This is a genomic window from Paraburkholderia dipogonis, from assembly GCF_042680985.1.
Taxonomy (GTDB): domain Bacteria; phylum Pseudomonadota; class Gammaproteobacteria; order Burkholderiales; family Burkholderiaceae; genus Paraburkholderia; species Paraburkholderia phytofirmans.
The window spans coordinates 168,852-276,375 of sequence record NZ_JBHUFR010000007.1 but is presented as its reverse complement, the minus strand read 5'-3'; the positions used below and the strand labels follow the sequence as shown (position 1 = coordinate 276,375).

Here is a 107,524-nt window from a genome sequence, read left to right as displayed (position 1 = left end):
ACAGTCACGACAACGGCACGCGTCACACACGCGTGCCGTTGGCTTTTGTTGTCGACAGAAGCGCATCATCATAACCAGATAACGTACACGTCCCACAAAATATTCCCATCTAGCGACGGCGCAGTTCGTTTCTTCGCCATGAAATCGCCCGTGTGCAATTGGCCTGGTGAATGTCCGCACGCGGCGACGCTGCACGCGCCACGCTCACCTATGATGCTTAGGACGCCACGTGGTTTTTATCGCTGTCCGCCAATAGCACGCACTATCCGGACAGCTTGCTGGCGCAGAACTGAACACGACGCCCCGCATCCGCGACGCGCCGTACCCATAAGCGACGATGGCAGCGCGCCACGAGCCGGCATCGCCATTTCGGATTGGAGGCGCGCAATGAAATTTATCGTCCTATGGAACGGTCTGCCGACTGCTGAGAGTTCCGTCATCGAACGTTTCATGAAGACCGGCGGGCAAATGCCGGACGGAGTCAAGTTGCTGGGCCGCTGGCACGCGATCGGCGGCTTGCGCGGCGTTGCAATCGTCGAAGCTGACGACAACCGCGCGATGGCGGCGATGGCGCTCGACTGGGGCGACCTCCTCACGATGGACATCTCGCCGGCGCTGACCGACGAAGACCTGGGCGCTGCTCTCGGCAAACGTATGGCAGCCGGTAACAAGTAAGCACGCCATGAGCACCGGGTTCACCGCGCCGCTGTCGAGCGGGCAACTGCTGCCGTTCCGCGAATCGCTGCTGGCAATGCTCGGCATCGCTTTCGTCGCGATGCTGGTGGCGCTGGATCAGACCATCGTCGGCACCGCGCTGCCGCGCATCGTCGCGGATCTGAAGGGCTTCGATCTTTACGCGTGGGTCGCGACGTCGTACATGCTGGCCTCCGTCATCACGATTCCCATCTTCGGGCGGTTGGGTGATCTGTTTGGCCGCAAACGGTTTCTGATCGCGGCGATCTTGTTGTTCACCGGCGCATCGGTGTTGTGCGGCTTTGCCAGCAGCATGCTGTTGCTGGTGGTTTCGCGTGGACTGCAAGGGATTGGCGGCGGCATTCTGATCGGCACGGTGTTCGCCACCGTCGCCGATCTGTTTCCTGATCCGAAACTGCGGCTGCGTTGGCTTGTGTTCGTCACGTCCGCGTTCGGCGTGTCCAATATGATCGGACCGACGCTCGGCGGAATGCTTACGCAATACGGCGGTTGGCGGCTGGTTTTTTTTGTCAACGTGCCGGTCGGGCTCGTCTCGCTGCTGTTCGTGCAGCGCTTCTTGCCCCCGCTGCTTCATCTAAGGCGCAAAGGTCCCGTGCGGCTCGACTGGCTCGGCGCGTTCGTGCTCGCGGTCACGTTCAGCTCACTGCAACTGCTCATCGAACTGTTTCCAAGGCGCGGCATCGACACGACGACCATCGTGCTGACCGTCGTAGCGGCGACCTGCGGGCTGATTCTCTGGCTATGGGAGCGGCGCATCGGCTATCCGATCGTGCCGGTGGACATGCTCATGGACCGCAAGCTCTCCGCGCTGTTCGCGATGTCGGTGCTCGGCGGCTTCGCGCTCTTTTCGCTGGTGTTCTATGTGCCACTGCTGTTTCAGGGCGGCTACGCGATGTCCGCGCACGACTCGGGCATGCTGATCACACCCTTGCTGCTCGGCACGACCGTGGGCAGCGTGCTCAACAATCGAATCGTCACACGGGTCCGCCGCGCCAACGGCATCATGTATGTTGGCTTTGCGCTGTCCGCGCTCGCCTGTCTGAGCGTGGTCGTCTTGCGAGGTACGGAACCGCATCTCGTGTGGGCCTCGTGCATGGGCATCAGCGGGCTTGGCCTCGGTCTGGTGGCCACCAGCCTGACCGTCTGTTCACAGCAGATCGTCGGGCGGGACCATGTCGGCGCGGCCACCGCGCTGCTTCAATCGCTGCGGACATTCGGCGGCATGCTCGGCACGGTGATGACAGGCGCGCTGCTCGGCCATCTCTATTCGCGCGGCGTGCATCGGTCGCTCGATTCTTATCAGGCGACGCAGTGGTTCAAGTCCTTCGCCAGCCCCGAGCTGCTGGTGGATCGCGCGGAACAGGCCGCGCTGATCAATCGTCTGGTGAGTGCAGGCCAGTCGGGCGACGCCATGATGCGGTCGGCGCGCGAAGCCTTGGTGCAGTCGATTCACATCGGCATTCTGGTGGCCGGCGCGGCGGCGTTGATCGGTCTGTGCCTCGCCTGGTTCGTGCCGCCGGTGCGCATCAGCTATCCGGAAACCGAACTCGCGCCGGATGGGCAACCACCCGCCGACGCCCTTCCGCCGCAACGCAGCGTACTTTGAGCGCGCGCCGTACATCGTCGAATCTTCTTCTTGCGTTCTGTATCGGTCGATATATAATCCGCTTCTATATCGATTGATACAAAATCGGCCGTCAATGACGCTGGAAGGATATTCATCATGGCAAGACCCCGCCAATTCGACGAACACGAGGTGCTGGAAGCCGCCAGCGCGGCCTTCTGGACGAAGGGCTACGATGCGACCTCCACGCGCGACCTGGTTAAATCCACCGGTCTGACGCAGCCAAGTCTCTACAACGCGTTCGGCGACAAACGCACGCTGTATCTGCGCGCGCTCGAGCATTATCTCGAGCACACGTTGCGCGAACGGATCAGGCGTTTGGAGCAGACCGTAGCGCCGGCTCTAGGCATCACGATGTTCTTCCACGAGATCCTCGAACGAACGCTCGCCGATCCCGCGCAACGCGGCTGCATGCTGGTGAATTCGGCGCTGGAAACCACATCGGAGGACGAAGCATTCCGTGCAATCGTCGCCACGGAATTCTCGGAAATACGCGCGTTTTTCTACCGCCGCATGATTGCCGCCAGCGAGAGCGGTGAAATCACCACAACCGTTTCCGCCGATGACGCCGCCACTCACCTGCTCGCCACGCTGATCGGCGTTCGCGTTCTCGCGCGGGTCAACCCGCAACAAACACTGCTTGTCGGCGCGATTGCGCCCGTGTTGCTGCTGCTTGGTTTGCCTGCCCTGCCGGCGACCGGCTCCGACGCCTGAGTCACGCGCCTGACAAGGCGCACCCCTTCGCTTTTCCACCGACATCCGGCAGCGCCGCCATCAGCGCGCGCACCGGTAAAGGAACCGTCATGTCCGCTGCTCCGATAACGTCAGATAGTCCAGTCTCACTCGATGCCCGCGCGCTCTTCGCCACGCTCGCCGGACTGTGCGGCAGTCTCGTCGCCATCGGCCTCGCGCGCTTCGCCTACACACCGTTGATTCCCTCGCTGATCCAGGCGCACTGGTTCACGTCGTCGCAAGCGGTAACGCTCGGCGCGGCGAACTTCGCCGGCTATCTGGTCGGCGCGTTGATCGGCCGCCCGCTCGCATCGGCACTGTCGAACCGCAGCGCGTTGCGCATGCTGATGGCGGTCGTGACCGCGGCCTTTTTTGCCTGCGCGTATCCGCTGTCAGTGAGCTGGTTTTTTGCGTGGCGTTTGTTGTCGGGCATTTCCGGCGGCGCGATCATGGTGCTGGTGGCGACGTCGATTCTTCCGCACATTCCCGTGCCGCGCCGCGGCTTCGTGAGCGGCATGATCTTTCTTGGACTCGGACTCGGCATCGCGGCATCCGGCACCTTGATTCCGAAGCTGCTGCACCATGGTTTGCAAACCACGTGGATCGGTCTCGGCGTCGTGGCGCTGGTGTTGACCGCGGTGAGCTGGTTCGGCTGGCCTTCGGCGAATCCGCCCGCACCGGTCGCGCCTTCCGGTACGCATCACGCAGTGCGCCCGCAAGGCTTGACGCTTCGTGTGCTGTACGCGCAGTACGCGGCAAACGCACTCGGCCTTGTCCCTGTGATGGTGCTGCTCGTCGACTATATCGCTCGCGGCCTGGGACGCGGCGCCGCAATCGGCGCTGACTACTGGGTGCTGTACGGCCTCGCTGCCATCGCCGGGCCGGTGATCTGCGGCAACGTGGCCGATCGCATCGGCTTCGGCAAGGCCTATCGCATCGGATTGCTTCTGCAAGCGGCCGCCGTTGCCATGCTCGCGTTCTCGGGCAGCACGCTCGCGCTGGTTGCATCGACTGTGATTCTCGGCATCTTCACACCGGGTATCGTGCCGCTCGTGCTCGGCCGCATTCATGAACTCGTGCAGCACGATCACATCGAACAGCGAGCCGCATGGAGTCGCGCGACGACAGCCTTCGCGCTTTTCCAGGCGCTCGGCGGCTATGGCTACTCGTATCTTTTCTCGCACACACATAACGACTACGCGTTGATCTTCGCTTGCGGCGCGGCTGCGCTCTCTCTCGCCTTCATCGGGGATCTGATTGCGTCGCGTGTCGGCGCCGCCCGCCATACGGCGGCATGACGGTTTTACAACGTCTAAAACTCGATCTATCGCCTCGGGCATGCAGCTTGCTCAACTATGACACCGATACTGCCTTTCGCAGGAACACGCGCGATGCGGGGCTTGCGTGTCTATCGTGAAGGCAGATCCTATCAACCAGGCGGAGGTCATTCATATGTTGGGAACTATTCTTCTAGTCGTGCTGATTCTTCTCCTCATCGGTGCGCTCCCCACGTGGCCGCACAGCCGGGCGTGGGGTTACGGTCCTACCGGCGGTCTCGGGCTCGTTGTGATCGTGGTGATCGTGTTGCTGGTCGTCGGCGTCATATAACCTGAATTGCCATAGCGTTGTGTAGTACCCGCATTGCTTAAAGTGGGTTGGCCGCCGGATATCTCCGCAGTTCGCTGCATGGATATCCGGCGGCCTTGCTATGTCGATGGTCGATGCACATCCCTATCTTGTCACCCGGGAGCAGCAATGGAAAAGTTACTCGCGAATCAAGTCGCTCTGGTCACCGGCGGCAGTTCGGGCATTGGTTCCGGCGTCGCCAAAGCGCTTGCGGACGCGGGCGCGGCCGTCGTCGTGAACTATCACTCGCATGCCGAAGAGGCGGAGCAAGTCTGCGCCGAGATCGAGAAAGCGGGCGGCGCCGCGCTCGCGGTGCAAGCCGACGTCGCCAATACCATGCAGGTCGAGAACATGTTCGCGGCAAGCCGCGCGCGTTTCGGGAGCGTGGACATCGTGGTCGCGAATTCGGGCGTGCAGAAAGACAATGCGTTTGCCGATATGACGCTGGACGACTGGCAACAGGTGCTGGCGACCAACCTCACTGGCCAGTTCCTGACCGCACAAGCGGCCGTGAAAGAATTTCGACGACGCGGCCCGACGACCACGTCCAAAGCGCTCGGCAAGATCATTTGCATGAGCTCGGTTCACGAAGTCATTCCGTGGGCGGGGCACGTCAATTACGCGGCGTCCAAAGGCGGCATTCAAATGCTCATGAAATCGCTTGCGCAGGAAGTCGCGCCCGAACGCATCCGCGTCAATTCCATTGCGCCGGGCGCGATTCGCACGCCGATCAATAAAGATGCGTGGGACACCGAAGCAGCGCTAAAAAAACTGTTGAAGCTGATTCCCTACGGCCGTGTGGGCGAAGCGGACGACGTCGGCAAGGCCGCCGTCTGGCTCGCCTCGGATGAAAGCGACTACGTGGTCGGCACGACATTGTTCGTCGACGGCGGCATGACGCTCTATCCCGGTTTCGCCGACAACGGTTAGCCGTTGCCGTCGAGCAGTTGCTCGAACAGATCCGCGTCGCCCATCTGGCCGCCTTTAAGCATGATCTCCATACCGTCGAGTTCCGCGCGATCGGCATGGAGACGGCACACGGTGACGCCCGCAGACAACGGCGCAAGATACGACAGCCCCCAGGCACCGAGCGCGCGCACTGCAAAACTCGACGTGTCGCCGCCCGCAATGCCGATGCGTTGCAAGCGCACGGCGCCGAGTACCTGTTGCAAGAGGGACGCACAGGCGTGCGCGAGTTGCGGCCGCGCGCCGCCTTCGTGCAACGCGCGGCGTGCCGTGAAAGCGAGCACGTTGCATCCGTCGCGCAAGGGGCCGGCGATCGCCGCCACACGTTCCGCCAGGTAGCTGGAGGCTGCGTCGCCGGTCATTTTCAGCGGGTCCAGTTCCACACGCAGATAGGATCTCGCGGTGCCGATCTGTACTTCAGTCAATGGCGAGAGGCTGCCTGCGAGCACGAACACGGGGTCGCGGGCGCGTGGCAACAGCGGTATGGTTCGGTTTTCGGCGGCGGCATCTTTAACGCGGTTGTCATGCGCCAACGCGTAAGCCTGCGCGACGCTGCTCGCACCGACCGCGAGCAACGGCGCCGACGCCGCGGCATGACGCGCGATCACACGGCCAATCGCCTGCAGATGTGAATCGTCGAGTACGTCGAACAGCACGGCGTCGGGTTTCGCATCGAGGCGGCGCTGCACTTCTTCTTGCAGTTCGGCATCGCCGCGCGCGTAGCAACGCCAGTCGATCGACTGCACATTCTTCACGCCTTGCTGCTGAAGATGCACGCGCAAGTCCGCTTCGTTCATCGGCGTGACGGGATGGCGGCTCATGGTCGGGTGACGGTCGATGCGGTAAATCGACTGCGCGTCATCGTCTGCGCCGGCTGCCGCAAACAGTTCGCCGAACACGCAATAGCGCCGCAAGTTCGGCTGACCGCCGACCACCGCGACGAGTTCGTTCGCGCAGTACTCGCGCAACGTACGAATCGCCACGCCGATGCTGCCCGTTTCCGGCGCGCTATCGAATGTCGAGCACACTTTGTAGTGCATCACCCGCACGCCGAGCGCGACGAAGGCGGCGCCGACGCGTTCGAGTTCCTGCCGCTGCGCGGCGGGCGCCATGGTCCGGGCGGCGCCCGCCACGCCAATCGCGTCGAGCGGGCCGAGCGTCGAAAGACGCGCAGAATCCGGCGGTGCGAAGAACAGCATGGTGCGCAAACCAGCGCGGGCGAGATGCGCCAGCGTGTCGGTTGCGCCCGTGAAGTCGTCACCGTAGAAAGCGTAAGCGGGGCCGCTGCTGTTTGCTTCGTCGCTCATCTTTTGTTCCGTGTCGCCTGAAGCGTTCACGCGCGGCTGCCGAAAAACGCCAAGGCGCGCCGCAACTCCGGCATGTGCTCGGCGTACACCGGCAACGGCGTGCCCGCCTGCACCGCCGCCCATGCCTGGCGCACGCTCGTCACGCCTGCCGCGGGCCCATCTGGATGCGCGAGAATGCCGCCGCCCGACATGAACAGCAGATCGGTGGAGCGCACGGCGTCGAAGGTCGCTTGCACGGTGCCGGCCCATTGCCCTGATGAAAACGCCGGCAGCACCGTATCGTCGCAACCCGCGGCGAGCGGCGTCGCGCAATCGCGGGCCGACTCGATCACTTCGGCGTCGCTCTGCGCGAATTTGCCGGCGAGGCCATGTACGTGCATATGATCGACGCCGCTCAAACGCCACAGCGTCTGATACGCCTGAAACGACATGCCCAACGCCGGATCGCGCGACATCATGCCGTAGCCGTTGCGGTGCGCGTGCAGCACGAGCGGCGTGGCGCGGCGCAGCGTCTGGATCGCGGAAAAGCCGCACCAGTTGATGCTCGCCATCACGCAATTGCCGCCTTCGCGCTCGACCAGTTCCGCGTGACGGCGCATGGCGTCGAGGTCGTCGGTGATATTGAACGCGACCATCACTGGACGGCCGCTGCGCTCACGGTAGCGGCGCACTTCGGCCATCACCGCGCGCACGCGTTCCGCCAGCGGCGCGTGTGCGGGATTCGCGCATACTTCGTCATCCTTGATGAAATCGACGCCCGCTTCGCACAAAGCGCGCACCAGTGCCGCCGTTTCCGCCGCGCTCAGGCCGACGTTCGGCTTGATGATCGTGCCGATCATCGGCCTGCCCTTCACCTCCGTCAGCGCGCGCGTGCCGGCCACGCCATGACGCGGCAATTCGAAACGCTTGCGGTACGGAGCCGGCAAGCGCAACGACAGCAGCCGCATGCCGGTCACTTCGCCAAGATCGTACAGATTGCCGGCGACGGTCGCGGCCAGCGTGGGCAGATTCACATCGATATTGGCGAGCGGAAACGACAGTGTGATGCGCGCGCGCCGCCAAGGCCCTGGCGTGCCTTGACGCTCGAGCCAGGCGTTCGGCAAGCTGGGCCGCGCCGCCGCTTCGAGTTCTTCGACGCGCAGCACGTTCGCGCGACTGCGCGCGCGCAGCGCATCGGATTCGTTGGCGACGCGCACGAACGTGCCGCTCGATTGCTCGCCGGCCATGACATCGGCGACGCGCGCGGGATCGAGCGGCGTCTCGATCAGATAGTCGGCCTGCAGCGAGTCGTTATCGACCGCTTGCTGTTGCAGCGTCTCGCTCATAGCGTGCCCAGATCGGGAAAGCGGCGCACCGGCTCGCGGCCGTCCCAGTCGCGCGACGCCGCGTAGATCATGTCGAAGAGCTTCCCCTTCGGCCCGGCGATCTCGGATAACTCGATCACCGTGCCGGGATGATTCTCCGTATCGAAGTACACGAAACGACCGTTGCGCCCCACCTCGCCGCTCATGGCAACTTTAAAACCCTGCTCCTGCAGTCGCGCGAGATCCGCGTCGAATGAAGTGGTCCAGTACGCGTTGTGCTGCAAGCCGGTATGGCCCGCTGCGAGGAAGTCGCGATACATGGAAGGCGCATCGTTGCGTGTCTGGATCAGTTCCACCTGCAACGGTCCCGAGTTTGCGAGCGCCACCGAGTTATGCACCTCAAACGATTGCCCACGGTAGGTGTAGTTCTCGATCGGCACGCGTTCGTTGTAAAACCACGGACCCACGCCGAGCACGCGGCTCCAGTAGTCCATCGCGGCTTCGATGTCCCGCACCACATAACCTGCCTGCCGGATTTCGCCAAAAAAACGACTCATGAAACTCTCCCGATGCTGCGGGTTTGAAAGACGAGCGACGCCCCGGCGCGGCGAAAACGCAGCGCCCGAAGGTCGAACCTGTTAATGAACTTGAGAGATCGGCTTAAAGAAACCCGATCGAAATCCAAGGAATCGCCGCGACCAGAATCAGGCCGACGATTAACGCACCCATATAACCGACAATCGGACGAATGCCCGCATCGGGATTGACCTTGCTGATCGCGCACGCCGAGTAGTAGCCGACCCCGAACGGCGGCGAGAAGAGGCCCACGCCCATCGAAAGAATCACGACGATTGCGTAATGCACTTCATGCACGCCCGCGAGCCGCGCAATGGGAAACAGCAGCGGCCCGAACAGCACAATGGCGGGAATTCCTTCGAGCACACTGCCGAGCATCACGAACACCACGATCGACACCGCGAGAAAACCGTACGCGCCGCCTGGCATCGAGCCCATGAGTTGCGCGAGGTCCTGAGAAAAGCCGGACTGCGTGAGCGCCCAGGCCATTGCCGTCGCGCAGCCAATAATAAAAAGAATCGCGCCCGACAAGGTCGCTGCATCCACCAGCATGCGGCCGAGCCGCCGCCATTCGAAACGGCGATACACCAGCAGGCCGATCAGCATCGAGTAAGCAATGCCGATGGTCGACACCTCCGTCGCTGTCGCCACGCCTTCGACCACGGCCATGCGAATCACGAACGGCAACGCCAGCGCCGGAAGCGACACGATGAACAACCGCCCGATCTGCCGCCTGCTGAAACGCTGCGCGCCGCTCAGGTCTTCCTTGCGATAGCGCCACCACACCACCACGCACAGAATCAGCGCGAGCACGGCGCCCGGCAGCATGCCCGCGGTAAAGAGCGCGGATATCGACAGACCCGTCACCGAACCGATCGTGATCAGCACGATGCTCGGCGGAATAGTTTCGCTTTGTGCGCCCGTCGTGGCGAGCAGCGCAACCAGATCGCCTTCGGAAGCGCCGCGTTTTTTCATCTCCGGAAACAGCACCGGCGCAATGGCCGCCATGTCCGCCACTTTCGAACCGGAGATGCCCGAAACCAGATACATCGCGCCGATCAGCACGAACGACAAACCACCATGCACATGACCGACGAGGCTCGCGAGAAACTCGATCATCGCGCGTGCCATGCCGGTCATTTCGATCAGCAAGCCGAGGAACACGAAAAGCGGCACGGCGAGCAGCACGAGATGCGACATGCCTTCGTCCATGCGGCCGACCACAACTTCGAGCGGCGTAAAAGTCGAGAGTCCCAGATAACCGAACGTGGCAAGCGCAAACGAAAACCCGATCGGCACGCCCGAAAAAATCCCGATCGCCACCACGCCGACGAAAAAGATCACGAGATTGGTTTTGCCGAGCGTTTGAAACCACGGCCCGGCGAACACGGCGACCGCGGCCAATACAGCGGTAATCGCGAGCACGATCATGACGTCGCGCACGCGGCTCACCTGGGCAAGACGAATCAAACCGACCAGCAACATGAGCGCCGCGCCGATGGGCAAAGCGAGCGCGCGCCACGCGTTGCTGATCTGCAGGGCGGGCGTCACGATCGCCGCCTCGCCGGACGCATAGTCGTACGCAGGCGCGATCAACAACGCTAGCAACGCGATCGACGCGGCGATCGCCAGCGTATCGACGAACGCGCGCCGCTGCGGCGACAGGCGGCTGACGAGTGCCGTCATCCGCATATGTTCGCCGCGCCGCAACGCGAGCACGGCGCCAAGCATGGCGAGCCACAGGAACAGAATGCCGGCCAGTTCATCCGACCAAACGAGCGGCTGGTGCAGCACGTAGCGGCACACCACGCCCGCGAACATCACGATGATTTCCATCATAAGCAGCGCCGCAGCGCACACTTCGACGAGCGCGATCAGACCGCGATCGAAGCTCCTCAACCAGCGGCGCGGCATGCTCGCCGCGTGCAGCGGCACGCCCGCGTCCGCTGGATTCAATGCGTGATTCGACATCCTGCTGTCTCCTCGCGGCGGCTCGCCGCGCTTCGTCTCAGGCTCACCCGTATGCAACACGATCAGGCCAGCTTGCCGACCGATTGTTCGAGCAGGTCCCACGCCTGATTGCCGAACTTGCTCTTCCACTCGGCGTAGAAACCGGCCTGACGCAGCGCCGCGCGGAAGGTGTCCGGCGCGGGACGATTGATCGACAGACCCTTGCTTTGCAAATCCGCAACCGCCGCGTCGTTCAGCTTGCGCACGTCTTCACGCTGCTTCAACGCCGACTGGTTGAACGCGTCGCTGGCAATGCCCTGCAGATCCTTCGGCAAGCGCTGCCAGGCGCGCGGGTTCAGCACGAACCAGTAGCCGTCCCACATGTGATTGGTGAGCGAGCAGTACTTCTGCACTTCGTAGAGTTTTGCGACCTGCACGATCGGCAGCGGATTTTCCTGCGCATCGACGATATGCGTTTGCAGCGACGAATAGACTTCGCTGAATTGCAGGCTGGTCGGCGAAGCGCCGAGCCCCTTGAACATATCGATGCTGAGCGGACTCACCGGCACGCGAATCTTCAGACCGTGCATATTCTGCGCGCTCGTAATGGGACCGTTGCTCGTGGTGGTTTGACGAAAGCCGTTGTCCCACATCTTTTCGAACGATTCGAGGCCGGCCTTCTGCATCGCGGCGCGCACGTAAGCACCGAGCTTGCCGTCCATCGCGCCCCACACCTGGTTGTAGTCGCTGAACGCGAAGCCCACCGCGTTGATCGCAACCGATGGCGCGAGCGTCGACACCACCAGCGCCGACGGCGTGAACATTTCGATGCCGCCGCTGCGCACCTGCGCGAGCATGTCGGTGTCTCCGCCCAACTGGTTGTTGGGGAATATCCGGATCTCCATGCGCCCTTTCGACGCCTCCTTGATCTGATTCGCGGCCTCTTGCGAGCGCACGTTCAGCGGATGCGTAAGCGGCAGGTTGTTGCCGTACTTGAACACGAACTCCGGGCCGGACGCCGCGCGCACGATTGCCGGAAAGCCCAGCGCGCCGGCTACCGGCACGGCGGCCGCCGCACGCAGCAGGGTGCGTCTCGCGAGGTTGGTCATTTGAGCGTCTCCTTGCTTATAATTGATGTGACTGTCGAATCCATCAAAAACCATCATCGTCCGCGCGCTACGCCCTGATTTATAGTCACCGGTGTCGCGTCGTCGTGTGATAGCTGCAAGACTAGGCGTGCGCGGCTAGCGCTGTCAAACCGCGAGCTTGATGTTTTTTGATGGACTTCCGTTCTGCGAAGGAAGGACTGCCATGTCCGATACGCTTCTCCTCAACGCCGCCGCGCGTGCGCGCATTCCCGACATTGCGCGCGCCGCCGGTGTGTCTACCGCCACGGTGGATCGTGTGCTCAATGGCCGTGAAGGCGTGCGCGCCGTGACGGCGCAACGCGTGCTGCAAGCGGCCGCCCAACTCGGCTATCTGCTCACGCCAGAGGCGCCCGTCGTGCCCGCCTCGAAGCCGATGCGCATCGCGTTCCTGCTGCCTGCCGGCACCAATCGCTATTTGCATATGCTCGGCGACTACATCGACTTCGCACACGATCAGTGGAACGCGCTGGACATGAAGTGCCGCGTGCACTACGTCGAGAGTTTCAACCCGAAGGAATTGGCCGACCGCCTGTTGCACTATGGACAGCGTGCGGATGGCGTCGTGTTCATGGCGCTCGAACATCCCGTTGTGCGCGACGCCGTAAATGCGTTGGCGGATCAGGGCGTGCCGGCCGTCACGCTGATTTCTGATTTATCGAATGCGCGGCGGCTCGCTTATGTGGGCATCGACAATCGATCGGCGGGACGCACGGCGGCGCTGCTGCTCGGGCGCTTCATGGGCCCGCGGCCGAGCGGAAAGATCGCGATGCTTGCGGGCAGCCTCAACTATCGCGGGCATGAGGAACGCGAGATCGGTTTTCTGCATTTGATCGAATCGACATTCCCACAAGTGCGCGTGATCGGATTACGCGAAGGGCACGACGATAGCGAGCGCAACTATATGCAGACGCGCAAGCTGCTTGAACAGCATCCCGATCTTGCCGGCATTTACAACAGCGGCGGTGGATCGGATGGCGTGGCGCGCGCGATTGTCGAGGCGCGTTCGGAGCAGAAGATTCTGTTTGTTGGGCATGGCTTGACGCCCGACACGCGAGCGTTGCTGATCGACGGCACCATGGATGCGTTGATCACGCAAACGCCGCAGGCTATGGTGGGAAATTGTCTGCGTATTTTCCGCAACGTGCGCGAGAAGCGCGATGCGATGAGCGACGTGAAGCCCGTGCAATTCAGCATTGTTCTGCGGGAAAATTTGCCCTGATGTTGGCTTGAGATTGCCATGGCGATGCCGGAGGCTCAACGCGGCACGTCAGGCACGCCGGATGCTCAATCACTTTCGTATTCAAACCTCGATACGAAAGGAGATCACATCATGCCTTACCTTCTCGGCTGGTTGCTTGGCGTCCCGTTGATCGTACTGGTTATCCTGTACCTCATCTTCCATTAATCGTCGCTAGGTACTCGCATGCGCGTTTGAGCGGAGGCTTGTTCTACTGCGCCGGGCTTATCCGGCTACAGCGCGAAAGGCGACGCCAGCGTCCCGGCGTCGCCTTTCGCGCGTCTGCGCGATGCGCGTTTGCCGACGTACTGGCGCACATATCTTTCCGCTTGCACGACGAGGAATGGCGCGTAAAACTAACCTTCCCTAGTCCGCACAAAATGCCATTTCTGCACACGTACGCTCGGCATGCGTACGAGCAAGGAGGGACCGATGGCAAGCAACGAATACACGCTGTCACACCAGGACGTGGTGAAGGCAGTCATTATTCATCAGGATATTCACGAGGGTTTCTGGACGTTGAACATCAACTTCGACGTCGCGGCCGGCCACGATCCGCAACTCCCCGATCCTTGCCTCGCCGTAACGATCAAAGGCATCGGCATCATGCGTGCGTCGCCTTCTGATCCGTTCTCGATCGACGCCGCTATCGTCAATCCGCCGGCACCTCAGCATGTGGAGGGAACAGTGCGCATCGCGGCGAGTGTCAACGGCACGCATCAAGGCGGCATGCAATTTTGCCGTGACGTCTATCGCAATGTCGCGGTACAGAGCGCGGCCAAAGCGCCGATCAAACGAGGTTGATTAAGCGGTCGCAGCTCGCTTCTCTCTCACAACGCACCGCAGCGTCTATGCGGATCGCGGATCACAGTCGCGCGACCGGTCATGCTGACAAGCATTCGGTGAGGAACATGCATCCATGCCCGGCGAGCGCGTCTTACGGCGCTGGTAACGCCGCAATTCGCCCGCGTGCAGCCTTTCCTGTAAAAAAGACGGCGAGACACCGGATGGCAGCTTGTGGCCGCGCAAGGCCGTGGGCGCGAGGCCCACGGCCCGGACGGTTGTCCCGGGCATGAATGCACCCTGAAAATATACTGGGACGCAGGGTGGATAGGCTTCTTAAAGCAACAGGCTTGCCCCGTGATGTCGGGACGATCTTCCTTTAGAATGCGATTTTAAGGGAGAAGCTTCTAGTGACGGCCACGACCATCCGAAATCGCCCGCTCGACAACCAGGATCGCAAGATCCTGCGCGAGTTGCAAAAGAACGCGCGCCTGAGCAATGCCGAATTGGCGGAACTGGTCGGCATGTCGACCACCGCGTGCTGGAATCGCACGCGTCAATTGGAAACCGAGGGGTATATCCGCGGTTACGTGGCGCTGCTCGATCAGCAGAAGCTCGGCTTCGCGGACATCGTCCTGCTCGAAGTCACGCTCAACCGTCACGACGACGACGCCCTCGCCCGCTTCGGCGCCGAACTGGCGACGCTAACCGAAGTGCTGGAGGCGTATCTCGTATCGGGCGACTACGACTACCTGGTGAAGGTGGCAGTCGACGGTACGGCAGGCTACGAGCGGTTTCTGCGTGAGAAGCTCTACAAGATCGCCGGCATCCGTCATAGCCGTTCGATGTTCGCCTTGCGTTGCATGAAGAGTATCCCGTCCGTGCAGGTGTGAAAAATGTGCAGCGCACGTGCCTGAATGCGTGGAGTCACACTCAGCGCAACGCCTTCTGACACGCTGCCAGCACCGCGCCGGCCGCGAGCAGCAGCGCGGAATAGACCAGCCCGCGCGCGAGACCCGCGCCGTCCGAGACCCAGCCGATCACCATCGGCCCGACGATCTGTCCGAACGCGAACACGATCGTGAACGCGCTGATGCCCTTGGCCCAATGACTCGCGGGCAGATTGTGGCGTACGAATGCCGTGGTCGACGCCACGGCGGAGAGAAACGTCGCGCCGAACAACACACCGGATACGAACGCCACCCATGGCTGCGAGAACAGCGCGGGCAACAGCGTCGCGATCGCGAGCAAAGCGTTCAGCACCGCAAGCGCCTGGCCGCCGCGCATGCGGTCGAGCAGCCCCGACCACACGCGCGCCGAGACTACGGTCGCCACACCGAGCAGCAGATAGAAGCACGTCACGATCGCCGCGCTCATGCCCGCATTGCGCAACAGCGCGACAATAAACGTCATGTAGCCGATATAGCCGACGCCGAACAACGTATAGCCCGCCAGCGCGAGACTGAAGCGCGGCCAGCGGGGTGCATCGGCGGCGGAGTGTGATTGCGTGGCCGACGACGCCATCGCGTGCACGCGCTCGATTTTTCGCGCTGCGCCGACGGCCACCGCCGCGAGCGCCGCACACGCGAGCGCGAGTGCGAACCACGCGTACTGCCAGCCGTGCGCGACGTTGAAGATGGTCAACGGCACGAGCACCGACGACGCCACGATGCCCCACCCCGTACCGCCGTAGTACAAGCCGAGGACGAGCCCCGCGTCGTGCGGTCTCGCCGATGCAAGCCGCGCCGCCAACACGCCACCGCTGATGAAAATCGCCGCGCTGCTCACGCCGGTGATCACGCGCAAGGCGAGCAGCGCGTTCGTGTCGGCAAGCAAGCCGCTGCCCGCCATCAGCAGCGCGGTCGCCACGCAACCGCCGCTGAACAATGCGCCGGCCGACCAGCGGCGCGCCAGGTGCGGAAAAGCCAGCGCGCCGAGCAGATAACCCAACGCGTTGGCCGTATTCATCGCGCCGGCTTGCGCGAAACTCCAGCCGAGGTCGAGTTTCATCGACGGCAACAGCAGCGCGTACGCGAAGCGGGCGAGTCCGAGCGCGATAGCGCTGCCGAGCGATAGCGACGCGGCGAGCATCAGCGTGGGGCGGCGTTGCGCTGCTTCGGTGGCCTCGGTGGCTCGGGTGGCTTCGGAAGTCGACGCGGCGTCGAGTGTTTTTGTCGGCATGGGCGAGCGAAAGTGGGCGAGAAGGCTGCAAGCCGCTTTTTGCCAGAAAGGCTGAATCCGGCACCTCGTCATCATATCCGCGGGCGCCAGGCGCGGTTGACCGTTAGTTGCGATAGTGGCTTGCAGAGCTCGAGTGCAGATACCGTGCGCATTAGTCGCCAAGCTCGGGACAGGCGCGCAACCCAACCGCGAACGCACCTTCTAAATGCGAATGATTTGCATTTACTAGAAAATTAGCTCATTATTCAACCCATACGATCAGCCGAACTCAAAATCATGACGACGCTAGACATCAGCCGCCCCGAAACCGAAAGCCAGCGCCCAGCGGCGGTAAAGCCTGCCACCGTCGCCGGCCCAGAAGCCTCGGCGGCACTCGACGTTCTGCTGTCGCGTCAATCGCAATGGCCGCTGACCGAGCCCGGCCCGGCGGACGCCGAACTCGACCTGATTTTCGACGCCGCCTTGCGCGCACCGGACCACGGCAATCTGCGTCCCTGGCGCTTCGTGACGATTCGCGGCGATGCGCGCGGCTCACTCGGCGACCTGCTGGTCGACCTCGCCAGCGCCCGCTCGCCGGACGAACCGCGTTCGGCGCACGCGCATCGCCGGCAGAAGGCATTCGCCGCGCCGCTGGTGATCGCGCTCGGCGCGGCGATTTCGGCGCATCCCAAGGTGCCCGAGATCGAGCAATTGCTGGCTGCCGGCGCGGCGGCGATGAACATGCTCAACGCGATCCACGCGCTCGGCTACGGCGGCTTCTGGTCCACCGGGCCGGACAGTTACGAAGCGCGCCTGCACGACGCACTCGGCTTCGCGCCGAACGAGCGCCTGCTCGGCTTCATCTTTGTCGGCACGCCGAAAACACCGGGGCAAGCGCCGACGCGTCCGGCGCGCAGCGCGCACGTGCGCGAATGGCAACCGACGCAAGCGACGCAGCCGGCTCAAAACTGAAGCAAGCGCCCCCAACGGCAACAAACGCATAAGCACCGGGCGCAGGCTCTGCGTCATCGCCCATCCGTCGCACGCGACAAGCGCTGGCCTGCGACGCGGCACCCGTCCCATCCGGCCGGCGCGATTCATGGACCGTGTCCATTCAGGAGCATCGATGAACTTTCGCTCTCAACACAGCAGCCGTCCGGAGCTGATCGACGATCACCCGACCGACACCGCCGACGCGCCCGACCGCACCGTCCTGAGCGCCGTCCGCACATGGCTGCGGCCCGCTTGCGAAACGGCGCGCGGCGGCGTGCATTGGCGCGACATTCTCAGCGGCGTCGGTTTGCGGCAGGACGGCATCGAACACTTCGATCTGCTGATGCGCTCGCTGATGCACGTGTCGTATCGCCCGCTCGATATGCGCTGCCGCTGCGCGAGCGACCTCGGCAAGGACGAAGCCGTGATCCTGCAGACCATCGCGTTGCTGCAAAAAACGCATAGCGGCGCGGCGTTGCGCCTGTTGAACGAATGGCTGCCCGCGCCCGCGGTGAGCGGCGTCCTGAAGCTGCTTCGCTGGTTCGCCATCGATCTGCTCGACGCCGGTGTGGAACTCGACGTGCAAGCACGGCGCGTCACCTACATGCATTGAGGAAGCAGGCCTATGTCATTGGAACTGGACCAGGTTTGCCCAACGGCTTCGCGTGAGCGCGACAGCCGAGAGTCACGCGAAGTCGTCGCTGAACGCGCGGCGGGCGAAGCTCCCGTACATGCCGCCGGCGTTGCACCCTTTACCGCGGCAGCGCCCGCATTCCTGTGCCATCCGCTGACGCGCAGCTATCCGTACAACGTCGCCGCGCCGCGCGCAGGCGAGTTGCATCTTTGGCGGTTCCGCTGCGAATGGCTGCCGGTGCCGGTGCAGGAAGGCGATACCTGGTTGTCGAAGAGCGAACGCGAGCGCGCTCGGCTGCACCCGAACGCCGCGTTGCGCAAACGCTTTATCAGTGCGCGCGTGGTGGTGCGCTGGATCGTTGGGAACCTGTTCGACTGCGAGCCGCATGCCGTCGATCTGCAGGACGACGGCAACGAGAAACTGCGGGCGCGTCATCCTCGCGACGGCCGCGGCATTACGATCGATATCGCGTACGGCGGCATCTGGATCGTGATCGGCGTTGCGTCGGCGACGCTGGGATTGAGCGTCGTCGTGCCTTCGCCCGGCATGGCGCCCGACGAGACGTCGGAAGCTTCGCGCCGGCGCGCTCGCTACGGCAGTCTTTGCAATGCGCTGCGTTACGCGCCGGTCGACATCGATATCGAACTGCTGTTCAGCCGCACCGCAACCGGTGCGTTCGATCTCGCAGAACATGGCCGTTGGCATGTGCTCGATGTCCCGATGGCCGGCAAGATCCACGCGGCGGTCGCGCTTGCGCAGCCGGCCAGGCAGCCGCTCACCCACGTGCATACGTTCGGCTGGCCGAAGGCTTTGGCGTTCGGGCAGGCAAACGTCTAGCGCGCTGAGTCGGTCTGCGATTACCGGAAAGGGGTCACGGACCACGCTACGCATGCGGCGTAGGCGTCCGGTGCGGCAAGCCAGTACGCCGTGACATCGCGCATATCCGCGGGAATCTGCTTGCGCAGCGTCACGCGCGTACCCTCACGCGGCAGCACCGTCAAATGCTGCAACCCGCGCGTGATGCCCACGCCGGTTGTTTTTACGAGCGCTTCCTTGGCAACCCACGCGTCGTAAAACGCAGCGCTCCGCTGGCCCGCGTCGAGCCGTTCGATCCACGCGGTCTCTTCCTGGTCGAGCGTCAAGGCCGCAATCGAACGCCAATCGAATTTGTCGCTGCACTGCTCGATATCGACGCCGACGCGCCGAACCGCCGACATCGCGATCAGTCCGTGCGCGCCCGCATGCGATACATTGAAATCGAAGCAATCCGAATCGGCGAGATAAGGGCGGTGGTTGGCGTCGGGCGCAAAACGCACGGCGTGCGCCGCGATATCGAGCCGCCGCGCGAGTTCTTCACGCAACGCGGCGCGCACGCTGGCGAAGCGCAGCGCGTCTTCATGGCGGCGAAAATTGCGGGCTCGCGTGCGTTCGTCGTCGCTGAGGGATGCAAAGGCAGGCGCGTCGAGCGAAGCAGTAAAGTCGATGTCGATCCGCCACAATGCAATGTCGGGCGGGCCGTCGTGAGGCAGCGGAACAGGGTCGATGGAATACATGGTTCGGACGTGATGGGTGCAATCGCGGACGCATAGCCGCGACTCTACCCGATATCACGTCCGAAGCCTTCGGTCTTAAGCGACGCTTCATGCCTTCGGTGTATCACCGACATGGTTCATCAACTGGCAAAGGGTGGGGTGACACCGAAGAGACTGCGGCGCGTTCTTCACACAGTCCACGAACTGCCCCGAGCAGAGTGTCTCATTCGACGAGGCTGCCTTAGTACGACTGGCGATTTTTTCACGACATGAAGCAAGCGTCGCGGCCAACGCTTTCGCGCTCAGGGGATTCGCGTAATTCACCGTTGGATAATCGCCGAACAACTGCGCTAATGGCGAATCGGCGGCGGACGCCAAATCTCCGACCGCGAGTTGCGTGGCAATCTGCAGCACTTCGCACTCGACTTCGAAAAAAAAGGATTCAGGCACGTCGACATCTGGCGCGTAATGGTTGATCCAGAGCAACGCCGATTCCGCAAACTGCGCGGGAGAAAGCCATCTTCCGTCGACCTTCATTGCCGCCAACTCTTGAACGACAAGGTCGCTTATCAAAAACAATTTCATCTCATGTCTCTTTCCAGCCGAACGCGGGAGATTTCCCACGGGCAACGCACAAGGACATGGTGCGCCGGCACGAAGCAATCTGGCCCACCAAAACGTCACACCTTATGCATCCCTGCTCAACAAGCCGGCTAGTATGAGGCAGCACATCAGCCACTTTGCTAAGAAGAATCTGATAGTCAGAAAGAAACAATTGAGAGAAATCGCGGGCTATTTACCACGAGTTTCAGAGGAAGCGCGCGCAACAAATCATTACTATCGACGTCTTCCCAAATCTGCGTTGCACAAGGTTAATGCAAGGTTATTTTTTGGTTTCACGATCTGCTTAAGCGGCTAGCGAATGCGCTTCACCATTTCGCGCCGGCATGTCGATTACGCCCTCGCGGGCATGCCGTATCGCTTCGAGCAGCGTGGCGTGATCGCCGATATGGTTGGCAAGAAGCAGGATGAGTTGCGCATTGGCCGATTGGCTCTGCGCATCGTCGAGATCGCGATGCATATCGATCAATGCCTCGTAGAAATCATCGGGGCGAGCGAGATTCGGTTGCGTGTTAAGTGTCATGTTTGTCTCCAGCTATTTTTTTGCTGATACCACGGGAGTACCGCTCAAGCGGCGTTCTGCGCACGTTCAAGCCGTGCCTTCGACGCACAGCGCGCGCTTCAACGCGTAGCCGACATCACCCGCATCGAGTTGCCGCCAGCGCGCGCAGACATGCTGGTCCGGACGGATCAGATAGAACGTGCCGGGTTTTGCGTCGTAACGTGCGTGAGCCAGCCCTTCGATATCGTGCGCGAGTTGCACAGCCGCCGACGTAACGGCCTGCGGATCGCCACGCGTCACCACGACGAGCTTCAACGGAATCGGCCCCGCGCGCAACGTGTCCAACGCGGTGTGAATCGACTGATCGATCCCTTGCTCGCCGCAGAACAGCACGCCGGTAAATTGCTGGCCGAGTTGCCGCAGCAGCCATTCCGGTTGTGCCGCGACTTGCACCGGTGCATCGACGCACGCCGCGCCGGGCACCATCGCCCCTCCAAACACGTCACGGTCCGCTGTATTCAGCGGAGAATCACGCAACACCGCCGGCACTGACAGCCGGCCGCTATTGGCCAATTGCCGCGCAAACGGATGATGACGCGAGAGCTTCAGCACCGCGTCGCGGAACACGCGGCTGGCAGGACTCTTCGGCGTAATGAAATCGGTGGAACGCGTGGAGTTGCGGATGTTCTCATCGGCGGCGAATTCGCGTTCGCTTGCATAGGTGTCGAGCAAAGCATCCGCGGCTTTGCCTTCGAGCACCATCGCCAGTTTCCATGCGAGGTTTTCCGCGTCCTGCACGCCGCTATTCGCGCCACGCGCGCCGAACGGAGACACGCCATGGGCTGAGTCTCCGGCGAACAACACGTTGCCGTGGCGGAAACGCTCCATGCGCAGACACGAAAACGTATAAACGCTGACCCATTCCAGCTCGAACTTCGCGTCCGGTCCGAGCAACGCGCGCACGCGCGGAATCACACGCTCCGGCGTTTTTTCGAGCACGGGATCGGCGTCCCACCCTAACTGGAAATCGATCCGCCACACGTTATCCGGCTGACGATGCAGCAGCACCGATTGATTCGGATGAAACGGCGGATCGAACCAGAACCAGCGTTCGGTCGGGAATCCCGCTTCCATCTTGACGTCGGCGATCAGGAAACGATCTTTAAACGTCACACCTTTGCTATCGAGTCCCATCAGATTGCGGATCGGACTGCGCGAGCCGTCGGCGGCGACGACATAGCGCCCGCGCAACGCGTACTCGCCATCGGGTGTATCGACCGTCAGCGTCACGCTGGCGTCGTGTGTGCCGGGCGTGCCATTTTGCTGCACGCCGACCACTTTGCTTTTCCAGCGGATCTCGAGATTCGGCATCTCCTGCGCGCGTTCGAGCAGGAAGCCTTCGACGTAGTACTGCTGCAGGTTGATGAACGCGGGCCGACTGTGGCCCGCTTCCGGTTGCAGATTGAACGTGTACACCAACTCGTCTTTCAGGAACACTTTGCCGACGTTCCAGCTAATGCCCTTCTCCACCATCCGCTGACCACAGCCGAGGCGATCGAAAATATCGAGCGAGCGCTTCGAAAAGCAGATCGCGCGCGATCCCGTGGACAACGAACAATCGTCGTCGACCAGCACGACCGGCACGCCCTGCTGCGCGAGATCGATCGCGGTGGCGAGACCCACTGGCCCCGCGCCGACCACGATCACGGGATAGGCCGCCTGTTCCGCGCCGCCCGGCGTGCTCTGTTCGCTCTGTTCACGGCACGGCTGATATTCGAACGACAGCGTCTGGTAGTTGATACTCATCTTGTGTCTCCGTCCTTCTCCGCTCTGCTGCTCTTGCTGTGCGTCTGTTCTTGTCAGGCTTGCAGCGCGTCCCACATTTCCTTGTCGCGCTGTGCGGTCCAGATGCGCGGATGCGTGATACCGCTTGCTTCATCGAAAGCACGCGAGACGTCGAACGGCAGACAGTGCTCGTAGATGAAGACGTGGCCGAACTTCGGATCCATGGCCTTGCGCGTGTGTTCCATCGCGGCCTTCAGATCGAGCTTCTGTTCGACGGCTTCGCGGCCTTGCTGCAGCAGCGTGGTGACGAAATCTTTCGTGTAATCGAGACCCTTGTTGACATCTTCCGGCGTGGTCAGCGCGGGGCCGCGGCCCGGCACAAGCTTGTCGGCTTTCAGCGCGCGCAATGCTTCGAGCGTGGCCGGCCACTGTTCGAGCTGCGCGTCGCCGCAATAGCAGGCTGCGTCGTACTCGACCAGATCGCCGGAAAACAGCACCTTTTGCGACGGCAGCCACACGACCGTATCGCCTTTAGTGTGACCCGCGCCGAGATGCGCGATGCGCACTTCGAGCTTGCCGAGGAACAGCGTCATTTCCTTTTCGAACACCAGCGTCGGCCACGTCAGGCCCGGTACCGTTTCGACGCCGGCAAACAGACGCGGGAAGCGTTCGATTTCCGACTTCATGTCCGCTTCGCCGCGCTCGACGATCATCTCGTACGTGCCGCGGCTCGCGATCACTTCCTGCGCGCCTTCCTCGAAATACGCCGACGCGCCGAGCACGCGCACCGCGTGGTAATGCGACAGCACGACGTATTTGATCGGCTTGTCCGTGACGCTGCGAATCTTCGCGATCAGGTCTTGCGCCATGGCCGGCGTGGCGGTGGTGTCGACGATCAGCACACCGTCGTCGCCGATGATCACGCCCGAGTTCGGATCGCCCTCGGCGGTGTATGCGTAGGCGTTCTCGGATAGCTTGGTCCACGTGACTTTCTTGACTTCCAGATCGGCCTGCGATGCGAATGCCTTTGCCATGTTTGTCTCCCTCAAAAGTTGGACGTGAGGCGAGACGGCCGGCTGCGCGAATGCCGCGCGGGCTGACGGTATTGGAGGATTGTCTCGCCCCGTTTCTTGACTCTATAACTGCGCCGGTGTGTCGGGGTGAATGCATCTTAGGACGGCGTCAGTTTATTTGTCAATAGCGAAATATATCGCTATACGCAAATCTTGAGAGGCCTAAGATAGGGATAGAAAGGCACGGGCTTTCGGTTAACATGGACGCTTTTTCACAGACGAGCGCGGGTGTGAGCAAAGCAGCGAAATCGGCCACGGGCAAAGGCGCGGGCGGCAGCGAGACGGCGGACGGCGGCAAGACGCAGCGCGGCATTCAGAGCGTCGAAGTGGGCGGGCGCGTGTTGCTGGCGCTCGCGCAGGCGCGCACGCCGCTCGCCTTGTCCGACCTCGCCGGCGCGGCGCAGATCGCGCCGGGGCAAGCGCACGCATATCTGGTGAGTTTGAGCCGGCTGGGTTTGATCAAGCGGGACGAGTTGTCAGGCCGCTACGAACCCGGTCCGCTGTCGTTGCGGCTCGGGTTGCTGCATCTGGAAAACCAGCCGGCGTTTCACGCCGCCGTGCCGCGCGTGGTCGCGTTGGCCGAAGCGATCGGCTTCAGCGTGGCGATCTGTATTGCCGGGCCGCAAGGGCCGACCATCGTCCGCTATGAGCATGCGGGATTTCCGTTGCACGTCAATTTGCATGTGGGCACGGTGATGTCGTTGCCGGCAACGTCGACGGGACGGGTGTTTTGCGCCTATTCGCCGCGCGAGGTGCTTGACGCAATGTGGGCGAATCAATCGGGCGCGATTGGCAGCGCCATGACAGCGTCTGACCATAGCGCCGCTTTCGAAGCGACGCTGGACGCGATCCGCGCACACGGCCTCGCGTGCAGCGTGGATGTGCCGAGTCCGGGCATCAGCAGTCTGAGCGCGCCCGTGCTGGATGCCGACGGCCGCCTGGCACTCGCGCTGACAGTGATCGGCTCGACCGGCGCAATCGACGTAGCCGCCGACGGTCCGATCGCGCGCGCACTGCTTGCGACGGCGCGCGACATCGGTGCAGAACTGGCTATCGTCCCTTCCTTGCTGGCTTCTTCCGCATCGTGACCGATTCTCTCGACACTTCTCACGTTCATTCCGCCGCCGATGCGAAGCCGCAGCGCGGCATCCAGTCGCTCGATAGCACGGGCGAATTGTTGGCTGCGCTGGTCGCGGCAGCGCGGCCGTTGAACCTGCGCGATCTTGCGGCGGCTGCGGGCATGCCGCCGGCGAAGGCGTTTCCGCATCTGGTGAGTCTGCTGAAAATCGGCTTGCTCAATCGCGATGCGTCGGGCTGTTTCGAAGCCGGGCCGCTCGCGCTGGAGTTGGGTTTGATCGGTTTGCAGCGCTTGTCGCCGACGCGTGAAGCGGAGCCCGAAGTGGTCGAACTGGCGGCGTCGACGGGCATGAGCGTCGCGATGGCGGTGCTCGGTCCGCTCGGGCCGACCGTCGTGCGTCTGGAGGAATCGGCGCGGCCGTTGCATGTGAGCCTGCGGGTCGGCACGGTGATGTCGCTGGCGAATACGGCGATAGGCCGCGTATTCGCCGCCTATGTCGCGGACGATGTGCGCGCGGGTTTGCTGGTGCAGGACCATCTGCGGTTGGCGGGGGCGGACGCGGCGGAGGTTTTTGCAGGAAAGCCGGCGCCGGCGGGCAAAGATAAAGCGGCGGGCGGCACGGACGCGGCGCTGGCATTGCCGCCGCTGACGCAAGCCTACGCGCAGCGTCTTGCGCAAATCCGCGACGATGGAATCGACACGGCGCTCAGCCGGCCTGTGCCGGGCATTGATACGCTCGCCGCGCCGGTGCTGGATCATACAGGGAGCATCTGTCTAGTTCTGGCGTTGATGGGGCCGAGCGGCAGCTTCGACAGTGAATTGGCGGGTGGGCCGGCGCGGACTTTGCGCGCCGCGACGTCGAGGTTGTCGCGACGGTTTGGGTGGCCGGGGCTTCCGAGTAATCGTTTTTTTTGAAAATAGGCCGTTTGTAATCGTTTCAAGAGCCGAATAATCAAACTGCGCGGAAAACAACGAGCTACTTCCGCGCTCTCACTCAATCCCCCGCCGCCTCCGGCTCATGCGAAGCCAGCCTTGCCTTCGCATGCCGCATCTTCTCGAGCGTCTTCGGCCCGGCCTTAAGCGCGACGCCGATCGCCAGCGCGTCCATGATGCAAAGATGCACGAGCCGCGACACGCCCGGCGTATTCGGATCGATCGGGCTCGGCACGCGCAGCAGCAACGGAATATCCACCAGCCACGCCAGCCGCGAGCCGACATTGGTCAGCGCGATCGTAGTCGCGCCACGCTCCTTGGCAATCTGAATGCTCTCGTTGACTTCAACGCTGCGGCCCGAATGCGAAATCGCGAAAGCCACATCGCCCGGTTCCATCAGGCCCGCGTAAAGACGCTGCAAATGCCCATCCGTAAACGCCGTGGATGCGATATCGAGCCGCAGAAACCGCAGCGCCGCATCTTGCGCGACCAGCCCCGAGCCCGAACCGACGCCGAAGAAGAACACCCGCCTCGCGCTCGACAACGCCGCGATCGCACTCTCGACCACCGCCGGATCCAGCGCGCCACGCGCATGCGTGATGCCGTCGACCGCCGCCTCGCCCACCTTGTCCATGAGCGTCTGCACGTCGTCGTCGCGTGCCACGGCCGTGGATGCATACGGCAACCCACCCGCCACGCTCTGCGCCAATTGCATCTTGAAGTCGCGCAGACCATGCGCGCCGATAGCGCGGCAAAAGCGCGTGACGGAAGGCTCGGACACCTCGGCGCGCTGCGCGAGGTCGGTGATGCTCGCGCGCATCGCGAAGTCGACGTCGCTCAGCACCATCTCGGCGACCTTGCGCTCCGCCGGCCGCAAATTGGCAAGTGCGCTGCGGATGTGGGGAATCAAGTTCGGTGCGGACACCCGGTGTTCCTTCAAAGCGCCCCCAGACCTGCCGCTTCGCGCCAGGCCCCCGACGGGGCGAGAAAACCTGGGGCGGCCCGGCGCATTCTCATGCGTTAAATAAATCCGCGTCGCGGCGCAGCGTCAGTGCGCCTGAGGCAAGCTCGTATCGGCCTCAAACGGCAACACGCGGTTCAGACCAGCCTGCGTCCACTCTCCGTATCGAACAGATGAATATGCTCGGCCGGCAAGCGCAGCGTGACGCGCTGGCCGGGCTCGATTTTCGAGCGCTGACGAGTCGTCACGCACCACGTGCTGCCGCCTATTTTCCCGTACAGGTGAGTTTCCGCGCCGGTCGGCTCGACCACTTCGACTTCCATCGTCGCGTCCGGTGTCTGCGTCATGGTTTCGATGTGTTCCGGCCGCACGCCGAGCGTGACCTTCGCGCCGGCCACCGCCGACGCGGGCGCACCTTCCAGCACGATCTCGCCGCCACCCGTGAGATTCAGCGCGAGGCCCTGACCTTGCGCTCGGCTCGCGATCACGCCTTCGGCAAAGTTCATCGACGGCGAGCCGAGAAAACTCGCCACGAACAGATTCGCCGGATGGTCGTACAGTTCGAGCGGCCGGCCGATCTGCTCGATCCGCCCCGCGTTCATGACGACGATGCGGTCCGCCATCGTCATGGCTTCGATCTGATCGTGGGTGACGTAGATCACCGTATTCTTCAGCCGCTGATGCAGCGCCTTGATTTCGGTGCGCATCTGCACGCGCAGTTTGGCGTCGAGATTGGACAGCGGTTCGTCGAACAGGAACAGCGACGGCTCGCGCACCACCGCGCGGCCCATCGCCACGCGTTGCCGTTGGCCGCCCGAGAGCGCGCGCGGCAAACGGTCCAGATAGCCGCCGAGGTTCAGCATCTTCGCCGCGGCTTCAATCCGCGGCTTGAAACTCGCCGACGACTCCTTGCGAATCCGCGGCCCGAACGCAATGTTTTCGTAGACGGACAGATGCGGATACAGCGCGTAGCTCTGGAACACCATCGAGATATTGCGCTGCTGCGGCGCGAGACTGTTCGCGCGCGTGCCGCCGATCATCAGATCGCCGCCGCTGATTTCCTCGAGCCCCGCCACCATGCGCATCAACGTGCTCTTGCCGCAGCCCGACGGGCCGACCAGCACGACGAACTCGCCGTCGTCGATGTCGAGATCGATGCCGTGCACCACTTGCGTGTCGCCATAGCGTTTGAAGATGCCGCTCAGTTGCACTGCTGCCATGCTGTCCTCACCGTCTTGCTTCGTTGACTCGATCTCGGGCTGCTCTTACGCGTTGCTTCTGGCCGTTCAGAGCGACTCGAGCGTCAGTTCTTCCGCCATCAAACGGTTGCCGGCCATCAGGCCGCCGTCGACCGGCAGAGCGACGCCGGTAATCACGCGCGCCATCGGCGAGGCCAGAAACAGCACCGCGTCGGCGATGTCGTCAGGCGTCGCGAAGTCGCGCAACGGGTACCACTTTTTCAGATCTTCGAAGACTTGCGGGTTCTTGTCGACGCGCGCCTGCCACGCCTGCGTCTTCACGGTGCCCGGGCACACGATGTTCGCGCGAATGCCGTAGCGGCCGAGTTCGAGCGCGAGCGCTTTCGTATAACTGATGAGCCCGGCCTTCGCCGCGCTGTACGCCGGATGACCGAGCGCGGCCATGCCGTTCACTGAACCGATCAGCACCAGCGCGCCCCGCTGCCGCTCGATCATCGACGCGCGCACCGCTTCAACCGTGTGATACGTGCCGTTCAGATTCAGATGGATGTCGCGCTGCCAGCTCGCGACATCGGTCGTGGCGAGCGTGAGACCTTCTGCCGCGCCCGCGTTGGCGACCAGCACATCCACCGGGCCGCGCAGTTCAACTGCGGCGGCCACCGCTTGCTGCACTGCGGCGGCGTCGCCGAGATCGACCGCGATCGGCGTGACGTGCGCCTCGCCGAGCTGCGCGCTCAGAGCCTTCAGCGCGGCGGCGTCGATGTCGAGCGCCAGCACCGTATCGCCCTGCTCCACGAAGCGCTTGCACAACACGCTGCCGATGCCGCCGCAAGCGCCCGTTACCAACACCACACGACTCATTGTCCGCCTCGCTGTTCAACCACGCGGCCAGCCCGGATTAGCGTGTAAATTTCCTACAAATCCGCAATCGCCGCAGTTGCCTAGTCATCCCGAAGATTGGGTATCCGTGACATCACATTGCGCAGAATATCCCTGCTTTACAGCATCTTAAGCACAAAACCGGCTGGCAAAAAATATGGCAGACCCTACGTGACAAGCTATTTTGCGTCATGTAGGATTTTTTCAAACAATTTAACCCGAAGCGGCCGGCGACGGCAGCAAACCATCCCAGGAGAGAGAAATGTCGTTGCATGCCCGTGCTTCCCTCGCGCTAGGCAAAGTTGCCGTGGCGCTCGCGTTTGCAGGTATCGCCGTCGCGGCTCACGCCGACACGGTTCGCGTGACCGTCGCGCACTACAGCGACGCGACCGCGCCGTACTTCGAAAAAATGGCCCGCAACTTCGAGAAGGCCAATCCCGGTACGACGATCAAGATCGAAGACGTAAACTGGGACACGCTGCAACAGAAACTGCAAACGGACATTTCCGGCAACGCCAACGCCGACCTCGCGATCGTCGGCACGCGCTGGCTGCTCGACTTCGTGAAGGACGATGTCGCCGAGCCGCTCGACGGCTACATGGACGCGAACTTCAAGAGCCGCTTCATCGGCCCGTTCCTCGCTCCGGGTGAAATCAATGGCAAGGTGTACGGCCTGCCGATCGCCGCTTCCGCGCGCGGGCTGTACTACAACAAAGACCTGCTCGCCAAGGTCGGCTATCCCGACGGTCCAAAAACCTGGAACGACGTGATCGAGGCGTCGAAGAAACTCAAGGCACAGGGCATTGCCGGCTTCGGTCTGCAAGGCAAGGAAATCGAAACCGACGTCTACTATTACTACGCCCTGTGGACCAACGGCGGCGACGTGGTCGGCAAGGACGGCAAGGCGGCCTTCAATTCGCCAGCGGGCATCAAGGCAGCCACGCTGTACAAGACGATGATCGACCAGGGCCTGACGCAACCGGGCGTAACCGGCTACAGCCGTGAAGACGTGCAGAATCTGTTCAAGCAAGGCCGCGTCGCGATGATGATCTCCGCGCCGTTCCTCGCCAAACAGATCAAGAAGGAAGCACCGAACCTGAAGTACGGCATCGATCCGATTCCGATGGGCACGACGCACGCTACGTACGCCGTGACGGACTCGATCGTGATGTTCAAGAACTCGAAGGTGAAGAAGTCGGCATGGAAGTTCCTCGACTATCTGTTCACGAAGGAACCGCGCGTAGAGTTCACCACGACCGAAGGTTTCCTGCCGACCACCAAGGCTGAGGCGACCGATCCGGCATTCAACGATCCGGACACTAAGGCCTTCGTCGCGCTGCTGCCGACCGCTCACTTCGCGCCGACCGTGACCGGCTGGGAAGACACCGCGAAGGCCGTGACCGATGCAATGCAGTCGATTTATTTGGGCAAGGCGAAACCGGCCGACGCATTGAACGCGGCGGCCACCCAAGCTAACAAGTCGCTCGGCAAGTAACACGCGCAGTCTCGCAGTGATCTGCTGAACCCGCAACGCGCGCCGCCCCTGCAAAGGCGGTGCGCGTTTCGGTCGTAATGCACTATCCGGCCCATCCCGTCGCGCCCGCCCATCAATGCGGATGCGTCTTACGATCGAGCACGCATGAGCCGCTCCGCTTCTTCGCGCCTGCAAGCGCCCTGGTTGCTGATTGCGCCGAGTCTGGTACTGGCGCTTTTTATCATCAGCTATCCGATTTTCAACATCGTGTGGCAATCGTTGCACGAGGTCTCGCGCTTCGGCGCGATTCGCGATTTCACTGGTCTGCAGAATTTCTACACGATCTTCAGCGACCCCGCGTTTCTTGCCGCCGCGAGGCGAACCCTTGTCTGGACTGTGTGCGTGGTGGGCGGCACGGTGCTGATCTCGGTGCCCGTTGCTCTGGTGCTGAACCAGGATTTCTACGGGCGCGGTGTGGCGCGCACGATCGTCATGCTGCCGTGGTCCGTGTCGCTGACCATGACCGCCGTGGTCTGGCGCTGGGCCTTCAACGACGACTACGGCATGGTCAACGTCACGTTGCAGCGGCTCGGCCTGATCAGTGGTCCGATTCATTGGCTGGCCACGCCGGAGCTCGCGTTTCCGGTCGAAATCGCGGTTGGCATTCTGGTGTCGGTTCCATTTACGGTGACGATTCTGCTAGGCGGTTTGTCCTCCGTGCCCGGCGATATTTATGAAGCCGCGCGCATGGACGGCGCAAGCGCCTGGCAGCAGTTTCGCAAGCTCACCATGCCGCTGCTGCGGCCGTTCATCAACATGACGATTCTGTTGAACGTGATCTACGTGTTCAACTCGTTTCCGATCATCTGGGTGATGACGCAGGGCGGCCCTGACAACAGCACGCACATTCTCGTCACGTATCTTTATGAACTCGGCTTCCGGCTCGGGCGTCCCGGGGAAGCCGCGGCGGTGTCGCTGATCATGCTCGTCATGCTGTTCATTTTCTCGATCGCCTATCTGCGCCTGCAGCCCGCGAAAGAAGGAGATCCGTCATGAGTCTCAGCGTCAAGATGAAGCGCTCGCTGTGGTGCTGGCTCGCGTTGTCGCCGCTGGTGGTCGTGGTGCTGTTTCCGTTTGCCGTCATGCTGTTCACCGCGTTGAAGCCGGCTTCCGAGATTTTTGTGTACCCGGCGCGCTGGTTGCCCGTGCATTGGCAGTGGAGCAATTTCTCCGATATGTGGGTGGCGGCGAATTTCGGCGTGGCGCTGCGCAATAGCACGGTGATCAGTTTGCTGTCGACCGCGCTTGCGCTGGCTGTCAGCTTGCCGGCGGCGTATGCATTGGCCAGATTCCCGTTTCGCGGACGCGGGCTTTACCGTCAGTTTCTGCTCGTCACGCAGATGTTGTCGCCGATTCTGCTCGTGGTCGGCCTGTTCCGGCTGGCAGCGATGATTCCGTATGGCGACGGCAACCTGGTCGACTCCAAGATCGGCGTGATCGTCTCTTACGCGGCCTTCAATATCGCGTTTGCCGTGTGGATGCTGTCCTCGTACTTTCAGACCGTGCCGCGGGATCTGGAAGAGTCGGCGTGGCTCGAAGGGTGCGGACGGACCAAGGCGGTCTTCAAAGTGTTCCTGCCGCTTGCCGTGCCTGCGATCGTCGTCACCGCGATCTTCACGTTCATCAACGCGTGGAACGAGTTTGCCGTGGTCTATACCTTGATCCGCTCACCCGAGAACAAGACGCTGACCGTGCAGGTGACCGACATGGTCGCCGGGAAATACGTGGTCCAGTGGCATCTGGTGATGGCGGCCACGCTCTGCGCGACGTTGCCGGTTTCCGTGGTGTTCGCGTGGTTGCAGAGGTATCTGGTGAAAGGGCTCGCGTTGGGCGCCGTGAAATAGATGCCGGGGCAAGCGCGAAACTGCATGAGCAGGTCGCGCTCGCCGTATCTTTCGCTTTCGTGTTACTCCGTGCCGCGCACAATCCGCAGATCGCGCTCGACGCCGTCGCCCAATGCCGCCAGCGCCTTCTTGTAGAGTTCGCTGTCGTAAGCGGCGATGGCGGCTTCGTAGGTCGGAAACTCGATTACGACCGTCCGCTCCTTCAAGCCTTGCTCACGCGCCTCTTCCGCTGCGCCACGCACGATGAACTTGCCGCCGGCAGCCGTCACCGCGGGTACCGCAAGCTGCGCGTACGCGGCCAGTTTGGTTGCGTCCTTCGTCGCGCGATATGACGTCACCCAATATCCCTTGCTCATTTGAAGCTCCTTTCAACGTTGGAAAAGCAGTCGTTATCGTGCACGACGGCGAAGAGGGATTATGACGCCTGCCGGCACCCCTATTGCCCGCGTGGCCAATGGCTCCAACTGCGGCAGGTGAATTGTAAGACGCCGGCTCGCGTTCCGTCACGAGGGCAGTCCTGCAAATACCGGCAATACGGGTTACGCTGTCTGCGGATTTCGTTTTGACACAGGACCGGAACACAGCAATGACCCAAGCGCTAACAATCGATTTTGTCTCCGATATCGCATGCCCGTGGTGCGCGATCGGCCTCTCCTCGCTCCAACGCGCGCTCTCGCGTCTTGGAGACGCCGTCGACGCGCAAATCGTCGTGCATCCGTTCGAATTGAATCCGGACATGGGACCGGACGGCGAGACCATTGTCGACTATCTCAGCAAGAAATATGGCCGTACGCCGGAGCAGATCGCCGAAACGCAGGCCGCGATCCGCGAGCGCGGTGCGAGCGTCGGTTTTACTTTTGGCCCGCGTACCCGCGTGTACAACACCTTCGACGCGCACCGTCTGTTGCATTGGGCGGGCATCGAGGGCAAGCAGTTGGCGCTCAAGTCGGCGCTGCTGCAGGCCTATCACTCTGACGGCAAAGACCCGAGCGATCACGAAGTGCTGATCGAAGCCGCGCAGTCCGTTGGGCTGGATGCCGTGAAGGCGCGTGACGTACTGCAAAACGGAACCTATGCTGCCGAAGTTCGCGCGGAGGAGCGGAATAACGAGGCAATGGGTATTCAGTCGGTGCCGGCCATTATCTTTAACCGTCGCTACCTGGTGAGCGGCGGACAGCCTGTCGAAACTTTCGAGCAGGCCATTCAGCAGATTCTGGCCGAGGCGGAGAACGAGAGCTCACAGGACACGTAACGCAGAGCGTCGTGCCCTGATCGTTCCGATCACTCAAGCTTTAGAGCAACAAGCTCGCATGACAACGCATGCCCTGCAAAAACAGAGCATGCGTGTTCACATCGCTCAACGCGAGCCTGCTTAGAACGCGTGACGCATGCCCACGGTGACCGCTACTTGCGAGTTGGTCGCGGACGGTGACAACGTGTTGATCATGGCATGCGAGAGGACGGAGTCCGCAGGCGCACCGTGCACGTTCTGATAGACGCCTTCGAGATAGAAGTCCGTGCGTTTGCTGATCGAGTAGTCGGTTTGCAGCATGGCCGTGTTCCATCCCGGCGACGAACCGTTATACGCGCCATGTGTGTACGTGTACGCGCCGGAAACGCTCAACGCCGGCGTAAGCGCGTACTTTGCGTTCACCTCGTAGTTGTCGAGCCGCAGCGAACCGCCCAGCGATCCCGCGGACGTATCGCCCGAACCGAGGTAGCTGCCCGTGCCGAACGAGAACACGCCCGACGCGTTGTCGATCTGAGCGTGGCTCCAGACTAGCCCGACGGTGGCCGGTCCGAACGTGTAGTTACCACCCAGCGACCAGATACGCTGGCGTTGTGCGAGGAAGTTCGCGCTTGCATCGCCCGAAGTCACCGCGCCGCTGCCATTGCCCGCGTTGTTCAGTTGCAGATAGCCGGCGGCAAGATTCACCGGACCTTGCGCATACGAAACGCCGAAACCGTAAGAGCGGTTATTCCCAAAGTCACCTGCCTTGTTGCTGAACGAGTACATCGTTTCGAACGTAACGCCGCGGTAAGTCGGGCTCGCGTACTTGACCGAGTTGTTGATCACGACGGAATTCGCAGCAAGATTGTCGTTTTCGAACGGATGCGCGGCCATGCTGCCGCCCCACGTGTTGAACTCCGCCGTGAGCGGTCCGACGAGATCGTTCATCACGTCGAACTGGCGGCCGAACGTCAACGTGCCGTACGGATCGCTTTGCAGGCCGACCCATGCCTGAGAACCGAAACCGTCGCCGGAGAATGCCTGCGCTCCGTTGTTCAGCAGGAAACCTTGCTCCAGTTTAAAGACCGCGTGCAGGCCGCCACCCAGATCCTCTGAGCCCTTGAGACCGAAGACCGTGTTCTGGGTCGAACTGCTCACTACCTGCCAGTTGCTATGCCCAAACTGATTGTTCGTGTAAACCAGTCCCGTATCGATGAGGCCGTAGAGCGTCACGCTACTTTGCGCGTGCGCCGACATCGCAAATGCGCCGAAGAGCGCGGCCGCGAGTAAAGATTTTTTCATACTTGTTGGCTCCGTGATCAAGCGGTAATTGAGGGTATCAATTGCTCTTTCCACCAGCGCCGTGAACACGCATGCAATACATTTACAACCGTTGTTGCGCAAACTGCGAGAAGCATAAGTAATTATTGGATGTTATTGCGCGACACGTCTTTTCAATGGCTATGCCAAAGCGTGCGCTTATCTTTTGCATGGTTTCAAGTCGGCTCAGTCGGCATGTGCTAGCCAGCGCGGCGAAAACGAGCCCCCCGATCATAGGGCGATGAAAATAAATGCGGTGTCAAAAAATAAGCGGCGTGGCGTCGAAAGAACAATGAGGGGCCGAAGCTTAACGCGTTGCGGCGTGTGCCGGAAGTCAGTGTGGCGCGATATTAACGACAAAAGTCGCGCGAAAGGAATACGTAATTTAACTGAAAAAACTCGTTTGAGTTCATCGATTCGTGTTCGTTTAATGCTTCCAGATACTGCCGCTTAAGGTTCTCTTAAGGGACCGGCTTACATAGTTCGGCCACTCGCGGTTCGTCTTGTCGAAACAGCACGACGTGATTCCCGACGACTTCTTCCTGGTGGCGACCTGGTATTCAGCGGGTCGGCCGCCGCTTCTCCATTGCCACGGCATCCATGAACATTCATAGAATTCTGGAGCGCGCCCGCCTGCGGCCCACGTTCCCACGAGTCCTGGTGCTGGAGTTTTTTCAAGAGCACGCTCGTGAACACTTCACGGCCGAACAGGTCTATAAGCTTCTCAACGAGGACATACGCAACATGAGTGTCGCCACGGTCTATCGTGTGCTCGGTCAACTTGTGGATGCGGATCTATTGTCTGGGGTGGCCTTTGGCGACGGCCGCATGGTCTACGAACTGAATGATGGAACCCGGCACGATCACCTCGTTTGCACGGTCTGCGGTCGAATCTATGAGTTCTTCGATGCGGAAATCGAGGCGCGACAGCAGTCTGTCGCGAACAGCCTCGACTTCACGGTGACGGGACGTCAGTTGGTTCTGTTCGGCATGTGTGCCGACTGTAGAAAGAGCGGCGCGAAGGCAAATGCCGTAGTGAGAAGATAGAGATTCGCGACGCTGCTTATTAGCTCATACTTGCGCCGCGGGAGCTTCTGCCTCTGCGGCTGTTGCGGCTGCGAACGCTCGGAAGTTCGCCGGCTTGGTAAAGGCGAGATACTGTTTGTAGCGCCTGACTTGCAGGCACCGAGGCTTATGGTCTTTTGAAGGCGCTATACAGCGTCTTAGCAAGCGCGCTCAACTCACCACCGCTCTCGCAAAGCGAGGCGATCTCCGCACCGCTTTCCAGCGTCCGTTCCACTCTGCCACTCCGATCACGCTTGATCGCGCCCAGAACAGCCTGCGGCAGCGCGGACAGTTGGTCGACCACGTCGAAATCGCCTAAGCCCGTGAGCATGGGATTGTCGGAGCCGCTAAGCATGGACCGTGCGTCAGCCTTGAAGAGCACGAGCGGTTTGCCCGCATGCCATGCCACCGACGCTTCGACAACCGTGCCTTCATCGGCAACGCGGCCGTTGAGGTTGGCGACGACCACATCGCAACGCCTGAGCAACTGATACGTATCCAGACTGAAGATGGCGCGGTCGAGCATGTCCGCGGCTTCTTCAACCGACGCGCCGAGCTTCTCGAGTTCCGGCTTCAGCTTCGCGAACTCCAGACCGTCACGATGCGGAAGAAATGTGGTCAAACCCGCAGCCTCCAGCGTGGCTGCAATCGAATCCATTTCGGTTCGTTCGGCTGCGTTGAAGAGCGGACCCGCGCAATACACTCGTGGCATCTTTATTCGTCTCCTGAGGACGGAGAAATCGTGAAGTATTCTCGCAACGCGCGTCGGCATGCGACTGCGCTGCGAGGACCGTTTACGATAACCGTCGAGGAAGCAAAGTCAATGCAGAGCGTCCGCCAACTTATTGCCCCGCATATGCGGCGCGCAGACAAGTACCTGCGCTACGCACTACGCCGCCGTCTCAGGCTCCGCTCAGTCGTAATGCCGATGCTTGTGATGACGCTTGCCCGACCGGCCGCCGCGGGAATAGTCGTCGGCGTAGGAGTTGGAGCGCGAGATGTTGCCGCCGAGCGCCGAACCCGCGCCGCCGCCCAAGGCTGCGCCCACGAGGCCACCGCCGCGGCCGCCCATCGCATTGCCGGCCGCCGTGCCCGCGCCGCCGCCCAGCGCGCCGCCAATGATGGCACCCGTGCGTTCCCTGCGGTTCGACGTGACCGCGCCGCCAGCGCCGCCACCCACTGCGCCGCCGAGCACGGCGCCCGTACTGCCGCCTACCGCGCCGCCCAGCGCAGCGCCAGCGACGCCACCGAGCGCGCCACCCAGCGCGTTGTTCATATCGCCGGCCATTGCCGACAACGACGCCGAAGCCGTGAGCGCTGCAACGGCAACAATCTTGAGGATTCTCATCGACATAAAAGCTCTTTCATTGATGTTGACGGCGCCGAGTATAACCGCGCTTTTGAAAGGCTTTTGTAACCACGTCAGGCTACATCGGTAAGACGTGTAACAAAATGATCGAAGGGACGAGAGCGGAGGCTTTTATTGCTTCAAGCCAAAACATGAATAGAAGCTCGTCCATTGCTTCCTGGATATCCATCGGATAGCTAATTATATTGATTGTCGCGCCGACGATACGGGCGAGCTGTCCGTAGACCGGCAGCCCGCCAACCGCTCATTCGAACCTTATCCGCGCCGCTTCTTTTTTAGCTCGACGGTCTCGAACAATTCGTAGTTTTGCGTCGGCACTTGATCCGCGCCGGGCGCGTGATAGTAGTTCATCGTGATCGTGGTCTCGCCGCCCGGATGCCCCGGATCATGATCGAACACCGCGATCCCATAACCGGTGCCGGTATCGCGTTGCGCCGACCAGATCGCGTCTTCCACGGCGTCCGCGCTCGCGCGCACGAAAGTCCCGGCCGTCGCGCCGGCCACCGGGCGGTTGGGACGCGTGAAAATACGCGCCTGCGGCAGCCCCGTGCCGGCATCCACGCCATAGACATCCAGCGGCGCGCTCGTGCCGCCGCCGCCGAGAATCAGGTGAATCGTGCCGTGGCTCGTATCGAACGTCGATGCGCCCGACGACACCGCCGACATCACCGGTTTCGGCTGCAACGTATCCACCGGCCGGCCCGTTGCGATGTCGGTGCCCTTGTTGTGGTTGCAACCGCGCACGGGGTAGCTGCGCTCGTAGTCATGATCGTGACCGCACAGCACCAGGTCCACGCCGTAGCGATCGAACAGCGGCAACCACGCCTCGCGGATGCCCTTATCGGACCCGTTGCCGGTCTTCGACGAACTCAGCGCGTCCTGATGCATCTGCACGATGATCCAGTCGACCTCGTCGTCTGCGGCGGCATGTTGCAGTGTCTTCTCGAGCCAGCGCGTCTGCTCGCCGGCGCTATAGCCGCGCACATAGAGCGACGTGCCGGGTTGAATGGGCGGATTGCCGGTGCTCGCAACCGGCACCAGCGGATCAGGGCCGGCAACGAACGCGGCCGCGTCCTGATAGACGACGTCGTCGGCATCGAGCGAAACGAACAGCACGGAGCTGACGCGGAAGCTGTACCAGCGGCCCTGAAAGCGCGTGTGATTGTCCGGCAGCGTATAGCGCGCGAGATACGAAGCGAGGCCTTGTTCGCCATTGTGAAACTCGAGCTCGTGATTGCCCGGACACGGCATCCACGGCCGGTTCGACGCGGACGTCTGGCAGTTGTTGCCGAAGTCGCGCCACACCTCCGGCTGGTGCGTCGGATTCAGATTGGCGTAGCACAGGTCGCCGTTGAGCAGGTGAAACAGCGGCTGAAAGCGCTCGACCGCCTGCACCGCGAAGCGGCTTTGCGGCGACGACAAAACCCAACCTGTATTCGGCGTCGCGAGATCGCCATAGCTGGTCCAGCGAAACGGCGCACGCCCGCGCGGCGCCGTACGGAAACTGGCCGTGAAGGGTTGCGCCGCGTTGCTGTCGTTGTCGGCGCTCACCTCGTATTCGTAGCTCGTATCGGGTTTCAGGTCTCGCAGACGCGCGTGATACGTGAACACGACCTCGCCGTTGAGGCCATCGGTATAGGTGCTTTGGACGCCATGCACCGTATGTTTCCCCTCGCGTGCGCCGCTCACGCGCACCTGCGGGTTGACCGCCGGCGCAAGCGACGCCCACGACACCGTGACCTCGCGGGTCGGATCGTTGCCCCAGGTCAGATGGACCTGCTCCGGTGTGCCGTCGGGTACGCTGTTCGCCGCGCGCGCGGCCGATGAAAGCGTGCCCGCCGCCGTGGCGAGACTGGACGCGCCGGCCAACTTCAGGAACCCACGACGCGAGACGATGGAAGCGCCTTGATCGGTCGGCGAAGCCTTAGCGATTTTTGTGTTCGACATGTCTGGTGTTGTTGTACGGGGGTGGAAGGACGCCGACGCGCAGGCCGGGCACACCGCGTTCTTCGTGAACGGCGAGTGCGCTGGAAACCGGCGCGCAACGGAGACGACCAGCCATCGTAGTCGCCAGGCTATGACACTCAGATGAAACCGCGTGAAGCGCGAAGCGTTCACCCCATTCGAAGCGCAAGGGCGCGGCGACGACACGCGATGATTCGATGGTGAACGACGAGCGAGTTTCGCGTTGAATACCGGTGTGTACCGAGCGAACGCCGGGCAACGGCAAATGCAGAGAATGAACGGACAATTGACGACACTCAGAGCAAAGCGCCGGATTTGCCGGCGCATGGATTCCATCGTGGATCATGCGACCGGCGGCAAAGCATCACTCAAGTCTGCGGATTCGTGTCGTCCGTAGGCTGGGCGTTGTCGGCGACGTCCTGCTTGTCGTCGTCTTTCTTTTCGATCATTGATTCCAGCTTGCCGGCGCCTTCAAAACCGGCGATAGCGGCGATGCCTTTGGTTAGCAAACCCGCTTCCGGATCCACTTTTTCTGCTGCTTCAACGGCGGCGATCGCGCCCGCGATTTTTCCTGCTTCGTCCAAGAGTCCCATGTCGCTCTCCTCGAGAAAAAGTGAGCTTGCATCGTCTCATGAACTTGGCGTGTTGTCGTCAAATGTAAAACCGAAATGACGATTGGCTGACACCGCTGAAAGGAACGATGAACATTACGTTTGGTAAGTGTCGCGTCTATCGTTGGGGCGGCTGCGGGTTATTCGCCGGGTTGGTATCGAATCGTAAGACGCGCTGTATTCCGTCTTCACGGATCAACTGCAATAGTTCGTTCTCCAAGATATCGGCGACTTCTTTACCGTAGACTTCGCCGCCATTCACATAGACCGTAAACGAGCGCATGTACTTCGCTTTCTTCTCCGGGTTCTCGATCGTCTCGCGGGTCCACTGATAGAGCGGATAGTTTTCTGTGCCCTCGCGTTCTGCTTCGCTCACATAGTCGGCGAATGCATCGAACTGGCATTTCAACGTCGCGTCGTGCCTGCGCAGAACATCACAGAGTGCTGCATGCGAAGCACATGTCGGGTCAGCATGTAACGTATCGGCCAATTCCGGCGAGACAGTAATTCGCAACTGAAATTGCAAGCCAGGTTCCATAGTCGCCTCGGTGTCGGCATGCATGAACGCTCATTCTTTATCCGCGGAATGCGCGGCGACCTTTTCTTCGAGCCGCGCAATCTCGTGGCTTTGCACCGGCTTGCCGAGCAGAAAGCCCTGGGCGTGCGTGCATCCGCATAGGCGCACGAAATCCAGCTGCTCTTGCGTCTCGATGCCTTCCGCCGTGGTCGGTATGCCGATCTCCCGCGCCAGCGCGACGATCCCGCGCACTACTGCCGCCGATTCTCGACGATGCACGGACTCCTTGACGAACGAGCTATCGATCTTGAGCTTGTCGAACGAAAAGCGCACGAGCGTCGACATGGTCGAAAAGCCGGTGCCGAAATCGTCGAGTGCGAGACCGATGCCTAACGCACGCAGCCTGCCGACGTTGCGCCGGGTCACGACATCGTCGTTCAGCAGCACCGTTTCCGTGACCTCGATATTCAGGCGCTGCGGCGGAAGCTTCGTCTTGCGGAGAATCGCCGAAACGGTCGAAGCAAACGACTCCTCCCGCAATTGCACGGGCGATACATTCACGGCGACGGTGACTTTGTCTCGCCACGTCACCGCTTCCTTGCACGATTGCAGCAGAGCCCACTCGCCCAAGGACAGAATAAGGCCTGTACGTTCGGCGGTGGGAATGAACGCGGAAGGCGACAGTTCGCCGCGCGTGGGATGGGTCCAGCGCATCAGCGCCTCGCGACCGGACACCGCACCGCTGCTGAGATCGACGATGGGCTGGTACTCCATGCGCAAACCGCTGAACGAATGCAGCGCGCCTTCCAGATCGCTGCGCAGAAGGCTCAGGCTTTCATCCGACGCGTGCTTCGCCGCGTCGAAAATAGCGAATGCGCTTTTTCCGCTGCGTTTCACGGCATACAACGCGCGATCGGCGCAAATCAACAGTTGCGGGCCGGTTTTCGCGTGATCCGGATAGAGCGAGACACCCACGCTCGCGCCGATATGCACCAGCGCCTCGCGCAGCGCGAACGGACGCGCCAAAGTCTTCACGATGCGGTCCGCCAGAATGCGGACGTCGCGAGTCTGCCCCGTGCCATCGGAAAGCGCCACGAATTCATCGCCGGCCAGGCGTCCGACGAGGTCGCCGCTCGGCAACACTTCACGCAAGCGAATTGCCGCTTCCTGAAGGATCTGATCGCCGGCGGCATGGCCCAGGCTGTCATTGATGGCCTTGAATCCATCCAGATCGATCAGTAGAACAGCGAACGATTGGTCTTTGCGCAGCGCGCCCATCTCCGTGCGTTCGAGCAGCAGTTCACTGATACGCGCGCGATTGGGCAAACCGGTAAGGCTGTCGTGATGGGCGAGCCGGTGGCTGTTTTCCCGCGCCAGAAGCAACGCAACCGTGTCGCGATTGCTGCGCAGCGCAACCGTAAAGAAGCCGGCGGCGCAGAACGGCGCCTGGAACAGCAGCACCAGTTTGCCGGAGCCCGGCGACAGCGCTGCCCCGACAGCCAGCAACCCGAGAATGAACGTGATCTGCAGCAATACGAGCCGAGGGGTACCCGCATTACGGCCGGCCAATCCGCCAATAACGCCCACGGCGCAAACGTTGCCAAGCAGGAACAGTGTCTGGTCTCCACTGATATTGCACAGCAACGTGCCGTAGCCGAACAGCAGGCTCCAGAGAAGGCTCGCGAACAGAAACGCGGAGGTAGGAGTCGGCTGACCGTTGGCGCTGCGCGAGCAGCACAACCAGATCAATGCGAGCCGGGAAATCAGCAATGCAACAACGGCGCTGCCCCAGCTCGCGTAAAGAGCCTTGGGATAAAGGTAGTAAGCGGTGGCGCAGACGCTGATTTCACAGATCGACGCGAACACGATCGACGCGGTTCGCGTGAACAGATTGGCGAGCAGTATCTGGCGATTATCCGCGCTCAGATCCTGAGAGGAAGAGACGACCCACTTGAAAAATGGAGACCTTGGTTCGCTGAAAGCCATGACCTACGCATTTTTAATGGTTGATAAATCGAGACCCGCGCGTATTGCGATTATTGCGTAAACATAGAGGATCGGGTTAATTCGACTGAGGAAACGCGCCGACATCTCGCCACGCAGGAAAAAATGACCTACTGCGAGCCACGCGCCTTGCGCCGGGTCCGCGCCTGTTCGCGCTGCGTATCGGCGTGCTCGCGGATCATATCGATGAGCGCCCGTAACCCGGCGGGCGCGTGACGGCGGCCGGGATAGTACAAACACAGCCCGTCCAGCGGCGGCGTCCAGTCCTCAAGCACGCGCACCAGCATGCCCGCCTGCAGATCCGCGGCGACATTCCATTCGGTCAGATAGGTCACGCCGAGTCCGGCGCGTGCCGCTTCCAGCATCAAACCCGGCTCGTCGAGCGTCAGTGCGCCTTTTCCGTCGATCCGCACCGTTTCGCCGCGGCGTTCGAACTCCCATTGATAGATCGCGCCGCTCGGCATGCGCGTGCGGATACAGCGGTGCGCGAGCAGATCGGCGGGCGTGCGCGGCGCTTTGCGCTGCGCGAAGTAAGCGGGACTGCCGACGACCGCGAAGCGCTGCTTGTCGCCGAACGGCACCGCGATCATGTCCTGCGGCACGGTTTCGGCCAGACGGATACCCGCATCGAAACCTTCGACGACGATGTCGATCAGCCTGCCCTCTGTGACGAGATCGAGCTTCATGTCGGGATAGCGCTGTAAAAACGCGATGAAGAGCGGCATGGCTTGCTTTGCCGCGCCCACCGACGCATTGATGCGCAACGTGCCCGACAGCGTGTCGCGAAAGCTGCCGGCCTGCTCGATTGCGACGCGGATCGTGGACAACGCCGGCGCCACGCTGTCGACGAATTGCGCGCCCGCTTCCGACAGCGCCACGCTGCGCGTCGTGCGATTGAAAAGCCGGACGCCGATGCGCGCTTCCAGCGCCGCCACCGCATGACTGAGCGCGGACGTCGACACGCCGAGATCGGTCGCGGCCGCCCGAAAGCTGCGATGGCGCGCAACGGCCAGAATCGCCTCCAGTTCACCCAGACCCGAAGTTTTCATTGTCCCAAATTACTCAACATGACGTGCTTGATTGTACGGCTAGTCAACGCAATGCCGACGATCTATTGTGGTTTGTTCGAGACTTCTTTGGAGCAGGCATGCAGATCATCGACAGGATTTATATCGACGGCGCGTTCGTCACGCCGCACGGCAGCGAAATGTTCGACCTCTTCAATCCGGCGACGGAGCAGGTGATCGGCCAGGTACGCCTCGCCGACGCGCAAGACGCACGCGACGCCATCGCTGCAGCAAAACGCGCGTTTCCCGCCTTTTCGCGCACCAGCCCGAGTGAACGCATCGACATGCTAAAGCGCCTGCATGAAGCCGTCGTGGCAAAAGAAGATCAGCTTTACGAAGCGATCACCGAAGAATATGGTGCCCCGGTGTCGCGTGGCCCCTGGATGGCGCGGCATGCGAGCAGCGTGCTGCTCGAAGCGGCGAAAGTCTTGCAGGACTATGCATTCACGCGCCGCGCGGGCAGCGCCGAGGTCGTGATGCAACCGTTGGGCGTCGCCGGTTTGATCACGCCGTGGAATAGCGACGCGGGTTTCATCTGCGGCAAGCTCGCCGCCGCTCTGGCCGCGGGTTGCACAGCCGTCATCAAACCGAGCGAGATGAGCGCGATCCAGACGCGTATCGTGACCGAGGCGCTGCATGAAGCAGGTCTGCCCGCGGGCGTGTTCAACATCGTGACCGGGCGCGGCGACACGGTGGGTGCGGAGATCAGTTCGCATCCCGATGTCGCGAAGCTGTCGTTCACGGGTTCCACGGCCGTCGGCAAAACGATTTTGCGCGCGGCGGCCAACACGTTGAAGCGCGTCACGCTCGAACTCGGCGGCAAGTCGCCCGTGATCGTGCTCGACGACGCGGACTTCGACGAAGCGGTGCCGCTCGCCATTCAGGCAGGCTTCATGAATAGTGGCCAGGCGTGTATCGCGGGCACCCGCATTCTGGTGCCGCGGCAACGGCTCGCGGAGTTCGAAACGCGCGTGCGGGAAGAAGTCGCGCGCAGCCAGTCAGGCGATCCTCGCGACCCGCAAACAACCATCGGCCCGATGGTCAGCCAGAAGCAATGGGAGCGCGTGCAGCGTTATATCCGCATCGGGCTCGACGAAGGTGCGCGCCTGATCGCGGGCGGCGAGGGACGGCCGGATGGCGTCGACGCGGGCTGGTTCGTGCGCCCGACCGTCTTCAGCGATGTCACGAACGACATGACGATTGCGCGTGAGGAGATTTTCGGCCCGGTGCTGTCGGTCATTGGCTATGACGACATCGACGAGGCCGTCACGATCGCCAACGATACGAGCTACGGCTTGCAGGCTTATGTGTTGTCGCGGGACACGCAACGCGCGCACGAAGTCGCGTCGCGGATCGAAGCGGGACGCGTCCTGGTCAATACGCTGGCCCACGAACCAGCGGCGCCGTTCGGCGGTTTCAAGCAATCCGGCATTGGGCGTGAATACGGTACGTTCGGGCTGGAAGCGTTTCTGGAGCCGAAGTCGGTGCTAGGTGTTTTCTGACTGGCCATCGCCGTCCCGAAGCCTCGCGAGTCGAGTATCGATGTACGATGCCGTATAGTGGATGCACCGCTGATTTCCAGCGGCGTACCTGTAGATCGGCGCGATGGGGGACTACGAGATGACAGTCGCAAATACATCGATGAACGGCTCTCGCGAGCCCGTGCCAGAGTCGCTGCAGACCTTGGTCGAGTATCTCGAACTCTCGCTCGACAGGGCGGCGAGCGTGGTGATGACGCGCCACACGAATGCCGTTTGCACCGTCTATCTGGGCGACCCGGCCGGTCTGATCGAGGAAATGAAGAAGCTCGGCACGATTGCCATCCCGCTCGCCAATGAGATGCTGGAGTTGACGCGCTCGGGCGTCAACGAGATGGAAATCGGCGGCCAGGCGTATCGCTTTGTGCGCACTTTCACGCAGGTCGAAGACGCCGCGGCGGTCGTTTTTTCGGCGGCCTAGACGGCGGTGCGGATCGGTTTTACGGCGGTTTGCACGACGGTTTGCTCGGCGCGTCCGTCACTCGTGCGCGCTCGCGGGCACGGCCGCGGGGACGCACTTCCCGCCCGCCGTTGACGACCCGGCGATCCGCCGCGTTATACTCTGCCGATGGATACGAAGCCGATCACGCTGAACAGTTGGTGGCGCGCCTGACTTAGGCGGCCCGTTTCCACTCGACCATCGAAACGTGATGCCGCCAGTCCTGGCGGCATTTTCGTTTCTGCGCGCCGACGGCTGGTGGTATCGAAAAACGCACAACCCCAGACCATGACAGACGCAAAACCGACCACGAACCAACCCATTATCCTGACCGGCGACCGCACGACCGGCCCGCTGCACCTTGGCCACTACATCGGCTCGTTGCGCTCGCGCGTGCAGCTCCAGCACGAGGCGCAGCAGTTCCTGCTGCTGGCCGATGCGCAAGCCATGACCGACAACGTCGGCCGGCATCAGAAAGTCACGGAAAACGTCATCGAGGTCGCGCTCGACTATCTGGCCGTCGGCATCGACCCGGCGAAGTCGACCATCTTCATCCAGTCACAGGTGCCCGAGCTGGCGGAACTGACCCAGTACCTGCTCAATCTCGTCACGGTCGCCCGCCTCGAGCGCAACCCCACCATCAAGGCGGAAATCGTGCTGCGCGGTTTCGAGCGGGACATCCCCGCCGGCTTTCTGACCTATCCGGTCAGCCAGGCCGCCGACATCACCGCCTTCAAGGCGACGCGCGTGCCTGTCGGCGACGACCAGTTGCCGATGATCGAACAAACCAACGAACTGGTGCGCCGTTTCAACAACACGGTCGACCAACAGGTGCTGGTCGAATGCGAAGCCGTGCTTTCGCACGTTGCACGGCTGCCGGGCATCGACGGCAAAGCCAAGATGAGCAAGTCGCTCGGGAACGCGATCACGCTGGGCGCGACGCCGGACGAAATCACCAAGGCCGTGAACAACATGTACACCGACCCCAACCATCTGCGTGTTAGCGATCCGGGCCAGGTGGAAGGCAATGTGGTGTTCGCGTTCCTCGACGCGTTCGAGCCGGACGTCCCGATGGTCGACGAACTCAAGGCGCATTACCGCCGCGGCGGACTTGGCGACAGCATCGTCAAGCGCGCGCTCAACGAACGGCTGCAGTCGATGATCGCCCCGATTCGCGAGCGCCGCCGAGAATTAGAAGCCGACCGAGCCGAGGTGCTGAACGTCCTGCGCCGCGGGACGATGCGCGCGCGCGAAGTGGCAGGCGCGACGGTATCCGAGGTGAAAAATGCGCTCGGCCTGAACTACTTTCAGAACTGAGCGAAAGCCGGCGGGCGGCGCTCTGCATTCGGGCATCCGCTCGCCCGGCCTATGACTTGCCTTTGAGCGTGAATGGAGCCAGCAGGGACTGCACATCGATCTGCCGTCCCAGAAGCAGAAGCAGCCTTGCGTGAAGCACCGTGTTTTCGAGAACCAGCTTGGCGGTGCTCAGGAGGTATAGCGCATGGATGTCGGACACCGACATGTTGCCGGCTTCGACCTGATGGTGGCGTTCGACGAGCGAGGTCATCACCAGACGCCTGAGTTCCTGCTCTCCGAAAGGAAGGTCGGCGTAGTCGATCGGGTCGTCGGCTTCGACTTCTCGCAGCATGTCAACAAGCGCTTCCGTGCTCACTTCCATGTTTCGGCTCCCACGTTGTCGGTTAGGAACAGCATCGCCAGACTGCGTCGTGCAATGGTGTCAGACTAACGGGTCTGTTTGGGGGAGTCCAGTGGGAATGCGAGGTAGAGCGCATAGCGGGTTAGGCGGTGCTGCGCGTGTGACGCGTGGCCGGCGTCAACGCGGCGCTCCAGAAAAACGCCGCCAGCAACGACACAGTTGAATCGCCGCCGCGCCTTCCGCTCTCAGATAGCCAACGGCCTTACCTTCACGTCGCTTTACTCTTGTCCACTTTCGCCGGCGCACTTGCGGACGTTTTGTTCTTCTTCAAATGGGTCTGGTTGTACGCGATAGCGGCGCGGACGAGATTCTTTAGCGCCCGCGCATTGACCTTATCGCCTTCCAAAAAATCGATCGCTCGTCGCGCGTTGCCTTCGAGACCCGCGTTGAATAGCTTGTCAGGGTCATCGAGGCCGGCCCCATGAGCAAACGTGACCTTCACCTTCCCTTTGTGCGCGTCGGCGACCGCGATCATGCCGTCCCGAGACCACACCGGGCTACCCATCCATTTCCATTCTTCGATGATCTCCGGGTCGGCCTCAAGCATGATCTTGCGGACACTCGCGAACGTTTTGCCACGCCAGTCCGTCAAACCGGCAATCAGTTCGTCGATCCGTTCCGATGCACCCATTGGTTCTTTATTCATCGAATCTGGTCTCCTTTAATGCCGCCGCAATGGGAATGAGTAGCTACATCGCTTAATCGTCTGGAATATAAGCACTGAGATCGCGAGGGAGTCAAGCAGGATATGCCGACTGACTCCCTCCGATTTCCCGCCACCTGTCGAATGAGGGAAATCAGCGCGTGTGTATCGCCGACAATTGGTATCCTGTCAGACCGAACTCACGGAACATGCGATGACAAAACCGAAAAAACTCGCGCTTCTCGCGCTGGCATTCACCATGTTCGGTCTGTACAAGTTGATTGTCGTGTTCCAGGACATGCAAACCGGCTGTATCCAGTTTCAAACGCATCGAACGTGCAGCTACGAAAACGCGGAGAATTTCCAGGGCATGCTCGATCTCGAACTGATGTTGGCATGCGCGTGGGCCGCAAGTGCCGTGGTCTGCTGGATGGTCGCCGTGCAGGCGCATAAACAGGAGCGGTGATTCGTCCGGCACTCAGCCGACAGCAGGCTCCATCCCCTGATTCAGCTTGGCTCGGTCGCATTGCGACGAGGCCAGAAAAGAGAGGAACGCCTTCGCGGCATCTTTCTGTCCGGATGCCACGCATATGCCGGCAGAAAAGACCGTTACGATCTGAACCTCTGCGGGCATAGGACCAATCACATCGATGCCCGGCAAGTGCATCAATTCGCTCAACTGCTGAAAACCCAACTCGACGTCCTTGCGCGCGACAAGCGCGCCGACCGGAACACCGGGCGGAGCCTGCACGATCCGCGGCGCAACCACGTCGGCAATACCCCAGCGCTCGAACAGGCGGGTCAGATGTGCGCCGCTGGGCCCGGTCGAATAGCCAATAGTGCGCGCGGCGAGAACTGCGTCGCGCAGCGCCGCCTCAGAGCCGACGTCGGGTCGCGGAGCACCGGCCGCTACCGCGATCGCCACGCCCGAGCGGGCCACGTCGACCCGGCTGCCCGAAACGACATAACCGGCGGCTTCCAGTCGATCAATCACGTCGGCAGCGAGTACGACGAAGTCGAACCCGCTGCCGCTCTCGACGCGTCGCGCGGCTTCGACACCACCGACAGATTTGACCGCAACCGGCTGCCCAGAAAGCCGCTCATAGTCCTGCACCACGTCGGCGAGCACGGTACGGGTGGCCATCGACGAGATGCCGGTGAGCTGCCTGCACATGGTTTCTCCGCCGCTCAATCGATGTAGCGCAGTCCGGCTTGTCGCAACGGTTCGCGCATGCTGTACATGTCGAGACCCAGCAGGCCGCTGGCGAGCTTCGCGCGCTTCTCCCCTTCGTAGGCTTCGCGCGCCGCCGCCTTGTCGAGCACCTTCTGCGCCGACGCCGCGGGGACCACGACCACCCCGTCTTCATCCGCGACGACCACGTCGCCCGGATTCACCAGCGCTCCGGCGCACACCACCGGAATGTTCACCGAACCGAGCGTCGCCTTGACCGTGCCTTTGGCCGAGATCGCCTTGCTCCAGACCGGGAAATTCATTTCGGTGAGCACGCTCACGTCGCGCACGCCGGCGTCGATGACCAAACCGTGGGCGCCACGCGCCTTGAAGCTCGTCGCCAGCAGGTCGCCGAAATAGCCGTCCGTGCAATCGGCCGTGACGCCGGCAATCACGATGTCGCCCGGCTGGATCTGTTCCGCGGCTACGTGCAGCATCCAGTTGTCGCCGGGCTGCAGCAGCACCGTGACGGCCGTGCCGTGCGCACGCGCGCCGGTATAGATCGGACGCATATAAGGCTTCAGCAGACCGACGCGGCCCATCGCCTCGTGCACCGTGGCGGTCCCGAGCGCGCCGAGCTTCGCGGCAACGTCGCCGTCTGCCCGTTGAATGTTGCGATACACCACACCGAGTTCAACCATGATCAATATCCTTTCGTCTTCAATGCTGCGTCGAGGCGCGGATAGACGCGCCGTGCGTTGCCCTCGTAGATTTTGTAGCGCTCGTCGGCATCGATATGGGCGGCCTCGATATAACGCTTCGTGTCGTCGAAATAATTGCCCGTCTCCGGATCGATGCCGCGCACGGCGCCAATCATTTCGCTTGCAAACAGAATGTTGTCCACCGGAATCACGCGCGTGAGCAGATCGATGCCCGGCTGGTGATACACGCAGGTGTCGAAGAACACGTTGTTGAGCAGATGATCTTTCAGCAATGGCTTCTTGAGTTCCTGCGCGAGTCCGCGAAAACGCCCCCAGTGATAGGGCACCGCGCCGCCGCCGTGCGGAATCACGAAGCGCAGCGTGGGGAAGTCGCGGAACAGATCCGACGTGAGGCACTGCATGAACGCGGTAGTGTCAGCGTTCAAGTAATGGGCGCCCGTTGTGTGAAAGCACGCATTGCAGCTCGTGCTTACGTGGATCATCGCGGGGATGTCGTACTCGACTATCTTCTCGTAGATCGGATACCAGGAGCGATCGGACAGCGGCGCACTGGTCCAGTGACCGCCCGACGGATCCGGGTTGAGATTGATCGCCACGTTGCCGTACTGCTCCACGCACTTCACGAGTTCTGGAATGCAGGTGGCGACATCTACGCCGGGGCTCTGCGGAAGCATCGCGGCCGGAATGAAATGATCGGGAAACAGCCGACTCACACGGAAACACAACTCGTTGCAGATCGCCGCCCAGGTGCTGGACACCTGAAAGTCGCCGATGTGATGCGCCATGAAACTGGCACGCGGGCTGAAGATGGTGAGATCGAGGCCGCGCTCGCGCATCAGGCGCAACTGGTTGCTCTCGATCGATTCGCGCAACTCATCGTCGCTGATCTGCAATTCGGAGACCTTAGGCATTTCCGAAGGATGCTTGATGCCCGCGATCTGGCGGTTGCGCCACTGCTCCAGCGCCTTGGGCGCCGTCGTATAGTGGCCGTGAATATCGATGATCATCGCTACTCCGACAGTTAATTCGTTTATCGGGCGACGCCACGCATGGCGTCGCCCGACGGCTTTCTCAGCGTCAATGCGCCGCGGTCACCTGCACAGCCGGCTCGCCGGCCTTTGCGCGTTGAGCGACCATGATGGCGAGCGCAGCCAATGTTGCGGGCACGGCCAGCATCGCGAGAATCGCGCCGAACTGCCAGCCGAGGCCGAGCAACGCGCCGCCGATAGCGGAGCCGAAAATGCTGCCGAAGCGGCCCATACCGAGCATCCAGCTCACGCCGGTGGCACGCGCAACGGTCGGATAACGGCCGGGCGCAAACGCATTCAGGCCCGTCTGCGCGCCGCTCATGCAGAAGCCCGCCGCGAACACCAGCAACGCCAGCGACGACGACAATGCGCCGATCCACGCGAGTCCAAGAACGCACAGCGCGCCGCCGAGGTACGCCGCGCTGATCACCCGCGCCGGCCGCACCTTGTCCATCACCCAGCCGACGAGAACGGCGCCGATCGTGCCGCCGATCTGGAACATCGCCGTGACATTGGCGGCCGACGTGACCGTCAAGCCTGCGTCTTTCATCAACGTGGGCAGCCAGCCCGTCAGCAGATAGATGACGAGCAGACCCATGAAATAGGTCACCCACAGCGCCGCCGTCATGAAGCCATAGCCTTGCGAGAAGAGCACGCCGATCGGCTTGCGCGTGGGCAATGGCGGTTCGTTGGACACGAACACTTCGTCGCCGGTAAAGCGCGCACCGCATACCCGGCCGAGCACGGCGCCGATTCGCGCCGGCGATGCGCCGCGCACCGCGAGCAGGCGGGCGGACTCCGGCAGCAGCCACACTTGCAACGGGATCAGCACCAACGGCAGCGCGCCACCGAAAATCAGCACCGAACGCCAGCCATGGACGGGAATCAGCCAGCCAGCCGCGAAACCGATCAACGCCGAGCCCAGATTGAACCCGGTGAACATGATCGTGATCATCAGCGAGCGTTTACGCTGAGGTGCGTACTCGGAGAGAAGCGTCGTCGTGTTCGGCATTGCGGCGCCGAGGCCGATACCCGTCAGCAGCCGCAGCACTGCCATTTCCATGGGCGAGTGAGTGAAAGCCGTCGCAATGGTGAAAATGCCGAAGAGGAAAACCGAGGTAATCAGAACCCACTTCCGTCCGATACGATCCGAAGCCGGGCCCGCCGCCAACGCGCCGATGACGAGTCCCAGCGGCGCCGCGCTCATCACGAGACCAAATGCGGGGCGTGAAATCCCCCAATCGTGGATGATCGAGGGCGCCACGAAGCCCATGATCGCCACGTCCATACCATCGGCTGTCACCACGAGAAAGCACAGCGCCACCAGTAACCACTGGTAGGCCGAGATGGCTCGCCCGTCGATAAACGCCTTGATGTCGATCGCTTTTCCGTTTGTCATCGATTTACTCCTGTCTCCTTGCTTTGGCATATCGACGTAATTGACTGTGTTGTTTTCCGTCGCGCCCTGCTTCTATCGAGTCCGATACTTCGCCCGGGCGGCGAGTGCATCGGCGCTGTTACTCCATCGCTCAGCTCTTGCCTTTTTCTGCGTTGTCCCAATCAAGTTTTCCCGCGGTTTTCCCCGCCACCGAATACAGAGCGCCGGGCGCGTTGCGGGTGCGCTGGAAAGCCTCGAGCGTTTCGCCGCGCATGGCGGCGTAGATGTGCAGATTCGACACGCCTGTCACGGCGCCGAGCTTCTCGAGCATGAAAAAGATCACGCCGTAGTGCAGCAGGCCGCGCCAATCGCGGCGGCGAATCAGGTCGCGCTCTTCCTCGCTCAACGCCGCCGCATCGAAGCTCGCTTCCGGATCGCTCAGGAATGCTTCGCGATGGGCGGGCTCGACCATCCGGTGGAGGTAATCGTTGATTCGATAGGCCCGCACGGCGACTTCGATCGAAAACGGATAGGTACCCTCGAGTTTCTCGACATCGGCGAGTTGAACCGCCATACGCTGCCGGTGACGTTCGACGACCGAAGGTTTCGTCTCGCTCTCTTCGCTTTCGTAGATCGCGGTCGCAATGCCCGCCATCGAGGGCAGGTAGTAGCTGCGATGTTTGCAAACGACGTTGGAAGACAGCGCACCCCGCATCGTCAGCCACATGATCACTTCCGCGCCTTCGAAGCCGCCCAGCTCCGCATATTCGGCAAGCGTCATCTCGGCCAGTTGCTCGGGATCGTTTTCGAAGAGATCGAGAAAACGCTGGTCCCATTCGGTATTGTTGAAACCGGCACGTTCTCCGTGCACCTGATGCGACAGGCCGCCCGTCGCGACGATCGCGACCTTGAGATCTTCGGGGTAGCTCTCGATTGCGCGCCTCAATGCTTGCCCAAGCTTGTAGAAGCGCCGCGCGCTCGGGACCGGTAGTTGCAGCACACCCATCTGCATCGGCACGAGCTTCACCGGCCATTCGGGCTTGTGCGGGCAAAGCATCGACAGCGGCGAAAAGCAGCCGTGATCGAGCGACTTGTTCTGAAAGAACGACATGTCGAATTCATCGGTCATCAACGAGGTGCCGATGTGCGCGGCCAACGCCGGATGGCCTTTGATCGGCGGCAGATCGCGTGCGCCGCCCCCTTCGTCGGCGACGTTCCACTCGGGTCCCACGCCTAGCGTGAACGCGGAATAGTGGTCGAAGAAAAACGAAGTGACGTGGTCGTTGTAGATGACCAGCAATACGTCGGGACGCTTATCGGCCAGCCAGTCGGCCAGCGGGGCGAAGTTTTCGAAGATGGGTGCCCACACGGGATCGTCACGTTTGTTCTTATCGAACGCAAAACCGATGGTTGGTGTGTGTGAGGCAGCAATGCCTCCAATGATCCGTGCCATGCCTGTACTCCTTCAAAAACTCATTTGCACCGCCGGCGTAACCGACTCGGACAGCGGGGTCTCGGGATACCAAGGTATGAATTCCATGGCTCGGCAGAAAGTACGGGTAAACCCTTTGTTAAGCACTTGGACGTACCGTTGCGCTTTCTGCGGCTTGATCTGACGATATCGGCGGCCCGCGCCCTGTAAAGCGCTTTCGGGATCCCACGAGCGCTCCGGTCGGCCAACCGGTTTCAATGGCGTTTCAGATCGCGATAAACAAAACAGATGGGTCTGGATTGAAATCGCAAACTGCCGGACATACGGCGCCGGCTCGAAGACAACACAGAGGCGGGGAGTAAAAGGGGAACGGGCGCGCGGGGGACTTGATAAAAAAACATGTCCAGCGCGAGGGGATATGTGGGCCACTCCAAGGGAGTAAGCTTGCCGTCGATTGCAAGTTTGAGCCGCGCAACGCGTGCGGGTTTTTCCTGGTCTGAACCTGCGTCGATACCGGCGTCACCGGATCGTCGTAGGAGTATGTCCAACTTCTGTAATGAAAGGAGAACACACCATGGCTACCGGAACGATCCACCTCCACCGCGTCTTGCGTGCCACGCCCGAACGCATCTATCGCGCGTTCCTCGAACCGGATGCGATAGTGCGGTGGCTTCCGCCGTACGGTTTCACCTGTCAGGTCCATCACATGGATGCCAAGGTCGGCGGCACCCACAAGATGTCTTTTCGTAACTTCGGCACCGGCCACGGTCACTCGTTCGGCGGCGAGTATCTCGAACTGGTGCCGTTCGAGAAGATCCGCTACACGGACCGTTTCGACGACCCGAATCTGCCGGGCGAGATGCAGGTCACCATCTCATTGCGGCAGGTGTCGTGCGGAACCGAACTCACCGTTTTGCAGGAGGGCGTGCCCGAGGTCATTCCTGTGGAGATGTGCTACCTCGGTTGGCAGGAATCGCTTGTTCAGTTGGCGAGGCTCGTTGAGCCAGTGATTCCTGATTGACGGCGCAGGCAGCAGCGTCATCCGAGTTCGATCGGCTGTCCATGCGGCGTGCGGCGCGCCGCTGCGTCCCAAGCGCTGCGGCGACGGAGAAGCGAGTCGTCGGTCACGAGTCCCTTGATCGTGCTGATGCGCTCCAGTGCTGTCAGCCAATGCGCGTAGTAAGTGTCGCCGTGGTCCGCGTCGCCAGCGGCCTGCGCGTCGCGAATTGCCTCGTTCAGGCACACGGCCCACTCGCTCCAGCTGAACATGCCGCGCTCGTGCAACGCCAGCGTCATCGCAAACGCCTGCGCTTCCCACGGTGCGTTGAAAACCGGCCCTGCGTCGTCGCACGGCAGTGCCGGCAACGCAGCGCGCAGTTCGGGCAGTTTCGTTTGAGCGTCAGTCATCGTGGGCAGACGGTGGCTCGAGATAGGGTTCCCAACAGTCGACGCACACCGATGCCACAGTCGTATCACCTCCCCACAACTCCACACCGTCGAAGCGCACCGTGTAGAGCCATCGCGGCTGCTCGCCCAGGCCGATCGCGTTGGCGTCGGGAAAAACGTGCGCGCCGTGCACGGCAACAATGCGCCCGCGTTTGCCCCGACAATAACGCGGCAAACGCGTGTGCGAGGAAGGATTCATTTCCCGGGCCCGCACCCAATCGCCGATGGCAAACTTCGCCTCCGCGCCTGCGGGGCGATTGACGGGACTGCCCCGGAACAGCGCCGTAGATACGTCTTTGGCCATCAACACGCGCGGAACCGGCGCCGCTTGTGTCCTCGACTCGCCTGACTCGATTTCGTCGGGCGTGGCGAGACCCGTGCTCAGGATGAGTTTCTTCAAACCCTCGAACCAGATCTGGTAGTAGCTGCTGGATAGATATTGCGCGGGCGGCAAACTCTCCCGCGCCGCACGCGACATGTCGATGTTCCACTTGCCGGTTGCGCCCATGGCGATCGTGGTCGCGTGCGCCCTGCGCTCCCAGTCGGCGTGAAACGGCGAGACGTCGTTGTCCGGATATATCGGACCGAAAGACTGCATGCCACCAAGGTCCTGCGCGCCGTTCATGGTGTCTCCCGTGTCGATTGCGGAGTCTTCGGCAATCCCGTGCCGATCATCGAATCGCGCGTGACCAGTTCGGCTAGCTCCTCTTCGGAGAAGCCGTCAGTTCCTGGCGGCCGCATAGGCAACACGAGGTATCGAACTTCAGCGGTGGAATCCCACACACGAAACTCGACGTCCGCGGCTAATTCGAAGCCGAACTCCTTTAGTACACCACGGGGATCGATGACGGCACGCGAGCGATACGGCGCCGATTTGTACCACACCGGCGGCAGTCCGAGCACAGGCCACGGGTAGCACGAGCACAATGTGCAGACCACCATGTTGTGCGTCGCGGGTGTGTTCTCCAGCACGATCATGTGCTCGCCCTGCCGCCCCGTGTAGCCAAGTGACGCGATTGCCGCGGTGGCGTCGTCGAGCAGCCATTGTTTGTACGCCGGATCGCGCCACGCCTTTGCGATCACACGGGCACCGTTGCGCGGCCCGACTTTGTGCTCATAGGTTTCGACGAGTACGTCCAGCGCCTGCGGATCGACATACCCTTTTTCGACCAGCAGCGACTCCAGAGCACGAACACGCAGATCCATTTCCGACAGAGCGCTACCGTTATGGTCGTGCGTGTGGGTGTGCGGGTGCGCGTGGTGGTCGCCATCGGGATCGTTGCCGTTCATCGCCGTTCACCGCGAGCAATAAAGGAGAGAACAAGTATGGTTCGCACGGAGCAGAAATGCAAACTCAGTTAAATCGAGCGTGCATCGTCGGGGCATCGGCTGAAGGTAGCCGACCATCGCCTGCAAAATTCCAATAGAAAGCACCCTTCATGTGATCTGCTTCAACCGCGATGCTCCCGGGGTCATTTCAACAATACTTGAAATATAAAAGCGAGGGACGTATCCGCGTTTGCAAAAGAGGACGGCGAACAGGTGATAGATAGTGCGGGACGGAGGGTACGCTGATGCTGGAATGGCAGTCCCCGCCGTTACTGACCCGACGCGTGTGCCCTGAGAAACGCCACATAGCCGTTCTGGGTCTTAAGGATCTTCTCGGCGCACTCGTCGTAGTCCGAACCCTTTGCATTGTCCGGCCCATACATACCGCGGCACTGCGCAAAGAGCGTCAAGGTCGCGCCCGAACCCTTTGCCGCGCGAGTCGCCGAAAAGGCCACCTTGCCTGAACCACTCGGCACATCGGTGTCGATTGCCACCGCGTCCGCGCGCGTCACGGCCGTATCGGAATGCTGCTCGATATAGCGTTTCGTCAGCGCCCAGGCGGCGTCGCAGTTCGCCAGTTGGCAGTCGACCGCCGCATTGCGTTGAGCGGCGGCAAGATTGGTTTCGTTGTGGAGAAACTTCTGCTCTTGCTGCTCCTGCTTTTCGGCAGACGAGCAAGCGGTCAATACAAGCGCAACGAGCGCAAATGCGGCGGTCTTTTTCACGAGTAATTTCCCTGGCCATGTTCGAGCGCGATTATAGCTGCGCGCCGGAAGCGCTCACCGATTCGCTCGAACGGCATGCGCCCACGATTGCGCTTCTCACTTTCGCCAATTAGCTGCGGCGCAGTGATGATCTGTTCGTCCGCCAGGTTTTGACAAATACAACGCTAATTCGCGAACCACGTTACTCACTCGCCTTGCTGTTCCTTGACCCGCTTCCGGTGAGCGGCCACCTTCGCGCGATTCCCGCAAATTGCCATGCTGCACCAGCGGCGCGCGTGACCCCGCGTGTGATCCGCGAACATCAAGGTGCAGCGCGGACCCTCGCATGCCTTCACGTGCGTGAAATCCTCGTCACACACCAGGTTCGCCAGCGCTTCGGCGATCGGCATCAGCAATGACTCCGGCGACTTCCAACGCCGATTCGTCCGGAATTCAAAGGGCGACACTTCGCTCGCCGCAGCGGCGACGATTTCTCCATATCGGTCGTCGCGCTCGAGCAGTTGATTCAGCGGCGCGAGCTCACGCAAATCTCTCGCGGTTAATGGCCGCCCCTTCCTCTTCTGCGCAAACGCCCTGAACCACTCGCGCAGCGCGCGAGCTTGCGCCGCAACGGCGTCGAGTTCGGCCGGCGTGGACTGCGACCGCAGTCCCGCAAGCGCGGCGCGCGGGACCATTTCAGCCTGCTCAAGCCAGTCCAGCAATCCGCCTCCATCGCTGATCCAGTCGACCTGTTCATCCACCGGCGTCGCGATCGAGTTCAGAAAATCGAGGCCCGGCGCGTCGGCTACGAATATCGCGGGAATCTGACGGTAGTCCATTTTCTTGTAATCAATCTGCAATGACGATGACAGCATCGTAACCGCTAAAAATCCACTTGACAAGTTACATCATATATAAGTAACCTTTAAAACAACATCGAACAGGTTACGCAAAACGACTAATCTGGCTGCATTTCGCAAGCAGCATTCACTATCTTCAAAGGAGCGGGATATGTCTTCTAGCAATGTGAGCGCGGTGCTGGTGCACGGCGCATGGACCGACGGATCGAGCTGGAGCAAGGTGATCGACGGTCTGAAGAAACAGGGGATTGATGCCGTCGCGGCTCCGCTGCCGCTCACGTCGCTGAGTGAAGATGTGGCCGCGCTCGATCGGACGCTTGAGCGGATCGAAGGCCCGGTGGTGCTGGCTGGCCATGCGTACGCCGGCGCTGTGATCGGTTCGAGCCGATCCGACAATATCAGGGCATTGGTCTACGTCGCCGCGTTAGCACCGGATGAAGGCGAAACGGTCGGCGACGTGTTCTATCGCGGCGAAATGCATCCGTTGGCGCCGACACTCGCGCCGGATCGACACGGATTGATATGGCTGCCGCAAGAGGCATTCGCCCAGGCGTTTGCGCAACATGCAACTCCGCAAGAGTTGGCGGTGCTCGCTGCGGTGCAGCGTCCGATTTCCGTGTCGTGTATCGGCGAAGCAGTCGGGCGTCCGCTGTGGAAAGACCGTCCAAGCTGGTTCCTGATCGCCGAACAGGACCGGATGATCAACCCTGAAACGCAGCATTTCATGGCAGTTCGCATGAATGCGCACGCGCGCTCGTATCAGTCCGACCACACGCCGATCGTGACCGCGCCCGACGCTGTGGCGCATGTCATCGCCGAAGCGGTCCAGGCGGTTTCTGCTCGCTAACGGTATCCGCGAGTTCTGCGCGTGTTGCGATACCAACATCGCACGTCGCGCGTCGTCACCTGTTCAACTCTGTTCCCTTCAGGAGAAAAATCATGACTTCAATCGCTTATCGTCACGCCGACGTCGACGGCTTCAAGGTGTTCTATCGCGAAGCCGGGCGCCAGGGCGCGCCAAAGCTGCTGCTCCTGCACGGCTTTCCGAGCTCGAGCCATATGTTTCGCGACCTGATTCCGAAGCTCGCCGGCCGTTTCCATATCGTCGCGCCGGATCTGCCCGGCTTCGGTCGGTCCGACATGCCAAGCCGCGACGATTTTGCTTACACGTTCGACAATATCGCCAACGTGATCGAGCATTTCACCGAGGTGATCGGCTTCGACCGATTTGCGGTGTACGTATTCGACTATGGCGCGCCGACCGGTTTCCGCCTTGCGATCCGGCATCCCGAACGGATCACCGCGATCATTTCGCAGAACGGCAACGCCTACGAAGAAGGATTGAGCGAAGGCTGGAATCCTATCCGAGCCTATTGGCAAGACGCTTCGCCGTCGAATCGTGATGCGCTTCGCGCTCTGCTGACGCACGAGACGACCGTCTGGCAGTACACGCACGGCGTGTCCGATACGGCGTCCGTCTCGCCTGACGGTTACTCGCTCGACGAGTTCTATTTGAGCCGGCCGGGTGCGCACGAGGTACAACTCGATCTGTTCCGCGATTATCAAAGCAACGTAGCGCTGTACCCGGCATTCCAGCAATACTTCCGCGCGCATCAGCCGCCGCTGCTTGCCGTGTGGGGAAAAAACGATCCCTTCTTTCTGCCCGCCGGCGCCGAAGCATTCAGGCGCGACGTTCCGGGCGCCGTGGTGCGTTTCTTCGATACCGGCCACTTCGCGCTGGAGACGCACGCTACGGACATCGCCTCGGCCATTTCAGACTTCCTCGACCACTGACCTATCTGAAGCACTGAAGCGTCCTTCATTCAATCATTCAATCATTCAATCAATCGGGAGAAGCAACATGTCCAGCAAAGTCGCCATCGTGACGGGCGCAAGCCAGGGTATCGGCCGTTGGACGGCCATCAGACTGGCGCGGGATTTTGATTCGATCGTGCTGGTGGCCCGCAACCGCGCGAGCCTCGAAGAGACTGCCGTCGAGGTGAAGAATGCCGGCGCCGAGACGCTCGTCATCGACGCCGATCTCTCGGAACCCGAAACCGCGCGGCAAGTCGTCGAGCAAACGCTCGCGACGTTCGGGCGGATCGACGCGTTGCTCAACATTGCCGGCGCGGTGCCACAGATCGATGTGCTGGAGATGACCGACGAGCAATGGGACCACGGTCTCGCGCTCAAACTGCACGGCGCGCGCCGATTGACGATCGCGGCGTGGCCGGCACTGAAGGAGAGTTCAGGATCGGTCGTGCTGATGTCGGGGAATTCGGCGCAGTTTCCCAAGGCGCCCTATGCGGCCGTGGGCACGATCAACGCGGCAATCGTGGTGCTCGCGAAAGCGTTCTCGGATCGCGGCATTACCGATGGCGTGCAGGTCAACAGCGTGCTGCCGGGGCCTGTGATGACCGGCCGGCGACGCTCTTATCTGGAGCATTGGGCTCCGCTGCACAACATGTCCGTCGAAGAAGCGACGGCAAAGTTTCCCGCTGAAGCCGGTATCACGCGTTACGGCACGCCGGAGGAGATTGCCGAGTTGATGGCGTTCGTCGTATCGCCGGAGGCGCGCTGGATGACGGGATCGAGCTTACGGATGGACGGTGGAGAAGTGAAGTCGATTTGAGGCGCGGGTCGCGATGCTCGTGTATCGCGGCTGTATGTCCAGGCAGGACGTAAAACATTGGGTGTGCGGTTCGCCCGCATCATCACGACTTCTCGCCCACCCGCCCGTGTCCGCTGACGTGCGCGCCGGCATCGGGCGACAACGAAATGACATCGACTATCGCGATCACGCTCAATGCCGCCATGATCAGAAACGCGATGGTGAAATCGGCCGGCGCCAATGTTTGCCCATCGTGTCCATGCCACCACGCGGCGACCCGTAACGCGATTGCGCCGGCCGCGACGCCCATGCCCATCGTCATCTGGCCTAAGGTGCTCGATAAGGTCGACGCGCCGCTCATCTGCTGCTTCGGGACATCCGCGAAACCGAGCGTGTTGATCGCCGTGAATTGCAACGACCGCGCGACGCCGCTGACGAATAGCGCCAAGAGGATCCATCCATACGGCGTGGAGGCCGTCAGCAGACTCATGCTCGCCAGCGTCACAGCGGCGAACGCACCGTTGTAGAGAAGCACAGAGCGAAAACCGAAGCGCCGCAAGATCGGCGTCGTGACGAGTTTCGTCGACAGATTGCCGGCGAATACGCCAAGCGTCAGCAAGCCCGACTGAAACGGATTCATGCCGAAGCCGACCTGAAACATCAGCGGCAGTAGAAATGGCACCGAGCCGATCGCAATCCGGAACAGCGAGCCGCCGCCGATCGCCACCATGAAGGTCTTGATCCGGAACGCCGACAGATCGACCATCGGGTGCGCGCAGCGTCGCAGATGAAACCACGCTCCCGCGCAAGCCGCGAGGCCGATTGCCAGAAACACCAGCGCCGTACGCCACGACGAGTCCGTGCGGCCGATTGCTTCCATCGCGTACATCACCGAGGTGCCCGCGACGCCGGTCAGCACAAAACCCAGCATATCGAACGGACGACGATCCGTGTCGCGTTCCGCGTTGATGAAGCGCCACGCCAACACCACGCCCGCGAGTCCGAGCGGCACGTTCAGATAGAAGATCCAGCGCCACGACGAGTAGGTCGTAATGAAGCCGCCGAGCGGCGGTCCGAGGACAGGCGCGACCAGCCCAGGCCACGTGATGATGGAGATCGCGCGCATCAGGCCTTCTTTCGGCGTGGCGCGCAATACGGCGAGCCGCCCGACCGGCACCATCATCGCGCCGCCGATGCCTTGCAAAATCCGGGCGCCGGTGAATTCGACGAGGTTGTCGGTCAATCCACACAGCACCGATGCCACGGTGAAGATTGCAAGCGCCGCCGTGAACACCGTGCGCACGCCGGCCCGGTCGGCAATCCAGCCGCTGATCGGGATGAATACCGCGAGCGTCAACAGATACGAGGTGATGCCGACGCTTAGCTCGACAGGTGTGACATGAAACGAATGCGCCATTTGCGGCAGCGCGGTTGCGATGATGGAGCCGTCGAGGTTTTCCATGAACAGCGCGGCGGCGACCAGCGAGGTGATCAGCGAGGACGCGCCGGCGTGTGCGGTGGCGGATGACGAAGCCGACATCGGCTGACACTCCTGAAATGCGGGTGAGGCTGCGGGAAAGGCTCGCCGCGTTAGTCTCTGTACTCGGAGTACTTTCGCGAGTCGCCGCGGACTTTGTCGGCGGGATATTTTTGCCGATTAAGCGCCATCTTTTCCACCACGGCCTGAAACAGGTCGACATCCATCTTGTCGGCGAGGCGCACGAGGTACACCAGAACGTCGGCCATTTCGTGCCGGATAGCGGTTTCCTTCGCTTCGTCGAGTTCGTTTTTGTCGCCTGAAACAAGCCATTGAAAAGGCTCGAGCAGTTCACTTGCCTCGACACTGAGCGCCGTTGCCAGATTCTTCGGAGTGTGGAATTTGTCCCAGTCGCGCTCGCCGACAAACTCGCGAATGAGTTCGCGCAATTCCAGAAAGTCGTTTCGCAACTCAGTCTTTTTCACGTTGCTCCCGTAGTGCTTGCGTGGATCGATTACCGAGTCCGATAGCATACTGGCAGGGACCGGTCTCCGCCATCATGATACGCAACACTGCCGATACTACGCCGCGCCCGTCGCACTCCAAAACGCAACTCGGCCGCAGGTTCTATGTCGAAGTTCTTCGTCGTCTCCGTGACAAGTCTCGGTTCGATCCAGTTGCGGTCGTGTACGAAAGCCGGCGTCATCGCAGTTCGCCCGGCTCGTCACGCGGTTCCGAATGCGCCTGTCTTTTGTCCGATATTCATCAGGCACCCCGGCCTATCGTGGATTAGACTTTTCTAGCTATGCGGCTTTAAAGCGTGGCCGACTCACGAAGTCACAATTGCGCGTGCTTTGGTGCACCCCTTCTGCACGTGTCCGCCGACATCGAGCGAACAATGACCGCTTGATGAAACGTTTCGCCATCGATTGCATTGGCCTGCGCCTGGCCTTCTCGCCTCACTCTCCGGAACAGCCGGCCACGTCAACGGCCTCGCGTTCTTTCATCGCTTGCTCCGCAAACGGCGGCCGTTTTTAATTTTGTCTGTTCGAACTGGACACCTGATCCAGCCAGGCGATCGGCCTCCTACGCGCTGTGATGTTAAGCGCCTGATTCCCAATCAAGGAGATGACCATGAAGATCAAGCAACTATGCTTTCTGTCGGCAACTGCCGTTGCGCTTTTCTCGCTCAGCGGCGCCGCGCAGGCTGGCGACGGCGAACATGCGGGCGGCGGCGACCATTCCCGCGGCTTGTGTTCGAACGCGACGCTAAGGGGAGCGTATGCGTTTATCGGTCACGGAGAAATTCTTGGATTGATCGGTCCGGATAATCTGCTGCACCCGTACGCATCTCCATCTATCCTCGATGACGTCGCCCTCGTAACGTTCAACGGCGCCGGCCAATTCTCACGCACCGATTACGGAGTTATCGCCGGCCTGCCGAAAGGTGGGCAGACCACATTCAATCCAAACCAGAACGGCAGCTACACGGTGAACTCCGATTGCACCGGCACCATGCAAATCATCTATACAGCCGGACCAGTGCCGGCCGGCGTCGAGACTGATCTGCAAATCGTCGTCGCTGCCGACGGGTCGGTCGTCGAATCGGTTGTGTCCAAGGCGATCACGGTAGGCGGCCAGACGCCGGACGGCACAATTTGCCCCCCGAGTTGCACGCAAGGTGTGCAAGAAAGCTTTGAGGGGAAAAAGATCCTGGTCTATGGCTTTCGCTAGTCGAGTCTCGGACAGGTTCGCGCTTGCTTGCTATGGCACTTTCGCGAGGGGGCCGGGCCCGAGCTTTGGCGCAGGTTCGTGCTCTTGCATACCTGCGCGCACCGTCCTGCGGACGGCCGGACCCGGCCGGCAATACCCCCTTTATCGCACGGCGATCAGCTGACCAGGCGCATCGGTGGCGCCGAAATGGCTATAAAAGCCACTTTATTATGCAAACTCACTGTGGCCTCTCATGGACCGCAATTAGCTCCGACATGCTTCTGCTTACTGGACTCTCGTCATGGGGGGCGGGTAGTACGTGCCATTGGCCACACCGTCGAGTGGACCGTAGTACCGGAACGTCAGCCGGTATTGCGTACCGCGCGGCGTCGGCAGCCAGTTGCCCGTCGGTGCATTCACTGGTTTTTCCGCCGCAAAATACAGTGTCAACGAGCCATCCGCACCGTACGTCAGACCCTGCGCGTCGTTGAGCAGATATTTGTGTTGCGGATTATTCAGCACGCGGAACTGCTTGTCGTCGACCGCGATAACCGACCAGAAATATCGTGCAAAGCGCGTCGGCAAAGCGTCTTTCGGGAAGGTCAGTTTGTAGACGCGATCGCCGCTCAGCGGTGCGCCGTTTGCATCGATGGACGAGCGGTAATAGAGCACCTCCGGCTTGATGTTTGCCCAGATGCCGCCATAGTTGACCAACGTTCGAGCGAGATAATCGAGTCCGTACTCACCGACAACATCTGGGCGCGCCCAGCCGTCGTGTATCGCTCCGTGCCCGATGATCGCGCCGGCCTTGCCGAACTCTTCCATGGCGCGCGTGCGCACGACGCGATCAATGCGCGCTCGCTCGGCGGGTTGAGTTGCCGCTTCGGCCACGCGACGGGTCAACTGCTGCATCGACTGGAAACCAGGATTCAGATCGGGCTCGCTGTCGAGCGCTGTCTTCGCTGAATCAAAAGCCTCAACGCCCGGAAGCTTCTCTGGCTCGAACATCAAAGTCTTCGGAACGACGGGCAGCTTTGGAGAACCGGTCGCTGCCAATCTGAATTCGTGCTGCAGCGCGACTGCGCCATCCCTGTCAGTGCCCAGCGCCACGCGTGCCAACACCCGAGCAGACTTGACCGGCAGGTCGATCCGGCGGGCACCTTCCGGGATCGACACGTTGGCTCCACGCAGGCACACCGCAAAGTCGCCGTATGGCCTTTGCGGAAACACGCGCTCGTTAATGTTGGCCAAGGTTTCACCCCAACCATTCAAAAACTGCACGGTGAAGTAGCGACCCTTGATTTGCGGCACGCTCACGATAGTGCAACTATTCTCATCGACAGCGACCCACGCCTCGGAGTACGCGACGTCCAGATTGGGATTGGGCCAGTCTACCGCGCCGGGCTTACGGTGGACCAGTTCGTTCCATCGGAAGCCTTCCTTAAAGTCGAGTTGCTCCTGGCGCGCGACCAGCAGCCGGCTGAGCAGGTAGAGATAGGACTGACTGATGTCCTCATCGGAAATCGTGTTGGCATTGACGGCTGGCGACTCGCTGTTTTGCTGGGCGAAAGTCGAAATGGGAAATACAGTGAGTGCCGCTATAGCGATAACGAGGGCGTGGAGTCGTTTCACGAGACGGATTTTCCTTTGCTGCATGGACGCATCGCGACTGGCTCTCGGCCAGTCGTAGCGGGATGCGAGGATCCGCTGTTAGATATGAATAATGTAAATACGGTTTGCCAACAATGAATATTGGCTATGGAACCGATCTGTCCATAGCGCTGCGGTAAATTTTGACTCAGGTGCGTTGCGGCTCGCTCCGAAAGCAAGTGGTCGGCAGCTAACCGCTTTTTCGCGTATTTCAAGAACTTTTATTATTAGGCATCCTTATAGGATAACCGACCCACGTTCGCAATAAAACTCTTGAAACAGCCAGGTGTGAATTGGTCCCTCTCAAGAACCTACAGGGAAGCGCCGCCACACATCACAATCTGCTGACCTGTTATAGAACTGGCCCCTTCGCTCAACAAGAAACTCGTCAGGGCTGCTACTTCCTCGGGCGCGATGAATCGTCCAATCGGAGGGAGCTTCGGTGGTGTCGCAGCTCGCGCCGGGTCACGAAGAAACGGAGTATCCGTCGCCCCAGGGGCCACGACATTTACGGTGATGCCTCTCGGGGCCAACTCGGCTGCCCACGACCTCGACAGGCCGACTAATGCCGACTTTGTGGCGGCATACTGGCTCCGGGTCGCCGCGCCATTGGCCGTCCGGCTACCGATCAGCACAATTCTCCCGCCCGCCCGCATAGTCGGTAAAAGACGGTCGGCGAGGAAGGCCGCCGATTCAACGTGCAGGCGCCACATCGCGGCTCCGTCTTCGTGCGAGAGCTGACCGAGCGGCGCCGTCCGCATGAAACCGGCCGCATGTATCACTGCATCCACCGGTTCGAGTTCGTCGCAGACATGTCCGAGCGCATCGAAGTCAGTAACATCAACTCGGACAACCTTAAGCAGATCGTTCGTCACCACAAAATCTGAGCGGCACAGACCGGTGACCCGCCAGCCATCGGAGAGCAAGCGGTCGACAATTGCTCGTCCAATTCCTGAAGATGCGCCGGTGACCACTGCATGACGCAAGCCTGGCTTTGACTGCTCCCATGTATCCACGATGTCTCCGACCGCTATTGGACCTGCGAAGACCCGTTAGCTGTAGTGGCGGCCTCTACGCTTGCCGTCCGGACAGTAATCTTTTCCTGCGCATCAAAAGGCTCGAGTTGTTCCTGCTGGGCGCCATCGTCCGTGATAAGCGTCCAGGCGCGCTCGAGCGGAGCCCAGTGCTGCTGGCTGGCGTGTCCGAGCTTGTCCGCAGTGACTAGCACGAATACATGAGCTGCCTGACGCATCACGCACTCCTTGAGGTACGACTGGTCGGCGCTCGCTTCGCACAATCCAAGCTCGGCCACTACACCGTCAGCGCCCAGAAAGGCCTTGTCGACGCTCAGGCGATTCAGGGCAATTTGCGCGAGCGGGCCAAGCGTGCTCATGCTCGTCGACCTGACATCGCCGCCGATCACCGTCACCTGAACGCCTGAAGATACGAGCCCGCTCACGACCAGCAGATTGTTCGTGACGACGTGCACCAAGGTTCGCCCTGAGAGGAGCCGGGCGAGCGCCGCAGTGGTCGTCCCACTGTCCAAAAATATTGTGTCGCCGTCTTCGATAAACGTGTTTGCCAGGTGTGCTATGGCCTCTTTCTGCTCCCGTGAGCTGATTCGCCGTTCTTCAAGCGATGGCTCAGGCTCATGGGAACCCACCGCCGCGGCCCCGCCGTAAGTCCGGAGAACCCGGTTGTCGCGCGCGAGGGCACGCAAGTCCCGGCGAACCGTTGCTTCCGACATGCCGAAGTGCTCGCACAGCGTCGCGACATCGGTCATCCCGCCGAGTACCGCCTGCAGCATCGCCTCACGGCGTCTGGTTACTTTCATGTGCGTAATTTCTTGGTCCAGTAGAGTTCGCGCCTTCTTCCGCGCGTCCAGGACACCAAGTTTATCCAATTGCCGCACTGACCGACCATTTGTCGGGACCAGAGTCATCGCCCACGCACCCAGGATTCGTCGACGCTCACGTATTTGATTTTCTGACGGAACCACGTGAAGGCGATATGCAACGTGCCATCGGCTGACTGTACGATAGACGGATAGGAATATTCCCGATTCCGCTGGTCGGCCGAGTTGTTTGTCATGCAGTAGCCATCGCCGATTTCCAGATTGCGACGCCGGTTCCATGTTTTCCCGTCGTCCTCGGAAATCGCCAACGACATGGGCGAGCGCGGTGCGCCCCAGAACGCGGTGCCGCGCGGCGACGCCTTCTGGTCGCGCAACTCGCCGCTGTCTTCCGAATCCTCGATGTCATCATAAAGCGATGCGCGACGCTCCTTGCTATGCGAAGCGTCGCTTTCGTTGAACACCATCGCGAGATGGCCGTTGTTCAACACGGTGAACTGAATCGACGAATTGTTGTTCGGGACGTCGGTAGCCTGCGGCGCGCTCCACTCTCGACCATCCCGCGAGCGACTCGAATACACGAAGTCGGCCCAGCGACTGCGGTACAGAGCGAGCAGCGAACCATCCTTGAGAACATGGACGTTCATATGCACACAGCCAACGCTATCCGGGACCTCATGCAGTGCCCACGATGCACCCTGGTCGTCAGACACCATGACCGCGCTGATGTCATTGTTGCCAACCCATCGTTCGCCCGCTTCGGTCCGGCACAGAAACACCGGGCAGATCCATGCTCCGCTTTGCAGAACGATAATCGGTTGACGAACAAACGTCCCCGGCCGGTCGAATAGCGTCTCGACGGCTCCCCACGTCTTTCCGTTGTCCGTCGAAATCCGTCGACGAACAATCGCGGTGTTCTGGTGACCGGAAAGCTGTGCGGTGTAAATCAGCCAGAGCTGACCGTTCGGTGCCGTGAAAAGTACGGGGTTTTGCTCTGAGCGTGTCGGGTCGTCCGAGAGTTTCTCGGGTGCGGACCATTCGCCGGTTCCCGCCGCGAGGCGCGACATGTAGATGGAAACGTCAGGAATGCCTTCCTGGGTTCCACCAAACCAGACGCACAACAGGTCGCCGTTCTGAAGGACGTGAAGATTTGCGGCATGGTTCTGAACGCACGAGGTGGGAAGGAAAGCCTCCTTCCGTTCGGCATCCGTGTAGGCGGTGCGGACGCAGTTATCCGAGGTGGCGCCGGCCGCTTCAACGAAGTTCGTGTTCATGAAAATCTCTCTGATGGTTGGACAGGTCAGTGGGACTCGCGGTGAGTCAGCCCCTTGTCCTGAAGCTCCGAAGCCGAGCCATGAAACAGCAGCTTGCTGACGACGAGGACAATCGCCGGCGTGACGAGCGCAACGTACATGTTGTCGATACCGAACGGGTTGCCGAGCAGGTACCACGCCGTGGTTGCGAGTGTGGCGATAACCAGACCCGAGACCGCCCCGCGCTTGCCGCTGAAGAACGGGACATAGATGCCAATCAGCGCAATGACGGAAACCGAGAGGCGCAGCGCGCGGGTGAAGAAAGACAGCGCGAGAATCTGCGGTACGAACAGGACAAAAACAAGCGGAAGAAAGCCAACCACCAGAGAAATCCAGCGCGTCATTCGCAGTTCGACCTCCGGCGTGGGGTGAAAGCGCGGCACATAAAAGTCTTTCACAACCAGCGAGGCGATAGCCAGAGCGACCGTGCAGACGCTCACAAAGATGGAGGCCACGAGCGATGTCGTCACAACGCCTGCAAGGATGGGGTTCATGTGCTGCAGGAACACCGGCAGTGCATACAGGCTTTTGATGCCCGGATAAAGGTACTTCGCGGATACCCCGATGAATCCTAGCGCCAGGCCAATCGGTACGCACAGGAATGCCGCAATCAACGACGAAGCCCGCGCAGCCTCAGCGCTCCTGGTGGCCGAGATAGCCTGGATGATGAACTGCGTCGAAAAAATCGCACCAGCCGTACCGATGATCCACGCGCCAATCGTGCCGCCGGACAGGGCACCCGACCACGTGAAGAAATGCGGGGGCATGCTTGCCGCCATCGGCTTGATTCCACCCGTGAGCTTCCAGGCCATCCAGACAAGGATGCCAATTCCGATGAGCTTAACGGCACTGTGAACAATGGTCAGGTAGGCGACGCTCTTCAGACCGCCCCAGACAAAGTAGACGGTGCTCACGATTGCGGTGATGAAGGCTGCCGTCGGCAGGTCGATTCGCATCACCGTTGAGATGGCTGCGGCGCCACTCACGTAGTTGCCCACGTTCACGAGGAACAGCGCGTAAATCATGATGGCCGACACGACAAGCTTGGCACCCTTTCCGTATCTCTTGGCGATGAAGCCCGAGATGGTGAACTCGCCCGATGCATAAAGTCGTTTGGCCATGAACAGGCCAAAGAAGAGAAATCCGATTGCTGCAGCCACTACCGACCATGCGGCGGCCATTCCCGCGCTAAACGCTTCTTGCGACGTACCGACGGTCGACTTTGCGCCGATAAACTCAGACATCAGCAGGATGGCGACTACGACAGCAGGCATCGAACGCCCGGCCACCATGAACTGTTCAGAATTTTTGCTGCGCAGGCGAATGCTGAGCAGACTGGTAACGATGATATAGGCTACGACCATCCCAATGATGATGGCAGTGTCCCAATAACTGAAGGTGGCCATAACGTTGTCTCCTGATGACCTTTGGTTGATGCGCGTCGAGCTGCATTAAGGTGCGTCGAGCCACCCGGCATGTACCTGCCGGTATCGCTCTTTACTCAGTTGGTTGCTGCTAGCCCGAGTGCTTAAGCGGCGTTGGTGGCAGGCGCTTGCTCGTTGCGGCGCGTCGCGAGTTCCAGTGCCTGCCGGAACGCCTCGAGCATGCTGCGTTCGTCAGCGATGCCTTTGCCTGCGATGTCGAAGGCCGTACCGTGGTCTACTGAAGTACGGATAACGGGCAAGCCGACGGTAACGTTCACTCCGGCTTCAAGGCCCATGACCTTCACGGGACCGTGACCCTGGTCGTGATACATCGCGACCACCACGTCGAAGTCGCCTCGGCCTGCGCGGAAGAACAGCGTATCGGCCGGCAATGGGCCCTCCACATCCCATCCGCGCTCCTGAAGAAGCTTGACGGCAGGAACGATCTTTTCTTCCTCTTCCCCGTAGCCGAAGAGTCCGTTCTCGCCAGCATGCGGGTTGATTCCGCAGACGCCGATGCATGGATTGGCGATGCCGGCACGAACCAGCGTGTCATGGGCGCGTTCGATCGTGCGCTGAACGAGGCCCGGCTCAATCTTGCGAATCGCGTCGATAATACCGATGTGGGTAGTGACGTGAATCACGCGCAGGTTGGGCGCCACCAGCATCATCGACACCTCTTCGATGCCCGTCAGGTGCGCAAGCATTTCGGTGTGTCCCGGGAAGATATGGCCGCCGGCGTGCAATGCTTCCTTGTTGAGCGGCGCGGTGCAGATGGCGTCGAGTTCACCCGCGGTCGTCAATTCCACTGTGCGGGCGATGTACTGATACGCAGCATCTCCCGCGATGGCGGAAAGCTTTCCATAGGGCAGGTCTTCGGGAATCAGCTTGAGGTCGATGCAATCGACTACACCCTGACGAAACTCTCCGTCCGCGGGCTTGCTGATGGTGCGAACTTCGAGACTGACACCGGCTCTGCGGCCCGCATCGCGCAAACGCGCCGCATCGCCAATGACAACCGGCCGGCACTGGTCGTACACCGAGGCGTGCGCAAGGCTTTTCATGATGATTTCGGGGCCCACACCGGCGGCATCGCCCATGGTGATGCCAATAACGGGACGATAACTCATAGCTTCCTCTTCGCTCGGTTGACGCGGCGCTCGCGCGTCCGCTGGCTGCATGGCGACAAGTCGTTGCCACGCGCGATACAGTGTTTCGGGCTGGCCAAAGCCGCCCGCCTTGGTTACGACGGGCAAAGTACGGCCGCCGTGTGTGGCGGCAAGCAACGGCATACCGCGTTCAATTTCTTCAATGACCTGGAGTGATGCAATGCCCATCGTCGACAGCAATGCGCGGGCCGTCTCGCCTCCCGTTGCAATCAGACCACCCGCGTGTTCTGCCGCAGGCGCGAGTACTTCTGCGAGACGTCGCGCGAGCAACGCACCGTCGCTGACGGGAATGCGTTCAGACTGGTCAAGCGCGACGACTGCGTGACGTCCATTTCTCAGCGTCTCAGTGACGCCGGCCGCAAGCGCGAGCGCCGTCGAACTGACCGGGTTGAGCAATGATTGCGCGTTGGCTTCAAAAAAATCGACAGCATCGTGAGCATTCGACCGCAGTGTCGCGACCTGTTGATGCGAGACGCTGGACATGCTCCCGACCACGGCGAGGACACCACCATGAATCGACAGTTCCTTCATCGAGGTATAGCCAGTTGCGGTCCGGGCGATGGATAGTTGTGAGATGGATTCAGCCAGTACCTTGACTAACGGCAATGCGAGTCCGGCGGAGCCGACCCAGAACACGCCGCTCAGAGTGGCCGACGCAGCGGCTAGGGCGGCGAGGTCGTCGTCCGTTTCGCTATCGCAAACCACAGCCTGAAACTGCTCTCGCTGGCAGTCGGCGAGTTTCGCAAGCAGCGTGGCCACGCCGGCGCGCACCGTTTCCAATGTCACATGAGCGACGTGCAGACCTGCCTGTGTCAGCATCGCGCACAGGTTGGCGGTTCCCGTGATGTGTTCGTTCTTCCAGACCTCCGACGCTTCAAGGGGTACGCCGAAAATGAGCTGTTGTCCGTTGCGCGTCGTCCGCCCGGCTTGAGGAAACGCGGGCGCAACAATGGCCATTCCCGCAACGGGCACGAGAGCGGCGACTTCAGCCGCGACGTTGCCGCGCAAGGTCGAATCAACCTTCTTGTACACGCGACGTCCGTCCGCGAATACACGCCATGCCTGTACGTTTGCCAGTTTGGCTTCTGCAAGCGCGTGCCGGCGCGTGTCGGTATCGACGGCCATCACATCCACGTCACCCGCTGCGTGCGCTGCCCCGATGCCGAGCGTGACGACGCTGCGAAGTCCATGATGGGTGCAGGTGACGGCGCAGTCAGCGGTGCCGGACAGGTCGTCACCGATGATAAGAAGCCGCGCGTCGCCGCGGATGGAGGCGTTCATGGCAGAAGACGGCTGTAAATCGCCTTGATGTCGTCGAGACTCAAAGGCTTGGGATTGTTGCCGAGCAACCGCTTTACCTTGGAAGCTGCAACAGCGAGCGCGTCGAGATGATCTACCGATACGCCGAAGACGCGCAGGTCCTGAGGGATGGCGATAGCCGCCGTCCATTCGTGAATGCGTGCGAGCAATTTGTCCGCGGCCGACTCGTCGCTGTCGTCGTGCTGGGCAATGTCCAGCGCGCGTGCGACATTGGCGAGGCGGTCGACGATTGCGTCCAGGTTGAAGGCCATGACATGTGGCAACAGCATGGAATTCGCGACGCCGTGCGTGATGTTGAACATGCCACCGAGCGGATAGGCCAGGGCATGCACGGCGGCAGTGCCCGCTGCAGTCAGGGCCAGGCCGCCATACATGGAGCCGAGCAGCATCGCTTCGCGGGCCTTGAGCGACTGCCCGTTTTCGTATGCTTCAACGAGATTTGCACCGATCAGCCGCATTGATTCCATCGCGAACATGTCGCTGATGGGATTTGCCTTGGTCGAAATGTACGACTCGAGCGAGTGGATAAAAGCATCCATACCCGTTGCCGCCGTAATCGACTTCGGCAGGTTGAGTGTCAGGGTCGCGTCCAGGATGATGAGCTGCGGCAGCAGGTGGCGACTTACGATGCCAACCTTCAACTCTTCGTCGGGGAGCGTAACGATGGCGTTCGGAGTGACTTCTGAACCCGTACCCGCCGTCGTCGGCACCAGAACGAGTGGAACGCCTGGTGCCGCAATGAGGTCAATGCCCAGCCATTCTCGCAACGGTTGCGGGTTAGTAAGCCGGACAGCGAAAAGCTTTGCGGCGTCGAGCACGCTGCCCCCGCCGATAGAGAGCACGGCGTCGGGCGCGAACGGTTCAATCTGGTCGCGATAGACCGACTCGACATTTTCGATGGTCGGCTCCGGTTCCACGTCCCGGACAATCAGCGCTTCGACGTCCTTCGCCTTCAGGGCTGCGACGACACGACCCACCACGCCGTTTTCCTCCATGACCGGCTGCGTGATGAATGCAATGCGGCGGATCGGCCGGTCAAGCAGGGCAAGCTTTTCCGGCAACTGATCCAGGCTGTTCGGCCCATGCACGATGTGCTTGACGCCCTGGAAGTGGTAAGTGGTGTTCATCTCAGCTCTCTATATCTGTGAATCTGTGAATCGGTCAGTCAGTTCAGTCTGGCGCTCAATCAACGCGCGGATAAATCGCGATAGCTTTCGCGAGCCGCTCGCGTGCCGCATCGTCCAGTGGCTGCGCCGGGGAGCGTGCAGGACCCGCGGGCATACCCAGCATCATCGCGGCGGTTTTCAGAACGACCGGCATCGTGCCGAGCGCGAATGCATCGCGCAGCGCGCGCAGCGATTCCTGCGCCCGACGCGCAGCATCAATATCACCCGACTGGAAGCTGTTCCAGATAGACATCACGACGCTCGGGACGGCGTTTGTCGTCGCCGCTACTGCGCCGTCGCCGCCGGCAATCAGCGTCCAGAGAATCATCGAATCGGTGCCGGTAAATACGGCGAAGTCGTCGCGGCGCAGGTTAATCAGTTGCAGCAAGCGGTCGAAGTCGCCACCGCTGTCCTTGATGCCGCGAATATTCGGAATCTCCGAGAGCCGGCGCACTGTGTCGACGTTCAGCGTGATCCCCGCCTTGGCTGGAATCGTGTAAAGCATCACAGGCAGCGATGTGCCCCGTGCGATGCGCTCATAGTGTGTGAACAGTTCCTGCTGCGTCGCGCCGTTGAAATACGGCGTGATGACGGACACGGCATCGACACCTGTGTCCTGCATTTTCGCGTTCAGTTCGATGACGTCGCGCGTCGCGTAAGCGCCCGTCCCTGCGATAACGGGAACGCGGCCGCGCGCCTGCTCGACAGCAATGGCGGCGATACGAAGCTTCTCTGCTTCGGACAACCCGATGAATTCGCCGTTTGTGCCTAGAACAAAGAGGGCATGCACGCCTGCGCCAATCAGACGTTCGATGAGAGTACGCAGACCGGCTTCGTCGACCTCTTCGGCCGGTGTCATCGGAGTGATGAGGGCGGGAACGATTCCCTTGAAAGTGACTGACATGCTCGAAATCTCCACTCTGCTTCGGGCAGCGTTTGCTACCCGCATATCACCGGCCGCGCAAGCTGCGCAGTCGTTTCGGTTAGAACCTGTGGCGCAAGCCCAGCGCACCAACAATCTGGTGCGAGTTGCTCGATGCCGTAACCGGCCACAGCGCGGCGACAGCCTGCTTGCCCGTGGAGTCGACACCGCTGGCTTTCTGGTAGGCCATGGTCAGGTAGACGTCGGTGCGCTTCGACAGGAAATAGTCGCCTCCGATGTTCCCCTGGTCGTAGTGCGCGTTGCCGGCGCCGCGCGTATGGGTGTAGTCGTAGGCTACGCCAAGCAGCAGAGCCGGCGTTACCTGATAGTTGAAGTTTGCCTCGTAGTTGTCGAATACAACCGTCGCTCCCCTGTACCGGGCAATGGGTGCGGACGCGGCTGCCGAACCAAGGTCGCTGAAGTTTGAGTTTGAATACGCCAGGCCAAACCTTGCGGAACCGAGTGTGTAGTTCGCTGCGACGGAAGCGACGCTCAGCGTGCGCGCCGACGCATATCCCGAGTAGATGGGCGTGTTGTTAGGAGAAATGGCTGCGGCGCCCGCGGTGCCGTCCCACAGAGCCGTGTTCGGTTGAGCAGTTTTGATGTACGAAGCGCCAACAGCGAGTGGTCCACGGTTGTAGCCCGCTGCAACACTCCAGATACGATTATTGCTGAAGTTGCCTGCAGTACCGCCCAGACTGAACAGGCCGCCGACGCGGAACCCACCAAAATCCTGACTCAGATACTTGATGCTGTTGCTAATCCGGCCGTTGACGTAGAGGTTATCTGTGTCGCCTGGATGCGCACCGATACCTCCCGCCCACTGATTGGATGCAAGGAGGGGCCCCACGAAATCTGCAGACGGCTCGTTTTGCCGGCCGGCCGTGAAACTTCCGAAGGTCTGGGAAGTGATGCCGACGAACGCTGCCCGACCGAACATGCGGCCGTTCTGCCCCAGCGTGCCTGTCGTGCCGCTAAATCCGTTCTCGAGCTGGAAAATAGCTTTCAGGCCGCCGCCCAGGTCTTCCGCGCCTTTTAAGCCCCAGCGGCTTCCCGACTCGACGCCGCTTGACATCTGATAGTTCGTACCGCCTTTCTGGTTGTTTGTGTAGACCAGCGAGGTGTCGATCAGACCGTAGAGCGTTACGTTGCTTTGTGCATGCGCAGTCGCTGCGACGCCGAGGATGCCGAGTAGCGCCAAAGACCTTTTCATCAATTTGTCTCCAATTTTAGATTTTTTGACCGATTCGGTCACAAAGCGGTTGTTGGGTGAGCTTTTAGTCCGTCGATGGTGCGCTGGATTGACCGTTTTGTGCATTCTATGTAATCGAATCGATCAAAAACATGAGGGCAAACCCGATGTTTTGATTGACTCGGGCATTTAAAAAATGAATGGAAAGGTGTGGAGAGCGACGAATTGACTGATTCGATCAAAATGCGTCGACGGGCGCAGTGGGTGCGGACGACACCTGCGCGAAACCGGGGACGCGACAAAACCGGGCGGAGTGACGCCTTGGGACGCGAGACGCATGCGTCATAGGTTCAAAGATGGGAAACGGCTGGCGAACAAGAGAATTGGGCGAGCGCCCTCTCAAACTGCGGAAGAGACGTGATGCGCGTGTTTCACTCTGTGCGGGGTCACGCCTATCGATTCGCCGACATGCCCCGTTCATCCGCGTGACGGAGGAGCTACCAAACCGCTTGAACTCTCAGTCAGCCGAAGCGGATACCTTCAGCACAGTTCCTTCACCGAAGACGGACTGCTTGAAAAAGCTCCGCACGCTGGAGTAGACCGGAAAAGCCCTTGAGCCAGTCAGGGTCCGCGCGCGGGTTGGTTTAAATCGTCACCTCGACGAAATTGCCGTCCGGATCCGAAACGACAGCTTCAAAATAACCGTCGCCCGTCCAGCGGGGACCCGATACCAGGGCTCCGTCGGACTCCATCCGCCTCGCGAGAGCGATCACGGCATCCTCGGTGCCGAGTGAAATCGCAATATGCGCCCAGCCTGCTCGAGGGCCGTCCACCGAATGCGGCGCAAGCCTCGGCAAATGCATGATTTCGATCGCCGGTCCCTCCGGCAAGCGCGCAAAGCGCGAACTGAATCCTTGGGTCCGTTCACTTTTGTATGTTTCGCCGATCTCGGCTCCAAACATGTCGCGATAAAAGTCAGATGCGCGGTCGAGGTCGTTCGTCCAAAGCGCAACGTGAGTGATTTTCATAAAACGATTCTCCGGAAGAGGAAAACTGGCGCCGTCGAATGCGGGCATGCCGATCACTCCACTGGCCGAACCAGCGTTTCCATCAACGACTTCAACTCATGGGCAACCAGATAGCCGTTCTGTTGCTGCTTGCGCTTGCAGAACAGTTCGCAGCTCCACCATCCCTTGTATCCGGTCGCCTTCACCGCATCGGTCCATTCCTGAAGATCCAGTACGCCGGAACCCGTCGGCACATCGCGGAGCACGTTTTCGTTCGGGATACCGCCGTCGAAGCGAAGCGAATCGCAGACGTGGACTCCGTAGATCAACTCCTTGTCCAGTCTGGCGACATCGTCGGGCGTGACGCCCGACGTGTAGCAATGCCAGTAATCGATTACGACCTTGACGTTGCCGCGCTCCGCCCGCTCGATCAATCGCAGCGATTTTTCAAGTCCGCTCACCGGCGCCCATGAAAGCGTCTCCAGATACAGCAACAGCCCTAACTCCTGCGCCATATCGGCGAGCACCGCCAGATTCTTTGCGGTTATCGCAATCTGCTCGTCTTCCGGGTAACCCAGAACGCCGGCGTAAAGATTCGTACGCCCCGAACCGACCCATTCGATCACAGCCTGAACGTCGACCGGCCCCGTTAGAATCTGAACGCCTTTTGCTCCCGCCGTGACCGCGAGATGGAAGATTTCCCGCGCTCTGCGCCAGAGCGCTTCGGCGTCTTCTCCCTGACGCTCTATGTCGATGAGAAATCCCATGCCCGGTACGTACACATCCGCAAGGAGTTGCTTCAGGTCGCCGCTTGAATAGCCCGCGTCGAGATAGTTTTCGATCTTGCTGCTGGATAGCTCGACACCGTCGAAGCCCGCGGATCGCATGATGTCGATGTCAGTGACCAGGTTCGAATATTTCGCAACGGTCGCGTGCAGGACGAGTGTGTCTTCCTTCCCAGTCATCTCCGATTCCTCTGGTCTGTTGCCACGATAACGCGACCAGTCTGACCACCCAATAGTCGCTTGGCAATTTCGCAACCGCGTCGTTCGCAGACGCAACGCGACGCACTTTTTCCGACGAAGCGAATCGACGCTAGCCGCGCGTCACTTAGCGTCGCAAAACACAAAGTAGCGAAATTGCACACGTTAATTTGCCCTCGAATACTCGGACCTGCGCTCGCCCATCGAAAGTGGCGAATGTCAGCGATGAATATCGAAACCTATGAGGAGATTGTGCTGTGAAACCGAAATCGAAGCAGGGGCAGGTAATGGCGCGTGTCGTCGCATCCGCGGTGGCGAGCCTTGCTATTAGCGGCATCGCTGCTGCGCAGACGCAACAGGTCGAAGTGGTTCACCAATGGACGTCGAGCAGCGAGTCGTACGCACTTCAAGCGCTCAAGGATGGCTTGCAAAAGAAGGGCGTGGGCTGGAAAGACAGCGCGATCGCGGGCGACGACGGCGCCAACCAGCAGCAGGCGCTTCAGGCCCGGCTGGCGGCCGGCAATGCGCCTGCAGCGGCTCAGGCGCAACCGCAACTGCTGTACGCCTACGCGGAGCAGAACGAGCTTGGAAGCCTCGACAGCTACGCGAAAGCCGGCAACTGGGATCGCCTCGTTACACCGGAGCTCATCCCTTACCTGAAGTACAAGGGCACCTGGTACGGTGTGCCGATGGATGAACACCGCGAGAACATGTTCTGGATAAACAAGAAGATCTTGCAGAAATACGGCGATAAGGTTCCGACCACGTGGGACGAATTCAATACGCTCGCCGAAAAGATGAAAAAGGACGGCATTATCCCGGTGGCCTTGGGCGGAGAAGACTGGCAGGAGGCTGAGATCTTCAGCGACCTCGTCGTTGGAATGGGCGGCCCGGCGTTCTACAAGAAAGCGATTATCAACCACGACCCGGCTGCGGTTCAAAGTCCGACGATGCTCAAGGTCTTCGATGAACTCCGGAAGATCATTAGCTACACCGATCCGAATCGCGCGGGCCGCGATTGGAATGTCGCCACGCAGATGGTCATCGACGGTAAGGCCGGAATGCAGATTCACGCGGACTGGGCGAAGGGTGAATTTCTGCGCGCAGGGAAAAAGCCAGGCGTCGATTTTGTCTGCGCCGCGACACCAGGCAGCGGTCATGCGTTTATCTGGGTTCTGGATTCGTTCGCGTTCTTCAAGCAGAAGAATCCGGCCGCGCAGGCGAACCAGGCATTGCTTGCAAATACCGTCATGGACCCGGACGTACAGGAGAGCTTCAACCTGCGCAAAGGCTCCTTGCCGCCGCGGATCGACGTGGCGCAAAACAAGTTCGACGACTGCGCGAAGACCAACTTCGCGGACCGTGCCGCGGGCAATAAAGCAGGCGAAGTGATGCCGTCGTTTATCGAGAACGCGGCACTCGAACGCGATGTCCGCGCGGCTTATGTCGACGTCGTCACTCAGTTTGTGAACACGCCTTCAATGACGTCGGCGGACGCCGTCAAGAAGCTTGCCGTTGCCGCCAAAAACAACTGATAGCAGCACGTGGCTACTCCCCTTTCGAGAGGAAGGGGAGCAGGCGGAACAACCTTAAAGCTCGCGTTTCATGTGAGCGTCAGACCAGATTGATCACTTTGCCACTCCGCCGATTCTCTTCGGCTTTTGCCTTGGCGCCGATCTTACGGCCGCGAATCAGGTCAGAAGCCTTCTCGCCGATCATGATGCATACAGCGTTCGGATTACCCGAAATGAGATTCGGCATCACCGACGCATCCGCGACCCGCAAACCCTCGATACCGCGCACACGAAGCTCCGGGTCCACGACGGCAAGCTCGTCGGTGCCCATCCGGCACGTACCCGCGGGATGAAGCGCGGCATGCGCCTCCTGCTGGCAGAAGCGGCGCAATTCCTCGCGGTCCAGCACGGGTTGAAACGGCACGAAGCGCCGCTCGATATATTTGCGTGTCGCCGGCTGATCCATGATATCCATCGCTTTCGAACACCCCTCGACTACCGCGTCGAGATCGTACGAGTTGCTGAAATACATCGGTGCGACGCGCGGAACGTGTAGAGGATCGCTACTGTTCAACTTGACGACCCCGCGCGAACGCGGTCTGATTTGTCCGAGGTTGACGGTGCAGCCGTTACCTCCGGGCACGCCGTCGACGCCTTCTTCAATCCCTGCTCCGACCACCAGAAAATACTGGATGTCGGGCGTCAGCTCCGAGCTATTTCCCCACCAGAACGCGCCGCCTTCGATCAGATTGGATGCCGCCGGCCCGCTCCTGAAAAGCGCGTATTGCAAACCCGCCATGGCCTTCCAGCGTAGCTTCTTGTATTTGTCGTAGCTGTGCGGTCCTTTCAGCTGATACACGAGGGAGATCTCGATATGGTCCTGCAGATTCTCGCCCACGCCTGCAAGGTCCGCATTGATCTCGATCCCGTGCTTCGCGAGTTCCTCTTTCGGTCCAATGCCTGAGAGCATCAACAGCTTGGGTGAATTTATCGCACCGGCGCAGAGAATGACTTCGCGCTGTGCCCGCAACTGCTTCGACTTGCCGTCCTCGACGAATTCGACACCCACCGCGCGGCCTCGCTCGATGAGAATCCGCGTGACCCGGATGCCCGTGCGTACCGTCAGGTTGGGTCGCCCTTCGGCAGGACGAATATAGGCAACCGCCGAGCTGCTCCTCTTGCCGTCGCGCGCGGTGATCTGATAGAGCCCGCATCCCGTCGGATCACCCGAGTTGAAGTCCTCGTTATAAGGGAGCCCAGCTTGTTGACAGGCTTTGAGCCATGCTTTGGTAAGAGGGTGAATGTGGCTAATGTCGGAGACGCCGAGCGGGCCGCCTACGCCGTGGCTCTTGTTGCTGAAGCGCTCATTGTCTTCTGCCCGGAGAAAATACGGCAGCACATCGTCATAGCCCCAGCCGGCGGCGCCCGAGTCTCGCCACTGATCATAATCGGACGGCACGCCGCGAATGTAGATCATGGCGTTAACCGAGCTTCCACCGCCGAGTACGCTCGCCTGCACCATCGTCGGCGTTTCCTTGCGGTCCTGCTCCGCCGTCGGCACCCACGGAATGCGCTTGAGCAACGGACCTTGCGCAGTTTTGTAATAGGCGCCGGGAATGTGAATATAAGGGCTGCGATCGCGCGGCCCTTCCTCGAGCAGCGTCACCGTCGAGCTGCTGTCTTCACTCAGGCGAGATGCGATGACGCACCCGGTCGATCCGCCGCCCACCACAATATAGTCAACCATCTCAATCCCATCCTTTCCTGTTTCTAACTTCCCGTTCCCGCTACGCATTCAAGAATGCGAGCGTCTGTCGTTCTCGAAGGCCACGCGCTCTTCCTGCGTCAGCGGCAATGTCGTGGAGCGGCCCTCTCTTGCTGAAATCGCCGCGGCCTCTAAAAGCGCGATGAGCGCGACCGCTTCAGCAGGCGCCACCGGGTTCGAGCCTTCACCGCGTATCGCACGTTCGAGTTGGACATAGAACTGTGACTGGTCCCCTCGCGTTGCCGGCACCGCACGTCGTTGCGGCGAAGCGTCGGCCGCGTCGAACACAAATGCATCGTCCGGGTCGACTCCGTACGACGGGTCGCCCGGCAGCAGTCCCGCTATCAACTGGTGCTCCTGAATGTCCTGCGCCTGCTTCATCAACGAACGCTTCGTGCCGTGCACGAGGAAGCGCACGCCGAATCCCGGCACGACCTGAGCACCGCGCAGAACGACTCTCATGCGACCGTATTCGAGGATCACCGTGAACCAGTCGTCGGTCCTCGCCCCTGCTCGCTGCTGCGCGAACGAGGCGGTCACGCGCTCCGGCAACCCGAATTGCAGCAGCACCTGATCGGCAACGTGAGGGCCGAGGTCGAACCATGTCCCACCCGCCGGCACGGGCTCTTCGCGCCAGGCTTGCGGGACATTCGGCGCGTAGCGGTCGATGTGCGATTCGAAATGGACGATATCGCCGAGACTCTCGTTGCGGATCGCATCGCGCACGGTCAGATAATCGCTGTCCCAGCGGCGATTCTGGAAAACGGCGAGATGTGTGCCAACATGTTTAGCCAACGTCGCCAGTTCTCGCGCTTCGTCGAGCGTCGGCGTGAAAGGTTTCTCAACGACCACATGTTTGCCGGCCTCGAGCGCGAGCTTCGCGAACGGATAGTGACTTTCGTTGACGCTCGCGACGATCACGAGGTCCACCGACTCGGCAACCGCCGCGCGTTCCGGGCTCAAAATCTCGATGGACGGGTCGTCGAGGTCGACCTGCCCTGGGCGCCGAGTGCCGATGGCGACCAGTTGCATACCCGGCACGCTGGAGATCAGCGGCATATGAAAGTGACGGGTAACGAATCCATAGCCGATGATCGACACTCTGATCTTTTTGTCTTGCACAGCACGTCTCCTTTGAATTGCGCGGCGGCACGCCACATGCGCGTCCATACCCTATCGTCCGCGACTAATAACGCGGCATCAATTTCGCGAGCACTGCATTCCTGACGCAAACCGGCGCGCGAAATGCGTCACTGTGCGTCCCACCCGCCATAACTTCGCGCACGTCGTTCAACGCGTCACAGTGCGTCATAAAAAGCCGGGTTGCGAAGTTACCGCCACGCAAAGCGCTGACTACACTCGAAGGCCGGCGCCCTCATGGCGCATGCCTAAATTCACCCAGCCATTGCCCAAAAATCACATGGACACCACAAGCGTCAGCCGAAGCTTTGCGTCTTCCTCGTCCGCGCGCGCTTCCACTCGTGCCGGCTTCTTCTCCTTCGGATTGTTCCTTTCCGCGTGGGCGCCGCTAGCGCCACTGGCCAAACTACGCCTGCATCTGTCCGATAGTCATTTCGGCCTCGCACTCCTGTGCTTCGGCCTCGGTTGTCTCGTCGCGATGCCCGTCGGGACCGCTCTTGCAGCGCGCTTTGGATGCAGGAAAGTGATCCTGTCGGCGGGTCCCTTGGTGTGCGCGTGTCTCTATCTGCTGGCGACGACTGAAAATCCCGCTGTTCTCGTGGCCAGCTTGCTGGTCTTTGGATCGGGATTGGGAGTCACCGAATCGGCAATGAATCTGCAAGCCGCCGTCGTACAACGATCGCATGATGAACCGCTGATGTCCGGCTTCCATGCGTGGTTCAGCATCGGCTGCATTGCCGGCGCAACCGGCGTGAGCGCGTTGCTCTCAGCGGGGCTGAGTGCAAAGTTCGCTGTGGGCTGCATCAGCGCGATTCTCGTCTTCATCTGGAGCTACTACGGCAAAGACTTTCTCGTCGCCACGAACGAGGGTTCGAAGTTCGCTCTGACACTTCCCAAAGGACGTGTTCTCTGGATCGGCGTGCTGTGTTTCATCTCGTTTCTGGCGGAAGGCGCCATGCTCGACTGGAGCGGGGTGTTCCTCACTGTGGTGAAAGGCTTCGATCCTTCTCGCGCGGGCTATGGTTACGCGTGCTTCGCGGCGGCCATGACCGCGGGACGGCTATCGGGCGATTTCCTGTCGAGGTCGCTGCAACCGCGGCGTGTTCTCTGGGCAGGCGCGCTACTCGCGGCACTCGGTATCGGGGCGCTGGTGGCATCGAGCCACTGGTTGCTCCTGATGCTGTCATTTGCCCTCGTGGGATTCGGGCTGGCTAACATCGTACCGAGCCTGTTTCTGGTGGTGGCAAGACAGCACGTGATGCCGATCGCGGTGGCGATGCCGGTGGTCGCCACCATCGGTTACGCAGGTATGCTGACCGGCCCCGCCTTTCTCGGCACCATTGCCGAGCAGGCCAGCCTGCAGACGGCGTTTCTCACTATCGCCGCGATGCTCTTCGTGATCATCGCCACCGCGAAGGTCGCGGATTGATCCGGCTGATATCCGGCCGACTAAGCTTCGCGAAGCGCCGCCCGCGCACTCACCGCGATAACAGAGAGCAGAACGACGACCGCGAGTAGCGCCGAGCCCAGCGTGGTATAGCGTGCAATCGCGCCGATGAGCGCGGGCCCGACGAAGATCCCGCAATAGCCGATCGTCGTCATTGCCGCAACGGCGGCACTCGTCGGCATCCGCGTCTGCTTGCCGACCGACGAAAACAACACCGGCGCGATGTTCGAACAACCCGCGCCGACCAGCGCGTATCCCAACAGGTCCACCGCCCACGAGGTCGCGAAGGCTGCAAGCGCGAAGCCGGCCGCGGCACATAAGCTGCCTGCGATCACGATGCGGGTTCTACCGAGACGGCCCACCATCCTGTCACCCATCAGTCGGCCCGCCGTCATCGTTGCCGCAAATGCCGCGTATCCGTAGCCAGCGTACGCGTGGGACATGCCACGCTCCGCCGTCAGGAATACGCCGCTCCAGTCCAGCACGGCGCTCTCTGCAAGAAAGACAATGAACGTGAAGACACTCAGCACCAGCACGATTCCGCGCGGCACAGCAAAAAGCGTCGCCTGACTCGTCTGCGGTTCGGCTATGAGCGCGGGGTAGGCGTAGCACAGCGCAACAATCATCAGCAGTGTGGCGACGAGCGTCGACGCACTATGCGATAGACCGGCGGTAAGCAGCAGGCTTGCACCGGCCGCGCCGCCGATCCCACCGACGCTGTAGAACGCGTGAAATCCCGACATGATCGATCGCCCGCTCTCGCGCTCGACTTCGATCGCCTGAATGTTCATCGCGACATCGACTACGCCTGCCGACATGCCGAACAGCGTCAGCGCGAAGATCGCAGATCGCACGTCGTCGACGAACGCAAGGGCGGGAAGTGTTGCGCAAAGCACCGCGGTTGCAAACGTGATCACCGCTCGGCAGCCGAATCTCGCCGCGAGTCCGCCGGCAAATGGCATTGCCGCCATGGAACCCGCGCCGAGGCAAAGCAATAGAAGCCCGAGTTGGCCATCGTCGAGTCCGAGTCGGGCTTTGACGAATGGCACGAGGGGGGCCCACGACGCTCTTCCGTATCCAGCCACGAGGAAGATGGCACGCGTCGCGGCCTGGCGAGTGCTGAACGACACCCTGCGTAAAGCGAGATCAGAAGGCATGAACTGATGTGGGGTCGTTTAGCGCGCGGTCTTGACGGGCACATAGCCGGGGTTGGAAACCTCGCTATCGCGCGATGCCTGGCTCGTGATAGGCGGTCCCGGAAAACGTCTTCTTTCGAGGCCAAACCACGCAACGACAATGATGATAAAGAAGGTGATGAAATAGTGAATCAGGATATCGGTCGGCGGTTGCAAGCCGACCCAGATGATAAAGATCCCGCCGATGATCGCGACCGCGCCATACGGCTTCGACAACGCGCCGAGCCGATACGGGCCATAGGTACGATTGCGGGCGAACATCGCGGCGCCGATCGCCATGCCGTACGCCAGTTGATAAAAGAGCGCGGTGCCTGCAACGAGTGCGTTGAATGCCGACGAATACAAGGTCACGGCAATACCGGCAATCGCGCCGGCCCAAATCCCCGTGACCGGCGTATAGAAGCGCGGCGATACGCGACTGAAGTACTTCGGCAGGCCCTGGTCGCGAGCAAACGAATAGACCGCGCGCGACAGCCCGGTCAGCGCGCTGGCGCCGCACACGTAAGCCGAGATCGTCAGCGAAACGATGATCGCGTCTTTCAGCAAACGCGGTGCGCGGATCTGTTCGAACAGCATTGAAAAGCCGTCCCCACCTTTTTTCGCGATCGCGGCCGGATCGCTCATCGCCATGTAGAAAAGCACGAGAAGCGCCGCGCCCATCACCACCGACAGGATCACCGAATTGCGCATCGCTTTCGGAACGGCGCGCGCGGCGTCGACCGTTTCCTCCGACACGTGGGCCGCCGCGTCGTAACTGGTCACGATCCACATCGGCAACAGCAATGCATATCCGAAAGTCAGAAACACGTTCTCCGTGCGCGGTACCACGCCGCCGCCTGCATCGCCCGTATTGTTGGTGAACGAGAAGATGTGCGCGAGGTTGGTCAGATGAAGGTTGTAGAGCATCACGCCGATCAACGTGATGGCGCCGAGGAAAGTCACGTAAGCGCCGACGGTCACGAACCACGCCAAGGTCTTCACACCCACGTGATTGAGAACCGCCCAACTGGACATGATCACGACCACGCCCACGACCTGCTGCCAGTATCCCCAGTGCGAGGTGTCGATATGCAGCATGCCGCTCAGAATCAACTGATTGAACAGCAGGTAGAACGCAACGGATGTTCCGCCCGCCGAGAACACGTAGCCGATCAGGTTGATCCACGCGGTGGCCCAGCCCCACGCTCTGCCGCCCAGTACCGACGACCAGTGATAAAGCCCACCCGCGGTCGGAATAGCCGAGCTGATCTCGCCCAAGGAAGCGGCTGTGGCGTAAGCGAGTCCGCCGCCGATCAACCATGTCACCGTGATGCCGAACGCGCCCGCAGTGCCGAGGCCCTGCTGCATGTTGGCCCCGAGCGCCCAGAACAGTCCGATCGCCATGAACGACATTGCAAAGTTGCCGAAGCCCGACATCCCGCGTGAGAGCTCCTGCTTGTAGCCGAATTTTTCCAACTGCTCGGCGTCCTGCTTACCGATATCGATGGGTGCGCGGTCATTCATCACAATTCTCCGACAACATCTGCTCCATCAGGAAACAGACGATCAAAACTGCAAAATAGATATCGGCGTTCGTCGCAAGGTCATGCCATGCATAATTTCACGCCGTTTGACTTATACGTATAAGTCCCATGGTGGCGCGTTAAAAATTTGAAGTCAACAGCAGCCTAACCCCCTGTTTACCCTAGGATTTATCCGACGCAAATCGACGCGCCCGGTGCGCCACATTGCGTCGCACCCGTTTGGGTAGCGCTGTTATAGGCAACGTCGACACGCTTCGTTTAGTTAGATGAAAGAGGAAACTCGACCGGCTTCGCGAACTGGGGCATGGTGTCGCTCCGGCGCACTGCGACGGGTTCAAAAAAGGGCGCCCACGGCTGGAGTCGACCGCGGGCGCCAAATCGCACTACTCTCGCTAAAGCCTAGAACTTGTGGCGCAGTCCGACGATCGCAAGCAACTGCGATTGCTTGCCGGCGTCCACGTCATACGAGCCGACTACGGCCTGAGCATCGCCCGCTCCGTTCTGCCCGCTGGCATGCGTGTAAGCACCGGCCAGATAGACATCGGTACGCTTGCTCAGCAGATAGTCGACGCCGAGATTCCCCTGGTGATAGGTCGCCGATGAATTGCCGCCAGACCTGGTGTAGTTGTATCCGCCGATCAACTCGAATGCCGGCGTCACCATCCAGCTGGCGAACACCGAGCCGTTCTGGAAGTGTTCCGATCCGGTGAACAGCGAAGAAGCGTCCGCGGTGTATTGCGTGTACGAATAGGCGGCGCCGGCCGTCACGGAGCCGACTACGTATTGCCCGCCGACGCGCGCAATGTTGATCGAGCGCGCCGATGCATAGGCGGCATTCACCGAACTGTTGAAGAAGCTGTCCGCCGTCGCCGTGCCGCGCGTCGACAGTCCGGTATTGCCGTTATCGGCATGCAGGAAGCCGCCCGCGACACTCAGCGCCGCGCCGTTGTATGCAGCGGCGGCCGACCACGTCTGGCCCGAACCCGTAGAACCTGCGACGCCGCCCGGCGCATACATCGCCTCGACCACCACGCCCGCCCACGACGGGCTCGTCCACTTCACAGCGTTATTAAAGCGCGCGCTGTCGTCGTAGTTATCGATGTCGCCCGGCGGCGCGAACAGACCGCTGTAGTTGTCGGCGGTGAGCGGCTGCAGCAGATCCGTGACCGGGTCGTACTGGCGGCCGAGCGTCAATGCGCCGTATTGGGTGCTGGCGAGACCGACGAATGCCTGGCGGCCGAACTCGCGCCCGTTGTTTTGCAATTGCCCGGAGCCCAGATCGAATCCACTTTCCAGCTGGAAGTTGGCCGTGAGGCCGCCGCCCAGATCTTCCGTGCCTTTGAGGCCCCACTGGTTGCCCGACAGGTTGCCGGAAGACATCTTCCATTGCGAACTCTGGCCGCCGCTATTGTGAATGTATGCGATCCCCGTATCGACGACGCCGTAAAGAGTGACCGAGCTTTGAGCATGTGCTCCCGTGACGTAGGCAGCAGCACCAAGAGCGACTACGGAGATAATCTGACGTTTCATTGACTCACCCTGCTGGATGTTTGTATTGAGGAACAATTCCGGCGTGTACCGTTGGCTACTCTCCGCTGCACGGCCGGAAATATTGCTTAGGCACCACTTGCCTTGCAAAGAATCGTGGGGAGCCGGGTCTCCTCATTTTTAATTCGTCATACTGGATTGATAGATGGGTGGCTGATATGTCTCCTCACTTGCGTCGCAGTATTGAAGCCCAATAATCAACGCTCAATTTCGCAAACAGCCTATTTGTGGCGCATATCGACGCACAAACTGCGTCACCGCCGATGCCGGACGAAAAAAAATCGGCACTCTCGCGAGTGCCGACTTTCAGACAAACCCGAACCGGAATGACCTACGCCGGTTTGCTGAACCGGCGAACCCGAATGTCCGCCTGCTCCTTGTGACCTGCAAAGCCTTCCATCGCGCAAAGCCTCGAACAGTACTCGCCGACAAGCACGGAGGCTTCATCGGTCAGCACGCGCTGATAGGTACAGGTCTTGATGAATTTGCCGACCCACAGGCCGCCGGTATAGCGCGCGGATTTCATCGTCGGCAACGTGTGGTTGGTGCCGATCACTTTGTCGCCATACGACACATTGGTCCGGTCGCCGAGGAACAACGCGCCGTAGTTGGTCATGTGTTCGAGGAAATACAGCGGATCACGAGTCATCACCTGAACGTGCTCGGACGCGATGCGATCGGCCTCTTCCACCATCTCGTCGACGGTGTCGCACAGAATGATCTCGCCGTAATCGTGCCACGCGACCGAAGCAACCGCGGCGGTCGGCAGAATCGCGAGCTGACGCTCGATTTCGGCAGGCAACGATTCAGCGAGCGCTCGCGAATTCGTCAGGAACACTGCCGGCGAGTTGACGCCGTGCTCGGCCTGTCCCAGCAAGTCGGCGGCGACGATCTCGGCATCCGACGATTCGTCCGCGATCACCAGAGTTTCGGTCGGCCCGGCAATCAGATCGATCCCGATCTTGCCGAACAACTGCCGCTTGGCTTCGGCAACGTACGCATTGCCCGGGCCGACGATCATGTCGACCGGTGCGAACTGCTCCGTGCCGAGCGCCAGCGCGGCGACCGCCTGCACACCGCCGACGCAATAGATTTCGTCGGCGCCGGCCAGGTGCATCGCCGTCACGATAGCGGGGTGCGGCTTGCCGTCGAACGGCGGCGCTACCGCCACGACTCGCTTGACACCGGCCACCTTGGCAGTCAGCACGCTCATATGCGCCGACGCAAGCAGCGGATATTTGCCGCCGGGGATATAGCAACCCACCGAGTTGACCGGCACGTTCTTATGGCCCAGGATGACGCCTGGCAGGGTTTCGACTTCCACGTCCCTCAGCGCCGACTTCTGAACTTCGGCGAAACGGCGCACCTGTTGCTGCGCGAACTTGATATCTTCGATTTCGAGTTCCGACAACGTAGCGACACACGCGGCAACTTCCTCGTCGGTCAAACGGAATGACGCCGGCGCCCAGTTGTCGAATTTCTTCGAATATTCACGCACCGCCGAGTCGCCGTTGGCGGCGACATCGGCAATGATCTTTTCCACGGTGCTGCGAACCTGGACCGCGATCTCCGTCTGAACTTCCAGGGGTTTGCTCTTCTTAAGATACTCGATCACAACTGACCTCCAAGGGTATTTCGAGTGCCATCTCGCATCACCATGCATTTGGCTTCAATGCTTCAATGCGGTATGGCGGACGTTTCAATCAATATTCAACGGGACCGCTAAATTTTCGGTGCGCGCCGGAGCAAAGGCAATTTCGCACCGGCATTCGAAGTGACGCACTGTGGCGCACCCACACGACGCAGCGCTTGCAAGCGCGATCAGATCGACGCCTAACATCCGCAATGTGCGCTCGTCTGACAATCAGTATTTGGAATCAAATTTCCGAATTCAATTTCGCGGACTGCAAAAGCTCGACGCCATATGACGCACGAGCTGCGTCTCTCCGCGCCGCTCTCGTCAGATAAATGGGAAACGGCGCGAAACCCAGGTCTCCACCCACTTGACACCGGCAATTTGAAGTCGCAGCATTCACGAACTTATACGTATAAGTCAATCTGCGTTGCCTCACAGGAGTTAAACATGACACGCGTTTTTCATCTATACGGCGGCTGGCCGGGACACTTTCCCTACGAGGTCGCGGCATGGACTCGCGAACTATTCAGGGAACTCGACTGGGACGTCGAGGAATCGACGGATATCTTCTCGCTGGACCGCGACCTCACCCAATTCGACCTGATCGTGATCGGCTGGAATAACGCCGTCACGACCGAAACGCTGACCGCCTCGCAGGAAAATCGTCTGCTCGAGGCGATCGAGAAGGGCACCGGCCTTGCCGCATGGCACGGAGCCGGCGCGGCGTTTCGCGCGAGCCTTCGATATCACATGGTGCTCGGTGGATCGTTCGTCGAACATCCGACCGGCGAAGGCTACCCGCATCCCTACATGGTCAACGTGACGGATCGCTCGCATCCGGTCATGCACGGTGTGGAGGATTTCGAGGTCCGCTCGGAGCAGTACTACATGCAGGTCGACCCGAATAACCACGTGCTCGCCGACACGACCTTCGACGGCAATCCGTTCCCCTGGCTCAAAGGCAACACGTGTCCGGCAGCGTGGGTAAAGCAATGGGGCGAAGGCCGAGTCTTCTATCACTCGATCGGACACGACACCGGCAATCTGTCGGACCCCAACGTGCGCAGGATGACGCGGCAAGGTCTTCAGTGGGCGGCTCGCACATGACTGCGGCGTTCGCGTCAGGCACATCTGAGTCGTTGTAGAGAAAGCGCAGTGTTCCGCCCGGGTGCGTGATCCCGCGCGGCTATTTATTTCACCTTTGCAGGATCTGGAAATGGCAAAGCTCACAGGCAGTCAAATCGTCGCTCAGACGTTAAAGAACTACGGCGTTGAATACGTTGCCGGGATCCCCGGTCACGGAATCTGGACGCTCACCGACGCATTTCTCGAGAAGGATTCGGAAATTCGTTTCATCCAGGTGTTTCACGAACAAAGCGCGGTCCACCTGGCAGACGGTTACTACCGGGTCGCCGGCAAGCCGATGGCCGCGGTCACGTCGATCGGCGCCGGCGCCAGCAACACCGTGATCGGTATGGCGACCGCCTTCACCGATTCGACCAGCGTGATGCTGATAACCGGTGGGCCGCCGACGCACATGCGCGGCCACGGTCTGCTGCAGGAACTCGAACGCTACACCGATAACGACTTCCCGAAGATCGCCGAGGCGGTGTCGAAACGTCATTGGGTGGTACAGCGCGTCGAGGAACTTCCGTTCGTCATGCATCGCGCGTTCAGTGCGATGGTGACGGGTCGCCCCGGTCCGGTTCACATCGAGATTCCGATGGACACGCAGGCGGAGGCCGCTGAAGTCACGCTTCACGACCTCGAAGAGCGCGTGCCGGTCGGCAAGGTTTTTCCCGATCCGGCCGCCGTGAGCAAAGCCGCCGACGTATTGCGCAGTGCGAAGCGGCCGGTCATCGTGATCGGCGGCGGCGTGATTACCGGTGAAGCCTCGGCCGAAGTGCTGGCGCTCGCCGAGAAGTGGAAGATCCCCGTTGTCACCACGTGGAACGGCAAGAGCGGCTTCCCTGAAGACCACGAACTGTTCGCTGGCAGCGTCGGCCAGACAGGCACGTTGTGCGGCAACAAGGTTGCGTCCACTGCGGATGTGATTCTGGCCGTGGGCTGCCGTTTTACCGACTGGTCGTCGTCGAGTTACGCAAAGGGCGTCACTTTCTCGATCCCGCCGGGCCGGCTGATCCATATCGACATCGACCCGCACGAAATCGGCAAGAACTATCCGGTCACGGCCGGCATCGTCGCCGACGCGAAATATGCACTCGCGCACATCGTCGAGGCACTGAAGGACGACTCGGTCGAGCGCACCGAATACCTCGATCAGGTTGCCGGCTACAAAGCCGAATGGGAAGCGAAGCTGTCGACCCGTCGCGATTCGGATCGCTTCCCCTTCACTTCGCAACGTCCGCTCGGCGCGTTGCGCAAGGTCTTCCCGCGCGACACGATCGTGGTGGTCGGTTCGGGCAACACCCAGGGTGCGGTCAAGCAGACCTTCCCGGTGTACGAACCGCGCACTCACCTCACGTCGGGCGGATTCTCGTCGATGGGCTGGGCCGTACCGGCGGCGATCGGCGCCAAGCTGGCAGCGCCGCATCGGCCGGTGGTCTGCGTGCTCGGCGACGGCGACTTCCTGATGACGTCGCAGGAAATCGCGATCTGCGTGACGAACAACATTCCGGTGGTGTTCATCGTTCAGAACAATGCGGGCTACATGTCGATTCGCGGCGGCCAGCGCAAGCAGACGAGCCGTCATATCGGCACCGAGTTCAATCATCCAGACGGCACGCCGTACTCGCCCGATTTCGAAACGCTCGGTAAAGCATTCGGTCTGAAGTCGTTCCGCGTGAACAGCAACGACGAACTCGAACCGATCCTTCAGGAAGCGCTCGATTCGAACGCGCCTGTGCTGATCGAAATCCCCACCGATCGCGACGCGGCCGGTCCGTGGGTGCCGGGCTGGTGGGACTTCCCGATTCCGGCGTACATCACCGATGAACGTCAGGACGAGTACACGCAGTTCCGTCAATCGGAACAACATCTGTAAGACGAAGAGGCTGTATGAGCGATGCAACGATTGTTCATCGCGCAGTGTCCGACTTTGATGCCTTCGCGCCGATCCCCCGGCGCGAAGTGCAGACAGTCGTTCCCGGCGACGATGGCGTGATGACCTGCGACGTAGCGATCATCGGCTCGGGTATGGGCGGCTCTACCTTCGCCCACACTCTGGCCGGACAAAACCTCGACGTACTGGTCGTGGAGCGAGGCGACTTTCTGCCGAGGGAGATTCAGAACTGGACGACCGAATCGGTCTTTGGCGAGGGCCGCTATCGCAACGCCGAGCATTGGATCGACGACAGCGGCAGGCCGTTTTCGCCCGGCGTTTTTTACTACGTCGGCGGCAATACCAAGGTATTCGGCGCCATGCTGCCGCGCTTCCGTGAAGCCGACTTCGGCGCGATCAGCCACGCTGAGGGCGTGTCCCCTGCGTGGCCGATCACGTACGCCGATATGGAACCTCACTACGCAGCGGCAGAGCGTCTGTACAAGGTTCACGGCGAGCGCGGCAGCGATCCGACCGAACCCTGGCGCTCCGGCGACTATCCGTTTGCCGCGCTGGAGCATGATCCGGCGCTGCACCGGCTGCACGCCTCGATGCGGGCTCAAGGCTTGCAGCCTTTTGCGATGCCCGCCGCGGTCGATTACGGCAAGGATCGGCCATGCGTACTCTGCTCCACATGCGACGGTTATCCTTGCATGGTCGATGCCAAGGCGGACGCGGAAGTCTCGGCGCTGCGCCCGACAGTCGGCAGCGGCCGCGCGCGCCTGATGGTCCAGACGAAGATCGACCGCCTCATCATGTCGTCCGACGGCAGCAGGATCGAAGCGGCAACCGGTACCCGAAACGGCTTGCCGGTTCGCATCAGGGCGAGTCGCTTCGTGCTGGCATGCGGCGCGGTCAATTCATCGGCGCTGCTGTTGCGATCCGCGGACAAGAACCACCCGGAAGGAATCGGCAATAGCTCGGGACTTCTGGGCCGCAACTACATGGTTCACAACAGTACCTTCATGATCGCGGTCGACCCACGCCGCTTCAACAAGGTTTTCTTCCAGAAGACGCTCGCGATCAACGACTGGTATCTCCCCTCGAAGTGGAACGAGTTTCCGCTCGGCAACGTTCAGATGCTCGGCAAGATTCGCGAGCCGATGGTAACGGGCATGTATCCATGGTTGCCCAAGGCCGTCTCACGCTATGTCACCGACCATAGCGTCGATCTGTATCTCACCAGCGAAGACCTGCCCGATCCAGAAAACCGCGTGACGTTCAACGCACAGCAAGGCCGGATTCAGGTGCGCTGGCGCCCGAACAATTTGCGCGCTCACGAAGAGCTCGTGAAAAAGACAGTCGCGATGATGCGCAGGGCCGGGTATCCGTTCGTCTTCACCAAGCGCATGGGTATCGCGACCAACTCGCACCAGTGCGGAACCGCGTTGATGGGCACAGATCCAGCGAAAAGCGTTCTCGACACGAACTGCAAATTGCACGACGTCGACAACGCGTGGATCGTGGATAGTTCGTGGTTCCCATCGTCCGCCGCGGTGAACCCCGCGTTGACGATTGCCGCCAACGCGATTCGCGTCGCCCGCACGTTTCGCTGAAAAAGACCGGCGTGGCCGGCTGGCCCGCCGGCTTTCTTAGCCGCGTTTTTTCCGCCGGGCTTTGGTTGTCGAGCGAACCACTAACTCGGTCGGCAGGATGATCCTGGTTGCGGGCGGCTTTTTCGAAGGCGGCGCATTCAGAAGTTCTGTCAACACGCGGGCCGCGTGGCGTCCCTTCTCGATGAGCGGCTGACGAATCGTCGTGAGACCAGCGCCCGCCGCTTCGGGAATATCGTCGAATCCGATGACGGAGAGTTGATCTGGAACGGACACGCCTTGTTCATTGGCGATCTTCAGGAAAGACAGGGCCATCACGTCGGACGTGGCGGCCACCGCCGTCAAGCCCTTGTTCGCCAGCATCTGTTCGGCCGCCCAGTCGCCGGAAGCGTGATCGAACCCTCCCGCCTCGATGATGATCAAATCGTCAAAGGACAGACCCGCAGCTTTCCCCGCCGACAGATAGCCCTCGAGCCGGGCCCTCACCACATTTTCCGTCGACTGCCGGAAGCGCTTTTGTGTGACGGGGCCTCTTGATCCATCCGGTTTCAGACGGTCGGCAATGATGCCGATCTTGCTATGACCAAGGTCGAGGAGATGCTTCATCTGAAGCTCGCCCGAGCCGAAGTCGTCGATTCCGACGAACGGCGCGCCCTCCATGATCGGTGCGTCGACTACGACGAACGGAATGTTCTGCTTACGCGCCATGGCGACGACCGGATAGTCGTCCGGCAGGTTGTACGCGATAAGGCCGTCGACAAAACCCCGCACTGCCAGGCTGACGCTACCGGGTTCCCCCGACTGATTGACGAGGTCTTTTTGCAGCGGAAATAGTGCGAGAGCAACGTTCGACAGCTCGCCAATTTCGCCGATGCCACGCAGGAGCCCGGTAGTGGACGGATCAATGAACGCATAAGGAAGCTCGTCGGAAATCATCAGTCCGATAGCGCCGACGCGCCCCGAGCGCAGACTGCCCCCTCGAACATTCGGCCCAGGATAACCGAGCTTCTTCGCGACCTTGAGAATGTGCTCACGCTGAGCCTCCGATATCTCGGACGGCTTGTTATAAGCGTATGAGACGGCAGGCTGCGAAACCCCCGCGGCGAGCGCAACATCCTTCATCGACACTGTTCGTTTCATTTCGAAAGAGGGCATCCAGTCCTTGTACCGCCGGGAAGGGTATTGTACAGGCAGTGTCGCGCGCGCCTTCAGCTATCGCAGGCTGACTGCGAGCGTTTGAAGTGCCTGAGAGTGCAGAGCCGGAGTCGAGGCAGCGAGTACGTTTCCCGCCGCGTTCTCGGTCAAGGCTTGCCCTTGCCAATCGGTCATCACGCCGCCGGCTTGTCGAACAATCGGAACGATGGGCAGGAAATCGTGGAGCGCGAGGCCAGCTTCGACGACGAGATCGCAGCGCCCGGCTGCAAGCGCCGCATAGTTGAAACAGTCGCCGCCATAGCGATGGACCGCAACCGCTTTAGATAGTCGATCGAAGCCGATTCGTTCGACGGATGTGAATTTGTCGGGTGTCGTCGTGCAAAGCCGGGCTGCTGCAAGCTCCGAACAACGGCTCGTCCGAATCGACTCATCTTCGATGTCGAATGAGAAAAGCCGCTCGTGTAGCGCGGGCATTTCTATTGCGCCCAGCCACGGCGTTCCTTCGTTCAACACGCCGATCAGGGTTCCCCAAAGGGGACTTCCGGTGACGAAAGCCTTCGTGCCATCCAGAGGATCGATAACCCACCTCGGGGCTGATGAGCGGCTTTCCGCGCCCGCCAGAAAGCCGAACTCTTCGCCGATAATGGAATCGTCCGGATGTCGCGAATTGATGCACGCGCGCAATGCGAGTTCTATCTCCCGGTCCAGTTCCGTGACCGGCGATCGGTCTTGCTTGCGCTCGAACTGAAGCAATTCCCCCGCATGCGATGACCAGATGGAACGGGCCAGTTCGCACAATCGCCGAACCGTTTGCTTGTAGTATTGCCCGTCCCGCCTTTGGACTTTCACTCCACGCGCTCTTCAGTGACTGCGTCGAATATCAGCACCTTGGCCGTATTCGCTTTCAGCCGCACGGTCTCGCCCACTTGCCCGACGCCAGGCGCGAAGCGGATCATCAATGGTTCGCCCGCTGCGGAAACCAGAACGAAGTTGTCGGCGCCAGTGGGCTCGACCACATCGACGACTGCCTCGAAACCCTCGTCGCCGGCGCCAAACGAAAACCACTCAGGCCGGACGCCGAGTACGATCTCGCGCCCGATATGACGTTGCTGTGCAAGCGACAACGGCCCTAGCGAGATTTTCAACGGACGCTTCTTGTCTGGCCCGCCGACAAACGTGGACGAAGTCCCATCGCCCTGAAGCGTGCCCTTGATGCAGTTCATCGCTGGGGAGCCGATGAAGCGCGCGACAAATAGATTGCTGGGCCGGTCGTACACGTCTTCCGGGGATCCGGTCTGCTGAACTTCTCCGCCCTTCATCACCACGATCTTGGTGGCGAGCGTCATCGCTTCGATCTGATCGTGTGTCACATAGACCGTGGTGGTGCCCACCCGCTGATGCAGCTTCTTGATCTCCGCGCGCATATCCGTGCGCAGCTTGGCATCGAGGTTCGACAACGGTTCGTCGAAGAGGAAGATCTTGGGCTCGCGAACCATCGCGCGGCCCATCGCAACACGTTGCCGCTGACCGCCCGACAACTGGCTCGGCTTGCGGTCGAGCAACTGGTCGAGTTGCAGGATCGACGCTACCCGCTGCACCGCGGCTTCCTGTTCGCTTTTCGAAGCGCCGCGCACGCGCATGCCGAATGTCAGGTTCTTTCGCACCGTCATCGTCGGATAAAGCGCATACGACTGGAACACCATCGCGATGTCGCGTTTGGCGGATTCGATATCGTTGACGACCGTGTCGTCGATAATAATTTCGCCTTCGGAAACCGGCTCGAGGCCTGCGATCGCGTTCAGCAATGTCGACTTGCCGCAGCCCGACGGTCCGAGAAGAACCAGGAATTCCCCGTCGTTCGCATCGATATTGATGGCTTTCAGACAGGCCACGTTGCCGTAGTTTTTACGAACATCCCGAATATGCAAAGAAGCCATCATTACCCCTTGACCGCGCCGGCCATCAGCCCGCGCACAAAATATTTACCAGCCAGAACATAAATGACCAACGTGGGCAACGCGGCCAGCAAAGCCGCCGCCATGTGCACGTCGTACGGGCGCTCCCCCGCGCTGGCGCTTACCATGTTATTGAGCGCGACCATGATCGGCGTATTCTGCCCACTCGTGAACGACACGCCGAACAGAAAGTCATTCCAGATGCCGGTGAATTGCCAGATCACGGTAACGACGATCATCGGTATCGAGAGCGGCAGGATGATGTGGCCGAAGGTCGTCCAGAAGCCCGCTCCATCGACGCGCGCGGCTTTGATCAGGTCCTGCGGGACCGTCATGAAATAGTTGCGGAAGAACATGGTCGTAAACGGAAGTCCGTAGACCGTATGCACCAGAATCAGTCCACCGAGATTTCCCGAAAGTCCTAGCGTACCGAGTGTCTTCGCGAGCGGAATCAGAACGGCCTGATACGGCGTAAAGCTGCCGAACAGAATGACCCCATAGACGAAGCGCGAGCCCCTGAAATTGAACTTGGTCAGCGCGTAGCCGTTGAGCGCGCCGAACAGCGCGGAAAGCACAACAGCGGGCACCACCATCAATACCGTGTTGAAATAGAAACCGCGCAACCCCACGCAATCGACGCCGACACACGCGTTTTGCCACGCGTCGACCCATGGCTGCACGGTCGGCCGCAGCGGCACGGAGAGTATCGAGGTCGAGCGGATTTCCGCCATATCCTTAAGCGAGGCGAACACCATCACGACCAGCGGCATGACGAAGAACGCGGCAAACCCGATCAGCACCGCGTAAAGAACGACGCGGCTGAACGTGCGGGTAATGATCCGGCGACGATTTCTCGGGCGTGCCGGACGATGGGCGAGATTAGAGGCTATCGTGGTGCTCACGCTTAAACTCCGAAAAGAGATACGGCACAATAATGACGACCACCACCAGCAGAATCATCACGGAACTCGCCGCGCCTTGAGCCAGTTGGCCTCGGCTGAAGGTGAGGTTGTACATGAACGTCGTCGGAAGATCGCTTGAGAAACCGGGGCCGCCATTCGTCAGGGCGACGACCAGGTCGAATGAGCGCACCGCCTGATAGATCAGAATGACGATCACGCTGAACACGGACGACCGGAGCATCGGAATGATGATCGTCGAATAGATGCGGAACACGCCGGCGCCTTCCATCTGCGCCGCTTTGACGATTTCACCATCCACACCCCGCAGTCCCGCGAGAAAGATCGCCATCACAAAGCCGGCCGTCTGCCAGACTGCGGCGATGACCAACGTGTACACCGCCATCTTTGGATCAATCAGCCAGTTGACGTGAATGCTGGTCCAGCCGATCTCGTGGAAAAGCATTTCGAGTCCGAGCCCCGGATTCAATATCCACTTCCATGCGGTGCCGGTCACGATCAACGAGACCGCCATCGGATAGAGATAGATCATCCGCAGCGACCCTTCGGCGCGCACCTTCTGGTCGAGGAAGATCGCGAGCAGCAGGCCGATGACAAGCGAGATAACCATGAACGCCACGGAAAACAGCCCGAGGTTGACGACGGCCACATTCCAGCGATCGGAGTTCCACAAGCGCACGTACTGCGCAAATCCGACGAAATCGTAGTTCGGCGCGAACTTCGAATTCGTGAACGAGATCAGCACCGACCAGCCGATAAAAACGTAGACCGCGATGGTCAGCACGACGATGCTCGGCGTCAGCGTGAGAACCGCGGGATTCCAGAATTGTTTGCGTCGCGGGGCTCGCGACATTGCGCGTCCGCTCGCATCTCCGGACTTCAGAGATACGTTCAGTCTGCGACTCGTATCCACTTCCATAACCTTGCCTCTGTAGTAAGACATCAACCAAAAACGGAACGCGGCGGGCTCGACCCGGGCATTGCCGAAGTGCTCGATACGTTCACTCGACAGCACTCCCTTCTGGACGGCGCATCGAACTCTTTTCCCCTGAGTGCCCAGGACTTCCGCACAAGCCTGCTAGCGACGCGTAGTCTTCACGAGCAGTCAGAATTTCCACGAGCGCCGGTCCGCCACTCGACAACGCGCCCCTCAACGCTCTTTCGAGTTGCGATTCGTGCTCCACGCGCCAGGACTCCAGTCCGAAACTTCGTGCGATGTCGGAGAAGTCCGGCGAATATGGCTTTCCGTTGGGCATGTTGAATTCAGACCCGACATGACGCCCCAGCAGCTTTTGCTGGAGAAATCGAGTCGACATGTGCCCGCAGTTATTCAGAACAACGAACACCAGCGGCAAGCCGTGCATCACGCAAACGGCCATCTCCGGAAGAGACTGCAGAAAGTCACCGTCGCCGACCACGCATACGACATCCTTTGCTGGCACCGCCAGCTTTGCGCCGATGGCGGCGGACACCGCCCATCCGACCACGGGTGAGTTCGCGCAGGTCAGTTGCGTACGCGGCTGGTAAGCGCGGAATACCTGCTGAACGGCCATCAATGCCGTGCCGGGTCCTGCCACGACAACCCCGTCCCGCTCCATGACCTGCCGAAGCACGCTGATCGGCCGTTGAGCCGAGAACGGCGTCTTGAGAACATCCGAGCGGACCGCGACGAGTTGCAGCCAGCGCGTCTTCAGCTCTTCGACGGTCGCGAGCCAACTCTCGTGCCGCGACAATGCGCGCCGCGATCGTTGAGGCGATATTGCAACCGACATGTCGCGCAGCGCGCCGGACACATCGGCATGGATATCCAGTTGCCAGGTCTGATCGTGCTGCGGAGGTTCGAGCGATACGCGGATCAGCGTCCGTTTATCCGAACTGCCGGCTGCATGCGGCACATCCGGAACCCCGGCCCAGTCGGCTTCCTTGCAGCCCAGGACGAGAATCATGTCGGCACGCGCCAGAATCGAATTGCCGGCCCCGGTGCCGAATCTCCCGGCAGAGAGGCCGCTCACCGAATGGTCTTCCGGTACGATTCCCTTGGTGCTCGCCGACGTCACAACGGGCGCGCCGAGCCTGGTTGCCAGTTTGAGAAGCGCGTCTTTCGCCTCGGCCGCCTGGGTCTCGATCCCGACAAAGATCGCCGGTCTCATCGAAGACAGAAGCAGCGCCACGGCCTTTTCAATCAATCGATGATCCGCTGTCGGCGGCTCCGTCGCCTGCTGTGCATGGAGTGCGTTCATATCGATATCGAACAGTTCGCACTGAACATCGAGAGGCACTTGGATCTGCACCGGCTTCGGCTGACTCGCCAGCAGGACGCTAAACGCCGACTGCAACACATCAGGCAACTGCGCCGCGCGCTGCGCCGCATCGGCGGCGGTGCGGCCGGCTATCAGCAACGCCGCACTGGAATGCGCTTCCATCACATTGGTATCGGTAGGCATCGGCATGTCATTCCCGCTTGCCCCTCCTATGAGCGCCATCGGGCAGCCGCAGGCACGATGGAAGCCATCAGCAAGGTGGACGGCGCTCCTCGACTGCATCACCTGAATGAACGGAATTTCCCTACCGCCATCGAGAAACGCGTCCAGCAGCGGCAGGCAGTCTCTGCCCGGCACACCGGCAACGTACTGGACGCCGTAGTTCTTCATTGCTTGCGCAATGACCTGTGCGCCCGTTAGCTTCAATCTCGTCTCCGTCGGGTTTAGTGTCTCGGGCGGCAATCCGCTTAAAGTCACTGCCTACTCGTTGGAGAGGAGTATTTGCCACTAAAAAAACCGACTCAATTTCGCAGACGGCGCAAACGAGACGCACTGTGACGCACGGAAAGCAGTACACTGAATCACCCCGAGGTTTGCCGGCCCGTGACGGCTCGCGTCGTTGAAAACAACGTGGTTTTTGCGGGGTTTCTATCAGTTGGCATGGAGCCGACGAGCGCGTACCATCCGGCGATTCACAGCGAGGCCGGCGTCGGCTTGCTTGGCATTCCCGCTAAACAATTCGGCAGAGTCCGAAACTCTACGCATACAAAGACATGGATCGACAGCAAGACCTCGCAAATCTCGCCACCAACCTGTCTCTGCTGGTGGCTTCGTTCGATTCTGTCGCGGACTTCTGCCGCAAGCTCAACATAAATCGCCAGCAGTTCAATAAGTATCTTGCCGGCTACCATGTTCCTTCGCAGAAGGTCCTTCTGAAGATAGCAAAGTTCTTCCTGATGGAGCCGAGCGATCTGTTTCTGGCGCCCGCGGAATTCCGGAGCTTCTATGAGGGCCTGGAATATGAACTTCCGCTGGACCTGAAGTCCGCCCCGCAATTCGTAAGGTTCTTGCCGCTCATCAAATCTTCGGTTGCGCCGCTGCAGGACTTCCTCGGTGTCTACCACCGGTATCACAACTCGTCGATCTACAAAGGGCGGATTCTGCGCTCCGTTACCTGCATCTACGAACACGATTCGTCCGTGCGTTATGTGACTGTCGAGCGTTTCCCGCTGCAGGACAGCACCAACAAGGTCGCGTATTCCTTCACCTATCATGGGTTCTGCTTTTTGCTCGGCGACCGGATCTTCATGATCGACTTTGAAGGACATCAGAAAAACGAAATGACTTTTTCCGTCCTCACGCCGCAGCACAGACGACCGATCCGCTTTCTTTACGGCGTCGTCACGGGTGTAGCCTCTTCGTCTTTCAGGCAACCCTTCTCGACACGCCTTGCCTTGTGCTTTCAGGACCGTGGTTCGCTTCGAAAAAAACATCTTCGCCAGGCAACGGTCCTACTTCCTAGCGACCAGTCGTTGCCACTCGAGATACGGGAGTACATGACCGGCGACCAGTCGACCATGGTGTGGGGTGGCGAAGGCTGACGGAAATACCACATGCACGTTTAATTTTTCTAATTTGACTTATTCGTATAAGATAGACAGGGTTAGCCAAAGGTTGCGAGCAGGAATGCCCATCGTTGTTTTTGCATCCGCACCTGCTCTATCTGTATGAGGAGTTCCGCCATGCCAGGAAGTCTTTATGTTAATGGGTCCGCTATAGCGGTCCTGTTTAAGTCACTGCCCATCGCGATTGAAGTTGGCGTTTGTATCGGTGCAGGCGCTGTACTTGTCGGCGTGATGGCGGCACTCGTTAAATTCGTAAGACTGGATGCGACGCAGATTTGAGCTCAGGCGAGATTCGAATGTTCTAAACACAAAACGAGAAGTAGCAGTGTGCGGCCTTCTGGCCCATAGACCGCTTAGCACGGCGATCGCTATATTCCGCTCTATAATGCGCGTTATTGCTCATTATGTTTGTTCTTCGGAATAGCCAATGCTTACTTACGAGGCCCTTCCCGACGAGCGTCAGCGGCACATACGTGCATTGCTCGCATCCAAGGGAAAAGTATTCGCCGCCGACCTTGCCGCAGAATTCGGTGTTTCGGAACACACCATTCGGCGCGACCTCACAGATCTCGCAAAAGGCGGGGCGTGCCGAAGAGTCTATGGTGGCGCGGTCGCCATTGCGCCCAATGGCGGAAGCCTGCAGCATCGAATGGAGCGGGAACCGGAACGGAAAGGCGCTCTCGCGGTTGCGGCCGTGTCGCTGCTCGGTGAAAACCAATGCATATTCATCGACGCCGGCAGTACCAACCTGTCCATAGCGCACGCGATTCCTGCGGATCTCAACCTTACGGTGGTCACCAACTCGCCGGTCATTGCGTCAGCGCTTCTTGAAAAAGACAACGTGATCTTGATCACATTGGGAGGGCAGATCGACAAGACGATAGGTGGCACCGTTGGCGTGCTCGCCGTCGAGGCAATTCAGAGGCTGACATTCGATCTTGCGTTTCTGGGTGCCTGCGCAATCGATCCGCAGGAAGGGCTAACCGCCTTCAGCCTCGAAGACGCGTCATTCAAGCGGGCGGTTGTGGCCAGAAGCGGGACGATCGCGATAGCCGTCACCAAGGAGAAGTTGTTGAGCGTTGCGACGCACAACGTTACGTCCGTTGACGCCATCGCGACAATCATCGTCGAAAGCGACGCCCCCAAAAAACAGGTTAAAGCTTTCGCCGATAGCGGGCTGCAAGTTCTGGTCGCGTCCCGGTAGGTATTCCGCGCAATCAGTGACTGTGTTTGCGGAGAGAGATGCAATTGATCTTTGGCAAGCCGGGGAATTCTCATGGCGGAATTCCCCGCACTGTCATTTACACAGACCGAAATCGGCCAGTTGATGTACCGCGTTGGCAGCTGCATCAAGTCGCAACGGATCAAGCTTGCCGCCCTGGACAGCATTGACGATGGCGGTCGCTACTTCGTCGATGTGAGGCACCGCGTTCGGTGATAACAGAAGCAGATCCGCACCGGCCGCAAGCGCTTCAACGGCAACATTTCCGACGGACTTGTTTCCGATGGTGGCCTTATGATCAAGATCGCACGTCATCACCAATCCTTCGAACTGCAGCTCCCGGCGTAAGAGTGCGATGAGTTCAGCCGATAGCGATCCAGCTACCGCTGGTTTGAACGCCTCGAAGCGTGCTGGCCCCATCATGACTGCACTGACGCCCTCTTCAATTCCCGTCCGAAAGGCACCCCATTGAGCGCGCAGATCGTCCAGAGATGCAGGCACCGTCGCTTCGTCTTTCGCTGGATGGCCTCGCAAAACCGGATGCCCGGGGAAGTGTTTTAACGTGGTCTTCAGACCCGCACGGCGCGCGCCGCGTATGTAAGACCGCACCATTCGCGACGCCGTCTCCGGGTCGTCCGCTAACGTGCGCCCCTCGAGCCACTGGTTGCTTCCTGTCAGCACGTCCGCCGTAGGTGAGAGTGCAAGATTGATACCGGCATTAGTGACTCCACATGCCATTTCAAAACAGACTTCTTCCAGTTCAAACTCTGACATTCTTTGTGCAGCATCGCGAGACGGCAACTTTGCCGAGACTCCTTGCAGCCGATGTACCGCTGCAATATCGGCGTCGGCCGCCAGGATTAACTTGCCCGCGCGCGCCTTCGCTTTCTCGATCGCACTATGCCAGGCTTCAACCGTCTCTCGACTGAGCCGTTGCTCGCTCATCTGGCCAGAGACATATTCCTCACCTGTCTCGCCAAACAAAAGGCTGCGACCACCTCTATCAAGAAAGCGACAGATATTGCCGTCGATTTCGAGTGTTTCCAGTACCGGAAACAGCACTGCATGCACCTGACGGGAAAGTTCACTCATGGCGATTAGCTGCCTCTTTTGCTGTTCATGCCAACATCACCGTCATTTTCCAGCTCCAGTGCTAATGAGCGCACTCGCCGGGCCGCCTCAGCGAGGCGCTTCGGTTCGAGCTGCCCGCTCTTCACCGCCTCAACTATCGTCCGGACGATTACGTCGAGACCTGACTGGCTCGAGACCAGGAGCAGGTCCGCGCCCGCGACCAGCGATGCCACCGCTGCCGCCTCGACTGTTCGCCCGCGCAGAATGCCCGGCGCGTCCAGATCGTCCGAGATAATCAGGCCGTCGAAAGCAAGCTTCCCACGCAGGAACGACAACGTTTGAGGAGACGTACTGGATGGTTCTTCGGCGTCCACGGCAGGGACCAACGCGGGGCCTGCCATTACGGCCCTGACACCAGCGCTGATGACATCCCCGAACACTTCGATTGTCGGTAGCAGGTCTTCTCGAGTGGCGTTGACTACCGCGGCATGGAGCGCCGGATCGAGTTCGGTAACAGGATGACCAGGGAAGTGCTTGGCTGTCGCCGCGACGCCGGCCGCCTGGATACCGCGCACAAACGCGCATGTGATCCGGCTCACTTCGGCCGGGTCGACGCCGAGATTGCGCCCCTCGAGCCATGGGTTGACACCAGACACAACGTCGACGATCGGCGCCAGAAACAGATTGACACCTAGACCGCGCGCCGCCTTGGCTACTTCAAACGACTGCCTGGCGATTTCTTCCGCCGACAGCTCACGTGCGGTCTTAAAGTCAGGCAGAGCGGGCGCAAGCCGATGAAGACGCTGAATGCCACCGAGCTCCTGGTCGATAGCAGCGATGACAGCGCCGCCCGCGTGTCGTCGCGCAAGGTCGACGACGCTTTCGAATTGCTCGGCCGTTTCGGTCATACGCCGTTCGTTACTCATGGACCGAGCGACATACTCGTCCCGGCTTTCGCCCAGGAGGATGGAAACCCCGCCATTGTCCAGATAACGCAAGACGGCGTCGTCAAGTTCGAGACCCGCAAACGCCGGGAGCAGGACCGCGTGAGCGTCCTGAATGAGTTCGTTCAAAGAAAATCTCCTGTCAGTGAGTTGCAGGCGAGCGACACGTCGGTATGGAGCTCGGCTCGCTCATCGCTTCATATTGCACTATCTTGCTCAGTATAGCTCGTTTTTATCCCTGCACAAGCCATTTTCGCGCTACGTTACTGCTCGATAATGCACGTTTGCAAGTTGTGGTGCGGCGGGAGGCTGGCATCTCACGCGCGCAGTCCGACAACAACCGTGTCTGATAGACAACTTCGGCAAAACTTCGATAACAGCCGTACTTCGAAGTGTCCGTTTTTTACTTTCGGTCTGAGGTCGCGGTTCTGCCGCCCGACTCTGTTTCTTCCGATCAATCACTGATCGCGCCCACCACCCTCGCACAGCCATATTTACTTGACATCTAAACTATCGAAGCCTAAATTACCCACATCAGCAGCGTTCACACATGGGGAACAAGCATGCGCATCGTTTGCATTGGTGGCGGCCCGGCCGGCCTGTATTTCGGGCTTTTGATGAAAAGCCGGAACCCGGCCTACGATGTCACGGTCGTCGAGCGCAACCGTCCGTACGACACATTCGGCTGGGGCGTCGTGTTCTCCGACCAGACGCTCGGCAATCTGCGCGCCGCCGACGCCCCCAGTGCCGACGCCATCCTCGACGCCTTCAATCACTGGGACGACATCGAGATCAATTTCCGCGGCCGGCAAATCCGTTCGTCGGGTCACGGCTTCTGCGGCATCGGCCGCAAGCGTCTGCTGAACATCCTGCAGGCGCGCTGCGAAGAACTCGGCGTCAAGCTGGTTTTCGAAACCCAGGTCACGGACGACAGCGTCTACGAAGCCGACTTGATCATCGCGTGCGACGGCGCGAACAGCGCGGTCCGTCAAAAGTACGCGGCCACTTATCGGCCCGCCATCGACATGCGCGATTGCCGCTTCGTCTGGCTCGGCACTAAAAAACTCTTCGACGCCTTCACCTTCGCTTTCGAAGAAACCGAATTCGGCTGGTTCCAGGCGCACGCTTATCGCTTCGACGATCAGACCTCCACGTTTATCGTCGAAACCCCGGAGCGCGTCTGGCGCGCCGCCGGCCTCGACGAAATGAGCAAGGAAGACAGCATCGCGTTCTGCGAAAAGCTGTTCGCGAAGTATCTCGACGGCAACGCGTTGCTCTCGAACGCGGCGCATTTGCGCGGCTCGTCACAATGGATTCGTTTCCCGCGTGTCGTCAACGACGAATGGGTACATTGGCGCAATAACGCCGACGGTACGCAGACGCCGATCGTCCTCATGGGCGACGCCGCCCATACCGCTCACTTTTCGATCGGCTCGGGCACCAAGCTCGCGCTTGAAGATTCGATCGAACTCGCCAACAGCATGGGCGCGCATCCCGGTGACCTTGCGGCTGCGCTCAAGCACTACACCGACGTGCGCAGCATCGACGTATTGCGCATTCAGAACGCGGCGCGCAATTCGACGGAATGGTTCGAGCATGTCGACCGCTATACCTCGTTCGAGCCGGAACAGTTCGCGTATTCGCTGCTCACGCGCTCGCAGCGCATCTCGCACGAGAATCTGCGTGAACGTGACGCGCAGTATCTGTCCGGTTTCGAAGACTGGCTCGCCCAGCGCTCCGGCGTGAATCGCGCGCCGGAGAAGCACTCCGTGCCGCCCATGTTCACGCCCTTCACGTTGCGAGGCGTCACGCTGAAAAACCGCGTGGTCGTGTCGCCGATGGCGCAATACTCCGCCGTCGACGGCATTGCGGGCGACTATCACTTGATGCACCTCGGCGCGCGCGCCATGGGCGGCGCAGGGCTGGTCATGACCGAAATGACCTGTGTCTCGCCCGAAGCGCGCATCACGCCCGCGTGTCCCGGCATGTATGCGCCCGAGCATCTCACTGCATGGAAGCGCATCGTCGACCTGGTGCATCGTCAGTCGGATGCGAAGATCGGCATTCAGCTCGGCCATTCCGGCGCCAAAGGCTCGACTCGTGTCTCGTGGGAAGGCATCGATCAGCCACTCGCGGAAGGCAACTGGCCGCTCCTCTCGGCATCGCCGCAACAATATCTGCGTGGCGTCAGCCAGCATTCGCGCGAAGCCACACAAGACGAGTTACGCGAAATCGAAGCACAGTTCGTCCGCGCCACGCAAATGTCAGCCGAAGCCGGTTTCGACTGGCTCGAATTGCATTGTGCGCACGGCTATTTCCTGTCGAGCTTTCTGTCGCCGCTCACCAATCATCGCACTGATGAATACGGCGGCTCGCTGGAAAATCGTCTGCGTTATCCGTTGCAGGTTTTCAAGGCGATTCGCGCGGTCTGGCCGCAAGACAAGCCGATTTCCGTGCGCATCTCCGCGAACGATTGGGTCGAAGGCGGCACGACCCCGGACGACGCGGTCAAGATCGCCCAAGCCTTCAAAGCAGCCGGCGCCGACATGATCGATGTGTCGTCGGGCCAGGTCAGCAAGGAAGAAAAGCCGGTATTCGGACGCATGTTCCAGACGCCCTTTGCCGACCGCGTGCGCAACGAAGCAGGCATCGCGACGATCGCGGTCGGCGCGATCTCCGAAGCGGATCACGTGAATAGCATCATCGCTGCAGGCCGCGCGGATCTGTGCGCGATTGCGCGCCCGCATCTGGCGAATCCTTCGTGGACGTTGAACGAAGCGGCCAAGATTGGGTACTTCGACGTGATGTGGCCGAACCCCTACACCGCGGCCAAGTCTCAACTCGAACGCAACCTCGAACGCGAGCGCGCCCAAGCCGCCGCGAACGCGGGGCTCTCGCCGCAAGAACGCGCGCAACGCGCCGAAGGAACCGTGTGAAC

Annotated in this window: 100 protein-coding genes (1 of these 100 running past the window's edge); 38 read left to right on the top strand and 62 right to left on the bottom strand. The window is 60.8% G+C overall.

The window, feature by feature from the left end:
* The first annotated feature begins 387 nt into the window (after positions 1 to 387).
* The 6 genes from ACFSNN_RS10025 (at position 388) to ACFSNN_RS10000 (ending at position 5,626) form a co-directional block, all read left to right on the top strand.
* Positions 388 to 675, top strand: a complete 288-nt coding sequence (locus tag ACFSNN_RS10025) for a DUF3303 domain-containing protein (RefSeq protein WP_012429018.1) — start codon at positions 388 to 390, stop codon at positions 673 to 675.
* Positions 676 to 682: 7 nt separating this feature from the next.
* Complete coding sequence (locus ACFSNN_RS10020) at positions 683 to 2,320, top strand: MFS transporter (protein WP_134460658.1); 1,638 nt, start codon at positions 683 to 685, stop codon at positions 2,318 to 2,320.
* Between the two features lie 117 nt (positions 2,321 to 2,437).
* On the top strand, positions 2,438 to 3,052 hold the full coding sequence (locus ACFSNN_RS10015; protein WP_134460660.1) for a TetR/AcrR family transcriptional regulator: 615 nt from the start codon (positions 2,438 to 2,440) through the stop codon (positions 3,050 to 3,052).
* An 89-nt stretch (positions 3,053 to 3,141) separates the two neighbouring features.
* Positions 3,142 to 4,368, top strand: coding sequence for a YbfB/YjiJ family MFS transporter (locus tag ACFSNN_RS10010; RefSeq protein ID WP_134460663.1), 1,227 nt, complete (start codon positions 3,142 to 3,144; stop codon positions 4,366 to 4,368).
* A gap of 154 nt (positions 4,369 to 4,522) precedes the next feature.
* Positions 4,523 to 4,678 (top strand): DUF3309 family protein, encoded by a 156-nt coding sequence (locus ACFSNN_RS10005; protein WP_012429014.1) that lies wholly within the window; start codon positions 4,523 to 4,525, stop codon positions 4,676 to 4,678.
* A 147-nt stretch (positions 4,679 to 4,825) separates the two neighbouring features.
* Positions 4,826 to 5,626, top strand: a complete 801-nt coding sequence (locus ACFSNN_RS10000; protein WP_134460666.1) for a glucose 1-dehydrogenase — start codon at positions 4,826 to 4,828, stop codon at positions 5,624 to 5,626.
* Here the strand turns inward: ACFSNN_RS10000 and ACFSNN_RS09995 are convergent.
* The 5 genes from ACFSNN_RS09995 to ACFSNN_RS09975 all read right to left on the bottom strand — a co-directional run bounded on the left by ACFSNN_RS09995 (position 5,623) and on the right by ACFSNN_RS09975 (position 11,908).
* On the bottom strand, positions 5,623 to 6,969 hold the full coding sequence (locus ACFSNN_RS09995) for a four-carbon acid sugar kinase family protein (RefSeq protein WP_134460669.1): 1,347 nt from the start codon (positions 6,967 to 6,969) through the stop codon (positions 5,623 to 5,625). The two genes, ACFSNN_RS10000 and ACFSNN_RS09995, sit on opposite strands and share 4 nt — an antisense overlap.
* Before the next feature lie 26 nt (positions 6,970 to 6,995).
* The gene (locus ACFSNN_RS09990) at positions 6,996 to 8,294 is read right to left on the bottom strand and encodes a ribulose-bisphosphate carboxylase large subunit family protein (protein ID WP_134460671.1); all 1,299 of its coding nucleotides are present in this window, start codon (positions 8,292 to 8,294) and stop codon (positions 6,996 to 6,998) included.
* Positions 8,291 to 8,830, bottom strand: a complete 540-nt coding sequence (locus tag ACFSNN_RS09985; protein ID WP_134460674.1) for a VOC family protein — start codon at positions 8,828 to 8,830, stop codon at positions 8,291 to 8,293. The genes ACFSNN_RS09990 and ACFSNN_RS09985 overlap by 4 nt, the downstream gene beginning before the upstream one ends.
* Before the next feature lie 103 nt (positions 8,831 to 8,933).
* Positions 8,934 to 10,820: a TRAP transporter large permease gene (locus ACFSNN_RS09980; RefSeq protein WP_134460677.1), complete on the bottom strand. Its 1,887-nt coding sequence runs from the start codon at positions 10,818 to 10,820 to the stop codon at positions 8,934 to 8,936.
* 62 nt (positions 10,821 to 10,882) lie between these two features.
* Positions 10,883 to 11,908 carry a TRAP transporter substrate-binding protein gene (locus ACFSNN_RS09975; protein ID WP_134460680.1) on the bottom strand — a complete coding sequence of 342 codons (1,026 nt, stop codon included), beginning with the start codon at positions 11,906 to 11,908 and terminating at the stop codon, positions 10,883 to 10,885.
* 202 nt (positions 11,909 to 12,110) lie between these two features.
* Between ACFSNN_RS09975 and ACFSNN_RS09970 the strand changes: the two genes are divergently transcribed.
* The 4 genes from ACFSNN_RS09970 (at position 12,111) to ACFSNN_RS09955 (ending at position 14,860) form a co-directional block, all read left to right on the top strand.
* The gene (locus tag ACFSNN_RS09970; protein ID WP_134460683.1) at positions 12,111 to 13,166 is read left to right on the top strand and encodes a LacI family DNA-binding transcriptional regulator; all 1,056 of its coding nucleotides are present in this window, start codon (positions 12,111 to 12,113) and stop codon (positions 13,164 to 13,166) included.
* An 18-nt stretch (positions 13,167 to 13,184) separates the two neighbouring features.
* On the top strand, positions 13,185 to 13,352 hold the full coding sequence (locus tag ACFSNN_RS09965) for a hypothetical protein (RefSeq protein ID WP_166799301.1): 168 nt from the start codon (positions 13,185 to 13,187) through the stop codon (positions 13,350 to 13,352).
* A gap of 264 nt (positions 13,353 to 13,616) precedes the next feature.
* Entirely contained in the window at positions 13,617 to 13,988 is a 372-nt protein-coding gene (locus tag ACFSNN_RS09960) for a hypothetical protein (protein ID WP_134460686.1), read from the top strand.
* A gap of 389 nt (positions 13,989 to 14,377) precedes the next feature.
* Positions 14,378 to 14,860, top strand: a complete 483-nt coding sequence (locus tag ACFSNN_RS09955; protein ID WP_208949542.1) for an Lrp/AsnC family transcriptional regulator — start codon at positions 14,378 to 14,380, stop codon at positions 14,858 to 14,860.
* Between the two features lie 40 nt (positions 14,861 to 14,900).
* On the opposite strand, the gene ACFSNN_RS09950 is transcribed toward ACFSNN_RS09955, so the two are convergent.
* Entirely contained in the window at positions 14,901 to 16,148 is a 1,248-nt protein-coding gene (locus ACFSNN_RS09950; protein WP_134460689.1) for a YbfB/YjiJ family MFS transporter, read from the bottom strand.
* A 276-nt stretch (positions 16,149 to 16,424) separates the two neighbouring features.
* On the opposite strand from ACFSNN_RS09950, the gene ACFSNN_RS09945 reads away from it, so the two are divergent.
* The 3 genes from ACFSNN_RS09945 (at position 16,425) to ACFSNN_RS09935 (ending at position 18,591) form a co-directional block, all read left to right on the top strand.
* Positions 16,425 to 17,099 (top strand): nitroreductase family protein, encoded by a 675-nt coding sequence (locus ACFSNN_RS09945; RefSeq protein WP_134460692.1) that lies wholly within the window; start codon positions 16,425 to 16,427, stop codon positions 17,097 to 17,099.
* Positions 17,100 to 17,253: 154 nt separating this feature from the next.
* On the top strand, positions 17,254 to 17,733 hold the full coding sequence (locus tag ACFSNN_RS09940; RefSeq protein ID WP_134460695.1) for a hypothetical protein: 480 nt from the start codon (positions 17,254 to 17,256) through the stop codon (positions 17,731 to 17,733).
* A 12-nt stretch (positions 17,734 to 17,745) separates the two neighbouring features.
* Positions 17,746 to 18,591 carry a 4'-phosphopantetheinyl transferase family protein gene (locus ACFSNN_RS09935; RefSeq protein WP_134460697.1) on the top strand — a complete coding sequence of 282 codons (846 nt, stop codon included), beginning with the start codon at positions 17,746 to 17,748 and terminating at the stop codon, positions 18,589 to 18,591.
* A 20-nt stretch (positions 18,592 to 18,611) separates the two neighbouring features.
* Here the strand turns inward: ACFSNN_RS09935 and ACFSNN_RS09930 are convergent, their stop codons facing one another.
* The 5 genes from ACFSNN_RS09930 to ACFSNN_RS09910 form a co-directional block, all read right to left on the bottom strand.
* Positions 18,612 to 19,307, bottom strand: coding sequence for a 4'-phosphopantetheinyl transferase family protein (locus tag ACFSNN_RS09930; RefSeq protein ID WP_134460700.1), 696 nt, complete (start codon positions 19,305 to 19,307; stop codon positions 18,612 to 18,614).
* Positions 19,308 to 19,394: 87 nt separating this feature from the next.
* A complete protein-coding gene (locus ACFSNN_RS09925) occupies positions 19,395 to 19,871 on the bottom strand; it encodes a hypothetical protein (protein ID WP_134460703.1) in 477 nt (158 codons plus the stop codon).
* Between the two features lie 322 nt (positions 19,872 to 20,193).
* Positions 20,194 to 20,430: a DUF2783 domain-containing protein gene (locus ACFSNN_RS09920; RefSeq protein ID WP_134460706.1), complete on the bottom strand. Its 237-nt coding sequence runs from the start codon at positions 20,428 to 20,430 to the stop codon at positions 20,194 to 20,196.
* A gap of 66 nt (positions 20,431 to 20,496) precedes the next feature.
* Positions 20,497 to 22,215 carry an FAD-dependent oxidoreductase gene (locus ACFSNN_RS09915; protein WP_134460709.1) on the bottom strand — a complete coding sequence of 573 codons (1,719 nt, stop codon included), beginning with the start codon at positions 22,213 to 22,215 and terminating at the stop codon, positions 20,497 to 20,499.
* A 53-nt stretch (positions 22,216 to 22,268) separates the two neighbouring features.
* Positions 22,269 to 23,228, bottom strand: a complete 960-nt coding sequence (locus ACFSNN_RS09910; RefSeq protein ID WP_106300056.1) for an MBL fold metallo-hydrolase — start codon at positions 23,226 to 23,228, stop codon at positions 22,269 to 22,271.
* Positions 23,229 to 23,467: 239 nt separating this feature from the next.
* On the opposite strand from ACFSNN_RS09910, the gene ACFSNN_RS09905 reads away from it, so the two are divergent.
* Both ACFSNN_RS09905 and ACFSNN_RS09900 read left to right on the top strand, forming a co-directional pair.
* Positions 23,468 to 24,355, top strand: coding sequence for an IclR family transcriptional regulator (locus ACFSNN_RS09905; RefSeq protein ID WP_134460712.1), 888 nt, complete (start codon positions 23,468 to 23,470; stop codon positions 24,353 to 24,355).
* Entirely contained in the window at positions 24,352 to 25,260 is a 909-nt protein-coding gene (locus tag ACFSNN_RS09900) for an IclR family transcriptional regulator (protein ID WP_134460715.1), read from the top strand. Before ACFSNN_RS09905 ends, ACFSNN_RS09900 begins: the two co-directional genes overlap by 4 nt.
* Positions 25,261 to 25,339: 79 nt before the next feature.
* Here ACFSNN_RS09900 and ACFSNN_RS09895 read toward each other — a convergent pair whose 3' ends face one another.
* The 3 genes from ACFSNN_RS09895 to ACFSNN_RS09885 all read right to left on the bottom strand — a co-directional run bounded on the left by ACFSNN_RS09895 (position 25,340) and on the right by ACFSNN_RS09885 (position 28,299).
* Positions 25,340 to 26,203 carry a MurR/RpiR family transcriptional regulator gene (locus ACFSNN_RS09895; RefSeq protein ID WP_134460718.1) on the bottom strand — a complete coding sequence of 288 codons (864 nt, stop codon included), beginning with the start codon at positions 26,201 to 26,203 and terminating at the stop codon, positions 25,340 to 25,342.
* 173 nt (positions 26,204 to 26,376) lie between these two features.
* On the bottom strand, positions 26,377 to 27,459 hold the full coding sequence (locus ACFSNN_RS09890) for an ABC transporter ATP-binding protein (protein ID WP_134460721.1): 1,083 nt from the start codon (positions 27,457 to 27,459) through the stop codon (positions 26,377 to 26,379).
* Positions 27,460 to 27,525: 66 nt separating this feature from the next.
* A complete protein-coding gene (locus tag ACFSNN_RS09885) occupies positions 27,526 to 28,299 on the bottom strand; it encodes an SDR family oxidoreductase (protein ID WP_134460724.1) in 774 nt (257 codons plus the stop codon).
* Between the two features lie 280 nt (positions 28,300 to 28,579).
* On the opposite strand from ACFSNN_RS09885, the gene ACFSNN_RS09880 reads away from it, so the two are divergent.
* The 3 genes from ACFSNN_RS09880 (at position 28,580) to ACFSNN_RS09870 (ending at position 31,695) form a co-directional block, all read left to right on the top strand.
* Positions 28,580 to 29,812 carry an ABC transporter substrate-binding protein gene (locus ACFSNN_RS09880; protein ID WP_134133549.1) on the top strand — a complete coding sequence of 411 codons (1,233 nt, stop codon included), beginning with the start codon at positions 28,580 to 28,582 and terminating at the stop codon, positions 29,810 to 29,812.
* Between the two features lie 144 nt (positions 29,813 to 29,956).
* Positions 29,957 to 30,847, top strand: coding sequence for a carbohydrate ABC transporter permease (locus ACFSNN_RS09875; protein WP_134460727.1), 891 nt, complete (start codon positions 29,957 to 29,959; stop codon positions 30,845 to 30,847).
* Positions 30,844 to 31,695 carry a carbohydrate ABC transporter permease gene (locus tag ACFSNN_RS09870; protein WP_012428987.1) on the top strand — a complete coding sequence of 284 codons (852 nt, stop codon included), beginning with the start codon at positions 30,844 to 30,846 and terminating at the stop codon, positions 31,693 to 31,695. Before ACFSNN_RS09875 ends, ACFSNN_RS09870 begins: the two co-directional genes overlap by 4 nt.
* A gap of 62 nt (positions 31,696 to 31,757) precedes the next feature.
* Here ACFSNN_RS09870 and ACFSNN_RS09865 read toward each other — a convergent pair whose 3' ends face one another.
* Positions 31,758 to 32,051, bottom strand: coding sequence for a DUF1330 domain-containing protein (locus tag ACFSNN_RS09865; protein WP_012428986.1), 294 nt, complete (start codon positions 32,049 to 32,051; stop codon positions 31,758 to 31,760).
* 230 nt (positions 32,052 to 32,281) lie between these two features.
* Between ACFSNN_RS09865 and ACFSNN_RS09860 the strand changes: the two genes are divergently transcribed.
* Complete coding sequence (locus ACFSNN_RS09860; protein ID WP_134460729.1) at positions 32,282 to 32,947, top strand: DsbA family oxidoreductase; 666 nt, start codon at positions 32,282 to 32,284, stop codon at positions 32,945 to 32,947.
* Positions 32,948 to 33,067: 120 nt separating this feature from the next.
* Here ACFSNN_RS09860 and ACFSNN_RS09855 read toward each other — a convergent pair whose 3' ends face one another.
* Positions 33,068 to 34,228, bottom strand: a complete 1,161-nt coding sequence (locus ACFSNN_RS09855) for a porin (RefSeq protein WP_134460732.1) — start codon at positions 34,226 to 34,228, stop codon at positions 33,068 to 33,070.
* A gap of 618 nt (positions 34,229 to 34,846) precedes the next feature.
* On the opposite strand from ACFSNN_RS09855, the gene ACFSNN_RS09850 reads away from it, so the two are divergent.
* A complete protein-coding gene (locus tag ACFSNN_RS09850; RefSeq protein ID WP_134460734.1) occupies positions 34,847 to 35,293 on the top strand; it encodes a Fur family transcriptional regulator in 447 nt (148 codons plus the stop codon).
* A gap of 145 nt (positions 35,294 to 35,438) precedes the next feature.
* On the opposite strand, the gene ACFSNN_RS09845 is transcribed toward ACFSNN_RS09850, so the two are convergent.
* From ACFSNN_RS09845 to ACFSNN_RS09815, 7 genes are all read right to left on the bottom strand, one after another.
* A complete protein-coding gene (locus tag ACFSNN_RS09845) occupies positions 35,439 to 36,023 on the bottom strand; it encodes a nucleoside 2-deoxyribosyltransferase (protein ID WP_134460737.1) in 585 nt (194 codons plus the stop codon).
* Positions 36,024 to 36,224: 201 nt separating this feature from the next.
* Positions 36,225 to 36,665: a hypothetical protein gene (locus ACFSNN_RS09840; RefSeq protein WP_134460740.1), complete on the bottom strand. Its 441-nt coding sequence runs from the start codon at positions 36,663 to 36,665 to the stop codon at positions 36,225 to 36,227.
* A gap of 270 nt (positions 36,666 to 36,935) precedes the next feature.
* Positions 36,936 to 38,627 carry a purple acid phosphatase family protein gene (locus ACFSNN_RS09835; protein ID WP_134460743.1) on the bottom strand — a complete coding sequence of 564 codons (1,692 nt, stop codon included), beginning with the start codon at positions 38,625 to 38,627 and terminating at the stop codon, positions 36,936 to 36,938.
* 386 nt (positions 38,628 to 39,013) lie between these two features.
* Positions 39,014 to 39,238, bottom strand: a complete 225-nt coding sequence (locus ACFSNN_RS09830; protein ID WP_134460746.1) for a hypothetical protein — start codon at positions 39,236 to 39,238, stop codon at positions 39,014 to 39,016.
* A 136-nt stretch (positions 39,239 to 39,374) separates the two neighbouring features.
* Entirely contained in the window at positions 39,375 to 39,794 is a 420-nt protein-coding gene (locus tag ACFSNN_RS09825; protein ID WP_134465505.1) for a hypothetical protein, read from the bottom strand.
* A 30-nt stretch (positions 39,795 to 39,824) separates the two neighbouring features.
* Positions 39,825 to 41,759: a putative bifunctional diguanylate cyclase/phosphodiesterase gene (locus ACFSNN_RS09820; RefSeq protein WP_134460749.1), complete on the bottom strand. Its 1,935-nt coding sequence runs from the start codon at positions 41,757 to 41,759 to the stop codon at positions 39,825 to 39,827.
* Between the two features lie 128 nt (positions 41,760 to 41,887).
* Positions 41,888 to 42,826 (bottom strand): LysR family transcriptional regulator, encoded by a 939-nt coding sequence (locus tag ACFSNN_RS09815; protein WP_134460751.1) that lies wholly within the window; start codon positions 42,824 to 42,826, stop codon positions 41,888 to 41,890.
* A 98-nt stretch (positions 42,827 to 42,924) separates the two neighbouring features.
* Between ACFSNN_RS09815 and ACFSNN_RS09810 the strand changes: the two genes are divergently transcribed.
* The 3 genes from ACFSNN_RS09810 to trpS all read left to right on the top strand — a co-directional run bounded on the left by ACFSNN_RS09810 (position 42,925) and on the right by trpS (position 46,138).
* Positions 42,925 to 44,346, top strand: coding sequence for an aldehyde dehydrogenase family protein (locus tag ACFSNN_RS09810; RefSeq protein ID WP_134460753.1), 1,422 nt, complete (start codon positions 42,925 to 42,927; stop codon positions 44,344 to 44,346).
* 118 nt (positions 44,347 to 44,464) lie between these two features.
* On the top strand, positions 44,465 to 44,803 hold the full coding sequence (locus ACFSNN_RS09805; RefSeq protein ID WP_134460756.1) for a hypothetical protein: 339 nt from the start codon (positions 44,465 to 44,467) through the stop codon (positions 44,801 to 44,803).
* Between the two features lie 306 nt (positions 44,804 to 45,109).
* Positions 45,110 to 46,138, top strand: a complete 1,029-nt coding sequence (trpS, locus tag ACFSNN_RS09800; RefSeq protein WP_134460765.1) for a tryptophan--tRNA ligase — start codon at positions 45,110 to 45,112, stop codon at positions 46,136 to 46,138.
* Between the two features lie 49 nt (positions 46,139 to 46,187).
* On the opposite strand, the gene ACFSNN_RS09795 is transcribed toward trpS, so the two are convergent.
* Together ACFSNN_RS09795 and ACFSNN_RS09790 are read right to left on the bottom strand one after the other, a co-directional pair.
* Positions 46,188 to 46,499, bottom strand: coding sequence for a hypothetical protein (locus tag ACFSNN_RS09795; RefSeq protein WP_134460768.1), 312 nt, complete (start codon positions 46,497 to 46,499; stop codon positions 46,188 to 46,190).
* Positions 46,500 to 46,746: 247 nt separating this feature from the next.
* Positions 46,747 to 47,169, bottom strand: a complete 423-nt coding sequence (locus ACFSNN_RS09790; RefSeq protein WP_134465506.1) for a DUF1801 domain-containing protein — start codon at positions 47,167 to 47,169, stop codon at positions 46,747 to 46,749.
* Between the two features lie 226 nt (positions 47,170 to 47,395).
* Between ACFSNN_RS09790 and ACFSNN_RS09785 the strand changes: the two genes are divergently transcribed.
* On the top strand, positions 47,396 to 47,647 hold the full coding sequence (locus ACFSNN_RS09785) for a hypothetical protein (RefSeq protein WP_134460771.1): 252 nt from the start codon (positions 47,396 to 47,398) through the stop codon (positions 47,645 to 47,647).
* Positions 47,648 to 47,659: 12 nt separating this feature from the next.
* Here ACFSNN_RS09785 and ACFSNN_RS09780 read toward each other — a convergent pair whose 3' ends face one another.
* The 5 genes from ACFSNN_RS09780 to ACFSNN_RS09760 all read right to left on the bottom strand — a co-directional run bounded on the left by ACFSNN_RS09780 (position 47,660) and on the right by ACFSNN_RS09760 (position 52,933).
* Entirely contained in the window at positions 47,660 to 48,355 is a 696-nt protein-coding gene (locus ACFSNN_RS09780) for a substrate-binding domain-containing protein (protein WP_134460774.1), read from the bottom strand.
* A 14-nt stretch (positions 48,356 to 48,369) separates the two neighbouring features.
* Positions 48,370 to 49,053, bottom strand: coding sequence for a 4-carboxy-4-hydroxy-2-oxoadipate aldolase/oxaloacetate decarboxylase (gene ligK / locus ACFSNN_RS09775; RefSeq protein ID WP_134460777.1), 684 nt, complete (start codon positions 49,051 to 49,053; stop codon positions 48,370 to 48,372).
* 2 nt (positions 49,054 to 49,055) lie between these two features.
* Complete coding sequence (locus tag ACFSNN_RS09770; protein WP_134460780.1) at positions 49,056 to 50,081, bottom strand: amidohydrolase family protein; 1,026 nt, start codon at positions 50,079 to 50,081, stop codon at positions 49,056 to 49,058.
* Positions 50,082 to 50,151: 70 nt separating this feature from the next.
* Complete coding sequence (locus ACFSNN_RS09765) at positions 50,152 to 51,501, bottom strand: MFS transporter (protein WP_134460783.1); 1,350 nt, start codon at positions 51,499 to 51,501, stop codon at positions 50,152 to 50,154.
* 130 nt (positions 51,502 to 51,631) lie between these two features.
* Positions 51,632 to 52,933: a gallate dioxygenase gene (locus tag ACFSNN_RS09760; RefSeq protein ID WP_134460786.1), complete on the bottom strand. Its 1,302-nt coding sequence runs from the start codon at positions 52,931 to 52,933 to the stop codon at positions 51,632 to 51,634.
* Positions 52,934 to 53,486: 553 nt separating this feature from the next.
* On the opposite strand from ACFSNN_RS09760, the gene ACFSNN_RS09755 reads away from it, so the two are divergent.
* Positions 53,487 to 53,933, top strand: a complete 447-nt coding sequence (locus ACFSNN_RS09755) for an SRPBCC family protein (protein ID WP_134460789.1) — start codon at positions 53,487 to 53,489, stop codon at positions 53,931 to 53,933.
* Between the two features lie 17 nt (positions 53,934 to 53,950).
* Here ACFSNN_RS09755 and ACFSNN_RS09750 read toward each other — a convergent pair whose 3' ends face one another.
* From ACFSNN_RS09750 to ACFSNN_RS09730, 5 genes are all read right to left on the bottom strand, one after another.
* Entirely contained in the window at positions 53,951 to 54,319 is a 369-nt protein-coding gene (locus ACFSNN_RS09750; RefSeq protein ID WP_134460792.1) for a nitrile hydratase accessory protein, read from the bottom strand.
* A complete protein-coding gene (gene nthB / locus ACFSNN_RS09745) occupies positions 54,312 to 54,983 on the bottom strand; it encodes a nitrile hydratase subunit beta (RefSeq protein WP_134460795.1) in 672 nt (223 codons plus the stop codon). Before nthB ends, ACFSNN_RS09750 begins: the two co-directional genes overlap by 8 nt.
* A complete protein-coding gene (gene nthA / locus ACFSNN_RS09740) occupies positions 54,980 to 55,648 on the bottom strand; it encodes a nitrile hydratase subunit alpha (RefSeq protein ID WP_134460797.1) in 669 nt (222 codons plus the stop codon). Before nthA ends, nthB begins: the two co-directional genes overlap by 4 nt.
* Before the next feature lie 308 nt (positions 55,649 to 55,956).
* Entirely contained in the window at positions 55,957 to 56,412 is a 456-nt protein-coding gene (locus ACFSNN_RS09735) for a hypothetical protein (protein WP_134460800.1), read from the bottom strand.
* Positions 56,413 to 56,597: 185 nt separating this feature from the next.
* A complete protein-coding gene (locus ACFSNN_RS09730) occupies positions 56,598 to 57,230 on the bottom strand; it encodes a CGNR zinc finger domain-containing protein (protein ID WP_134465507.1) in 633 nt (210 codons plus the stop codon).
* Between the two features lie 172 nt (positions 57,231 to 57,402).
* On the opposite strand from ACFSNN_RS09730, the gene ACFSNN_RS09725 reads away from it, so the two are divergent.
* The 3 genes from ACFSNN_RS09725 (at position 57,403) to ACFSNN_RS09715 (ending at position 59,883) form a co-directional block, all read left to right on the top strand.
* Positions 57,403 to 58,098 carry an alpha/beta hydrolase gene (locus ACFSNN_RS09725; RefSeq protein ID WP_134460803.1) on the top strand — a complete coding sequence of 232 codons (696 nt, stop codon included), beginning with the start codon at positions 57,403 to 57,405 and terminating at the stop codon, positions 58,096 to 58,098.
* Between the two features lie 92 nt (positions 58,099 to 58,190).
* Complete coding sequence (locus ACFSNN_RS09720; protein WP_134460806.1) at positions 58,191 to 59,045, top strand: alpha/beta fold hydrolase; 855 nt, start codon at positions 58,191 to 58,193, stop codon at positions 59,043 to 59,045.
* 67 nt (positions 59,046 to 59,112) lie between these two features.
* Positions 59,113 to 59,883 carry an SDR family oxidoreductase gene (locus ACFSNN_RS09715; RefSeq protein WP_134460809.1) on the top strand — a complete coding sequence of 257 codons (771 nt, stop codon included), beginning with the start codon at positions 59,113 to 59,115 and terminating at the stop codon, positions 59,881 to 59,883.
* 82 nt (positions 59,884 to 59,965) lie between these two features.
* Here the strand turns inward: ACFSNN_RS09715 and ACFSNN_RS09710 are convergent, their stop codons facing one another.
* Positions 59,966 to 61,402: an MFS transporter gene (locus ACFSNN_RS09710; protein ID WP_134460812.1), complete on the bottom strand. Its 1,437-nt coding sequence runs from the start codon at positions 61,400 to 61,402 to the stop codon at positions 59,966 to 59,968.
* Positions 61,403 to 61,452: 50 nt separating this feature from the next.
* Positions 61,453 to 61,824 (bottom strand): nucleotide pyrophosphohydrolase, encoded by a 372-nt coding sequence (locus tag ACFSNN_RS09705; RefSeq protein WP_134460815.1) that lies wholly within the window; start codon positions 61,822 to 61,824, stop codon positions 61,453 to 61,455.
* 649 nt (positions 61,825 to 62,473) lie between these two features.
* Here ACFSNN_RS09705 and ACFSNN_RS09700 point away from each other — a divergent pair.
* Complete coding sequence (locus tag ACFSNN_RS09700) at positions 62,474 to 63,073, top strand: hypothetical protein (protein ID WP_134460818.1); 600 nt, start codon at positions 62,474 to 62,476, stop codon at positions 63,071 to 63,073.
* A 264-nt stretch (positions 63,074 to 63,337) separates the two neighbouring features.
* Here ACFSNN_RS09700 and ACFSNN_RS09695 read toward each other — a convergent pair whose 3' ends face one another.
* From ACFSNN_RS09695 to ACFSNN_RS09645, 11 genes are all read right to left on the bottom strand, one after another.
* A complete protein-coding gene (locus tag ACFSNN_RS09695; RefSeq protein ID WP_244322890.1) occupies positions 63,338 to 64,684 on the bottom strand; it encodes a DUF1214 domain-containing protein in 1,347 nt (448 codons plus the stop codon).
* A 329-nt stretch (positions 64,685 to 65,013) separates the two neighbouring features.
* Entirely contained in the window at positions 65,014 to 65,718 is a 705-nt protein-coding gene (locus ACFSNN_RS09690) for an SDR family NAD(P)-dependent oxidoreductase (RefSeq protein ID WP_134460823.1), read from the bottom strand.
* A 14-nt stretch (positions 65,719 to 65,732) separates the two neighbouring features.
* A complete protein-coding gene (locus ACFSNN_RS09685; RefSeq protein WP_134460825.1) occupies positions 65,733 to 66,536 on the bottom strand; it encodes a DeoR/GlpR family DNA-binding transcription regulator in 804 nt (267 codons plus the stop codon).
* A gap of 104 nt (positions 66,537 to 66,640) precedes the next feature.
* The gene (locus tag ACFSNN_RS09680) at positions 66,641 to 67,828 is read right to left on the bottom strand and encodes a sialidase family protein (RefSeq protein ID WP_134460828.1); all 1,188 of its coding nucleotides are present in this window, start codon (positions 67,826 to 67,828) and stop codon (positions 66,641 to 66,643) included.
* Between the two features lie 26 nt (positions 67,829 to 67,854).
* On the bottom strand, positions 67,855 to 69,273 hold the full coding sequence (locus ACFSNN_RS09675) for a sodium:solute symporter family protein (protein ID WP_134460831.1): 1,419 nt from the start codon (positions 69,271 to 69,273) through the stop codon (positions 67,855 to 67,857).
* Positions 69,274 to 69,395: 122 nt separating this feature from the next.
* A complete protein-coding gene (pdxA, locus tag ACFSNN_RS09670) occupies positions 69,396 to 71,741 on the bottom strand; it encodes a 4-hydroxythreonine-4-phosphate dehydrogenase PdxA (RefSeq protein ID WP_134460834.1) in 2,346 nt (781 codons plus the stop codon).
* Entirely contained in the window at positions 71,738 to 72,907 is a 1,170-nt protein-coding gene (locus ACFSNN_RS09665; protein ID WP_134460837.1) for an iron-containing alcohol dehydrogenase, read from the bottom strand. The genes pdxA and ACFSNN_RS09665 overlap by 4 nt, the downstream gene beginning before the upstream one ends.
* 55 nt (positions 72,908 to 72,962) lie before the next feature.
* On the bottom strand, positions 72,963 to 73,850 hold the full coding sequence (gene dapA, locus ACFSNN_RS09660) for a 4-hydroxy-tetrahydrodipicolinate synthase (RefSeq protein WP_134460840.1): 888 nt from the start codon (positions 73,848 to 73,850) through the stop codon (positions 72,963 to 72,965).
* A gap of 79 nt (positions 73,851 to 73,929) precedes the next feature.
* Positions 73,930 to 75,081, bottom strand: coding sequence for a porin (locus tag ACFSNN_RS09655; RefSeq protein WP_166799400.1), 1,152 nt, complete (start codon positions 75,079 to 75,081; stop codon positions 73,930 to 73,932).
* Positions 75,082 to 75,704: 623 nt separating this feature from the next.
* On the bottom strand, positions 75,705 to 76,136 hold the full coding sequence (locus tag ACFSNN_RS09650; protein WP_244322891.1) for a VOC family protein: 432 nt from the start codon (positions 76,134 to 76,136) through the stop codon (positions 75,705 to 75,707).
* A 5-nt stretch (positions 76,137 to 76,141) separates the two neighbouring features.
* On the bottom strand, positions 76,142 to 77,032 hold the full coding sequence (locus tag ACFSNN_RS09645; protein WP_134460843.1) for a sugar phosphate isomerase/epimerase family protein: 891 nt from the start codon (positions 77,030 to 77,032) through the stop codon (positions 76,142 to 76,144).
* A 275-nt stretch (positions 77,033 to 77,307) separates the two neighbouring features.
* Between ACFSNN_RS09645 and ACFSNN_RS09640 the strand changes: the two genes are divergently transcribed.
* Positions 77,308 to 78,585 (top strand): ABC transporter substrate-binding protein, encoded by a 1,278-nt coding sequence (locus tag ACFSNN_RS09640; RefSeq protein WP_134460846.1) that lies wholly within the window; start codon positions 77,308 to 77,310, stop codon positions 78,583 to 78,585.
* A 79-nt stretch (positions 78,586 to 78,664) separates the two neighbouring features.
* Here the strand turns inward: ACFSNN_RS09640 and ACFSNN_RS09635 are convergent, their stop codons facing one another.
* Positions 78,665 to 80,359 (bottom strand): GMC family oxidoreductase, encoded by a 1,695-nt coding sequence (locus ACFSNN_RS09635; protein WP_377764959.1) that lies wholly within the window; start codon positions 80,357 to 80,359, stop codon positions 78,665 to 78,667.
* A complete protein-coding gene (locus tag ACFSNN_RS09630) occupies positions 80,360 to 81,451 on the bottom strand; it encodes a Gfo/Idh/MocA family oxidoreductase (RefSeq protein WP_208949543.1) in 1,092 nt (363 codons plus the stop codon). It lies immediately after the preceding gene.
* Between the two features lie 298 nt (positions 81,452 to 81,749).
* Between ACFSNN_RS09630 and ACFSNN_RS09625 the strand changes: the two genes are divergently transcribed.
* Entirely contained in the window at positions 81,750 to 82,898 is a 1,149-nt protein-coding gene (locus ACFSNN_RS09625; protein WP_244322892.1) for an MFS transporter, read from the top strand.
* Between the two features lie 20 nt (positions 82,899 to 82,918).
* Here the strand turns inward: ACFSNN_RS09625 and ACFSNN_RS09620 are convergent, their stop codons facing one another.
* The 4 genes from ACFSNN_RS09620 to hisD all read right to left on the bottom strand — a co-directional run bounded on the left by ACFSNN_RS09620 (position 82,919) and on the right by hisD (position 88,798).
* Entirely contained in the window at positions 82,919 to 84,073 is a 1,155-nt protein-coding gene (locus ACFSNN_RS09620; protein WP_134460859.1) for an MFS transporter, read from the bottom strand.
* 18 nt (positions 84,074 to 84,091) lie between these two features.
* On the bottom strand, positions 84,092 to 85,615 hold the full coding sequence (locus tag ACFSNN_RS09615) for an amino acid permease (RefSeq protein ID WP_134460862.1): 1,524 nt from the start codon (positions 85,613 to 85,615) through the stop codon (positions 84,092 to 84,094).
* Between the two features lie 419 nt (positions 85,616 to 86,034).
* Positions 86,035 to 87,165, bottom strand: coding sequence for a porin (locus tag ACFSNN_RS09610; RefSeq protein ID WP_134460865.1), 1,131 nt, complete (start codon positions 87,163 to 87,165; stop codon positions 86,035 to 86,037).
* Between the two features lie 349 nt (positions 87,166 to 87,514).
* Positions 87,515 to 88,798 (bottom strand): histidinol dehydrogenase, encoded by a 1,284-nt coding sequence (hisD, locus tag ACFSNN_RS09605; RefSeq protein WP_134460868.1) that lies wholly within the window; start codon positions 88,796 to 88,798, stop codon positions 87,515 to 87,517.
* Between the two features lie 468 nt (positions 88,799 to 89,266).
* Between hisD and ACFSNN_RS09600 the strand changes: the two genes are divergently transcribed.
* From ACFSNN_RS09600 to ACFSNN_RS09590, 3 genes are all read left to right on the top strand, one after another.
* Entirely contained in the window at positions 89,267 to 89,926 is a 660-nt protein-coding gene (locus ACFSNN_RS09600) for a ThuA domain-containing protein (RefSeq protein WP_134460871.1), read from the top strand.
* Positions 89,927 to 90,035: 109 nt separating this feature from the next.
* Positions 90,036 to 91,823 carry a thiamine pyrophosphate-binding protein gene (locus tag ACFSNN_RS09595; RefSeq protein ID WP_134460874.1) on the top strand — a complete coding sequence of 596 codons (1,788 nt, stop codon included), beginning with the start codon at positions 90,036 to 90,038 and terminating at the stop codon, positions 91,821 to 91,823.
* 14 nt (positions 91,824 to 91,837) lie between these two features.
* Positions 91,838 to 93,436, top strand: coding sequence for a GMC oxidoreductase (locus ACFSNN_RS09590; protein WP_134460877.1), 1,599 nt, complete (start codon positions 91,838 to 91,840; stop codon positions 93,434 to 93,436).
* Between the two features lie 36 nt (positions 93,437 to 93,472).
* Here the strand turns inward: ACFSNN_RS09590 and ACFSNN_RS09585 are convergent, their stop codons facing one another.
* The 6 genes from ACFSNN_RS09585 to ACFSNN_RS09560 all read right to left on the bottom strand — a co-directional run bounded on the left by ACFSNN_RS09585 (position 93,473) and on the right by ACFSNN_RS09560 (position 100,150).
* Positions 93,473 to 94,555 carry a LacI family DNA-binding transcriptional regulator gene (locus ACFSNN_RS09585; protein WP_244323045.1) on the bottom strand — a complete coding sequence of 361 codons (1,083 nt, stop codon included), beginning with the start codon at positions 94,553 to 94,555 and terminating at the stop codon, positions 93,473 to 93,475.
* A 90-nt stretch (positions 94,556 to 94,645) separates the two neighbouring features.
* On the bottom strand, positions 94,646 to 95,437 hold the full coding sequence (locus ACFSNN_RS09580; protein ID WP_134460883.1) for an inositol monophosphatase family protein: 792 nt from the start codon (positions 95,435 to 95,437) through the stop codon (positions 94,646 to 94,648).
* Positions 95,434 to 96,525 carry an ABC transporter ATP-binding protein gene (locus ACFSNN_RS09575; RefSeq protein ID WP_134465510.1) on the bottom strand — a complete coding sequence of 364 codons (1,092 nt, stop codon included), beginning with the start codon at positions 96,523 to 96,525 and terminating at the stop codon, positions 95,434 to 95,436. The genes ACFSNN_RS09580 and ACFSNN_RS09575 overlap by 4 nt, the downstream gene beginning before the upstream one ends.
* A 2-nt stretch (positions 96,526 to 96,527) precedes the next feature.
* Positions 96,528 to 97,313, bottom strand: coding sequence for a carbohydrate ABC transporter permease (locus tag ACFSNN_RS09570; RefSeq protein ID WP_134465511.1), 786 nt, complete (start codon positions 97,311 to 97,313; stop codon positions 96,528 to 96,530).
* Positions 97,314 to 97,422: 109 nt separating this feature from the next.
* Positions 97,423 to 98,316 (bottom strand): carbohydrate ABC transporter permease, encoded by an 894-nt coding sequence (locus tag ACFSNN_RS09565; RefSeq protein ID WP_244322894.1) that lies wholly within the window; start codon positions 98,314 to 98,316, stop codon positions 97,423 to 97,425.
* A gap of 148 nt (positions 98,317 to 98,464) precedes the next feature.
* On the bottom strand, positions 98,465 to 100,150 hold the full coding sequence (locus tag ACFSNN_RS09560; RefSeq protein WP_134460886.1) for a thiamine pyrophosphate-binding protein: 1,686 nt from the start codon (positions 100,148 to 100,150) through the stop codon (positions 98,465 to 98,467).
* Positions 100,151 to 100,497: 347 nt separating this feature from the next.
* On the opposite strand from ACFSNN_RS09560, the gene ACFSNN_RS09555 reads away from it, so the two are divergent.
* Positions 100,498 to 101,325 (top strand): helix-turn-helix domain-containing protein, encoded by an 828-nt coding sequence (locus ACFSNN_RS09555; protein ID WP_134460889.1) that lies wholly within the window; start codon positions 100,498 to 100,500, stop codon positions 101,323 to 101,325.
* Between the two features lie 451 nt (positions 101,326 to 101,776).
* On the top strand, positions 101,777 to 102,553 hold the full coding sequence (locus ACFSNN_RS09550; RefSeq protein WP_134460892.1) for a DeoR/GlpR family DNA-binding transcription regulator: 777 nt from the start codon (positions 101,777 to 101,779) through the stop codon (positions 102,551 to 102,553).
* A 93-nt stretch (positions 102,554 to 102,646) separates the two neighbouring features.
* Here the strand turns inward: ACFSNN_RS09550 and ACFSNN_RS09545 are convergent, their stop codons facing one another.
* Positions 102,647 to 103,663, bottom strand: coding sequence for a glycoside hydrolase family 3 N-terminal domain-containing protein (locus ACFSNN_RS09545; RefSeq protein WP_134460895.1), 1,017 nt, complete (start codon positions 103,661 to 103,663; stop codon positions 102,647 to 102,649).
* Positions 103,664 to 103,668: 5 nt separating this feature from the next.
* A complete protein-coding gene (locus ACFSNN_RS09540; RefSeq protein ID WP_134460898.1) occupies positions 103,669 to 104,715 on the bottom strand; it encodes a glycoside hydrolase family 3 N-terminal domain-containing protein in 1,047 nt (348 codons plus the stop codon).
* 434 nt (positions 104,716 to 105,149) lie between these two features.
* On the opposite strand from ACFSNN_RS09540, the gene ACFSNN_RS09535 reads away from it, so the two are divergent.
* On the top strand, positions 105,150 to 107,522 hold the full coding sequence (locus ACFSNN_RS09535) for a bifunctional salicylyl-CoA 5-hydroxylase/oxidoreductase (protein ID WP_134460901.1): 2,373 nt from the start codon (positions 105,150 to 105,152) through the stop codon (positions 107,520 to 107,522).
* Positions 107,519 to 107,524: the 5' portion of an SDR family NAD(P)-dependent oxidoreductase gene (locus tag ACFSNN_RS09530; protein ID WP_134460904.1), read on the top strand. Its footprint extends 768 nt past the window's final position; only the first 6 of its 774 coding nucleotides appear in the window; the start codon lies at positions 107,519 to 107,521; its stop codon lies off the right edge, out of view. The genes ACFSNN_RS09535 and ACFSNN_RS09530 overlap by 4 nt, the downstream gene beginning before the upstream one ends.

Bases quoted from the DNA above. Each gene is read 5' to 3' on its own strand.
- ACFSNN_RS10025 (WP_012429018.1), top strand. From the start codon at position 388: ATGAAATTTATCGTCCTATGGAACGGTCTGCCGACTGCTGAGAGTTCC.
- ACFSNN_RS10020 (WP_134460658.1), top strand. From the start codon at position 683: ATGAGCACCGGGTTCACCGCGCCGCTGTCGAGCGGGCAACTGCTGCCG.
- ACFSNN_RS10015 (WP_134460660.1), top strand. From the start codon at position 2,438: ATGGCAAGACCCCGCCAATTCGACGAACACGAGGTGCTGGAAGCCGCC.
- ACFSNN_RS10010 (WP_134460663.1), top strand. From the start codon at position 3,142: ATGTCCGCTGCTCCGATAACGTCAGATAGTCCAGTCTCACTCGATGCC.
- ACFSNN_RS10005 (WP_012429014.1), top strand. From the start codon at position 4,523: ATGTTGGGAACTATTCTTCTAGTCGTGCTGATTCTTCTCCTCATCGGT.
- ACFSNN_RS10000 (WP_134460666.1), top strand. From the start codon at position 4,826: ATGGAAAAGTTACTCGCGAATCAAGTCGCTCTGGTCACCGGCGGCAGT.
- ACFSNN_RS09995 (WP_134460669.1), bottom strand. From the start codon at position 6,969: ATGAGCGACGAAGCAAACAGCAGCGGCCCCGCTTACGCTTTCTACGGT.
- ACFSNN_RS09990 (WP_134460671.1), bottom strand. From the start codon at position 8,294: ATGAGCGAGACGCTGCAACAGCAAGCGGTCGATAACGACTCGCTGCAG.
- ACFSNN_RS09985 (WP_134460674.1), bottom strand. From the start codon at position 8,830: ATGAGTCGTTTTTTTGGCGAAATCCGGCAGGCAGGTTATGTGGTGCGG.
- ACFSNN_RS09980 (WP_134460677.1), bottom strand. From the start codon at position 10,820: ATGTCGAATCACGCATTGAATCCAGCGGACGCGGGCGTGCCGCTGCAC.
- ACFSNN_RS09975 (WP_134460680.1), bottom strand. From the start codon at position 11,908: ATGACCAACCTCGCGAGACGCACCCTGCTGCGTGCGGCGGCCGCCGTG.
- ACFSNN_RS09970 (WP_134460683.1), top strand. From the start codon at position 12,111: ATGTCCGATACGCTTCTCCTCAACGCCGCCGCGCGTGCGCGCATTCCC.
- ACFSNN_RS09965 (WP_166799301.1), top strand. From the start codon at position 13,185: ATGGCGATGCCGGAGGCTCAACGCGGCACGTCAGGCACGCCGGATGCT.
- ACFSNN_RS09960 (WP_134460686.1), top strand. From the start codon at position 13,617: ATGGCAAGCAACGAATACACGCTGTCACACCAGGACGTGGTGAAGGCA.
- ACFSNN_RS09950 (WP_134460689.1), bottom strand. From the start codon at position 16,148: ATGCCGACAAAAACACTCGACGCCGCGTCGACTTCCGAAGCCACCCGA.
- ACFSNN_RS09945 (WP_134460692.1), top strand. From the start codon at position 16,425: ATGACGACGCTAGACATCAGCCGCCCCGAAACCGAAAGCCAGCGCCCA.
- ACFSNN_RS09940 (WP_134460695.1), top strand. From the start codon at position 17,254: ATGAACTTTCGCTCTCAACACAGCAGCCGTCCGGAGCTGATCGACGAT.
- ACFSNN_RS09935 (WP_134460697.1), top strand. From the start codon at position 17,746: ATGTCATTGGAACTGGACCAGGTTTGCCCAACGGCTTCGCGTGAGCGC.
- ACFSNN_RS09930 (WP_134460700.1), bottom strand. From the start codon at position 19,307: ATGTATTCCATCGACCCTGTTCCGCTGCCTCACGACGGCCCGCCCGAC.
- ACFSNN_RS09925 (WP_134460703.1), bottom strand. From the start codon at position 19,871: ATGAAATTGTTTTTGATAAGCGACCTTGTCGTTCAAGAGTTGGCGGCA.
- ACFSNN_RS09920 (WP_134460706.1), bottom strand. From the start codon at position 20,430: ATGACACTTAACACGCAACCGAATCTCGCTCGCCCCGATGATTTCTAC.
- ACFSNN_RS09915 (WP_134460709.1), bottom strand. From the start codon at position 22,215: ATGAGTATCAACTACCAGACGCTGTCGTTCGAATATCAGCCGTGCCGT.
- ACFSNN_RS09910 (WP_106300056.1), bottom strand. From the start codon at position 23,228: ATGGCAAAGGCATTCGCATCGCAGGCCGATCTGGAAGTCAAGAAAGTC.
- ACFSNN_RS09905 (WP_134460712.1), top strand. From the start codon at position 23,468: ATGGACGCTTTTTCACAGACGAGCGCGGGTGTGAGCAAAGCAGCGAAA.
- ACFSNN_RS09890 (WP_134460721.1), bottom strand. From the start codon at position 27,459: ATGGCAGCAGTGCAACTGAGCGGCATCTTCAAACGCTATGGCGACACG.
- ACFSNN_RS09885 (WP_134460724.1), bottom strand. From the start codon at position 28,299: ATGAGTCGTGTGGTGTTGGTAACGGGCGCTTGCGGCGGCATCGGCAGC.
- ACFSNN_RS09880 (WP_134133549.1), top strand. From the start codon at position 28,580: ATGTCGTTGCATGCCCGTGCTTCCCTCGCGCTAGGCAAAGTTGCCGTG.
- ACFSNN_RS09875 (WP_134460727.1), top strand. From the start codon at position 29,957: ATGAGCCGCTCCGCTTCTTCGCGCCTGCAAGCGCCCTGGTTGCTGATT.
- ACFSNN_RS09870 (WP_012428987.1), top strand. From the start codon at position 30,844: ATGAGTCTCAGCGTCAAGATGAAGCGCTCGCTGTGGTGCTGGCTCGCG.
- ACFSNN_RS09865 (WP_012428986.1), bottom strand. From the start codon at position 32,051: ATGAGCAAGGGATATTGGGTGACGTCATATCGCGCGACGAAGGACGCA.
- ACFSNN_RS09860 (WP_134460729.1), top strand. From the start codon at position 32,282: ATGACCCAAGCGCTAACAATCGATTTTGTCTCCGATATCGCATGCCCG.
- ACFSNN_RS09855 (WP_134460732.1), bottom strand. From the start codon at position 34,228: ATGAAAAAATCTTTACTCGCGGCCGCGCTCTTCGGCGCATTTGCGATG.
- ACFSNN_RS09850 (WP_134460734.1), top strand. From the start codon at position 34,847: ATGAACATTCATAGAATTCTGGAGCGCGCCCGCCTGCGGCCCACGTTC.
- ACFSNN_RS09845 (WP_134460737.1), bottom strand. From the start codon at position 36,023: ATGCCACGAGTGTATTGCGCGGGTCCGCTCTTCAACGCAGCCGAACGA.
- ACFSNN_RS09840 (WP_134460740.1), bottom strand. From the start codon at position 36,665: ATGTCGATGAGAATCCTCAAGATTGTTGCCGTTGCAGCGCTCACGGCT.
- ACFSNN_RS09835 (WP_134460743.1), bottom strand. From the start codon at position 38,627: ATGTCGAACACAAAAATCGCTAAGGCTTCGCCGACCGATCAAGGCGCT.
- ACFSNN_RS09830 (WP_134460746.1), bottom strand. From the start codon at position 39,238: ATGGGACTCTTGGACGAAGCAGGAAAAATCGCGGGCGCGATCGCCGCC.
- ACFSNN_RS09825 (WP_134465505.1), bottom strand. From the start codon at position 39,794: ATGGAACCTGGCTTGCAATTTCAGTTGCGAATTACTGTCTCGCCGGAA.
- ACFSNN_RS09820 (WP_134460749.1), bottom strand. From the start codon at position 41,759: ATGGCTTTCAGCGAACCAAGGTCTCCATTTTTCAAGTGGGTCGTCTCT.
- ACFSNN_RS09815 (WP_134460751.1), bottom strand. From the start codon at position 42,826: ATGAAAACTTCGGGTCTGGGTGAACTGGAGGCGATTCTGGCCGTTGCG.
- ACFSNN_RS09810 (WP_134460753.1), top strand. From the start codon at position 42,925: ATGCAGATCATCGACAGGATTTATATCGACGGCGCGTTCGTCACGCCG.
- ACFSNN_RS09805 (WP_134460756.1), top strand. From the start codon at position 44,465: ATGACAGTCGCAAATACATCGATGAACGGCTCTCGCGAGCCCGTGCCA.
- trpS (WP_134460765.1), top strand. From the start codon at position 45,110: ATGACAGACGCAAAACCGACCACGAACCAACCCATTATCCTGACCGGC.
- ACFSNN_RS09795 (WP_134460768.1), bottom strand. From the start codon at position 46,499: ATGGAAGTGAGCACGGAAGCGCTTGTTGACATGCTGCGAGAAGTCGAA.
- ACFSNN_RS09790 (WP_134465506.1), bottom strand. From the start codon at position 47,169: ATGGGTGCATCGGAACGGATCGACGAACTGATTGCCGGTTTGACGGAC.
- ACFSNN_RS09785 (WP_134460771.1), top strand. From the start codon at position 47,396: ATGACAAAACCGAAAAAACTCGCGCTTCTCGCGCTGGCATTCACCATG.
- ACFSNN_RS09780 (WP_134460774.1), bottom strand. From the start codon at position 48,355: ATGTGCAGGCAGCTCACCGGCATCTCGTCGATGGCCACCCGTACCGTG.
- ligK (WP_134460777.1), bottom strand. From the start codon at position 49,053: ATGGTTGAACTCGGTGTGGTGTATCGCAACATTCAACGGGCAGACGGC.
- ACFSNN_RS09770 (WP_134460780.1), bottom strand. From the start codon at position 50,081: ATGATCATCGATATTCACGGCCACTATACGACGGCGCCCAAGGCGCTG.
- ACFSNN_RS09765 (WP_134460783.1), bottom strand. From the start codon at position 51,501: ATGACAAACGGAAAAGCGATCGACATCAAGGCGTTTATCGACGGGCGA.
- ACFSNN_RS09760 (WP_134460786.1), bottom strand. From the start codon at position 52,933: ATGGCACGGATCATTGGAGGCATTGCTGCCTCACACACACCAACCATC.
- ACFSNN_RS09755 (WP_134460789.1), top strand. From the start codon at position 53,487: ATGGCTACCGGAACGATCCACCTCCACCGCGTCTTGCGTGCCACGCCC.
- ACFSNN_RS09750 (WP_134460792.1), bottom strand. From the start codon at position 54,319: ATGACTGACGCTCAAACGAAACTGCCCGAACTGCGCGCTGCGTTGCCG.
- nthB (WP_134460795.1), bottom strand. From the start codon at position 54,983: ATGAACGGCGCGCAGGACCTTGGTGGCATGCAGTCTTTCGGTCCGATA.
- nthA (WP_134460797.1), bottom strand. From the start codon at position 55,648: ATGAACGGCAACGATCCCGATGGCGACCACCACGCGCACCCGCACACC.
- ACFSNN_RS09730 (WP_134465507.1), bottom strand. From the start codon at position 57,230: ATGGACTACCGTCAGATTCCCGCGATATTCGTAGCCGACGCGCCGGGC.
- ACFSNN_RS09725 (WP_134460803.1), top strand. From the start codon at position 57,403: ATGTCTTCTAGCAATGTGAGCGCGGTGCTGGTGCACGGCGCATGGACC.
- ACFSNN_RS09720 (WP_134460806.1), top strand. From the start codon at position 58,191: ATGACTTCAATCGCTTATCGTCACGCCGACGTCGACGGCTTCAAGGTG.
- ACFSNN_RS09715 (WP_134460809.1), top strand. From the start codon at position 59,113: ATGTCCAGCAAAGTCGCCATCGTGACGGGCGCAAGCCAGGGTATCGGC.
- ACFSNN_RS09710 (WP_134460812.1), bottom strand. From the start codon at position 61,402: ATGTCGGCTTCGTCATCCGCCACCGCACACGCCGGCGCGTCCTCGCTG.
- ACFSNN_RS09700 (WP_134460818.1), top strand. From the start codon at position 62,474: ATGAAGATCAAGCAACTATGCTTTCTGTCGGCAACTGCCGTTGCGCTT.
- ACFSNN_RS09685 (WP_134460825.1), bottom strand. From the start codon at position 66,536: ATGAAAGTAACCAGACGCCGTGAGGCGATGCTGCAGGCGGTACTCGGC.
- ACFSNN_RS09680 (WP_134460828.1), bottom strand. From the start codon at position 67,828: ATGAACACGAACTTCGTTGAAGCGGCCGGCGCCACCTCGGATAACTGC.
- ACFSNN_RS09675 (WP_134460831.1), bottom strand. From the start codon at position 69,273: ATGGCCACCTTCAGTTATTGGGACACTGCCATCATCATTGGGATGGTC.
- pdxA (WP_134460834.1), bottom strand. From the start codon at position 71,741: ATGAACGCCTCCATCCGCGGCGACGCGCGGCTTCTTATCATCGGTGAC.
- ACFSNN_RS09665 (WP_134460837.1), bottom strand. From the start codon at position 72,907: ATGAACACCACTTACCACTTCCAGGGCGTCAAGCACATCGTGCATGGG.
- dapA (WP_134460840.1), bottom strand. From the start codon at position 73,850: ATGTCAGTCACTTTCAAGGGAATCGTTCCCGCCCTCATCACTCCGATG.
- ACFSNN_RS09655 (WP_166799400.1), bottom strand. From the start codon at position 75,081: ATGAAAAGGTCTTTGGCGCTACTCGGCATCCTCGGCGTCGCAGCGACT.
- ACFSNN_RS09650 (WP_244322891.1), bottom strand. From the start codon at position 76,136: ATGCCCGCATTCGACGGCGCCAGTTTTCCTCTTCCGGAGAATCGTTTT.
- ACFSNN_RS09645 (WP_134460843.1), bottom strand. From the start codon at position 77,032: ATGACTGGGAAGGAAGACACACTCGTCCTGCACGCGACCGTTGCGAAA.
- ACFSNN_RS09635 (WP_377764959.1), bottom strand. From the start codon at position 80,359: ATGCGTAGCGGGAACGGGAAGTTAGAAACAGGAAAGGATGGGATTGAG.
- ACFSNN_RS09625 (WP_244322892.1), top strand. From the start codon at position 81,750: ATGGACACCACAAGCGTCAGCCGAAGCTTTGCGTCTTCCTCGTCCGCG.
- ACFSNN_RS09620 (WP_134460859.1), bottom strand. From the start codon at position 84,073: ATGCCTTCTGATCTCGCTTTACGCAGGGTGTCGTTCAGCACTCGCCAG.
- ACFSNN_RS09615 (WP_134460862.1), bottom strand. From the start codon at position 85,615: ATGAATGACCGCGCACCCATCGATATCGGTAAGCAGGACGCCGAGCAG.
- ACFSNN_RS09610 (WP_134460865.1), bottom strand. From the start codon at position 87,165: ATGAAACGTCAGATTATCTCCGTAGTCGCTCTTGGTGCTGCTGCCTAC.
- ACFSNN_RS09600 (WP_134460871.1), top strand. From the start codon at position 89,267: ATGACACGCGTTTTTCATCTATACGGCGGCTGGCCGGGACACTTTCCC.
- ACFSNN_RS09595 (WP_134460874.1), top strand. From the start codon at position 90,036: ATGGCAAAGCTCACAGGCAGTCAAATCGTCGCTCAGACGTTAAAGAAC.
- ACFSNN_RS09590 (WP_134460877.1), top strand. From the start codon at position 91,838: ATGAGCGATGCAACGATTGTTCATCGCGCAGTGTCCGACTTTGATGCC.
- ACFSNN_RS09585 (WP_244323045.1), bottom strand. From the start codon at position 94,555: ATGAAGGATGTTGCGCTCGCCGCGGGGGTTTCGCAGCCTGCCGTCTCA.
- ACFSNN_RS09575 (WP_134465510.1), bottom strand. From the start codon at position 96,525: ATGGCTTCTTTGCATATTCGGGATGTTCGTAAAAACTACGGCAACGTG.
- ACFSNN_RS09570 (WP_134465511.1), bottom strand. From the start codon at position 97,313: ATGCCGCTGGTCGTGATGGTGTTCGCCTCGCTTAAGGATATGGCGGAA.
- ACFSNN_RS09565 (WP_244322894.1), bottom strand. From the start codon at position 98,316: ATGTCGCGAGCCCCGCGACGCAAACAATTCTGGAATCCCGCGGTTCTC.
- ACFSNN_RS09555 (WP_134460889.1), top strand. From the start codon at position 100,498: ATGGATCGACAGCAAGACCTCGCAAATCTCGCCACCAACCTGTCTCTG.
- ACFSNN_RS09550 (WP_134460892.1), top strand. From the start codon at position 101,777: ATGCTTACTTACGAGGCCCTTCCCGACGAGCGTCAGCGGCACATACGT.
- ACFSNN_RS09545 (WP_134460895.1), bottom strand. From the start codon at position 103,663: ATGAGTGAACTTTCCCGTCAGGTGCATGCAGTGCTGTTTCCGGTACTG.
- ACFSNN_RS09535 (WP_134460901.1), top strand. From the start codon at position 105,150: ATGCGCATCGTTTGCATTGGTGGCGGCCCGGCCGGCCTGTATTTCGGG.